At 37.7% G+C, this 115343-nt stretch carries 75 protein-coding genes, 2 tRNA genes, 1 pseudogene and 1 riboswitch (1 of these 79 running past the window's edge); of the genes and pseudogenes, 31 read left to right on the top strand and 47 right to left on the bottom strand.

Going from position 1 to position 115343, the window contains the following annotated elements; all coding sequences use genetic code 11:
- The 6 genes from thiH to thiS all read right to left on the bottom strand — a co-directional run.
- On the bottom strand, window positions 1-872 hold the 5' portion of the coding sequence (thiH, locus tag GVN22_RS06945) for a 2-iminoacetate synthase ThiH (RefSeq protein WP_166550315.1). 241 nt of this gene lie to the left of the window's left edge; the window shows 872 of its 1113 coding nt (coding positions 1-872); its start codon is at window positions 870-872; its stop codon lies off the left edge, out of view.
- A gap of 7 nt (window positions 873-879) precedes the next feature.
- Window positions 880-1644, bottom strand: a complete 765-nt coding sequence (locus GVN22_RS06940) for a thiazole synthase (protein ID WP_166550314.1) — start codon at window positions 1642-1644, stop codon at window positions 880-882.
- Window positions 1645-2112: 468 nt separating this feature from the next.
- Window positions 2113-2757, bottom strand: a complete 645-nt coding sequence (locus GVN22_RS06935; protein WP_166550313.1) for a thiamine phosphate synthase — start codon at window positions 2755-2757, stop codon at window positions 2113-2115.
- 27 nt (window positions 2758-2784) lie between these two features.
- Window positions 2785-3408 carry a thiamine phosphate synthase gene (locus GVN22_RS06930; RefSeq protein ID WP_166550312.1) on the bottom strand — a complete coding sequence of 208 codons (624 nt, stop codon included), beginning with the start codon at window positions 3406-3408 and terminating at the stop codon, window positions 2785-2787.
- A 367-nt stretch (window positions 3409-3775) separates the two neighbouring features.
- Complete coding sequence (thiC, locus tag GVN22_RS06925; RefSeq protein ID WP_166550311.1) at window positions 3776-5635, bottom strand: phosphomethylpyrimidine synthase ThiC; 1860 nt, start codon at window positions 5633-5635, stop codon at window positions 3776-3778.
- 55 nt (window positions 5636-5690) lie between these two features.
- Entirely contained in the window at window positions 5691-5894 is a 204-nt protein-coding gene (gene thiS / locus GVN22_RS06920; protein WP_166550310.1) for a sulfur carrier protein ThiS, read from the bottom strand.
- Window positions 5895-6139: 245 nt separating this feature from the next.
- A riboswitch (TPP riboswitch) is annotated at window positions 6140-6235 on the bottom strand.
- 192 nt (window positions 6236-6427) lie between these two features.
- On the opposite strand from thiS, the gene GVN22_RS06915 reads away from it, so the two are divergent.
- Window positions 6428-7447 carry a 2-hydroxyacid dehydrogenase gene (locus GVN22_RS06915; protein ID WP_166550309.1) on the top strand — a complete coding sequence of 340 codons (1020 nt, stop codon included), beginning with the start codon at window positions 6428-6430 and terminating at the stop codon, window positions 7445-7447.
- Window positions 7448-7884: 437 nt separating this feature from the next.
- Here GVN22_RS06915 and GVN22_RS06910 read toward each other — a convergent pair whose 3' ends face one another.
- The 5 genes from GVN22_RS06910 to GVN22_RS06890 all read right to left on the bottom strand — a co-directional run bounded on the left by GVN22_RS06910 (window position 7885) and on the right by GVN22_RS06890 (window position 11781).
- Window positions 7885-8265: a hypothetical protein gene (locus tag GVN22_RS06910; protein WP_166550308.1), complete on the bottom strand. Its 381-nt coding sequence runs from the start codon at window positions 8263-8265 to the stop codon at window positions 7885-7887.
- A gap of 2 nt (window positions 8266-8267) precedes the next feature.
- A complete protein-coding gene (locus tag GVN22_RS06905) occupies window positions 8268-8678 on the bottom strand; it encodes a hypothetical protein (RefSeq protein ID WP_166550307.1) in 411 nt (136 codons plus the stop codon).
- A 254-nt stretch (window positions 8679-8932) separates the two neighbouring features.
- The gene (locus GVN22_RS06900; RefSeq protein WP_166550306.1) at window positions 8933-9340 is read right to left on the bottom strand and encodes a hypothetical protein; all 408 of its coding nucleotides are present in this window, start codon (window positions 9338-9340) and stop codon (window positions 8933-8935) included.
- A gap of 362 nt (window positions 9341-9702) precedes the next feature.
- Window positions 9703-11259 carry a L,D-transpeptidase family protein gene (locus tag GVN22_RS06895; RefSeq protein ID WP_166550305.1) on the bottom strand — a complete coding sequence of 519 codons (1557 nt, stop codon included), beginning with the start codon at window positions 11257-11259 and terminating at the stop codon, window positions 9703-9705.
- Window positions 11260-11487: 228 nt separating this feature from the next.
- Window positions 11488-11781, bottom strand: a complete 294-nt coding sequence (locus GVN22_RS06890) for a thioredoxin family protein (protein WP_166550304.1) — start codon at window positions 11779-11781, stop codon at window positions 11488-11490.
- Window positions 11782-11980: 199 nt separating this feature from the next.
- Between GVN22_RS06890 and GVN22_RS06885 the strand changes: the two genes are divergently transcribed.
- On the top strand, window positions 11981-12826 hold the full coding sequence (locus tag GVN22_RS06885) for a universal stress protein (protein WP_166550303.1): 846 nt from the start codon (window positions 11981-11983) through the stop codon (window positions 12824-12826).
- Window positions 12827-12901: 75 nt separating this feature from the next.
- Here the strand turns inward: GVN22_RS06885 and GVN22_RS06880 are convergent, their stop codons facing one another.
- From GVN22_RS06880 to GVN22_RS06870, 3 genes are all read right to left on the bottom strand, one after another.
- Entirely contained in the window at window positions 12902-16081 is a 3180-nt protein-coding gene (locus GVN22_RS06880; RefSeq protein ID WP_166550302.1) for a response regulator, read from the bottom strand.
- A gap of 249 nt (window positions 16082-16330) precedes the next feature.
- Window positions 16331-17386: an arginyl-tRNA--protein arginylyltransferase gene (locus tag GVN22_RS06875; RefSeq protein ID WP_166550301.1), complete on the bottom strand. Its 1056-nt coding sequence runs from the start codon at window positions 17384-17386 to the stop codon at window positions 16331-16333.
- A 130-nt stretch (window positions 17387-17516) separates the two neighbouring features.
- Window positions 17517-17855, bottom strand: a complete 339-nt coding sequence (locus GVN22_RS06870) for a HopJ type III effector protein (RefSeq protein WP_166550300.1) — start codon at window positions 17853-17855, stop codon at window positions 17517-17519.
- A 614-nt stretch (window positions 17856-18469) separates the two neighbouring features.
- Here GVN22_RS06870 and GVN22_RS06865 point away from each other — a divergent pair.
- Window positions 18470-21049, top strand: a complete 2580-nt coding sequence (locus tag GVN22_RS06865) for a hypothetical protein (RefSeq protein WP_166550299.1) — start codon at window positions 18470-18472, stop codon at window positions 21047-21049.
- Between the two features lie 92 nt (window positions 21050-21141).
- On the opposite strand, the gene GVN22_RS06860 is transcribed toward GVN22_RS06865, so the two are convergent.
- From GVN22_RS06860 to GVN22_RS06770, 19 genes are all read right to left on the bottom strand, one after another.
- Window positions 21142-21843, bottom strand: coding sequence for a LytTR family DNA-binding domain-containing protein (locus GVN22_RS06860; RefSeq protein ID WP_166550298.1), 702 nt, complete (start codon window positions 21841-21843; stop codon window positions 21142-21144).
- Between the two features lie 363 nt (window positions 21844-22206).
- Window positions 22207-22280: transfer RNA gene (locus GVN22_RS06855), tRNA-Asp, on the bottom strand.
- Between the two features lie 204 nt (window positions 22281-22484).
- Window positions 22485-24191, bottom strand: a complete 1707-nt coding sequence (locus GVN22_RS06850; protein WP_166550297.1) for a hypothetical protein — start codon at window positions 24189-24191, stop codon at window positions 22485-22487.
- On the bottom strand, window positions 24175-26511 hold the full coding sequence (locus GVN22_RS06845) for a hypothetical protein (protein ID WP_166550296.1): 2337 nt from the start codon (window positions 26509-26511) through the stop codon (window positions 24175-24177). The genes GVN22_RS06850 and GVN22_RS06845 overlap by 17 nt, the downstream gene beginning before the upstream one ends.
- A 29-nt stretch (window positions 26512-26540) precedes the next feature.
- A complete protein-coding gene (locus tag GVN22_RS06840) occupies window positions 26541-27287 on the bottom strand; it encodes a hypothetical protein (RefSeq protein WP_166550295.1) in 747 nt (248 codons plus the stop codon).
- The gene (locus tag GVN22_RS06835; protein ID WP_240915568.1) at window positions 27260-28438 is read right to left on the bottom strand and encodes an AAA family ATPase; all 1179 of its coding nucleotides are present in this window, start codon (window positions 28436-28438) and stop codon (window positions 27260-27262) included. Before GVN22_RS06835 ends, GVN22_RS06840 begins: the two co-directional genes overlap by 28 nt.
- Complete coding sequence (locus GVN22_RS06830; RefSeq protein WP_166550294.1) at window positions 28407-29021, bottom strand: hypothetical protein; 615 nt, start codon at window positions 29019-29021, stop codon at window positions 28407-28409. The genes GVN22_RS06835 and GVN22_RS06830 overlap by 32 nt, the downstream gene beginning before the upstream one ends.
- A gap of 396 nt (window positions 29022-29417) precedes the next feature.
- The gene (locus GVN22_RS06825) at window positions 29418-30020 is read right to left on the bottom strand and encodes a PolC-type DNA polymerase III (protein WP_166550293.1); all 603 of its coding nucleotides are present in this window, start codon (window positions 30018-30020) and stop codon (window positions 29418-29420) included.
- Between the two features lie 117 nt (window positions 30021-30137).
- Window positions 30138-30731, bottom strand: a complete 594-nt coding sequence (locus GVN22_RS06820) for a hypothetical protein (RefSeq protein WP_166550292.1) — start codon at window positions 30729-30731, stop codon at window positions 30138-30140.
- Between the two features lie 156 nt (window positions 30732-30887).
- Window positions 30888-32177: an McrC family protein gene (locus tag GVN22_RS06815; protein WP_166550291.1), complete on the bottom strand. Its 1290-nt coding sequence runs from the start codon at window positions 32175-32177 to the stop codon at window positions 30888-30890.
- A gap of 28 nt (window positions 32178-32205) precedes the next feature.
- Complete coding sequence (locus GVN22_RS06810; RefSeq protein WP_205690807.1) at window positions 32206-33750, bottom strand: McrB family protein; 1545 nt, start codon at window positions 33748-33750, stop codon at window positions 32206-32208.
- A gap of 394 nt (window positions 33751-34144) precedes the next feature.
- Window positions 34145-34579: a hypothetical protein gene (locus GVN22_RS06805; RefSeq protein ID WP_166550289.1), complete on the bottom strand. Its 435-nt coding sequence runs from the start codon at window positions 34577-34579 to the stop codon at window positions 34145-34147.
- Window positions 34579-35079 carry a helix-turn-helix domain-containing protein gene (locus GVN22_RS06800; RefSeq protein WP_166550288.1) on the bottom strand — a complete coding sequence of 167 codons (501 nt, stop codon included), beginning with the start codon at window positions 35077-35079 and terminating at the stop codon, window positions 34579-34581. The genes GVN22_RS06805 and GVN22_RS06800 overlap by 1 nt, the downstream gene beginning before the upstream one ends.
- Entirely contained in the window at window positions 35076-35624 is a 549-nt protein-coding gene (locus GVN22_RS06795) for a hypothetical protein (protein WP_166550287.1), read from the bottom strand. The genes GVN22_RS06800 and GVN22_RS06795 overlap by 4 nt, the downstream gene beginning before the upstream one ends.
- A 103-nt stretch (window positions 35625-35727) precedes the next feature.
- Window positions 35728-38856 carry an HsdR family type I site-specific deoxyribonuclease gene (locus GVN22_RS06790; RefSeq protein WP_166550286.1) on the bottom strand — a complete coding sequence of 1043 codons (3129 nt, stop codon included), beginning with the start codon at window positions 38854-38856 and terminating at the stop codon, window positions 35728-35730.
- A gap of 178 nt (window positions 38857-39034) precedes the next feature.
- On the bottom strand, window positions 39035-39727 hold the full coding sequence (locus tag GVN22_RS06785) for a hypothetical protein (RefSeq protein ID WP_166550285.1): 693 nt from the start codon (window positions 39725-39727) through the stop codon (window positions 39035-39037).
- Between the two features lie 131 nt (window positions 39728-39858).
- Window positions 39859-41106, bottom strand: a complete 1248-nt coding sequence (locus tag GVN22_RS06780) for a restriction endonuclease subunit S (RefSeq protein ID WP_166550284.1) — start codon at window positions 41104-41106, stop codon at window positions 39859-39861.
- A complete protein-coding gene (locus GVN22_RS06775) occupies window positions 41103-43691 on the bottom strand; it encodes a type I restriction-modification system subunit M (RefSeq protein WP_166550283.1) in 2589 nt (862 codons plus the stop codon). Before GVN22_RS06775 ends, GVN22_RS06780 begins: the two co-directional genes overlap by 4 nt.
- A 189-nt stretch (window positions 43692-43880) precedes the next feature.
- Window positions 43881-43954, bottom strand: a tRNA-Asp gene (locus GVN22_RS06770).
- A gap of 106 nt (window positions 43955-44060) precedes the next feature.
- Between GVN22_RS06770 and GVN22_RS06765 the strand changes: the two genes are divergently transcribed.
- The gene (locus tag GVN22_RS06765) at window positions 44061-44579 is read left to right on the top strand and encodes a DinB family protein (RefSeq protein WP_166550282.1); all 519 of its coding nucleotides are present in this window, start codon (window positions 44061-44063) and stop codon (window positions 44577-44579) included.
- A 238-nt stretch (window positions 44580-44817) separates the two neighbouring features.
- Here the strand turns inward: GVN22_RS06765 and GVN22_RS06760 are convergent, their stop codons facing one another.
- Complete coding sequence (locus GVN22_RS06760) at window positions 44818-49326, bottom strand: translocation/assembly module TamB domain-containing protein (RefSeq protein ID WP_166550281.1); 4509 nt, start codon at window positions 49324-49326, stop codon at window positions 44818-44820.
- A 223-nt stretch (window positions 49327-49549) separates the two neighbouring features.
- Between GVN22_RS06760 and tsaD the strand changes: the two genes are divergently transcribed.
- Entirely contained in the window at window positions 49550-50548 is a 999-nt protein-coding gene (gene tsaD / locus GVN22_RS06755; protein WP_166550280.1) for a tRNA (adenosine(37)-N6)-threonylcarbamoyltransferase complex transferase subunit TsaD, read from the top strand.
- 314 nt (window positions 50549-50862) lie between these two features.
- Here tsaD and GVN22_RS06750 read toward each other — a convergent pair whose 3' ends face one another.
- Window positions 50863-51411, bottom strand: a complete 549-nt coding sequence (locus tag GVN22_RS06750; protein WP_166550279.1) for a hypothetical protein — start codon at window positions 51409-51411, stop codon at window positions 50863-50865.
- Window positions 51412-51510: 99 nt separating this feature from the next.
- Window positions 51511-52263: a DeoR/GlpR family DNA-binding transcription regulator gene (locus GVN22_RS06745; protein ID WP_166550278.1), complete on the bottom strand. Its 753-nt coding sequence runs from the start codon at window positions 52261-52263 to the stop codon at window positions 51511-51513.
- 71 nt (window positions 52264-52334) lie between these two features.
- Here GVN22_RS06745 and nudK point away from each other — a divergent pair, with 71 nt between their 5' ends.
- Window positions 52335-52907 carry a GDP-mannose pyrophosphatase NudK gene (gene nudK, locus GVN22_RS06740; RefSeq protein WP_166550277.1) on the top strand — a complete coding sequence of 191 codons (573 nt, stop codon included), beginning with the start codon at window positions 52335-52337 and terminating at the stop codon, window positions 52905-52907.
- A 435-nt stretch (window positions 52908-53342) separates the two neighbouring features.
- On the opposite strand, the gene GVN22_RS06735 is transcribed toward nudK, so the two are convergent.
- The 5 genes from GVN22_RS06735 to GVN22_RS06715 all read right to left on the bottom strand — a co-directional run bounded on the left by GVN22_RS06735 (window position 53343) and on the right by GVN22_RS06715 (window position 61866).
- Window positions 53343-54623 carry an adenylosuccinate synthase gene (locus tag GVN22_RS06735; protein ID WP_095162257.1) on the bottom strand — a complete coding sequence of 427 codons (1281 nt, stop codon included), beginning with the start codon at window positions 54621-54623 and terminating at the stop codon, window positions 53343-53345.
- Window positions 54624-54805: 182 nt separating this feature from the next.
- Complete coding sequence (locus GVN22_RS06730) at window positions 54806-55306, bottom strand: Fur family transcriptional regulator (RefSeq protein ID WP_095162259.1); 501 nt, start codon at window positions 55304-55306, stop codon at window positions 54806-54808.
- Between the two features lie 413 nt (window positions 55307-55719).
- The gene (locus GVN22_RS06725) at window positions 55720-57975 is read right to left on the bottom strand and encodes a bifunctional (p)ppGpp synthetase/guanosine-3',5'-bis(diphosphate) 3'-pyrophosphohydrolase (protein WP_166550276.1); all 2256 of its coding nucleotides are present in this window, start codon (window positions 57973-57975) and stop codon (window positions 55720-55722) included.
- Window positions 57976-58637: 662 nt separating this feature from the next.
- Window positions 58638-59669 carry an outer membrane beta-barrel protein gene (locus tag GVN22_RS06720; protein ID WP_166550275.1) on the bottom strand — a complete coding sequence of 344 codons (1032 nt, stop codon included), beginning with the start codon at window positions 59667-59669 and terminating at the stop codon, window positions 58638-58640.
- Window positions 59670-59970: 301 nt separating this feature from the next.
- A complete protein-coding gene (locus GVN22_RS06715; RefSeq protein ID WP_166550274.1) occupies window positions 59971-61866 on the bottom strand; it encodes a tetratricopeptide repeat protein in 1896 nt (631 codons plus the stop codon).
- 190 nt (window positions 61867-62056) lie between these two features.
- Between GVN22_RS06715 and GVN22_RS06710 the strand changes: the two genes are divergently transcribed.
- Entirely contained in the window at window positions 62057-62572 is a 516-nt protein-coding gene (locus GVN22_RS06710) for a GNAT family N-acetyltransferase (protein WP_166550273.1), read from the top strand.
- 316 nt (window positions 62573-62888) lie between these two features.
- Here the strand turns inward: GVN22_RS06710 and dapF are convergent, their stop codons facing one another.
- From dapF to GVN22_RS06695, 3 genes are all read right to left on the bottom strand, one after another.
- Entirely contained in the window at window positions 62889-63656 is a 768-nt protein-coding gene (dapF, locus tag GVN22_RS06705) for a diaminopimelate epimerase (RefSeq protein ID WP_166550272.1), read from the bottom strand.
- A 182-nt stretch (window positions 63657-63838) separates the two neighbouring features.
- Window positions 63839-64315, bottom strand: coding sequence for a 2-C-methyl-D-erythritol 2,4-cyclodiphosphate synthase (gene ispF, locus GVN22_RS06700; protein WP_166550271.1), 477 nt, complete (start codon window positions 64313-64315; stop codon window positions 63839-63841).
- Window positions 64316-64389: 74 nt separating this feature from the next.
- Window positions 64390-65628: a pitrilysin family protein gene (locus GVN22_RS06695; RefSeq protein ID WP_166550270.1), complete on the bottom strand. Its 1239-nt coding sequence runs from the start codon at window positions 65626-65628 to the stop codon at window positions 64390-64392.
- 249 nt (window positions 65629-65877) lie between these two features.
- On the opposite strand from GVN22_RS06695, the gene GVN22_RS06690 reads away from it, so the two are divergent.
- The 13 genes from GVN22_RS06690 to GVN22_RS06630 all read left to right on the top strand — a co-directional run bounded on the left by GVN22_RS06690 (window position 65878) and on the right by GVN22_RS06630 (window position 81679).
- Complete coding sequence (locus GVN22_RS06690; RefSeq protein ID WP_166550269.1) at window positions 65878-66987, top strand: lipopolysaccharide assembly protein LapB; 1110 nt, start codon at window positions 65878-65880, stop codon at window positions 66985-66987.
- A gap of 244 nt (window positions 66988-67231) precedes the next feature.
- On the top strand, window positions 67232-67939 hold the full coding sequence (locus tag GVN22_RS06685) for a class I SAM-dependent methyltransferase (protein ID WP_166550268.1): 708 nt from the start codon (window positions 67232-67234) through the stop codon (window positions 67937-67939).
- A 62-nt stretch (window positions 67940-68001) separates the two neighbouring features.
- On the top strand, window positions 68002-68697 hold the full coding sequence (locus GVN22_RS06680; RefSeq protein WP_166550267.1) for a LamG domain-containing protein: 696 nt from the start codon (window positions 68002-68004) through the stop codon (window positions 68695-68697).
- Window positions 68698-69047: 350 nt separating this feature from the next.
- On the top strand, window positions 69048-70148 hold the full coding sequence (locus GVN22_RS06675; RefSeq protein WP_166550266.1) for a glycosyltransferase: 1101 nt from the start codon (window positions 69048-69050) through the stop codon (window positions 70146-70148).
- Window positions 70149-70342: 194 nt separating this feature from the next.
- Entirely contained in the window at window positions 70343-71074 is a 732-nt protein-coding gene (locus tag GVN22_RS06670; protein ID WP_166550265.1) for a TylF/MycF/NovP-related O-methyltransferase, read from the top strand.
- Between the two features lie 158 nt (window positions 71075-71232).
- A complete protein-coding gene (locus GVN22_RS06665; RefSeq protein WP_166550264.1) occupies window positions 71233-72741 on the top strand; it encodes a lipopolysaccharide biosynthesis protein in 1509 nt (502 codons plus the stop codon).
- Between the two features lie 14 nt (window positions 72742-72755).
- Entirely contained in the window at window positions 72756-73970 is a 1215-nt protein-coding gene (locus GVN22_RS06660) for a glycosyltransferase (protein WP_166550263.1), read from the top strand.
- Window positions 73971-74022: 52 nt separating this feature from the next.
- Complete coding sequence (locus GVN22_RS06655; protein WP_166550262.1) at window positions 74023-74832, top strand: FkbM family methyltransferase; 810 nt, start codon at window positions 74023-74025, stop codon at window positions 74830-74832.
- Between the two features lie 204 nt (window positions 74833-75036).
- Window positions 75037-75885 (top strand): CPBP family intramembrane glutamic endopeptidase, encoded by an 849-nt coding sequence (locus GVN22_RS06650; RefSeq protein ID WP_166550261.1) that lies wholly within the window; start codon window positions 75037-75039, stop codon window positions 75883-75885.
- Window positions 75886-76030: 145 nt separating this feature from the next.
- Window positions 76031-76861, top strand: coding sequence for an MOSC domain-containing protein (locus tag GVN22_RS06645; RefSeq protein WP_166550260.1), 831 nt, complete (start codon window positions 76031-76033; stop codon window positions 76859-76861).
- Window positions 76862-76947: 86 nt separating this feature from the next.
- Window positions 76948-77757 (top strand): hypothetical protein, encoded by an 810-nt coding sequence (locus GVN22_RS06640; protein WP_166550259.1) that lies wholly within the window; start codon window positions 76948-76950, stop codon window positions 77755-77757.
- Window positions 77754-79016, top strand: coding sequence for an MFS transporter (locus GVN22_RS06635; RefSeq protein WP_095162324.1), 1263 nt, complete (start codon window positions 77754-77756; stop codon window positions 79014-79016). Before GVN22_RS06640 ends, GVN22_RS06635 begins: the two co-directional genes overlap by 4 nt.
- A gap of 401 nt (window positions 79017-79417) precedes the next feature.
- The gene (locus GVN22_RS06630; protein WP_166550258.1) at window positions 79418-81679 is read left to right on the top strand and encodes a carboxypeptidase regulatory-like domain-containing protein; all 2262 of its coding nucleotides are present in this window, start codon (window positions 79418-79420) and stop codon (window positions 81677-81679) included.
- Between the two features lie 177 nt (window positions 81680-81856).
- On the opposite strand, the gene htpG is transcribed toward GVN22_RS06630, so the two are convergent.
- Window positions 81857-83671 (bottom strand): molecular chaperone HtpG, encoded by a 1815-nt coding sequence (gene htpG / locus GVN22_RS06625; protein ID WP_166550257.1) that lies wholly within the window; start codon window positions 83669-83671, stop codon window positions 81857-81859.
- Between the two features lie 692 nt (window positions 83672-84363).
- Here htpG and GVN22_RS06620 point away from each other — a divergent pair.
- The 6 genes from GVN22_RS06620 (at window position 84364) to GVN22_RS06595 (ending at window position 104641) form a co-directional block, all read left to right on the top strand.
- Entirely contained in the window at window positions 84364-95520 is an 11157-nt protein-coding gene (locus GVN22_RS06620) for an SdrD B-like domain-containing protein (protein ID WP_166550256.1), read from the top strand.
- A gap of 129 nt (window positions 95521-95649) precedes the next feature.
- Window positions 95650-96651: a type IX secretion system membrane protein PorP/SprF gene (locus tag GVN22_RS06615; RefSeq protein WP_166550255.1), complete on the top strand. Its 1002-nt coding sequence runs from the start codon at window positions 95650-95652 to the stop codon at window positions 96649-96651.
- Window positions 96652-96858: 207 nt separating this feature from the next.
- A complete protein-coding gene (locus GVN22_RS06610; protein WP_166550254.1) occupies window positions 96859-99306 on the top strand; it encodes a carboxypeptidase regulatory-like domain-containing protein in 2448 nt (815 codons plus the stop codon).
- Window positions 99307-99375: 69 nt separating this feature from the next.
- Window positions 99376-102450, top strand: a complete 3075-nt coding sequence (locus tag GVN22_RS06605; protein WP_166550253.1) for a two-component regulator propeller domain-containing protein — start codon at window positions 99376-99378, stop codon at window positions 102448-102450.
- A gap of 28 nt (window positions 102451-102478) precedes the next feature.
- Window positions 102479-103228, top strand: coding sequence for a LytTR family DNA-binding domain-containing protein (locus GVN22_RS06600; protein WP_166550252.1), 750 nt, complete (start codon window positions 102479-102481; stop codon window positions 103226-103228).
- A 495-nt stretch (window positions 103229-103723) separates the two neighbouring features.
- Window positions 103724-104641: a PorP/SprF family type IX secretion system membrane protein gene (locus GVN22_RS06595; RefSeq protein WP_166550251.1), complete on the top strand. Its 918-nt coding sequence runs from the start codon at window positions 103724-103726 to the stop codon at window positions 104639-104641.
- 53 nt (window positions 104642-104694) lie between these two features.
- On the opposite strand, the gene GVN22_RS06590 is transcribed toward GVN22_RS06595, so the two are convergent.
- Window positions 104695-106035 (bottom strand): tetratricopeptide repeat protein, encoded by a 1341-nt coding sequence (locus GVN22_RS06590; RefSeq protein WP_166550250.1) that lies wholly within the window; start codon window positions 106033-106035, stop codon window positions 104695-104697.
- Window positions 106036-107084: 1049 nt separating this feature from the next.
- On the opposite strand from GVN22_RS06590, the gene GVN22_RS06585 reads away from it, so the two are divergent.
- From GVN22_RS06585 to GVN22_RS06570, 5 genes and pseudogenes are all read left to right on the top strand, one after another.
- Window positions 107085-109820, top strand: a complete 2736-nt coding sequence (locus GVN22_RS06585) for a 2-oxoglutarate dehydrogenase E1 component (protein WP_166550249.1) — start codon at window positions 107085-107087, stop codon at window positions 109818-109820.
- A 160-nt stretch (window positions 109821-109980) separates the two neighbouring features.
- Window positions 109981-110193, top strand: a pseudogene (locus GVN22_RS27845) (biotin/lipoyl-containing protein); the annotation flags it as partial.
- A gap of 117 nt (window positions 110194-110310) precedes the next feature.
- On the top strand, window positions 110311-111507 hold the full coding sequence (gene odhB, locus GVN22_RS06580; protein ID WP_370520398.1) for a 2-oxoglutarate dehydrogenase complex dihydrolipoyllysine-residue succinyltransferase: 1197 nt from the start codon (window positions 110311-110313) through the stop codon (window positions 111505-111507).
- A gap of 242 nt (window positions 111508-111749) precedes the next feature.
- A complete protein-coding gene (gene lpdA, locus GVN22_RS06575; protein WP_166550247.1) occupies window positions 111750-113153 on the top strand; it encodes a dihydrolipoyl dehydrogenase in 1404 nt (467 codons plus the stop codon).
- 207 nt (window positions 113154-113360) lie between these two features.
- On the top strand, window positions 113361-114116 hold the full coding sequence (locus tag GVN22_RS06570; protein ID WP_166550246.1) for a hypothetical protein: 756 nt from the start codon (window positions 113361-113363) through the stop codon (window positions 114114-114116).
- 146 nt (window positions 114117-114262) lie between these two features.
- Here GVN22_RS06570 and GVN22_RS06565 read toward each other — a convergent pair whose 3' ends face one another.
- Window positions 114263-115207: a D-2-hydroxyacid dehydrogenase gene (locus GVN22_RS06565; protein WP_166550245.1), complete on the bottom strand. Its 945-nt coding sequence runs from the start codon at window positions 115205-115207 to the stop codon at window positions 114263-114265.
- Between the last annotated feature and the right edge of the window lie 136 nt (window positions 115208-115343).

The raw sequence follows: 115343 nt of genomic DNA, 5'->3' as shown, positions 1-115343 counted from the left end.
TCGTCAAAAATGCGATAGGCACAAATCAGCTGTACTAACTCTCTATCTGACATTTCTACTTTTGGCTCTAAGCCGCCCGAAAATGGTCGAAGCCTCGGAAAAGAGATGGAATAGGTACTTTGCCAATAGCGCTTTTCTAAATATCTAAGATGCAAGGCTGTGAAAAAGCAATCAACCCGCCAATCTTCCAAGCCTATGAGTACTCCCAGACCCATTTTGTGAATCCCCGCTGCACCTAATCGGTCTGGTGTTTGGATTCTGTACTGGAAATTCGATTTTTTACCTTTTGGATGATGTTTTTTGTAATCCTCCTCATGATAAGTTTCTTGATATACCAGTACTGCGTGTACCCCTTCAGCAACCAAAATTTCATATTCGTCTTGGTCGAGGGGCTGTATTTCGATAGATATTTGAGAAAAATAGGGTTTTATCAATCGAATTACTTTTTGCAAATAGGGTACGCCAACCGTCTGATTAGCTTCACCAGTTACCAATAGTACGTGTTCATACCCCATGCGTTTGAGCACAGCTACTTCCTGCAAAATCTCTTCTTCGGTAAGTGTCTTTCTTCTGATTTTGTTATCAAAACTAAACCCACAATAAGTACAGATATTTTGACACTCATTCGAAAGATACAGCGGCACATACATCTGTATGGTTTTGCCAAAACGCTTTTGAGTCAGTCTGTGACTTAATTGAGCCATTTCTTCCAAAAAACCAGTAGCAGCAGGCGAAATCAACGCTTTGAAATCTTCCAAATCTCGCTTACCAGATTTTTGGAGTGCTCTTATGACATCCTGAGGTGTTTTTTGATAAATACTCTCTCGGATTTCGTCCCAAGTATGTTGTTGAAAAACTTGATAAAAGTCCATATTTCCACTAATTCAAAAATGTCGTTAATGGGCTACTAGCCACAGCCTGTTGTTGCATAGGAGCTAATTTGGCTTCATACGCCATGCGTCCAGCTTCAACGGCATATTTGAATGCCAGACCCATTTGAACAGGGTTTTCCGAAACGGCTATTGCCGTGTTGACCAATACTGCATCTGCACCCATTTCCATCGCCTTAGCTGCATCCGAAGGTGCTCCGATTCCAGCATCTACGACTACTGGTACACGGCTTTGTTCGATAATTATTTCAAGAAAATCAATCGTTTTCAAGCCTTTATTACTACCAATAGGCGACCCCAATGGCATTACTGCGGCTACGCCAACCTCTTCGAGTCTCTTGCACAGCACAGGGTCGGCATGGATATAGGGTAATATTACAAAACCTAGTTTGACCAATTCCTCAGCTGCTTTTAGCGTCTCGATTGGGTCAGGCATTAAGTATTTTGGGTCAGGGTGAATTTCGAGTTTTAACCAATTGGTTTCTAATGCCTCACGAGCAACTTGTGCGGCAAAAATGGCCTCTTTCGCATTTCGAACACCAGAGGTATTAGGCAGCAAATTGATGCGATCATGGTGGAGATATGACAGGATATCATCCTCCTTTTCAGTAAGACTTACTCGTTTGAGGGCAACAGTCACCAATTCTGACCCTGATGCCAGAATGCTCTCTTCCATAAGAGAAGCACTACTAAATTTTCCAGTCCCTGTAAATAACCTAGACTGAAAGGTTTTATCTGCAATTTGTAAAGACATAGTTGAGTAATGAGAGGGAGGATTTCAGATATTAGATATTTGATGATTTTTTTCCTTAGAGTATGTTTGATATTCTTAAGGTATTTAAAATGAGTGCATTGCGTCTTGCGTGTTTAGTTTTCTGAAATCCTGTTGTTTGAGCCGCAGGCGAGTTTAGGATTTCTTGACTTTCTTTTGCGGCCGCCGCGCGGTTACTTTTCTTGTGTCAAGACAAGAAAAGTAAGGTGTGTCGAAAGGAAATTTAGTTTTATTTGATAAAGGTTAGATAAAACTTATAAATGAAGCTGTTTAAACTTTTCAAAAAGCATATTTTATTGATTAATTCTTCGTCTTACTTTTTGTCTTGATACAAAAAGTAACAAAAAAATCAAGAATTTATAAACTCGCTTCGCTCAAACAGTATAAATTCATTGCTTACGCGAGCATGTTTATGAAAGTTTAAACAGCTTCAATATGCACTTATTCCTATCATTTCGCACTCACCGCTAAGTTTAACATACCCAATAACTCTTGTGTGACTGCTGAAGGATTTTCGGCTATATTTATTAAAGAGGATACCGCAACTCCGTGTAAACCTGCTGCTAGTAAATCCTCAATATCATCTGCTTTTACGCCTCCAATACCCACTACAGGTAGATTGTGCCCTAATGTTCTGAACTGAGTTAGGATACGTTTATATCCCTCTAACCCTACGATGGGACTTAGGTTTTTCTTGGTATCCGTAAACCTCAAAGGTCCTAGTCCAATGTATTGTACTGTTCCACTGGCTACATGTTTGAGCATATCTTGGAGGGTATTGGCAGTGCCACCAATAATCATTTTTTCACCCACAATCTGACGAGCTTCTAAGGGCGACATATCTTGTTTGCCCAAATGCAAACCTTCTGATTGTATTTTCGCAGCGATATGAGAATTGTCATTTACAATCAATTTGGCACCAAAACTTTTACATACCTCTTGAGTGCGTAAAGCCGTTTCGAGCCATTGAGATTCTTCTTGAGTTTTTACTCTTAACTGCACCCAGTCTGCACCACCTTCACAGGCACGTTGCGCTTGCTCCCAGTGAGGAATATGTGCGAGATCTTGGGTTATATAATGAAGTCTTGAAATCATCGTGTTGTTAAATTTTGAGCTTTGGTTCTAAGAACTCAAAGCTGTTTGTATTTCGGAAAAGGCTTCTACAGGTGAGGGTGCTTGCCATACACTACCCAATAATGCTACTCCTGCAATATTCTTGTTTTTGAGGGAATGAATATTGTTTTGCTCAATGCCACCTAAGGCGACGATAGGAGGGACTTTGCTATTGTTAAATACAAAATCCTCCACCACTTCTGGCGAAATAGCAGCTTTGTAACCAGGTTTTGAAATACTGTCAAAAAACGGACTGAGAAATACATAGTCGAGTTTTGAAGGCATTTTCAGTATTTCTTCAAACTTATGTACCGAAGCGCTTACTGTTAAACCTCTTCGCTGTACTGGGCGAATATATTCTTTTAGTTGTCCTTGCTCCTGTAATTCCTCCCAAACGTGCGTAGTAAGATGAATCCCCTTGATATTGTATTTCGCCATCAATTGATATTGACTATGTAGTACCAATCGCTTCATATACTGCGGTTTAAATTGTCGAATAAAATCTTCAATTTGTTCCAGTGACGCATTGGGCTTTCGCACATGTAAAGTCGTTAGACCAGCTTCAAAAAGCTGTTCTAGTATCTGAACTTCATTTGGTATAAATTCTGGGGGTGTGAGCAGGAGTATAAACATGATGTTAAAGGTTGTGTGATAAGTTTTGAGTAATGAGTTTCTTAATTTTCTTGCCTAAAATACGTTGCCCTCAAATAGCAATAAACAAAGGCAAAGCGATATTTGATAACTTCAAAATATACAATACTTTTCAGAAAAGAATGTTTCCGATTAATGGAATTAACATGAAGTTTTATTTCTATAAAATCCTTGAAATTAACCTTTTACTTTTCCTTGAAGATAAAGTTTCTCCTTTAGCTTCCATTTTTATGATTATCTTAAAAGTAAAAATCACATATATTCACTACTTGAATTTTAAAAACTCAGGGCAACCTATTTTAGGCAAGGACAAAGGACAACTCCACACTCAAAACTCCCAACTCATCACTTACAGATATACCTCTGCGCCTTTTTCTACAAATTGTTGTGCCTGAGCTTGCATACCTAAGTCAATAGCTTCATCTTCGGAGATACCCTGTGCTTCTGCATAATCACGAACTTCCTGTGTGATTTTCATAGAACAAAAACTTGGTCCACACATTGAGCAGAAATGGGCAATTTTAGCGCCATCGGCAGGTAAGGTTTCATCGTGAAACTCACGAGCCGTATCTGGGTCGAGCGAAAGGTTGAACTGGTCTTCCCAACGGAATTCAAAACGTGCTTTGCTTAGGGCATTGTCACGCACTTGTGCTCCCGGGTGTCCTTTGGCTAAGTCGGCAGCATGGGCAGCAATTTTATAGGTGATTACTCCGTCTTTTACATCTTTTTTGTTAGGTAAACCCAAGTGTTCTTTTGGCGTTACATAGCATAACATGGCGCAACCAAACCAACCAATCATTGCGGCGCCAATACCTGAGGTAATATGGTCATAGCCTGGGGCAATGTCGGTAGTCAATGGTCCAAGCGTGTAAAATGGCGCTTCATGACATTCTTTCAATTGCTTGTCCATATTTTCTTTAATCATGTGCATTGGTACGTGACCCGGACCTTCAATCATGACCTGAATATCATGTTTCCACGCAATTTTGGTCAGTTCGCCAAGTGTTTCGAGTTCAGCAAATTGTGCTGCATCGTTGGCATCGGCGATACTTCCCGGGCGGAGTCCATCACCCAATGAGAAACTTACATCATAAGCTTTCATGATTTCACAAATTTCCTCGAAATGTGTGTACAAGAAGTTTTCTTTGTGATGCGCCAAACACCATTTTGCCATGATACTTCCACCACGAGACACGATTCCCGTTACGCGTTTAGCAGTAAGTGGCACATAACGTAAAAGTACTCCTGCGTGTATCGTGAAATAGTCAACACCCTGTTCGGCTTGTTCGATAAGCGTATCTCTAAATAGCTCCCAAGTCAAATCTTCGGCTTTTCCTCCAACTTTTTCAAGTGCTTGATAAATCGGAACGGTTCCGATGGGCACTGGCGAATTTCGGATAATCCACTCACGAGTTTCATGAATATTTTTACCTGTCGACAAATCCATGATGGTGTCGGCTCCCCAACGACAAGCCCAAACGGCTTTTTCAACTTCTTCTTCGATGCTTGAACTTACGGCTGAGTTACCAATATTGGCATTGATTTTTACCAAAAAATTACGTCCAATAATCATAGGCTCACTTTCTGGGTGATTGATATTGGCAGGAATAATAGCACGTCCAGCGGCGATTTCTTCACGTACAAACTCAGGTGTAATTACGCCTTTGGGTGTATTGGCGCCAAAACTGTAGCCTTCGTGCTGATGCCCTAAAGTTTGTAGGGATTCAATTTTTTGATTTTCACGAATCGCAATATATTCCATTTCTGGAGTGATAATACCCTTCTTGGCGTAATGTAATTGCGTTACATTTTGACCAGCTTTTGCTTTTCTTGGTTTAGCCAAATAGTTAAATCGAAGTTCGTCTAATGACTTCATATTCAAACGCTCTTGTCCGTATTCTGAACTAATCGAGTCTAATTGCTCTGTATCACCACGCCCAATAATCCACTCTTCACGAAGCTTTGGAAGACCTTTTCTTACATCAATTTCTATCGTTGGATCAGTGTAAGCACCCGAAGTATCATAGACTGCTACCGAAGGATTTTTGGTAAAAACATTACCAGAAATTTTGGTATCAGTCAAACTGATTTCACGCATTGCTACCTGAATATTATGGATAGCACCAGGGACATAAATCTTACGGGAATTTGGAAAAGGGCTACGGCTGATAGCTTCTGTCGAAGGAGCTACCTCAATACTTTTTTTCATAGAAGAATGATGAGTTAAAATAATTGATTTTACAATAGGAATGGAGTAAGTCAACTTATCCTCCTTGACTTGCTCGAATGAGAGTCACTTGGTCGTTTTCTTGAAAAACATGACTTTGCCACTCGGATTTGGGCAAAACCATATCATTGACCGCTATGGCTAAGCCTTTGACCTGAGCCAAATGAAATTGTTCGAGTAAATCTTCGACTTTGAAGCTGGATGCTACGTCAGTAGCTTCGGAATTGATAAATACGGTCATGTTTGTAAAATATTAAATACCAACGCGACCCTTAGGAGTGGATTAGACAGAACAGTTTTTGCTTAAATGATTTTGCGAGCGAATGCTATTGTGCTCGGTATAGGATTGAAGCGCCATTTATCAAATACAGCCCAACACAATCGGTCTGTATAGGACAAACTATCCCAACAATTTCCTTTATCATCAATCAAAAACTTCAGCTTGAAATATTTTGGAGATAGCCCATAAAGGCTATTCTACGAAAAGTATTTTGCTCTGCTTTTTCCTTCGCAACCATTACGCTGTTCAGGTTCAAAGGGTATAATCTCAGCCCGTATATTAAGGCACCCCTAAAGTCTGCTACAAACTTAAAGGACGTTTTTGAAAGAAAAAAGAGAAATGTGTTTTTTATTTAAAATCAGTCATGACTTTGTGTGGATGAGCATAAGTAGCTAATAGACTGATAAATGTCATGGATAAAAGTGAGATAGAAGGATAATTTTGAAACATAAAAAAGGCTAAACCTTCTTTTATTAACCAAAATTCTATCCCGTATGAAAGCGCTGATTTATAGTACTAAAGAGTTTGAAAAAGCATCGTTGCAAAACGCTAACCAACAAAAACACGATATTACGGTTACAGGAAAACCTTTGAATATGGATACCGTGAAAATGGCAGAAGGATTTGATGTAGTGGTACTTTTTACCAACGACGATGCCTCTGAGCCTGTACTTCGTGCCTTAAATGATTTGGGCGTAAAATATGTAGCGACTCGTTCGGTGGGTGTCGATCATATAAATCTTAAAGTAGCAGCCGAGTTGGGTATTCGAGTGGCTAATGTACCGCATTATTCTCCTAATTCTGTAGCAGAGCATACCGTAGCATTAATGATGGCTTTGAATAGAAAGCTTATCATGGCCGATACCAAAGCCCATAACTACCAGTTCGATTTGAGTAGCCTGATTGGGTTTGATATGTACCAAAAAACAGTCGGAATTATTGGTTTGGGGACTATTGGAAAAGTAGTAGCGGATATTCTGAAAGGCTTTGGTTGTAGGCTGTTGGTGTTTGACAAATACGCGGAGGAGGCAGATGACTACGAAGGGGTAACTTTTGTGACACTCAACGAATTGCTTGCTACTTCGGATATTATTACGCTTCACGCACCCTTGACAGAGGAAACTAAATATATGATTACCAAAGAGCAAATCGACAAAATGAAAACGGGTGTTATGCTTATTAATACCAGTCGTGGAGGTTTGGTCAAAACAGAGGATGTCTTACAGGGCTTGCGCGATGGAAAAATCGGTTATTTAGGTTTGGACGTTTACGAAAATGAAAGAGGTATTTTCTTCAAAAACCATTTCGAAACCGAAGGACGTGATGAGTTATTGACCGATTTACTCAACTTCAACAATGTGATTATTACTGGACATCAAGCATTTTTAACGCAAGAAGCATTAACCAATATTGCAGATAAAACGATTCAAAATCTCGATGAGTGGCAGTTGGGTACACCAGAAGAATGTAATGCAAAGGTCGGGAAAATACATCCGCTCGAAGAATTGCAATAGAGTGTACGAGTTATAATGGAGTGTAGAGTGCTGAGTTTTGAGTGATGAGATTAAAATAGTAGAGAATTTCTTTTCCTCTTAGTGTGCGACTTAAGTTGCACACTAAGAGGAAAAAGCGGTCGGAAAGTAATTTTCGACCGCTTTTTTTGATACTACCATAGCTAGATATTATTCGGCTTAGGACACAATCATTGCGTCTCTACTGGTAAATTTCAAATAAAAATAATCACTCATTCACTCAATCTCAATTCACTAAATTAAGCGCTTTTTAAAGCTCTTTGCACAAACAAAAATGGCTTCCTTTAAAGAAGGGAGCCATTCAAATCTATCTCTAAACCACTTGTTATTTCTCATTAAATAAGTTATCGAGTTTTCGTAAATCATCCTTTTAATGACGAATCTGTTTCCAAAAACAGATAGGCGATTAACTAATAACTTTACAATACATTCGATAAAAACTGATACAATTGATGTTTGTGTAAAATAAAGTCTTTTTCGAGTGTTTGAAATGCTGAGCGACGACGCTCATGAATCATTTGAATTTGCTGGTCAAACAAAAACTGCTTGCCTTGAGCGTATTCGGCAAAAGATTTTTCTTGTGCTAAAATCGCAATGGCTAAGCTTTCTATTTCCGATTCACTGTGTTTAAATAATGCCAAAAAGTCTCGCGCTTTTGTGGTGACATTGTCAGCTGTATTGTGTTGCAAAACATCATTGAGCAGTCTGACAAAAAACTTAATTTCACCAGCATAGAAAGTCAAACTTTCGGCCCATTTGGTGTTTTCAAAATGGCATAACTCAAATTTTAAAGTTTCCATAGCTAGTTCATTATGTCGGTCATAAATTCATAAAATGAGTGCTTGCTGGCATGAAAATCTTTTTCTAAAGCCCTAAAACGAACTCGTAAATTGCGGTGCTTTAGATAATGCTCTTCGCCTAGTTGAAAGTCCTTCTGTTGAGTCTCCAAACCAAAAAGATATTCTTCATGTTCGATGGCTTTGAGCAAGGCTTGAGTTTCTGTTCTTTCTTGCGCAAATTGTTCCTCCAAAGCAATCCATTCGTTTTGTAATGGTCTTGAAAGGTTCAACTCTCTCAAATGTTCCATCCAAGTTTCGAAATATTGAATTTCATCTCGAATGAAGCTCAAATTTGATAACCATTGCTGGTTTTCTCTATGATAAAGTTCAAACTTCAACGAACTTGTTTTGGGCTCAAATAGAACGTTTTCCATAGCGTTTGTCATTTTTGATATGTCAAAGTTCTACCTTTTTAGGAACCTAACATAGAACATTCGTCATAAGTAATACTGATAAAAGTCAAAGTGAAAAAAGCAGTTTGTGGGACTGTTGGGAAAAATATCTACAACGGCCGAGAGCCTAAAAAAACGGTTTCCTCAACCAAGAAAACCGTTCGCCATCCCAAACTAACAAGTAAAATTATTTGTGGAAATGTGCTTTACTTCCTGCACACATCCGATCGTTTGTATTACAACGATTTGCACAAAAATCTGTACAAACGATGTTTTATATCATAGAAAGCCTTTTCTGCTTTTTGGAAATTTTCACGAATGACAATATGGCGATTATAGATTTCTTCACCCAGTAAAAAGTCTTTACCCATGGCGTCATCATCAAATCCCCATTCTTCTTCAATAATAGACTGATTTACGGCATCAATGTCGCCAGCAAGATTGTCTAATTCACGATTGAAAATAAAGGTTTCATTTTGTACTTCATGCGAAGTGTTTTTCTTGTTAACATTCGCAATAAGTCCTTTTAGATATTTGATTTCTTCTTTGAAAAAATCCAAAGATTTGAGCCATTCGCTATTCTCGCGGTGATAGAATTGATACTTAAATGAACGGTCAACTTCTAGGTTTTCGATAGTGCTCATGATGGTAAAGGTTTTGTTTTGTTATAGAAAAATATAAAAAGACTAAGTCAAGATGGTAATAATAGTATCTTTCATACTGCTTGATTAGCAATTGATTATGCTACAAATTTGGCTTATTCCTTATAGGTAAACTAAGAGTAAAGTCATTTGCAGATATGATTTTTGTTGGAAAGAGCCAAACGATTAGGCAAGGCAGTACCCGGAATGTTTGATGTCGGATATTGGATGTCAGATTTCGGATGTATATCCTCCTTTTTGGAAGAAACAAAAGTATTTTTCCCCTATTTCCGCAATCAGAAATCCCCAATCCCCAATCGTTACAGCCCCTTCATCTAATGCCTTTTTGCCTGATTCCTATTTCCCTATTTTAGAATATCTTTCTTATAGATATCATCGTAAATTACCAAACTTCCAAAATCGTCAACATCGGCAGTGATATAGGTAATGAAGACTTTCACAGGAGTTTCTAAACTAAAGCTAGTAGGACTCAAGTGTGGCTCAAAACGCTTTTTGACAAACTCTTCTACCAGATTTCTATCTTGAAAAAGCATAGTTGCTAATTCATAAGGTTTTTCGAGACGAATACAGGCATTGCTTAGGTAGCGCTTATTTTTACTAAACAAATCTTTACGATTGGTATCGTGCAAATACAGAGCATACGGACTATCAAAGTCAAATTTGAGCAATCCCAATGAATTATCACACCCCGCTACCTGACGGACTTCATAAGGAAAATGGTCTTTCGATACCGTGCTCCAATCAATACTGTTGGCTTCTAGCACAAATCCTTTTTCATCGATTAATTGATAGCCATTATTTTCAAAAAAACTAGGTTCTTTTTGTTGAACTGGCAATAGCTCGTTGAGCGCTACATTTTTAGGAACTTCGTAGTAAGGGAAAAAGGTAATTTTATTGATTTCCGAACAGAGCGTTGGTGTTGGGGTAATAGGCTTACCCACAATCGTCTTCATACGCATCACCAAGCTATCTCGGTCATATAGCGCCAAGGTAGCAGAGGGAATGTTGATTTGTATATATCGCTGATTGTCAAGACAATTGATGACGCGCCAACGATTAAGATTGAGAATGAGCTGCGCACGCAACTTGGTTAATGGAATCGATAGTTTTGACAGAGTAACTGGTCCAAGAATTCCATCAGGAACAATATTGTATAAAGACTGAAAACCTTTCAGCGCATTCGTAATCATACCTTCTTTGAGAAGACTAACGTCGGTCATCGTTGGCAAAAAACCTAAATAATAGAGCTTTTTGATGAGCTCTTTATTTTCGGCAAAAGTCATAGTCTGAGTGACAAGTGGTTCCTGAAAACTATCATTTTCAACGAATATATTTAGCCGAGTCAATAAATTTTGTGTAGCCTGATATCCATAAGATTGCGGTTGTAAAAAAGAAATAACATCCTTGACACTGCCTTTGGCGTAGGTGTTGAGGAGCATCGCAGTAGGATTGAGGCAATGATTAGTATATCCCAAACCATTATAGGATAAATCTACAGACGTAACACCATTGGCAATATCCTTATAAAACTCCATAATAGAGTGCGTTAGGATAAGTTCATATTCCAAGGTTGGGAAATGCTTAGACGTCAAATAACTATAGTGATATTTTGCACGATTGAGTCCGTAGTCAGAAGCGTGTTTGAGTACCTCTAGGTATTCTTTTTGATAATCCGATGTACCTTCCAGCCAAACAGTTTTGTAAGAAATACTTTGATAAAAAGCTGCCACTTCAGAAGGATTTTCTATTTGCAACTCTTTGGCATAAGCTTGGTCAGAATGCAATTTTTGAATAAAGGATTTTAAATCTTCTTGTGTTTGAGCAATAGAAGTATTGTTCCATGTCATTCCAATAATGAGACAAAATGTTAATAGTTTTTTAAGGTAAGATTGCGCTTTCATGCTGTTTATTGATTTAGGTTAGGCAAATGATAAATTCATCAATGAATGCTTGGAAATGCCTTTTGTACCAAGCGTTTCAATCAAAAGAAGGGAAAGTAGCGACAATTGTAGAAGAGTCTTGATTGGTTCGCTTGAAGACAATGTGCTTGATGATAGAAAAGCAAGTCGTTTGTTGGTATTTGTTCAAATGCTACAGGCCTTTTGTCATGATAGACAAAAGGCACTGTATTATATGAATGCTTCACGATTGATGGGTTCAATCAGGGCCAGATTGTTTTTCAGTAAATCGATATTTGCATTTCCAACATGACGCCAACACTCCTTCCCATTGTATAAAATTAAATAGGTCGGCAATTGAGTCACCTTGAAAGTCTTGGCTACCTCTGGGTTATTTTTTACACTAACCGCAAGATAGCTTGCAATGGTTGGATTGTTTTTTTTGAGTCTTTCAAAAACCTCCAACTCTTCCTTATGAGTTTCGTAGAACAACATAAGGACTGGTGTTTGTGTGTGACTTGCCATAAGTATTTCAAATTTTATCCCCTGTTTTGATAGCAAATATTCAAGAAGAAATAGCTCAATAGAATGAGTTTAAAGGGTACAAATAATGACTTTTATCAGTAGCGGATTTACTGATAAAGGTCACAAAATCAGCTAACTGAGCTCATGAGATTTATAGCTATTTTAAAGGAGATTTGTGCTCAACAAAACAGATAAAGCTATGAAAACGATCTTGTTGCCAACAGATTTTAGTCTCAATGCCAAGCACGCTGCCGACTTTGCGGTATCGTTGGCTGGGCTTATCGATGCAAAGATTATCTTGCTACATGCTTACGAATCGCCTGTTTCGACAACCCCCTTTGTATTGCCTTTGCCCCAGCAGGGTTTGATGCAAGAAGCTTTGGAAGAAACACGTACATTGTTGGCACAAACCAAGGACGATATGCTGGCAAAATATGGAGATGTGTTAGCCAATAAGCTTGAAACAAAATTGGTTTTTGGCAATCCAGTAGATAATATTTTGGAAGCCTCAGAAGAATTAAGACCTGATTTTTTAGTAATAGGAAGTTTAGGAGAAGGTGGTATTTTGGCCAATCTGTTTGGTTCGACAGCATTAAGTATTGTTCAAAAAAGCAAAATCCCAGTGTGGATTATACCACAACAATCCACAATACACACCATTAAGGAAGTGATATACGCCAGTGATTTGGAGGGAGATGAAGTAGGCTGTATCAACAAGATTATCAACATTGGGGAGCTGTTGGGAATAGATCATACCAAGTTGGTTCATGTGAAAGAATACTTGAGCCCAGAGGTATTCCCATCAAGTGAAATCATTGATTTATTAGAGGAGGAGTTCGGAGGCGAAAAAATCATTTTCCGCAATTTGTATCGAGATGACACCATCGTAGGTATCGACACATACATTCGAAATCAAAAACCAGATGCTGTGATTTTGGCACAACGCCCTAAAGGCTTTGTCGAAAAACTTTTTCATGAAAGCATTATCAAGCACTTGACACTCAGTTCGCAAATTCCTTTGTTGGTGTTACAAAAGAAATATTGATTACAAAATAAAGTTGAGGTTTAAGGTTGACGAAATTTTCGTCAACCTTATTTGTTTTATGGGTAAACCAGCACCCTACATCTCTTTCGCAATAATTCCTCTCGTAATAAGTATTTCTTGTTCTAATTCCTTGATAACCTGTTCAAAATAATCATGGTCAAATTCTTCGCGCTTCTCTAGTTTTTCAGCCAAATGAGCTAATTCATCAAAGCCACTCGATAAGGCAGTTCCTTTGAGTTTGTGAGCTAGTGACTTGATACCATTAAGGTTTTGCTGGGCAAATAATTCATGCAACTCTACCAAAAACTCTTGTAATTGTCTATCTGCAATTTCAAGTAACTGACTCATAAATACAGTATCATTTCCTAACCTGTGAGACAAATCCAGTTTATTAAAATGGATTTTTTCATTAGAAGGTGCACCTTCTCCTTTAACAGCTATCGGTTCCAAGTTGGGTTCAAGATTGAGCCATTCTTGAAGGGCTTTTTCCAAAGCTCCTTTTACAATAGGTTTGGTAATATAATCATTCATACCTGCCTCTAAGCATTTATCTCTTTCGCCTTTTACGGTTCCTGCGGTTAAGGCAATAATAGGCGTTTTCATTTTACCATTTTCATGTTCACGAATCAAGCGCGTTGCTTCGTAACCACTCATAATAGGCATTTGAACGTCCATTAGAATAATATCTACCCAATTGAGCTTAAACAAATCTACAGCAACTTTGCCATTTTCAGCCTCCAAAAGTTTGGCTTGTGGTAAGAGCCCTTTTACAATCGTTCGAGCCAGCATCATGTTTACGGGGTTATCCTCCACAATCATGATGTTTATTTCTTCAGCACTGAGCCACGGTGGAGCTTCTGGTGTTAGGTTCTCTCCTGCATGAAGCGAATCCAACTGCGATAAAGCATTGAAAAGATTACTTAAGCCAATAGGTTTCATTAATCTTTGCTTCACCGAATATGTTTTGCAGGCATCTATAATTTCTTGGTTGTCTGACGAACTGCATAACAAAAGAATATCTTGTTTTTCGGGTGTGTAGTCAGGCAGTTTTCGAATGTGTTTGATACTTTCGAGACCATCCATGTATGGCATGTGGTAGTCCATCAACACCAAATCATATTTGCGACCTTCTTTCAGGAAATCTAAAGCCTGAATACCATTTTCAGCTTCGTCAGTGGCAATAGACTTAATCGCCAACATTTCTTTTAAAATATGTCGGTTGTTGGCGTTGTCATCTACAATCAATACTTTCTGTAGTTTTTCCAAATTATCCCATTGCAATGGGTCTCCTTCTTCAGCTTTTACGGTGATTTCGAAGTAAAATGTACTCCCAATTCCTTTTTTACTCTTGAGTTGGAGGGTACTTTTCATTAAGCCCAAAAGCTTATTTGAAATGGTCAAACCTAAGCCTGTACCACCAAATTTGCGAGTTGTAGATTCATCTTCTTGTGAAAAAGCATTAAAAATCTTAGCCTGATTGGCTTCGTCAATACCGATACCTGTATCTCTTACCGAAAACTTAAAATGCCATTCACCTTCATTATAACTTTGGTATGCTTCTACTTTTAACTCTACCTCTCCTTGGGTGGTAAACTTGACGGCATTGCCCAAAAGGTTTACTAAAATTTGTCTTAAACGAATAGGGTCAGTCCAGACAAATCTTGGAATATCATGAGAAATATTGAGAAGGACTTCTAGCTTTTTGCTGTCCGCCTGAAAAGCTATCATGCTAATAATCTGATTACCTAAATCGAATATGTCGGTTTTTTCGATGGATAATTCTAATTTGCCAGCTTCTATTTTCGAGAAATCAAGAATGTCATTGATAATGTCCAATAACGAATGTGCCGATTGCGAAACCGTCGACATATACTTTCGTTGAGTTTCCTCTAGCTTGGTTTTCATCAATAAGTCCGTAAATCCGATGATACCGTTGAGAGGTGTTCTGATTTCATGACTCATATTAGCCAAAAATTCAGACTTCGCTCTGGCGCCTTGTTCGGCGAGTTCTTTGGAATTACGTAACGAAAAAGCAAAACGATAAGTTAAAATAAGGTTTTGGAAAAAGATAAAACCCAGATAGCCCATCGAAAAATAAATAGGATAATAATCAATTACTTGGTAATGTCCTAAAATACTAAGACTGATAGCTATACCAAAAAAAGCCATGCTCAGCATAGCGTAAAGTGTACCTTGTCGCTTGTTAAAATAGGCTCTAACTACCGTAAGGAAATTATACCCAACAAAAACTAATACTAAGTAATAGAAAAGGTTAGCGCTGTAGGTAAACACATGAACAGGTGCGGCAAGCATCATAATGAAAAAAGCCAAGCTTACTCCTGCCATAAAATAGATAAAAAGGTCGTCGGTTTCGTCTGGATAAAGTTTTCTTAAGAATAAACTGTAAATGAATATGCCCAAAAACATAGCACCATATTCGAGATGGATTGTCAAATGCCAGTCGAGACTAGGGAATAAATAATGGAAAAAATAGAGATTGTCTACGCCAATTACTCGATATACAAAAAGCAAACAGAATACGCCAAAATAGAGTACTTCCTTTTCGTGTTGTCCCATCAGATACAACCCAAAAAACAACAAACCACCCATCACCAAAATCCCTGTGAGTAACATATCTGATGCTAACTCTAACTCACGCTCATGATATACACGACTAGGCGTGCCGATTTTGATAGGGCGTGAAGCTCCCCCTTTATAGTGATCAAAATTGGCGATTTGAATTACTAGGTCGAGGGTATCTTTTTGCACGGCATATACCTGAACCTGCGGTAACCAATGAGGCTCATAATGTGCTTTATCTTTAGCGACTATTCCATTGTGGGCTATTTCTACATTATTCACCCAAAAACGATAACTGGTATAAATAGAAGGGATTGAAAATGCTAAAACAGGTGTTTTTTGAGCATCGATAAGCAATCTCAAATGGTATGTAGCATAGCCATACGCCTTGGCCGACTCATTGATTTGAGGGATTTCATTCCATACTTTAGTAAATTTTATGAAGTAGTCGGGTTGATGTTGCTGAACTTGTTGAAGTGTAAAAAGTTTTTCCCAATAAAATGCCCACTCTCCATCTAAAGAAATGGGAGCGTGTTCATCTAAATTTACACTTCTCAAATCTATTTGTCCCGAATTAGTAGCGTAAACTGTATCAAAAATAGTAAATAAACTTATGATAAGCACCAATCGTCTTACGAGATTAATGCTCTTATTTTTTCCACTCAAGAACCTCATAGTCGCTTGGTTAGATTGTTTTCAAGATATCTTAAGGGATACAGGATATAAAGTAATTGTCAATCGATAAGTAAAAAATACTCCCTTAATTTCTGCAATTGTATTGTAAAATACGACGTTTATCTGGAATGTGCTAATTTTGTGCGAATAATTTATGTTTCGGAAACTTAGCTCTACAAATCCTAAATAATAAATTTTTTCAAAAAAATACCGAAGGAATAGACGTAATAGTTCTGAGTGAAAGTGATTTTAATCTTCGACTTTGACTAGCGCTGTAGTGACCACCTGTGCCATGGCTTCTGCCGAATCACAACTAACAAGATGACGGAAAGGATGTAGTAAATGTTCGCCATAAAAATCATCATGCTCGGCCTCGTAGGTCATACCATAGACACTATTACAAAGCCAAAGTTGATAATGCTTTTTGCGAATATCATAAAGTACAATTGGGTTGATTTGGTTGGGTTGTCTTTCAAAACACACCAGCATAATAGGATGATCTAGTAGGCCTAATCCATTGAGAGAAGGTACAAGGTTAGCATCAAAATATTCATAACGGTACACTTTACTCACTTGCCCTGCTTGCTCTATAAGAATTTGAAGCTCTTTTAAACGTTCCTGAATTTCGACCAAAGGGGTGTTATCAGCAGAAAAAGCCGACATAGGATACCATTGATTATCTCGAAAATCAAGAAATTCCATCGCAGTTTTGGCAAGGTCAAGCTTATAATCAAACAATCGATAGCCTGGCACAAAATAGCCTGGGTAAAAGAATGTTAGCCCACGCTTGATGCAAAAGTCCATTTTCAGAAACATCAAATATTTGCCAAGACTATGTTTTTTGTAATCAGGGTCGTAAAAACAAGAAATACCCGCACCGCTATCGTGTCCTAAGTCAAAAAAACCTGTAGCAATAAGTTTCTCTTTGTCATAAACATTTACCTCGTAAGCATTAAAGATATCTCTTTTGGTATTGTTAAAAAGTAGTTGTTCCAACGAATTCGAGGTTTCGAAGGTAATATGACTACGATATTTATCAAATAGCGTTTCTTGAATCGGTTTGATTTGAGCAGGCTGGATTTCTACTTCAAATTTGCTGTTAAGCTTTTGAAGTTTGCTTTTGGTAGTAGGAAACTCAGCTTCAAGAAGGTTGATTCTAAGCCAAAGTGCACTGTAGAATACGTGGTTGAACTTAAGAAAGTTTGTCGTAAAAACACTTTGCCCCATTCTAAACCACCCATCGGCCAAATAATGGTCAAGTTCATGGGCATCGATAAACAAAGGGTTTTCTATTTCTGCAAACATTTCTTATGGTAGTCGTTAATTCACAAATTTAAGGATTTTCGTTGAAAAGCTCATGAGGTATTTAGCTGTCGGATACCATCTTTGAGTAAATAGATTAAGTAATCAAAGTCGTTATCCGACAGTTCTACGCTTATTGCAAGGCTTGTCCTTCAAACTCGATACCATCCCAGCCAAACTCGATAAAATTGCGAATATTTTGGTGGTCTGTACCTTCTGGATTTTGTAATACATCGTTACGATAAAATGCGCCAAAACAAGCCAATGTTTCTTCTTGACTCAAACCATTGAGTTTAGCAAACGAAAAAACCTTGCATGAACCAGAGTTTTGACCTGCTTCATTAACGGTATTTCCATTGCGAAATTTTGTTGGTTGGAATTGGTACGAGGCATCGATTACCGCAATCACTTCCTGAAACTCGATAGCTTCAGGGCTAGTTTTTATTTTTTCAATGAGAGAATTAACAGACATATTTTAAACGTTTTTTACCGTGAAGATAGATGATGTAAGCCAATAATCAGGAAATTGTTTAAAATAAAAGACGCTTCAGATGCGCTATGCTCAGAAAATTATGCTAAAAAATGAAGCTCAATCAAGAAAAATACTCAATCTACTGATATAGATAAAAATCCTTATTTATGAAGATTGTTGAAGTGTAATGGTAATTACGTATAGCTACTAAAGTCTTAAATATAAGCTGATAACTACGGCACGAATATTGTTAGAGAAATACTATTCTTTATTATTATCAATGAAGAATTTCTAGTGTAATCTTCCTTTATCCTTACATCAAAATTTGAAACAGTTCAGTAAACTTAACCGCACATTAATTTTACTGAGCCTATTGCCGTTTACAGAAAGGACAAAAAACCTATCAAAAATAGCAGTAGCTTAAATAGATGTTCTAGTATCAAAACAAGAAAGCACGAATCGCACTAAGTAGATATTATTATTGGGTTATCCAATTAAATAGAGTCTCTCGCACAATAATCTGCGCATCTTAGCCGCATAAGCATCCTTGTTTGGTACTACCAAGTAAAAGGAAATTCACATCCATTTATTTTTTACCAAACACAATCTATACTATGTACATTTTGCCAAGAGTAGTATTATTCTGTGCTATTTTCAGCTGTATTGTTGAAATAGCGGCCGCCCAAGATGTTAGTATAAATATTTTGAATCAACCCGCTGCTGTAGCCAAAGGCTCTAGTGTTGGTCGAGTCACAATTGATATTTGTAACAACGATGGTGGTATCCGAACGGCTGTGGCCAATAAGCTAAGACCCCTTATTAGCTTTCCAAGCCTCCTAGTTGGGTCGACGGTGGTTCCTATCAGTATTACAGGTTGGACAGTCCTCTCCAACGATGGACAGACCATTCGTCTAGAAAACACCCTTCCTATTGCCCCAGGGACTTGTAGTCAAATCGAGGTTGGTTATACTGGTGTAAATGTCGGTGGTCCGCTCACCATCACAGGAACACTAGGATTTAATGGCCCGCAAACGACTGGCAATTTGACTGGTAATGACAATAGCACAACTTCAATCACGGTATATCTTGATACCGACAACGACGGAGTAGCAGATAGCATCGATTTGGATGATGATAATGATGGTATTTTGGATACCATAGAAAATGCACAGTCTAATGCTGATACAGACGGAGATGGTGTCCCAAACCGTATCGACTTGGATAGTGATAACGACGGTATCAATGACGTAATCGAGGGAGGTGGTATCGACACCGATTTTGATGGAATTGCAGATGGCATTATTGGTGGAACTGGAATACCTGCAAGCGCTGGCACTGGTTTGATATTGTCTGATACAGACCTAGACACTCGCAAAAATCCGTATGACTTAGATAGTGATAATGATGGAATCAATGACATCATCGAAAGCGGCAATGCAACATTGGTGGATGCCAATGGCGACGGAATCGTTGATGGAACTGATAGCGATCTTGACGGTATTATGAGTAGTGCCGATGGAAGCTCTAATTGGGGCGACGCTAACGACCCTGTTCCTCTCAATAGTGATGGTACAACAGGCGCAGATTACCTCGATTTAGATAGTGATAATGATGGTTTATCAGATTTACTCGAAAGTGGTATTAGTAATACTATTACTTTGGATCTAAATGGTGACGGAAAAATAGATAGTATCCTCGACCTTGATGCCGACGGAATTATTGTCTCAGTCGACGGATCTACCAGTTATGGGGATGCCAACAGCCCAACTCTCCCAGACCTCAGCAATTCAGGTACGCCAGATTACCGAGAATCAAATCCAGATATGGACGGTGATGGCGTTTCAAACACTCAAGAAATAACGGATGGAACAAACTATACAGATGGGTGTAGCTACAATGCTACCAACCAAATACTAGCCAATACCTCCACATTATGGCGGAATGCCGACTGTGATGGAGATGGCGTAACCAATTATAAGGAGCTTACAGGTACAGACAACAATGCCCTAACTACCCTAGATAATACCAATCCAAAAGATGGATGTAGCTATAATACTGGTGACCAAGTGTATGCCTCCACAACATTGGCGTGGAAAGCCTTGGATTGTGATGGCGATGGACTCACCAACAAAGAGGAAATAGACCCAAACAATGACGGTATCCCTGATTTGAATACTACCAATCCCCAAAACCCTGATACCGATGGCGATACTTTCAACGATAAAGTCGATGCTTGTCCATTGGTAGCTGGGATTGCACCAAATGGTTGTCCATTGGATACAGATAAAGATGGCTTGGCAGATGTAACAGATTTGGACGATGATAATGATGGTATTTTAGATACCGTAGAAAACGCCCAACTTAGTGCTGATACCGATGGAGATGGAACACCCAACAGGATAGATTTAGATAGTGATAATGATGGTATCAGAGATGTAGCCGAAACGCTGGGTATAGATTTGAATGAAGATGGGATGGTAGATGGACCTGTCAATCTGCAAGGCGTACCATTAGCGGCTGCAGCGGGTTTGGGGCTAACGCCACCCGATACTGACCTTGATGGTAAGCCGAACCCTTACGACGTAGATAGCGATAATAATGGCATTTCGGATCTTTTAGAGGCTGGGCTAAACCCCAATTGGGATTTGGATGATGATGGCAAAATAGATTGTACAGGAAACTGCGACACCGATGGCGATGGTGTGCCAAATGTATCTGATGGCTCGTCGAGTGACTGGAAAGATGCTCCAATTCCAGATTTAACCCCAACTACTGAAATCAATAGCTTAGATTTTTCGGGTTCCTCTAATGCAAAAGATATTGTTGTAAATGTTTTTGAAAAAAATAATGTTCAAAATGTATCAGGGAATATCACAGGATTTAGAATTACCAAAATCTCAGGGTTTGATATTACTTATTCTATCAACACAGGAACGTCCAATGTCATGGGAGGGGCTACTAACAGTAATGGAGATTGGTTATTTTCTGAAAATACCAATTTTATTACCGTAATGGCAAAACCAGGAGTTAGTATTCCTCAAAATAGTTTTAAAAAAATAGGATTTACTGTTACTCGAAAAGATGGTATTCCTGCCAATACTAGCCAAAATATCACTGTAACGATTCTTTATGGCTCGGGAGGGGAAGGCCGTGTGGATAATAATATTGTCGAAACTAGAATTACTGCAAATTAAGGGTTTTGTGCATTGCTAAAAATGGTTAGGAGTACTTCAATTTGAAGGTATTCCTAACCATTTTTAAGTATTAATGCTATTGGCATTAAAATTTATACAAATAGGGCTTTTACATTGAAAAGGAAGTTGATCGATTTTTGGTATGATTTTCCAATTGGAATATCTCGGTCATAAACAAAAAAGCTTCTCGAATCCACTGCTGTTATTTTATAGATATTGATCAGATAAGCATAGTGAACTCTTCTAAAAACACCGCTTGGGAGAATATTCATCAAGCCTTCGATAGACTCATTAACAATATGAACGTTGTTTTTGGTATGAACCTTTGAATAGCTACCAAACGCAGAGAAATACTCAATCTCATTAAAATTAAATTTAAGTATTTGAGTTTCAGATCGTATAAAAGCATAGCTATCTTCAATACGAGTATTTGATAAAATAGGAGTGTATTGAGCTCTATTCAAAGCTCTCCATACACGCGCCTCACAAGAAGGTTGGAGCAAAAAGTCGACGATATTTTCGTACTCATAAGCTGATGAAGCCAATTCTTTGATAGGGCTAACCACCACAATAGGAATACTGGACGGTAACTGGTAAATCAGAGACTGAATATCTTGATCGTTTGTTAAAGTAAGAAAAATCGCATCAAACAATTCTTGTTGTAGGTACAATTGAGCTGCAGCGATATTTGGCGCCAAAAATACCTTTCCTGAGGTATGTTTTTTGATTTTGTTTGCTAAATCAAGTGACGACTCTTTTAGCGGATTAATGAGGAGGTAAGCATTGTTATTCATAATTACACAACTATAATAGCATAGATGACGGTACAAATATGCCAATGTGAACAAAGATAAAATGGGTAAGCAATACCAACAAACGACAATAAATGTGTTATTGCGATTGTATTATCAAATGAATCAATGTTGTGTAATAGTTACGTCCTATGTGAAAGAAGAAATCAAAAGGACGCTTTATTGTATTGAAGGGTAGCGGTAAAAAATAGATTTTAATATTTTTCTAACATAAAATTATTGAAACCTAGCTAGAAAAAAAAGAACAATGAATTAAATATAAAATACGTAGAATAATAATGTCTATCGCTGAAAAAGAAAATAACAATATAATAAAAAAGCTCAGAAAAAATTTCTGAGCTTTTGCGGTCTGGACGGGACTCGAACCCGCGACCCCATGCGTGACAGGCATGTATTCTAACCAACTGAACTACCAAACCGTTTTGTTGATGCAAAATTAGTACTTATTTCTTACAATGCAAACTCACTTCAAGTACTTTCTGAAAAGTTTTTTGTAATGGTTGTCATAACTATCTCATTATCTGAATAAAATGAAAATGAAAAAATTTGAAATTTTTTATAAAAAAAATTAAAGTGGTGCTAAATAGGCCTAAAATGCACCTTTTTAGACAGAATTTATACTTTTAAAATCGGTAATTTAATCTGAATCTGATAGTATCTTTTATCAAAAGTGGGTCATTAGGTACAAAAAAAGAAAGGTAGGTGCTTATGCTTGAGTCATTTTTAAGTTGCGTTGAAATAATTTCATAGGCTAACTCTTTGATGTTGGGTTGAAGCTCCAAACGGTTTTTAAAGACATTTTTAAGTAAATCTAAAAAGGAATGATACTGTTTGTTGGTTAATGAAGCGGATACTTGCTGAAGTTTCTGCCAACATACAGTATCATCAGGTATATTACTGAAATATAAACCAAGACAATTAAACGCGTCTTGATTTTTTTCCCAACCTTCCCACAGAATGGCTTGAGCTCTATTGAACATGTGCATCTTATTTTTGTAAACCAAAGATGCTTTTACCAATTGACCTGCGATATGGTAATTCTCTGCCACTTTTTGATAATACAATATCGCTTCATCATGCTTCTCGAGTTTAGTATATAAATCTCCTACTTTTTCATATTGCTCTGTTTTTATGTAGTATTCTATCGCTTTATATATAAGGTTAGCTTTTTCGTAGCAAATAGCGGCTTGATGATAGTTTTTGAGGTATTTAATATAGATAGAAGCTGCTTCTTGATATTTTTCGCCCTTCTCCAATGTTTGAGCCGCTAAATAATATTCTTTCAATAATTTCAGGTAAACAAAGGCTGCTTCTGTGTACTTTTCTTCACGGATGAGCTGTTCTGCTGTTTCACGATATTGTCTTCGTAATCGTTCGATACTACTGTCGTTTATATTTAAACTTCCTCCACCATGCGCATGTGTGTTATTGCCAAATAATGAAAGTGAATCACGATATTTCGAAAATCCTAATGAGCCATTATTCTCAGAACCTCTATGGGTGCCATCGTCGATAGGAATGGCATATTTGAGCGCTTCCAAGGGATTTTGGGCTAATAAATCAAACAGTTTATCAAGATATTTTTGTTTACGATTTTCTAATGAGTTAAAGTGGTCTAGCATTTTCGACAACAAAGAATCCTCTTTGGTTTTGCGCAAAAGCTGTTTTGCGTTATCGTTAGCTGAGGTAGCCTTAAAACTTAGCAACATATTCGACGCAATAGAGATAATGATTTTGTAGAACAGTAATAATGCTTTTTCAAAAATGTTCAGAGGTTTGTCTAACAGCGATTTTTCTGGTGTTGGTTGTGTTTCTAATCGTGAAATAATTTCGTCTGGACTTTCTGAGGGGTTTAGCAATAATGTTTTAATTCTACTAGGTAAAGTCAGGCTATTGGCAGGAGTTATTGGTTCAGTCTCCCACAAATCAGGAGTTTGTACTATTTCTATCCAATTGATAGGTACTGAAAGTTCGATAAATCCTAAGTAAGGATGTATCAAAACAGACATACGAGAAAATAAAAAGCAGGCATCCTCTTCTGTGAGTGAAGGGAATACTGTTGACTTTTCTGGGATATATACTTTGTTAAATGCCCGATAGATAATTTGATGCTGACGAATATCTATTGGAAAATGCTGTTCGGGAATAATCACCAAACATCCCCAAAGACTATTGGGTATAGCATCAGGAATGGGAAAACAGGTGATGTTTTCAAGACTTAATCCTAAGGCTTGGAGCTCAAAAAGCCAAGATTTAATAGCACTTCCAGCAATTAACAAACCTGCCTTGGGATACAGATTTTGTTGGTGAGGCTTAAGTCGTAGTTCCATGGTTAATGATATCTTGAATAAATGTATCTATATATTTTTTCCTAAAATCCTTTACCTCTAGTTTCTTGAGTGGCAGGTTGGGTAAAAAGGAAGTATTGCCACAACAATCCTCTTTGGTACTCATGGCAATAGGTTCTTCCATCACTGTAGGAAAGTAAATAATCTGATTCTGAGCTGTATTTTCCAGAATACATAATCCAAATGTATTGGTGTGGATTCTAGCGCCATTCGGAAACTCAAAAATGCCATTCTTTATCGCTTGGGCAGTTAGATGCATGGTTGTCGATAGGCTTGATTGGATAGTAACTCTATTATTATCATCAAAATACAAGCTATGTCTGTTTAATAAAATTTTATTTTCCTTACTAATACCTACCTCAGTAATGTTTTTAAGAAAGTTAACACTGGACTTTGTCTCTGATTTTTTAGCTTGAATATTTACTTTTTTGGTTGTCTCAAAATCATTTGTTTCTACTGTAGATGTCTCGATTTTTATAGCGCCAGTTTGAGGTGATTCTCCGTTCTCTAACACATAAGTGTACTTCATGTTTTTCTGTATCATGTAGAAATGATTTCCATCAAAAAAGAGGTTTTTCCATTTAAAACTGGCAAGTCCTGTTGAGCCCCAATATCCTGTATTGATATTGTAAATACTTAATTTCTTATGTGAATGCTGTGCAAGTACAAAAGCCAGCAGTATCACCTCATTTGACATATTGATTCCTAGGGCATAGGATTCTGCCATTTCCTTACGATCAAGTAAAACTTCCCAACCTTTGTTTTCGTCTAGCGCTTTACAAAGGGCATTGGCAACAATAAAATAGGTATTGCCATCTTTTGCCTTGAAGGTGAAACGTGCCAATTGAGGCTGAGGAGGTATCAATATTGGATAGGCATTGCTGTTTCGCTCTCTCTTTTGAGGTGTGGTCTGCTTACTAATGGGTGGTGTTTTTTCCCAAAGTGATTTCAAGGGTAACAAGAGCTCTTGTACTGGCTTAAGACCTTTGTTTTGCTGATAATGAATCTCTATTTTCCCTTCAGCAGTTACATAAATCCAGTAGTTAATCATCGGTGCAACCAACGACAATTCTTTTTGCATAGCTGGATATGCGGTCGATGCTTTGTTCGAAATATAGAAGATTTCTTGTTGAGACTTCTTGAATGATTGAGTATCGAAAAACTTTTTTATACCATTGCCAGCATGAAGCGAATAATCGAGGAGGTCAAGTCCTTGGATAATAGACTCGATATTCTCGGCTGAAATGGCGGTGTAATCATTGCCAATGACAAAAGATTCTGCCGACATTTTGGCTTTTGGATGCTTGAGCAATGACAGCCAAATAGAGAAAGCAAGTGTTTTGGGTGTTCCCCAATTTTTAATCGAAATATCTATTAAAAATACTCGCTTTTTAGGGTTGTTTTGTGGAGGAAGTTCACGTTGTAAATAAAGCGCTTCGTTATGCGCTAGTCTCGATAAAAGCACTATATCCTCATGGGCAAGTTCTGATAAAAGTAAACGTTCAAGGTTGCCTTTATTGCTCAAATCGGTAACCCCACCCAAGGGTTGTTGACTAGGAATATCTCCTTGAAAAGGTATATGTAACCCTGCCCATAAGCTTTTGATTAGTGCGGCGCTATGAAAAGTTTTAGGATTCGATAATAGCTCTTCATGCCAATCTACTGTATGGTTATCATTTGACTGTTCGATTTCTTGCTCAAAATCCTCAAGGTTAATCTCTTGGATATTGCTTAGTTTGGCTATAATACTTTCAGCATTAGGATATTTTTTTAGTAGAAGTGCAATGGGGCGAACATCTTTTTCAAAGATGCTACTGCTTAAAGGTTGTTTTTCTGGAAAATGGTTTTGGCTTTTACAAAAGTACCCCAAGCTATTAAATATGCTAATAGATTTCTTGATTGCATAATTGTTGTGGCTACCTTCCAAGAGTTGCTGAAGAACCAATATCCGTTGACTACCTCTTTTTAGATTTGCGGGTAGTTTGGAGACAAGACGTAAGAACTTAATAGCATCACCGACAATATTGTTACCGTGCAGTCCATTGTCAAGTTTTAAAAACTGATAATAGAGCTTGTCAATGTTTTGCTGACCATTTGCGCTTGTTGCGATGAATAACAACAATAGTGTACCCAAGCGAGGAATGCCTGTTTTTGATAGTACTCTGAGGGTTTCAATGAGTTGTTCTTCATAGATAATCGTATCACCATGAGGCATAGAAATACAAAGTTGCCCGATAGTGGAGTCAACATCCCATTCCCAAAAATAGTCTTGATATTGCAAATAATACTCTAGGTTATTCATATCATTCAATAGGCAATGTGGTTCAATAGTTAGTGTGATGCAAGGGTTTTCTCATAGCTTAGTCTAAAAGAACTTCTCGAAAGTTGCTTGAACTGATAGGCTGAAACTGTAAGTATTTGACCATTGGAGTTAAATACCAGATAGTCTAGTGGATTGCTACCGAGTTTTTGTTCTAGTGTAGGTAACAAAATGGGGAACTCTGGTTGTAGACCATCAGGGAAAAAACATCTTCCTTTTTGCCAAAAACTAAGCCCTTGTATTGGTAATAGGGGAGTCCCTAATACAAAAGCGTGTTGACTTCCCAGTATAACCCACTTTAAAACCGATAGTCGTAAAGCTGGAGCGGTTTCTACATAGTCTTTCAGTACCGATAAATCCACTAGCATAGCTACAGACTCCCGTAGCTGTGTTGCTTGAACCAAATCAAATCTTACTTTTTCGGATAAATAAAAAAAGTTGAAATTAAAACTAGGTAACTCTATACCAACAGCTTTTTTGAGAGGTATCCACGCTAAATCTGGGATGCTTCTTTCAGGTAATAAGCTTCCTACTTTAAAGAGCTTTTCTTCCTTTTGGACAAAAAGTTGCTTGTGTAGCAAACTCATCACTTCCACAGATTGAGTTTGTATTAATGTCAATCCTCTTAGCCAAATATTATCGCCTTCATAAGCAATACTCAGATTTTCCCAGTGACGAATGTTACCCCAAAAACGCTCGTCTTTCATTGAAGTGCATAGGTAAAAAGCCCCTAACTCTGTGCCAAGATTTTTTGCCATAATGCATCTATGTTTTGTTGGATATATCGACGTTTTTCCTCTGATTGCAACCAGTTATTACGATTTTGTAAAAAACGTAATTGATCTTTAATGAGATTTTTCTCTTCCCAATTCTCTGCTGATTGTTTCCAGCGCTCTGTTAATGAAATAATTTCTTGCATAAGTACCTCCGCATCAGGTAAGGCATTTTGAAAAGCTTGAGGGTGGCTATCAGGAATAGGTTCTTTTCCTATGACTCCCTCAATCATGGCTTGCAGCGTTTCAATTTGCTCTTCGGTATCCCAGATATTGCGCATCACCCAAAGGTCGGAAGTAATAACCTCTTGTCTACCAGCCAGTAGGGCAGATGCTGCAATCAAATTTTGGATTTTAACTGCTCGCCTATCTGATACACTAAATCCTGTATTGCGTAAACTATGAATTAAATCGACGTATTGGGCACGAATAGGGCTCAAATCTATGTTTTTACTCATGGCTTGTAAGTCCTGGATCGCATTTGGGGTAATACTAGGAATATCTTGAATAGGATTTTTCTGTTGTTTCCAACCTTGAATCAATACCTGTTCTAATTGGTCGGGAGCTACATAGTTGCAGTTGACCCTGATCAAAAATCTATCTAGCAATGCATTGAGCGTTTCTTCTTGTGGCAGTTGGTTACTAGCACCTACAAACATCAACGCAGGAAGCAATCGAGTTTCTCGACCTCTTCTAAAGATGCGCTCATTCAAGGCCATGAGGAGGCTGTTAAGAATAGCACTATTAGCGTTGAAGATTTCATCCAGAAACACCAACGATGCTTCAGGCATCATGCCTTCTGTGTTGGTGAGGAGTTCGCCTTCCTTAAGCTTTCTAATATCAAATGGACCAAAAATTTCACTAGGTTCAGTAAAACGTGTGAGGAGGTATTCAAAATTATTTCCGTCGACAATACATTGTGATAGGGCGCGAACAATAGCACTTTTGGCCGTGCCTGGAGGACCAAGTAAAAAGGCATTTTCACGAGCTACAAGGCAAATTCCTAGTAAATCTATAATTTCATCTTTTCCTACAAAGGTGTTTTTGAGGTATTCTAAAACTTGGTTTAATTGGGCAATAGCATTCATGTGTAAATGAAGTTGTTTAGCGGGTAAAGTATTGGTAATGAATTCCATAGTTAGCTCTCAAGAGAGGGTTCAATATAGGGTTTTCTATAAGGTCTAGTCTTGAATTTTCGACAACTCTATCAAGGTATAATTGTCGAAGACAAGGATCTTGAAGTTCCGTTTCGAAAGAAAGATTTTCACTATTGAGTGGAAAAGCTATTCCCGAATAATGCCATTTTTCCAGCAATTGGGTTAATAGTTCTATCAAAGGATCTTCTGGCGTTAAAGACTGGAGTATTTCGATTACACTCGGAAGAAAACGAAGCATTAAGTCTGCTGAAAGTATCGTACTTGGTGTTTTAGGACTAGAGAAGTCGTTTAATAAAACCTGTATATCCTCAAGGTTTTGTTTTCTGAATAAGACTAATTGACAAGAAATATAGAGTATTTGTGCACCCCACAAGGCAGCTTTTTCATCAAAAGGAGGATAACCACGTGGATAACCTATACATTCCTCATGGTATGTTTTTCTAAGATATATAATAGCTTGTTGCTTTTCGGCATCCGAAATTTCAGGGAGATTATTATAAAGAATGGCGCTTTCTTCTTCCCGAATGGTCTGAAGCAAATCCACAAAATAGGTTGAGTTCATGGTCAGGTGTTCAGTTATAGAAAAGCAATATACAAAAATCTAAGAAGTTTTGACTAAGGAAGATAAAAGATTCAAAGTCAGGAGATAATACTGGAGCGAGTAAGTATTAATGCAAAATAAAGTTGCATTAATATGCTTTATGCAGTAAGCATTAGGCAAAAAAGATTCTATTACTTCATGAGAAATACTATTTAACTTTTTGCCTACCGCATAAAGCCTAGAGTTTAATGCGGGTAAACCGTAATAGGTATTAAGCCATATTCCGTAAGTTTAAAGTATAAAAGAGTTTTAAAAAAAGCATGAATAGATTTTTGCCTAATGCTTACAGCTTACCGCTTAAAGCGTATTAATGCAATTTTATTTTGCATTAATACACTTTAAACAATGATATTGCCTTTAAGAATTAGTGGGTAGTTTTGCCTGTTTTGCCAACTCAAAATACTTTTTAAAACACTGATAAGTAATATCGGCATCCTCTAAGGCATTGTGTGTAGTGTCTTTGCGGTATATGCCAAAGTAATCGGCTACAGATTTGAGACTATACGACTTGGGTGTTGCCATTTTGTTGTTTTCAAATACCTGAAACATCAATACCGAAATACTCATCAAGTCAACTAATTTGAAAGAAAATGGCCAATCAATATTGAGGTCGTCGTAGGTAGCTTTGAGAAAATTAATATCGTTGATGACGCTTTGTCCACAAATTACTACATCATGCAGACGCTCATGGCTATCGCGGCGAAGTGTCTTACGAATCCAAGTCTCAAAATCCTCCAAGGCATCGTACGAGGAAGGGGCATCTTCTAAATCTTCTAATGAAATTCCGTGGACTTTTTCGGAATAACTCGAAAATGTTTCTTCGTTATCTGGATATACGAGCGTCTCAAATTTGGAAAGTACCTTCCAATCATTATCTGCTAAAAGAGCGCCAATCTGAATGATATCATGATAGCCAGCCTCTTGGCCTGACATTTCTAAATCGAGTATCAAATAAGGCATACGATTTAATATTAGGTTTGTAAATGATTCAAAAAAAATATTTTACCAATAAGGCAAACTACAAATTTAAGAGAACCATCTAAAGACCAAGCAAAAGACGCCAAAAAGTATATCAAATCAGCGCAAAGTGTGGGTTTGAGGGTCAAAAAAGAAGTTAGATTCTTGAAAATTATATTTCTGATAGTTTTTCAAAAAAGCCCTACTAACAAAAGTATGATGCAACGCCTTGAGCGGAATCACATACAATTCGTCAGGTTCATAAGGTGAATATCCAACGCCAATGACCACAAAAACAGGCATTCGAAAACGTTGGGCATAATGCCTATAATTTTCGAGCTGGTAAGGCTTACACCATTCTATGCCATCGCGATAATAGTCGCTACGGTATTTGCATTCAACCGCAAAAGTCTGGGCAATATCACGAAAGTTAAATTCTAGCGTAAGGTCGGGATAGGTGGTAGTTTCGGCATATTGCCCATTCACAAACTTATCGCCACGCCACTCTTTTACCTTGAAGAGATTTCTTGAAAATTTTTGGACCACATATTTTTCAAAAGCCTCACCCTTTTCATGTTCGGGCGAGTAGTCGCCAGAGGAGGAGTAATCAGTGTCGTAATCGTTGTAATGCTGTGTAGTTTGTGGAGAATTTTCATTTTTTAAAAACACAAAAACAATCGCCCCAATAATCAAAAATAAAATTCCTACAGTCATAAATAAGGTGGTGGTATTGGAAATGAAAGGAATATTAGTCTTATTTAGTGCTCTAATTTGAAAACCCAATAAGACTAATATCTGATTTGTATGGCAAAATTAAAATGTATTTTGATATGTTTAGGGGTTTTGTGAAAAGATTAAAATATACTGACTTTAGTCTATACTCAAAATATTGGCTAGTTGAGCATTAATTTGAGCATCATCCACACAAATATCCACATCCACGGCTTTGATTTGAATTTTTTGAGGGGGACATGCTAATGTATCTTCAATGGTAAAGGTATCGATTGAGCTATCCTGATTCCATGCTTTGGGGTAGAGCAAGACTATGTATTCGATATTGCTACGAATCGAATACGCGACCATTTGGTACAAATCATTTTGAGACACACCTCTCTTTGCATCTTGTTTTTGTCTTATTTTGTACTTGGTGTCTACAATGACGTTGGGCGAGTATAACACTAGGTCTTGTTTTGTTGCAAATACAGGTAGCATGCGTTCATTTTGGGCTAGAAATCCCATTTTCTGAGTAACTGGGTTCCTAGATTGAAAATTCTTTTTAATAAATCCACTCAAAAAATCCTCATAAATTACCTCCATTGGAAGCAAAAGGGACATTGTGTGTTGATGCTGTGAATGATGAATGGCGCTAGATTCCAAAAACATTTTAGCCATCGATAATACTAGCTTTAAGTCTTGATAGAGGGGATTTAGCACCACTTTGTCACAATCCAGCGCTTGATATTCAGCCTCCGAAACACCATCTAGGATAAATACTAACTCTTGTAATGTCGTCTGATTAGTGATATTTTGAGTGAAAGAAAGCAACAATCTTGCTACATATTTGACAATACGATTAAACAAATTGTCATAGAGAAAAGGCTCATGTCTGCTCTGAAAATATTGGTGTCTACCAGTTGAAAGGTTTTGCTGAATATATTCTGTCATGGCTAGGCTTCCACGAAGAAAACTTGTTTCCTCAACTACCTCTTGATAGGCATGGTAGGGGTGAGTGCTCAAAACCTCAGAGGTATATTGAGCAAACAAATAGATATAAGCTTCCAACCAATCATCAAATGGCTGTTGTTCTAACGAAATTTCTGAAAAAGGAAATTGTAGGTGATTACTATACGATAACCAATATAAAACCTTCGGAATTATCTCCTCTTTGTGAGGTTGCTGAGCAACAATTTTAGGGTAAATATTGATTCGAAGATCTTGATATTGGATAAAGCCTATATAGTTTTTAGCACGCAATTGATTACCATCAAAATGAAAAATCCTTTCATACTCTTTTGCGCCGCTGGTATCATCTTCTACATTTTCAAAGGATTGGTATTTTAGGCGATTTTTCCAAACCTCACTCAAATAGTTCTTCAACCCCCTGACGTGTGTATCAGGAATGGTAAAGGTATTGCCAAACTCAAATGTATCTATTTTCATAAAAGTAGCCTTAAATTGTACTGCGAATTTATGAACCTACAATCATGATTTGGAACATGTTTTCTTCAATTTGGAAAGATAAACCAGATCTTCTAAAGGCCTCCTCAAGCAATTGCTTAACATCGTTTTGTGTTGTACGAGCATTATAAAAATACTCTGTAAGCAATGGAATAACCTTTTGATTCATAACTTTAACAAAATCAAAATCACGACCTTGATGAGGCATAAAGTAGGCATGTCCAATACAAAAATCAATACCTTTTTTGTCTTTAATAATTTGATTTAATGTATTGAAAAACACTTGATAGTCATCCTTAACCATTGAAACATCTGGGTACAAAGGAATAAACTCAAAGCGTCGACGGAGGGCAATATCCAGTAAGGCAATAGATTTATCGGCAGTATTCATCGTACCGATTATATACAGATTTTTGGGTACAGTAAATTTAGTAAAGCCGTCAGGAAGCAAAACCTCTGTTTCAAAATCATTCCCCCAACGTTTATCTTCTTCCAATAACGTAATAAGCTCTCCAAAAACCCTTGAAATATTGGCACGGTTGATTTCGTCGATGATTAAGACGTAGTTTTTGAGCGGTTGAGCAGGAATACTCCTTGTCAATCCTGAGGCAATTTCTCGTAGTTTATCAACTATCTGGTTATAATATGTGGCAAGTCCTGAAGTAAACTCTCTTTGATTAGAATAAATTTCTTCAAGAGTCTGAATACTTAATGTGTGTTCAGAAGTTCCGCTTTGTTTTTTAAACTCTATATTTTTGGCGTTAACTTTAGTAATAGAGAAACTACCGCCACGCTTTAAACCTACCTCAACAGGTCTATCATTTTGAATAAGGTCTACAATAAACGTATCAAAAACCTCTTGAAAGCTAGGTATTTCTTGATAATTTGCCTGAGTAGCTTGTTGTAGGTTCTTCAAAGCCCTTTGGCATACCTCAAAGAAAATCCCTTTATGTTCTCTAAAGCCAAGGGTATCGTCATTGAGAGCTGGCTTAATACCTGCTATAAAATCCTCATAACTATAATTTTGATGAAAGGTAATAAACTCCACCTGACGGTCGTGATTTTTGGCTAATTCTTGTTTGTACCAAGCTCTAGCCGCTGTGTAGTCAATGTCCTGATTCAATGGCAGCTGATGGACAATTTTATAAGCCAAAGCCACCGTCTGATATGTTTTACCAGTCCCAGGAGGTCCGTAGAGGATTTGGTTGAGCGGGTAGGAATTGGGCATTGCCATGTCGATAGATTTGTTTGGTAAAATAGAAATAGAATGTCTTTGATTTTCTATAACACCGATGTATTTCTTAAAAAGTTCTTCGTTAACTTCAAATGTATTATTGAGTTGATATTTACTCACAAACGAATTTATTACAGGTTTTATCTTTTCTATATAAAATACTATACTATCCTTCCAATTTGAATTTGTTGGGAGGGTAAAATATCTATATTTTTGAATTTGCTCTTCTCTGCTGTTACTTAATAGTTGAGTTTTTTCTAATTCAGCAATTAATTCATAATACATTTTTAAATTTTCATCATTTTCTTCACTTCTAAACATTACTAACAATTGACATTTAGAAATTTTTTCTTTATTGTGAATAAAACGTAGACATAAATTTTTAGTGCGTAAATCATTAGTCGATGAAAGTCCAATTAGTATTTCTGTTTCTCCTCCAGTCAACCAATATCTATTTTTTAGTTTATCACTTTGCTCAATTCGGGGAATAAACCTAAAATCATTATTTTTTTTGTGGCAGTCTAATAGAAAAGAATAGATGTCTTCGTGTAGTTGTTGTAATTTGGTCATGCTAAAATATGAGCATTAGGAGTGTTACGTTGGTTTGACTTTATTGATAAGTGTATATAAAAGTTAAGTTATCATGTATAGAAAAAGGCAATTTTCTATACATGATAACGTAGATGTGTATAAAAAAGGCTGTTTCCTATACATATCATTCAAATGTCACATCATTTGGCACTAATGCCGTTACGTCAATAGTTGGTAAAATGAATTGGTTAAAAATAGTATTTTCAGTTTTAGTATATAGCACGCCCCTTAAAGTGCCAACTACCAACATCCCTAAATGAATGCCAAAATTCTGAGGTAACACAATTTTGTGGGCTTCTTCAAGCATTGACCAGTCGTCTGGATTGACCTGAAACTGACATGATACTGCTATGATAATAAAAGGGTAATTGTTGCCTACATGATGAAATCGAGCCGTTTTTTTTACATAAATTCGCTTATTATCTTTGTCTATTCCAAATGATAATTCATGTTGAATTTGAGCAGGTTTTGATACCTGATAAGCTTCTGGTAATAAAGCAAACTGTTCTGTACTAATTTGAATAATACTAAAACCTATGTTCTTTTCTGTCTGTTTCATTATGATGCCATTGCGTATTGAAGCTTTCCGACTGCTTTGGTTTCTGATTGTGTATTGCCTTCAACGGTGAAAGCAGCCTGATTGATAAATCCTCCGTTGTTACTTGGAATAATTAATTGACTGTGTGATAAAGTAGTCGAAAAAGCATTATTATAAGTGAGTGTTGGAGATTCTTGATTGTTTACGTCAAAGTTAACCAATTCATATCCGATGGCTTTTGATATGCGAATGATGGTTTCTATGGTTAAATTTTCAGTTCCTCGTACATATTTATTGATTTGTTGAGGACTTACATTCATTAATTCAGCCAACTCTTTTTGAGTGCTTGGAAACTTTCCTTCTCTCCTGTTTGCTCTTAATTTGCTCAGAATTGAAATTGCTATCTGTGCAGAATAATCAAGCCATTTTTTATTATTCTCGTAAAAATCAACGTCATCTTGCCAAGAAGTATCTTCTTTGGCAACCTTGTTGAGGTTTTCAATAAGTTTTTGATTTTTCATGGTATGTCTGACATAAATTCAAAGTAACCGAAATCCGATTCATCTGTAAGCCCTTCATCTATCAAGTATGATTTTGCAATTGTTAGTTTTTGAAGCTCAATTTTGAGATGTTCTGCTTCATGCATCTTAAACGTAAGTTTGATAGCACCACCTGTAATTACATAGGTGTTTGTACTGATGCGAATAGCATAAATTCTAAGCCAACCTTCTTTTGATTTTTCCTTGGATAATGCTTTTTCTTGATACTGGTTGTTGTCTAATGGTTGAAATAGTGTTTGTAATGGTTGGTTGGATGCCAATAAGTTTTTAAATTTTTGTCTTAGTTTAATTGCCATAAACCGAGTTTGTTCTATGGCTTCCTCTATCGTTATATCTCCCCAATAGCCACTCTCTAAATCTTTAATATTATCATCAAAAAATGAATCTAAAAATGCTAAATCTTCTATCCATAATGTAAACAATCGCCTGAACTCATGCACCTGATTATCATAAGCTAAGGAGTATAGAACATTTTTTTTTATGACAAAAATATCTGAAATTCTCATGAAATCAACCTATAAGTTTATTTATTTGTAAATATAATGATTGATAGTGAATTTTAGTTCAATAATTTCAAGGTTTTCAACAAGCTTTTTATCCTGTCTATTTTCAAACATTTTCTGTTTCAAAACCACCGTTTAGGATAAAGCTTTGAAGTAAATTATGGACTTTGATATTTACTTTAAATGGCGGTAGTGTTTGTCCTTCTAATTTTTCAAAATATGCTTTTGCCTTTGTTTTATCAACAGTGCTTTTTAGGTCATCGAAGCGACCGTATTCGTTGATATTTAATGAGTTTAGATTTAAAATCATCATGTTTTTAAGCTTGGATTCATCCAAACCTAGTACTTGCGAAAGCTGATAAATTTCTGCATTTTTTGCCTTTGACTGATACTCTGTAATGTATTCTCGAAAGGTCTTATTGCTTTCTAAGATAACATTACCACTTTGAACATCATGGATAAAAATATTGGCAAACTTCTGTTCTTCTTGGGTAAGGGAGGCAAAAGACTTGTGTAGTTCGTCGAGTGTCTGCTGTAAATGTTCGCTGTCATCTGCCTGTAATGTTTTAAGGTATTTATCAAACCTTGAGTTCATGTAATTGGCATCTATTATGCCTGTGTCTATTTGAGTAAGATAGCCCTCAATCTCAAAAGGTAGTTCATCTAGTCCACCTCCATTTCCTCCACTTAATAGCTCTTTGTAACGCAATGCCAGAATCAAATAAGTATTTTCATCGAAGTTCATGACGATGATATGTTTTGACTTTCCTTTACCAAAACTATATTCTGATTTACTCCACTTAAATCCTTGGATTTTGGCGGCTTCTAAATGGTCATTTAATAATTTGAAAAGCTTGGCAAATCGTCCACGTTCTGCTCTGTCTTCTGGGAGCTTTTCAAAGTTTTCAATACCAGCCAACATAAATAAATGGCTGATTTCATCAAAAGTAGCATTGAGCCTTTCTAAATTGTGTGGCAATTGCTCCACAAACAAACCCATTGGTCGGTTGCCCGAATAGATTCTTATAGCTTCTTCGATGTTATATTCCATCGTGTGCGGATAGCGATAATAACGAATAGTACCAAAAGGTTTATCTGGTCCAAAGAGTCGATTGGTTCGAGAAAAGGCTTGAATGATATTTTCGTACTTCAATACTTTGTCTAAGTATAAGGTATTTATCCACTTTGAATCAAAACCTGTGAGCATTTGGTCAACTACTATCAATAAGTCGATTTGTTTTTCGGGTGTGCGTTCTATACGTAAATAGGGCTTTTTGTGGGCAAGTCTTGCCGCAATGTCTTTCTTAAACTTGGCATGATTGGCTAATGCAAAATCTTGTTGATAACGTTGATTGTAATCTTGAATGATTTCTACTAAGCCTTCTTCCTTGTACTGTGCTCCTCCGTTGTTGTCGATAGTTGGGTCAAACAAGACTGTCACTTTCAACGTAGGTTTGTGCTGTTTCAGCAGTCGGTAATATTCAAGGGCTTCGTTGATACTACTGGTGGCAAAAATGGCGTGAAATTTATTACCTTGGCTGAGTGTTAGCCAGTTATCTACTATATCTTCTACTACTTTTTCTTGGTGTTCTATTCGCTCGTATTGTGATTTAGGCACATAATCCTCTATGCCTTCTACCCAAATACCATTATCGCCCAAATGTCCTGCCATTCTTAGCCTCATATACTCATTGAATATTTCGGTTTTGCTAGGATTGGCAAATACTTCCGCTTCACTTGCTGCTCTGGCTTTTTCTAAAGCTACAGCTCTTTTTAAATCTCTATCTCGGTAAGTAAGTACTTTGTAAGGATCAAATCCCAATACGTTTTTATCTCGGATGCCATCGGCGATGCTGTAACGATGTAGCTCGTCGCCAAAAACGGTCGAAGTGGTATTTCGCTTTTTTTGATTTTCTTGTTGGATTGGCGTACCCGTAAATCCAAAAAATAAGGCGTTCGGAAAGGTGTTTTTGATCAGAATAAGCATATCGCCAAAGGTAGAACGATGTGCTTCGTCGATGATAAATACAAGCCGTTTGGCATTGATAAGGGCTATATCGTGGCTGTTGAGTAATCCTTCGCTTTCGCTTTTGATATTACTCATTTTCTGAATCGAGCTAACAATCAGGGTATCAGCAGGATTGTTGCTTTTTAGCTTCGTAATCAGCACGGCGGTGTTTTCGGTGGCTTGTATTTCTTCGTTTTCATCGGCAAATCCACGGTACTCCAACAGCGACTGTGTACCAAGCTCAATTCTGTCCATCAAAAAGAGTACTTTATCGGCATCTTTTGAGTTGGCTATGAGTTGTGCCGACTTGAAACTGGTCATGGTTTTACCCGATCCTGTGGTATGCCATACATAACCGCCCAAGATATTTTTTGCTTTCCAGTTGGTTTTGGCAACTTTATCGCTGATGGCATTGGCTGCAAAATACTGGTAGCTCCGCATCACTTTTAGTACGCCATCGGTGGCATCGGCTACTGTATAAAAACCAATGAGTTGATGAGCCATCGGGATAGAAAGCAAGGTAGAAGCTATAACTTTCCAATGGTTGATGGGTTCGTTGTTGAAATCTGCCCAATGGAAATAGTAATCTTTGTTGAATTTGCCATCTACGCCAGGATTGGCAAAATACACCGTTTCTTCGGGTGTCATGGCTACAAAAATCTGAATCAGCGAAAATAAGCCCGAAAAAATGCCTTCGGTCGAGTATTTTTCGATTTGGTTGTATGCCTGACTGAGGGGTACGCCACTTTTTTTGAGTTCGAGGTGTATCAAGGGCATTCCGTTGATGAGCAACAATATATCGCCTCGGCGGTCTTGTAGAATTTTGGATTTGCTTTTGAATTTTGGCTGTGCCACGATTTGATAACGGCTTTGCCCTGCGGCTATCTCTCGACGGTCGTATATTTTTAAACTTACTTCTTTCCCAAAATGTAGCGTATCTGCTGGATTGTCACGGGTAATCACCACGGTTTTTCCATTGATAAAGGCATTGAGCTTTAGGGACGTTTTAAGAGCGTTTATTTGGGCTAGAATCTGCTGCATTTCGCCTTCAGTAAGAGGCGAGTCATTGAGGCGGTCTTGGTCTCGATTGTTTTCAAACAGAATCTTAGCCCAGTTTTGAAGGAGGTCTTCTTCCGTAGGGTATTTAATGATTTCTTTTTCCCAGCCTTTGTGTGTTAATAGGGTAATAAGGCTATCTTCAAAGTGTGCCTCCGACGAAAATATCATGGTGTTTAGATGCTTTTATGTGTTCTAGTTTATTCCTATCTTTTCCACTCGTTCTTGTATTACTTTCAAATACCTTTTTTGCAAGGGTATAGTAAAAGAAATTGCCTGTGCGTTGGCTTGTCGTTTAATGTCGGGGAGGTTTTGATCCTCCCCGACATTAAACGACATTAAAATCACGTTATTCAAACTCAATAGAAAATCTATCAAGATTGTTTAAGTGTTGATTTTCAAGGTGGAATTTTTCATACTCAGTTCTATTGCCAAACCATTCTAATACTTCATCTCTTTTAAGTTTGGTCAAAGCCGTACTGAGGTGTGAGTGATACGAAGAATGAGGGTAATCTCTCAAATCATTGACAAACCCATGTTTTATAGGATTTTGGTGAATATAATAAATCAGTTGTGTAAAATAGTTATCATTATCTACTATAATTCTACGAAAAGACTCCTCAAAAAGCCCTCCTGTACGATTGTAAGCCTTGTTTATGGCCTGTGCGTAGCCGTTAAACAAAACAGCAAATTGCTGATTAATTATTTTCGTAACATCTGGAATTTTAACGTCATTTTTAGCGTCGGGGAGGTTTAAAACCTCCCCGACGTTAAAAATGACGTTTGTTTCATCTGTGATATTTTTTTTAGCCCGATAAAAAGCTAAAATCTCTTGTTCTGTTTTTATTTTCACAGCCAAATGAAAGTGGTTTTTCAATAGGCAATACGCGTAAGTATCGGCAATGGGCGAAATACATTTTGCGTATTTTTCTAAGAAATAACGATAGTTTCTTTCTTCTTTGAAAATATTTTCACCGTTTATACCTCTGTTATAAATATGATAAATCCTATTAGGTTCTAAGGGGTGGGTATGTTTTTTCATGTAATCTTAATTTAAGGGGTAGAACGTTGTTTAATGTCAGGGATTTAAGTCGTTTATTTAACGTCGGGTTTAACGTCGGGGAGGTTTAAAACCTCCCCGACGTTAAACCCGACGTTCGTTCGTTTCGTTGGTTAAACAAACATCTTCTCCAACAAGGCTTTTTTAAGGTTTTTCAATTTCTCCAACTCCTTTTCATGAAGCCTTAATAAATCATCAAGGTTTTTGAAATATGTGCCTATTTTTTCTTGTTCTTTATCTTGTGGTAAAAAAATGATAAGTTTTTTCAATGAATCTATACCGATATTTCGTTGAGAGCCAGTGTTAATCTCTAATTCAATTTGACGTTGTGTTTCATTTGATTGCAAGTAATAAAATAGGTATTTGCTACTGAAAGTACTATTGCTCTTTAAGATTGCACAAGAGTATGATACTAAAAAATTCTTTTGTGCTTCCACATATCTTACAGCTCCAACAGAAGCATATCTTGCAAATAAAATATCCCCTAATTCTGGTTTTATTTTCTTTGAAAGCTGTTCGTAATCTTCTATGGATATTAATTTAGAATTCTCGAAGTCAATATCATTAATACCAACAAAACTTCCAGTCATAATGTAGGGAATTCCATCTTTAACAGATTCTGGCATTCTGTGATCTATATCACCAATCACACACATTTCTCCCAAAGTTCTCTCCTCCCAAGCCCCCTCAAATCCCTTAAAACGAATTTCGGGTACATTAGCCCCCTTTTTAGGAAACATCTTTTCGAGCATGGCTTTCTTTAAAACGCCCAACTTCTCATATTTCCGTTGATGTAACGTAATAAGGTTATCGAGGTTTTTAAAGAAATTGCCTATTTGGGTTTGTTCTTGAAATTGAGGTAAAGGAACTGGAAAACGAACTAAAACATTTTGGTTTAAATGCTTTATTGTTCCTCCTGTAGCTTGTTTATCTGCAAAATCTAATAGTAAAGGACTTGCTAAATGATGATAAAGATATAAATTACTAATATTTTCATTTTTTCCTCTAACTACAAAAACACCTGCATTAAGTGTAGCTGGTTTGTCCAGATTTTTAACAAAAGCTACCTTTCCAATCGTACCATCTTTTGTAATTAATACATCATTGTCTTTTATCTGAATATTTGAATCTTGATTATATCTATCTGCACCAATATAATGACAGTTCTTAATATCTATGCTACCATTATTAAAATCAGTACCAGTTATAAGATAGTAATCACCACAATCAAGAAACTCTTTTTGTGTTAGTCCTTGCCAGCCAATTCTTGCTTTCATAGTTGCAATTTCCCCCAACTCCTTCTCGTTCCACTCCTCACTAAATCCTTTAAAACGAATAACAGGTTTATTATTTTTCATCATTTCAAAAGGGTTTTAAACTCATTGAGTCCTTGTATATCAAATTCATTACCCGTTAGTTCGTCCATCAATGCCGTTAGGGAGTTTTCGGTTTCCTGTATTTCGGCTACTACTTGGGCGTAGGTAGTGGCGTATTTGTCTGCCAAAGCCTGTACTTTGGTAGTCAGTTGGTGTATAAGTACATCGGGCAGTTTGTTCAATTCCTTTACTAAAGGAGTTATCCATTTGTATTCGAGCAAATGATATACCTGTACGTCGCTTAGTTGCTCAATGGTCGCTTTGGTCAAAAGGTGAAGGTCATTTTTTTGCGTAGCAAACTCCTTTTTAAGCGCTTTTTCTTCGGTAAATAACTTGTTGGCTGTACAAATTTTTGTTTCGTAAGAGTCTGCCTCAAAACCTTCCTGTCGGACACCTTTTTTCTTACTTTCTGTTAAAAACTGTTTGGCTTCTTTTGCCACTGCTGCCGCCACAAAGCCATCTTTGGTTTCGTTGACCGTATCGGCTTCTTTGTCTTCTTCTGTAAGTGAGTCAAACAAGGCTTCAAATTCAGCCGTAATGTTTGCTAAGCGCTCTTCCGTGGCTTTTAGAGCGTCGAGTTCGGTTTGTAGGTAAGTTTGCTGTACCAATTCAAAAGGCATAATACGACCAATCCAACCCTCTTGTACTTCGTACTCTTTACCGTCCTTCTTTTTCATCACCATGTTGGGCTCAACGATACGAGTAGCTTCAAAGCCCTCCGTTTGGATAATCTCCAAATCGACAGCAATATGTACCCAATTATCATTGAGGAGTTGGTACGCCTCGTATTTATCAATCAATGGCACAGATGTCATTCGCTCAAAAATAGCATGGCTCAACACATCTTCCTCGTTTGAGGTATTTACCGCCATCATATTTTTGAGTAATTCGTCCTTCAAAAACGTATCGAAGTTGGCAAACGCCGCATTGAAATTTTCAACAAACGCCTTAACATCAGAATGTTGGGTAATTTCCTTTTTGATTTCAGTAGTATTGAGTTGGGCATGATGGCTTGACGTTGCCACAAAAAGGGCTTCTCGCAAACGAGGGAAAGCCTGCCAAAACGGATACAGTTCATCAATTTCGTTGGTAGGGATTCCGCCAAACATTGTAGCGTAAATATCCCAACTTTCGGCATTTTCAGACGAATCTACATAGCGAGGAATATTCAGGTTATAGTCATTAGCTCGGATTTCTTCACGACTTACGAGTTTAGCATATTTCGGAAGGTTTTCACGATGAATAATGGCATCAACACATTTTTTTATATCCGAAGCCCTGAGTTTATTATTTTTTCCTACTTTGATAAAACCTTTTGACGCATCTACAATCAGTACGTCTGTATTGGGGCGTTTTTGTTTTAAAACAATAATCGTTGTTGGAATACCCGTGCCAAAGAAAATATTAGCAGGAAGCCCAATAATGGCATCGATATGATTTTCTTCGATAAGTTTTTTACGAATAATTCCCTCTTCACCACCACGGAACAAAACCCCATGCGGCAACACAATCATCATGATACCGTCGGGTTTTACGTGGTACAAATCATGTAACAAAAAAGCGTAGTCGGCTTTAGTTTTGGGAGCAAGCCCAAAGCGAGCATAGCGAGGGTCAGTTTCTTTGTTGCTCGAATCCCATTGTTGAGAATACGGCGGATTCGACACCACTGCATCCACATACAAGGCATTGTAGGAGTTGATAGGGTCGTTTTCTTCAAAAAATGGCCAATCTTCTTCCAAGGTATCGCCATTACGAGTAACAATATTATCGGGGCTAATACCACGCATGACCAAGTTCATACGAGTAAGGTCGTAGGTATTTTTCTTGAGTTCTTGGGCGTAATATTTGATTTTGGCTTTATCTTCAATGTGTTTAGACACACTTCTACCAATATTGATAAGGAGAGAACCCGAGCCACTGGTAGAGTCATAAATTTGAATTTCTTTTTTATCTTTCAGATGATGTGCAATAATTTCAGACATCAAGAAAGATACCTCGAAAGGCGTATAAAACTCACCAGCTTTTTTGCCTGCATTGGCGGCAAACTTCTCAATCAAGTATTCATAAATAAAACCAAGAACATCATAGTCTTGCTTGGCATCCATCGGAATAGCCTTAATCAAGTGAATCAGGTCACTGATTGCCTTTGACTGTGAGGCAGCATTATCGCCCAATTTACTCAAACCAGTCTGTAAAGTATCAAATATGCCATCAAACAGTTTTTTGTGATTTGGGCTAATCAATCGGCTAAACGCCGATAGGGCATCACGGACATTAGAGACATTAAAATCCTTGCCCATGTCAATCCATGTAGAAAACAAATCTTTGTAAGCAATAAAATACCCGAGGTTGTCTTGGAAGTGTTTGGTAGTATCGGCATCTTCTTCCGACAAATTTTTTATATCATCATCCGAAAACTCTTCTTTTTTAGCAAACTGAATTTGTTTATCGGATAAGTATTTATAGAAAATAAACCCAAGAATGTAATCTTTATATTCATTCGCTTCTATCTTCGAACGCATCTGATTGGCTGATTCCCAGATTTTTGCGGCTAACTGTTGTTTGTTCATACGGGATTATACTTAATTTAGGTTACTACCTTTTGAACAAAGATAATAGCTAAAACGAATTTAGTATTTTAAAATATTGACTGGTTTTAAACATAAAAGCCAATTCTATTATTCAGAATTGGCAAAAAAATAAAAAAATGAGAATGGTATAAGCACAAAAAAGCTCAGAAATTTCTTTCTGAGCTTTTGCGGTCTGGACGGGACTCGAACCCGCGACCCCATGCGTGACAGGCATGTATTCTAACCAACTGAACTACCAAACCTTTGTACAATTTTTGCTTTTTGCGATTGCGTTGCTGAATTGTGATGCAAAATTAGTGCTTTTTTTGTAGAAGTCAATACTTTTGTAAAAAAAAAGCAAAAAAAAATATGAGACAGGCCGAAAAATCTGAGTATCCTCAACATAAGTATTTCTCAAGATATATAGAGTATTCTGATAGTCAGGATGTTATTGAGATGCTTACCAAACAGAAAGAAGAAGTACTTTTTTTGATGAAAAATTTGTCTGTTGAGCAACAAAAATACCGATATGCCGAAGGAAAGTGGTCAATTCAGGAATTATTGGGACATATCACCGACACTGAACGTATTTTTTCTTATCGTTCTGTATGTATTGCCCGTGGCGAAAAAAATCCTTTGCCTGGCTTTGATGAAAATGAATATATGGAGGCTGCCAATTTCGAATCTCAACCTTTCGAGGATTTATTGGAGCAATATCGCCTAGTTCGTGAGTCGTCGATTGCCCTTTACCGCTCTATGATAGAGGACGTGGCCTCACGCATGGGAAATGCCAATGGTTTTGCGGTATCTGCTCGGGCTTACGCTTGGGCTATCGCAGGTCATGAAGCCCATCACTTATCAATTATACGTGAGAGATATTTGGGATAGGCAACTTTGAAATTTCGGATTTCGGATGTTGGATTTCAGAAGTGTAAGATGCTATATTTTGTAAAAAATAAAGGTATATTTCTACATTTCCGAAATCATAAATCCCAAATCTGAAATTGTTTGAAATACTTCGTACAGTCCTAATGTGGGATTTCGGATATATATGGCTCTATAAAGGTGTAAGCTAAATCGCCCTACTTCCGCAATCCGAAATCCCACATCCGAAATCCAAAAACCTCTATTCTGCTGTTTCTTTGGCTGGTTTTTTGTACTTGTTAGGAAACAAATAGTTGAAACTTTTTGAATAAAGGATCGACATCCCTCCTGAGGTGAAGGTTTGATATTGGGTGTTTAAAGAACCCAATATAGAGGTTTGTACATTACGGTTGTAGGTCTTCAAACGCAAACTTCCGTCACGCTGAATAAACCATTCTAACGACCAGTCTCCAATCAATGATAGGGCATTGGTTTGGTTTAAGGCGGTAGTAAAACCACCACTTCGGGTGATTCTGAATCTATCGTTGAAGTTGTATGAAAAACGTAACTGGAGATTATTGATTAAGTCCTGATTCAAGCCACTTCCGTTGAAAGTTAAGTCGACATTAAGGTTTTGGTCAATTTTTGAAAATACATTACTCAGCTGATTAGAAGCCAATTCCATTAGGTTATTGACCAAATTGACCGAAGCAAAAGCCGCTGCCGAATTGGATACCATTTGACCCAAAAGCAATACATTACTTACCTGACGATTGAGCTCTTGTTCATCGGTACGAATACGGTTTTGAAACGCTGTTACCCCCGAGTTAAATTCTGGATTTTGTGGATAATCGTGTAATTTCAAATCGAAACTAATAGCTGGTTGCAACAACCTATCTCGCAACTGAATAATGACATCGACAGGGTAACGACGCGTAAATTCTGGACGGTTTTTATAGGTCGATGAACCAGTTGAAACAGTATCAATCACAGAACCCAAATAGTTAACATTTTGTGTATACGCTGCTCTAATATCGAGCATTGCCTCATACGGATTGCCAGACCAACTAATGCGACTTCCTCTTTGAATAGAGAATTTTTTATTGATAATATTCTGGAAAGTAAATGTATAATCTCCTCTATCAAGAGCATAGTCGCCAGTCATGCTAAAGTCGCCTTTAGTATCGATTTTTAAGTTGATTTTGCCTGCTCCATAAGCACGCATAATGTCACCTGTTTGCTTATCAAATTGGACTTCTCCGTAGGCGTCAGGCGTAAATTCAAATTTGAAATCCATTCGAATACGACTCGATGTATCTTCTTTTTTCTTCTTCTCGTTCTTACTTTCGTCTGGATTTTTTGCTACCAAAAACTCTATTTCTTCTTGACTTCCAGCATCTTGTGCATTGTCTAAAGGAATGTACAATCGAGTCCCTCTATCACTAATCAAATTGGCATCAATCACAATATTGTTGAACGGGCCGTCTATGGATACTTTGCCACTGGCATAGCCTGTTCCGTAATAAAGGTTGTTGTCACGTTTGGTGGTATTCAGTAATTTGAAGCGGGATAAATTCAAGTTCAAACCCAATGAAAAATTGTTACTACCATCGTAATACACCCCGCCCATTAGCGAGGCTCTATTGCCTTCGTCGTCATAAACTGTCATTTTCTTGGCAAAAATTTCATCGACGTCAAAGTGGATTTTATCTTCGAAGTTCAAGGTAGTTTTGAGATAGTCAAAAAACAAAGAGCCTTTTTTGACATCTATAACACCATTGAAAATAGGGTGGCGAAGGTTGCCTGTTATCTTCAAATCGCCGCTGGCTGTTCCTTTCAAATTAGAGAATACCCCTTTGGTAAATGGCTCCAGAATCTGCAAACTAGTCTGGTTTAGATTAGCGGTCAAATTGAGAGAGTTGGTTTCCTGCATAGGGTCATACGTTCCCTGAAACTTCAGGATATGATTATTGAGGCGTTCGAGGTCATAATCCAAACGAACGATATGTGCCTCTTGGTCATAAATACCAGAACCTTCAAAATTGCCAATCAGGAAATTATCTAGTGTAAGTCCTTCTATTCTCAGTTGGGAGTCGGCATTAATATGCTTATAAACTTCTTTGAGAGATACATCGGCATCGACGGTACCACTAATATTGAGGGCTACGACAGGGGCTAATGTTTCCAGACTAAAGTTTTTGGCCTTAAAGTTCATAGCCTCGGTCGAGTCTTCCGAAATTTTCCCATCTAGGGCAATATATTGGTCATCATTGGCAATCATGAAGTTTTGAGCTCCTAAATCTTTGCCAACAATCGTTACTAGGTTTTCAGGATTTATCTGCCAACGTTTGTCCAATACTTTAAACTCCGACTTATTGAATTTTAGCGATATACCTTCTTGCATAAAGCCTAATGTTCCATTGAGTGTAGCCTCATTGGTGGTATTTTGTTGGCGAATTTTACTCGTAAAACGAATGCTATTGTCATCGCCCCATGATGCCTCTAAATCAAACTTTTCGGTAGGTTCAAGAATACTGATTTTTTGCTTTTGAGAATTCAAAACCACCGATGCTAGCACCGCTGGAGAGTTATAAAACTTGGAAGAATTGAGGTCAATATGGCTACCATAGAATTGGTAGTTTTTACCCAAAATCAAGGTGTCAATTTTAGATTCTAAGGAAAAAGTAGAGGTTGAACCTATGCCGAAACTACCTTTAAATTGGGTGTTTTTAGAAATTTTTCCCTCAGGATATACCAGCGCCATGAAGGGATAGAAGTCCTTCAATGTCAGCAAATAATCTATTTCATAGTTGAGCGGTACGAAATACGGTTTTTTAGCATAATAGTCATTTCGCTCTTGCTCATTACCCACAAAATAGAGTGAATATTCTTTGACTAGTTGCATTAAATCTTGGGTCGCTTTTGAGGGCAAAAACTTTCCTCTAAAAGCAACATCCGCTTGTGGCGATTCCAAAGACCATAAGCGCTCTTGAGGCAATATTTTTGAGGTAAATCTTACCGTATCTACATACAAATTGCGAGTATTATAACCCAACACGGTATGATATAGCAAAGCTCCCCCTTTCAGTTTGTCGACATTGATACCATCAAATTCGACATCCAAATAGGTAGAAATGCGCCAATCGTCTTTGGTGAAAAATAGATTCCGTAAATTAGCTTTTGTGAGTTTGCCAAAAAGGTCAACTTGTTCTTTTTGATTTCTTAAGTCAACTTTTCCATAAAGGTTAAACACCAAGTTGGTATCATTCACAATCACCCGACCATCAAAAAGTTGCTTGGCTAGTTTGCCTTTGACATACACATTTTTGTAGTCATATTTATTAAACTGTAAACTATTGATATCGCCATCAAATTGAAGCTCAGAGTCTTTCCAACTAAAGCCATGACCTTCAATTTTACCATTGAGCGACACATTCCCAAGCAAGGTCTCTTCCAGCAAAGTTCCTATTTTAAACTCCTGTGCCTTGACTAATCCCGAATAGGTTGATTTGGCGGATTCTGGCTTGAGTACCATACTCACATCCACGTCCAATTTGCCTAATTCGGATTCAAGTAAACCTGTAGTTTTAAACTCTGAAATGGTTCCAACAAAAGTCCCATCAAAATTGACGTAACCAAATTTCTTAATTGCTTTTACAGGGTCAGGACCGATATAGTTTTGTAAATCTTCTACCTGTACATGTGATTTTTTCATCGACAATTTCATGTCGGCTTTTGAGATAGAAGGTAGCCCTTTAAAGGCAAAGTCACCCCGCAATTTTGATTTTTTGCCAAAGTACAAATCAAAATTTTGGAGTTTAAAATCGTTAACAATACCATCAAATTTGCCATTCAAATAATAGGCATCTTTGAATTCATACATATCGTTGACAAACCGCCCTAAATCATCTGAAGTCACAAATGTTGAATCAAAATTGGCTCGCATCCTGACTTTGGAGTTCCAATGCTTGAAGTCTTTTTGTGATTTGAAAGACATCAAAATTTGATTTTTGACCGTCGAGTTATTGAGCTTTAGCAACAGATTATCAAAACGCATTTGCGTATCCGAAATCAAGAAATTGGTCGTTAACTCTTTGATTCTTGTATTTGAAAAACGATCATATCCTTTCAAGGTCGTTTTGAAACTTACCGTATCTCTAATCAGGGTAAAGTCATTGAGGTGCGCCTCTAATTCATGGAGCGTAAAATGATAATGGTCGAAAGATTGGCGACTATTCAAATATGGTTCAGATTCATCATTTAAGGTAAAAATACCGTCCTGAATATCCGCTTCTCGAATAATAAAAGGGGAGGGCTTGTGATTTTTGGGCCTAGGTTCTTTGGAGGCTGTAAGCTTGTTGATACGACGAATAAATTCATCAATATTCAAATCGCCTTTCTTATCAATAACCAAAACTACCTTTGGACGAAATAAACGAACATAATCGAGTACGTTTTGGGTGCTATCTTGTACTAAACTTTTTAATTGAAAATCTACATCTAGTTTTTCAATATCTATCATCTGATAGCCTTGATAATCTTTTACACGTACGCCTTCGAGCGTAGCTTCGTCAAAAAAGTGAATCGTAACTTTATCCACTTCGATAGGATAGCCTAAGGCAGTCGAAATTTTGGGCGCAAAATATTGTGCAAGTTTCGTTTGTACATAGGAAGTTCTCAGTACCGACACCAATAATACAACCAAAATCATGACCCCTACTAAAGCATAAAGGACGGTTTTTGTTGATATTTTGAGTGCATTGAAAATCATTTAACTCGAAATGGTAATCGGGGTTGGGTATATGAATCGACGGAATATTGCGCTGATTCAAACTAAGAGATAGATTTGGATGTTATGCTTTTAAAACGAAACAGAAGCAAAAGCCGTATATTAAGTTTAAAGATGTTTACCTGACGTGGTTGCTAAGCTACCTATTTGTCAATGTTAACCAGCTTTAAAAATGATTGGTTATCTTTGTGAAAAATTTTGAAACATGACCATTTTAGCGATAGAATCCTCTTGCGACGACAGTTCAGCAGCCGTTATTATTGATGGCAAACTTCATTCCAATATTGTCGCAAGCCAAGCCATACATCAAAAATGGGGCGGCGTTGTTCCCGAACTTGCCAGCCGTGCCCATCAGCAACATATTGTGCCTGTAGTAGCCGAAGCTTTAGCCACAGCGAAGATAACAAAATCTGACCTAAATGCCATAGCTTTTACACGCGGACCAGGGCTTTTGGGCTCTTTATTAGTGGGTACTTCTTTTGCCAAAGCATTGGCACTTGGTTTAAATATTCCACTGATCGATGTCCACCACATGCAAGCACACGTTTTGGCGCATTTTATTGATGAGCCAAAGCCTCAGTTTCCATTCCTTTGTTTGACAGTCAGCGGTGGTCATACACAAATTGTGTTTGTTCGTTCGCCACTCGATATGGAAATTATTGGCGAAACCCAAGACGACGCCGTTGGTGAAGCTTTTGACAAAACAGCCAAACTATTGAATTTGCCTTATCCTGGTGGACCATTAATCGACAAATATGCCAAGGAAGGTAATCCTTTACGCTTTGAGTTTCCGACTGTTGAAATGCAAGGTTTGAATTATTCTTTCTCTGGAATTAAAACAGCGTTTTTGTACTTTTTACAGAAAGAAACAGCCAAGAATCCTAATTTCGTTGAAGAGAATATCAAGGATATTTGTGCTTCAATGCAACATACCTTGATTAAAATTTTGCTTCAAAAACTCAAAAAAGCAGCCAAGCAATACAAAATTAAAGATATTGCGATTGCTGGTGGGGTGTCGGCTAATTCAGGCTTGCGTGCCGAATTGCAACGACTAGGAGAGGAGTTGGGTTGGAATGTATATATTCCTCAGTTTCAATATTGTACCGACAACGCTGGGATGATTGCGATGGCTGCACATTTCAAAGCAGAAAAAGGTGAATTTTGTGGTCAGGATGTAAGTCCTATGCCACGAATGGCATGGTAAAATGATGTGATAAATAGACATGAATCACTCCAAATTGAGTGATTTCTATCAGTAGAGATGCAATGATTGCGTCTAAAGAGGTGTCATTTTGAAATATAGTATCAAAACATGAGTCATCCCGAATTTTTAAGATTGGGATTATTCTCCAAATTTTCATCAAAAAAGCGGTTGGAAAATATTTTCCAACCGCTTTTTTGATACTACTATGCTTGATATAACTTGGCTTAAGACGCAATCATTGCATCTCTACTGCTAGAATACAAATTTTTACCTCATTACTCATCCGCCAAATTCGGAATGACTCATGTTTTACTTTAAGCAAAAAAGGCTTTCATCGCTGACCAGAGGGCTTTTTTGCGTGTCACGTCGTCTTTGATTTCTCCTAAAGCATCCGAATATAAAAATCTTACGCCTTGCACTTCTCGAATCTGATAGGGTGTGAGAGGAATCTCTAATTGTATTCTGAATAAAGATACCCCAAAGGTAAGTAGTTGTCGAAGTGATTTTTGAGTCAAAATATTTTTTAGACTCGTATCGCCTACTTTTGATAAGTCCAATAAGTCTACTTGGTTGATTTGCAATTGAACTGCCCCCAAGATTTTCCCCAAAAGCTCCATTTCTTCTTGATTGATATTATCGACCAGAATCAACACCTGATTTTTAGGATTATATGGGATAAAGTCTGGCACACTCGCCACAGGAGCGGGTGTTGGTGGCGCTACGTTTTTTTGTACTTTTTCTGGTTGAATTTCTTCAGATACTTTTACAACAGGAACCGTAAGGTCTTGTTTGTTCTCTGTATTAGCAGGAATTTTGTAAATAATGTCTTCTGAAAAAAGATATTGTAAAAAAGATTTATCCATGTGACTCCAAGAAAAAGTGATAGCATTAGAGTGGGTATATCTCTAACCAATATACAAATATCGGAATAGCTTTTTAGAAAAACTCTACTTATTGAGATACTAACAAATAATTTTTAAGCCTTTTTGCTCATACTTCACCAATAAATCCTTATCTGCTGAGGCGTCAGTAATCAATACATCGAGCATATCGAAGGAAGCAAATTGTAGATATGCTTCTTTTTCGAGCTTAGAGGCATCGCATAACAAAATGACCTGTTGAGCATGTTGTGCAAGAGTCGTTGCAATACTAGCTTCCTTTTCGGAGGCAGCACTCAGCCCTCTAGCTAACGAAATACCATCGATACCCAAAAATGCTTTATTGGCCTGATAACGGGCGATATGCTCTAGTGCAATTGTTCCATGAATGGCTTGTCGCTCTGCATCTAACTCTCCACCAATAAGATTTACGGATACCTCTGTTCCCATTAATTCATACACAATTGGCAACGAATTAGTAATGACTTTGATACGTTTATGTTTGATAAATTGGCATAAACGAGATACAGTACTTCCGCAATCCAAAAATATCACATCACCCTCTTGTATCAGTTGACTTGCTAGTTGGCAGATATAGTCTTTCTCAGCCATGCGGCTGGTGGATTTGTTGGCAAAACTCGTAGGTGCTTGTACCAAACTCATCTTCATAGCTCCGCCATGTGTGCGATACAAAAGACCTTGCTCAGACAAGGTTGCCAAATCTCTTCGAACTGTAATCTCAGAAGTTTGTAACAATTCGGCTAAGTCCTTGACTTCCACCGAGCCTTTTTCTTCGACCGTTTGTAAAATAAGCTGTTTGCGGAGTTGGTAATTCATAGAAAATTTAGTTGTTTTGAATAATTAATCAAAAATAATCATTTTTAATCAAAAATAATCAAATTGATTTTATGACTTCTTCCATCAAAATTATCGACGAAAAGCTTTTGTCTGACAATTGGTACATTTTAAAAAAATATACGTTTGAATATCAACGCAAAAATGGTATTGTCGAAACCCAATCTCGTGAAGTCTATGACCGAGGTAATGGCGCTACCATTCTTTTATACAATAGTCGGAAAAAAACGGTGATTTTGACTCGACAATTTAGAATTCCGACTTATGTCAATGGCAACAAAGACGGAATGCTTATCGAAGCTTGCGCAGGTTTGCTCGACCAAGATGAGCCCGAAACCGCTATCAAGCGAGAAACTGAAGAAGAAACGGGTTATCGTATTTCGGAAGTAGAAAAAGTTTTTGAAGCCTATATGAGTCCAGGTTCGGTAACTGAAATTTTATATTTCTTTATTGCTGAGTATTCACAAGAAGACGTTGCAAATGAAGGTGGTGGAGTTGAAGACGAAGAAATAGATGTCCTTGAATTACCCTTTGAGCAGGCCTTAGATATGGTAAAAACAGGCGAAATCAAAGATGGAAAAACAATTATGTTGTTGCAGTATTTACAACTACATAAAAATTTCTAATTGAGTGATTGGTGATTGAGTGCATGAGTGATTATTTTAAGATGAATTTCATTTGCAGATACACCAAATTTTGCGTCTAAAGAGGTGTTTTTTAAGAGACTATCAAAAAAGGCGTTCGAAAACTCATTTCGAACGCCTTTTTTGATGAATAGTTTGACAATAAGCCCAGTTCTAAAAGCATGTTTAAATTTTAAAAGCTATTGAAGAAGAAAAAATTGTATTTGCATTTCTGAAATCCTGTTGTTTGAGCCGCAGGCGAGTTTAGGATTTCTTGACTTTCTTTTGTTACTTTTCTTGTGTCAAGACAAGAAAAGTAAGGAGTGTCAAACGGAAATATCGTTTTTCTACAACCGCTAAATATTTTTTAAATATACTCTAAAATTAGAAATGACTCATCTCTAACTTAGCAATTGCCAAAAGCCCAAAGCCGATAGCTTATGCTAACGCACCTCTCAACACACACTCATCACGGTCAGGACCAGTAGAGATAAAGTTGATTGGCAAGCCTAATTTTTCCTCCAAGAAAGCAATGTAGCCTGTCAATTCAGCAGGAAGGCTTTCGAAAGTTCTTAAGCCAGCCAAAGACGTGTTCCATCCTTTCAATGTTTCGTAGATCGGCTCTACTTGTGTATCTGTTAAATCGTAAGGCAATTGCTCAGTGATAGTACCATCTGGCAATTTGTAAGCCGTACAAATGTTGATTTCTTCGAAAATATTCAATACGTCAACCTTCATCATGACTAATTGTGTAACGCCATTGATCATCATTGCATATTTCAATGCAGGAAGATCAATCCATCCACAACGACGAGGACGACCTGTAGTTGAACCAAACTCACGACCTTCTTGACGCATACGTTCACCTACCTCATCAAGCAATTCCGTAGGGAAAGGACCTGAACCTACACGTGTAGCATAAGCTTTGAAGATACCGTAAACTTCACCAATGTTTTTTGGAGCAACGCCCAAACCTGTACAAGCACCAGCTGTAACAGTATTTGAAGAGGTTACGAAAGGATATGAACCAAAATCAACATCAAGCAAAGAGCCTTGAGCACCTTCAGCCAAGATAGTTTTTCCTTCTGTCAACGCATTGTTTACAGAATATTCAGAATCTACCAAGTTGAATTGTTTCATAAATTCAACAGCTTCGAAGAACTCTTGTTCAGCAGCAGTCAAATCATATTCAAACTGATAAACATCCAAAATACCCTTATGACGAGCTACAAGCGCATCATATTTTGCTTTAAAGTTTGGTGAAATAATATCTCCAACACGCAAACCTTGACGAGAAATTTTGTCTGTGTAAGTTGGACCGATACCTTTTAAAGTAGATCCGATTTTGGCGTCACCTTTAGCTTTTTCGTAAGCTGCATCTAGCAAGCGGTGAGTAGGAAGGATAATAGAAGCTTTTTTTGAAACTTCGAGGTTTTGTTGCAAGCTCAAATTGTACTTTGCAAGACCATCGATTTCTTTTTTGAAGATGATTGGGTCAAGAACCACACCGTTACCGATGATGTTTTGAACCTCTTGACGAAAAATTCCTGAAGGAATTTGATGCAAAACATGTTTGAATCCGTCGAATTCTAATGTGTGTCCAGCATTAGGGCCACCTTGAAAGCGGGCAACAACTTGATATTTAGGAGCTAAAACGTCAACGATTTTACCTTTACCTTCATCGCCCCACTGCAAACCCAACAATACATCTACTGCCATTTTTATTACTTGGTATCACAGGCTACGCCCGTATTTAGAGTTACGAAATTTTACAGGCCATTGCCTGCGGTACGAAATGAAAGGCAAAGATAACTAATCTTATTAGGAAAAGCCCTTATCTATGGAGGAAATTTGAGAATTCTCTGAGGTATTATACTTATGATACATCAGAGAATTCCTTTCTAATGGTCAGATTCGCCATTAACAGAAAGCTGTTGTTGAAGAGCTTTTTTATGTTCACAATCCGTTTTGGTACATGAACCATAAAAAATCAAAGAGTGGTGCATTACATTGAATTGTAGCATTTCGCCCACCATCGACTGAATTGTTTGGACACGTGGATCGCAAAATTCAGTTACATGGTGACAGTCTGTACAAATCAAGTGGTCGTGTTGACGACGACCATAAGATTTTTCGTATTGTGCAATATTTCTTCCAAATTGATGTTTGGAAACCAAATCACATTCTACTAATACATCTAGGGTATTATACACAGTTGCACGCGAAACCTGATACTTCTTATTCTTCATCGAAATATAAAGCTCCTCCACATCAAAATGGTCGTCACGTGAGTAAATCTCTTCCAAAATCGCAAAGCGTTCTGGCGTTTTTCTCAGCCCTTTATTTTCAAGATATGCTGTAAAAATTTTCTTTACAGCCTCCAAATTAGCGTTTGATGGCATTGTTTAATGGCTTCGGTGATTAGTTTATGAAAAGCTGGTTCAATGTCCAAAAACTAAACACTCAATAATTCATGAAGATTCAATTTTAGACTAAATCTATTCTTTAATACAAAATAACTCATTTTCACATTAAAATGGAAATTTATAAGAAAGCTTTAGTCTGTATCGTAGATTAGTAGTGTACGAAAGATTGCAAGAACTATCTATTTCGGATATCGGATGTTGGATCTCGGAAATGTAACCTACCTTTTTATTTATATTTTGCGAAAATCAAGATATTTTACTTTTTCCGAAATCAGAAATCCCAAATCTGCAATAGTTGGAAACCCTTCGTACAGTACTAATAGGGGATGCTGGATTGTTTTTAAAAAATCTTAAATCCGAAATCAAACATCCCAAATCCGAAATATTCTTTATTCCCCTCTCTCGATTTCTACAACGCCACTTACTTGTTCTAATGAGTTTACCAATTTTTCTAGATGCCCCGTATTGTTGACCATCAATGCAATTTTTCCCTCAAAAATGCCATCTTTTACACCAATTGAAAGATTTTGAATATTGACTTGCAAGTCTTGAGAAATTACTCTGGTAACGTCGTTCATCAAACCCATACGGTCGGTTCCTTTGATAATCAAATGTGCCACAAAAGACATTTCTATCTTAGATGCCCACACTGCTTTTAGGACGCGGTCGCCATGTCTTGACAATAATTCAGGAGCATTAGGACAGCTGGTACGGTGAATTTTGATACCCTCGTTGATGGTTACAAAACCAAATACATCGTCCCCCGCGATTGGATTACAACATTTTGCCAGCGTGTAATCTATCTTATCCATATCTTCTCCAATCAACAAAGCATCGGCATCTTTACGGTCGCCATGAAGTTTCTTGAGCTCTTTTACCAAGTTTTTGGTATTGGTTAATGGCTCCTGAATACTCTTAGCCGCTTGCTTACGCTCATGCGATTCTCGGTCAGACTTCCAGCGTTTTAGCTCATCGAGTTGGATATACCCTTTTCCAAAGCGATAGAACAAATCATTGGCATCTTTGGCATTAAAGTAGGCTCTTAGCTGATTGGTCACTTCTAAGGTGAGTACATTTACCCCAAGAATTTTCAAACGATGTTCTACCATATCACGCCCAACAATTACGTGCTGTTTGTTGGCTTCTTTGATATAGTCTTTAATGCGTGACTTGGCCTTGGTGGTTACGACAAAACCTAACCAATCTTCAGATGGTTTTTGTTTTGCCGAAGTCATACATTCAATGATATCACCCGTTTTGAGTTTGTAACTCAATGGCACTAACTTATTGTTGACCTTGGCGCCGATACAACGAGCACCCACTTCTGTGTGGATTTCAAAAGCAAAGTCTAAAGCCGTAGCACCTTCTTTTAGAACGATAAGTTTTCCTTTTGGCGTATATACAAATACCTCTTCGTTGTACAAACTACTACGAATATCATCGACCAATTCGACGGCCGACTGTTGGGCTTTGTCAGAAGAATCTAATGCTTCACGAATCTGCGATAACCACGATTCAAAAGCCTTATTGGTGCGAGTATCGTTGCCTTTGTATTTCCAGTGGGCGGCAAAGCCTTTTTCTGCAATCTCGTCCATACGTGTGGTACGGATTTGTACTTCGACCCAGCGACCTTTTTTCCCTGAACTCATTACAGTGGTATGTAATGATTCATATCCATTGGATTTAGGGTTTGAGATCCAGTCTTTCAAACGGTCAGGGTTGGGTTTGTAATGGTCAGTCACCATTGAATATACCGCCCAACAAGCCGCTTTTTCTTGTTCTTTGGGAACATCCAAAATAACCCGAACGGCAAACAAATCATATATCTCATCAAAAGGTACATTGCTCTTTTTGAGTTTATTATGAATTGAATAAATAGATTTTGGGCGTCCTTTTATGACATGCTTGAAGCTCATATCCTGAAGTCCTTTATCGATAGGTCGAATAAAGTTTTGGATAAACTTCTCTCTGGATGCTTTGGTCTCTTTGAGCCTTTTAGCTATCTCTTTATAAGCCTCTGGTTCGGTATATTTTAAACAAAGGTCTTCTAATTCAGATTTAATAGCATGCAAACCCAAGCGGTGTGCTAGAGGAGCATACAGATAGAAAGTTTCTGAGCTAATTTTTAATTGTTTATCTCTCGCCATACTTGTGAGCGTACGCATATTATGCAAGCGGTCGGCAAGTTTGATCAGGATTACTCGGATGTCGTCAGAAAGCGTCAAAAGCATTTTTCTGAAATTCTCTGCTTGTTGAGAAGAACCATGCTCAAATACGCCTGAAATTTTGGTTAAGCCATCGATAATTTTGGCAACCTTGGAGCCGAACTGCTCCGAAATTTCATCGAGTGTTACTTCAGTATCTTCGACTACATCGTGTAACAAGGCACAAATAATGGACGTGGCTCCTAGCCCTATCTCATCCACACAAATTTGCGCTACCGCAATGGGGTGGTAGATATACGGTTCACCAGATTTACGACGCATGTGTTTATGCGCTTCGACCGACATCAAAAATGCTTGTTTGATTAACTTGGCATCATTATCACGAAGATAGGGTTTGGCACTTGCGAGTAATTTTCTGTACCGTTTAAGGATTTCCTTCTTTTCTAATTCTAAGTCTATCGCTACAGCTTCTACGGACATATTAACACAGTTGGGGGACTAAAGTGGAAAAGCGTTAACAGAAATTAGTTATTAACCATATAGTACTGTACGAAGGGTTATGAAACTGTTTATTTCGGATATCGGATGTTGGATTTCGGAAGTATAATCTTCTATATTTTGTAAAAAATAAAGGTATTTTAATTCATTTCCGAAATCAGAAATCCCCAATCTGCAATAGTTTGAAATCCTTTGTACAACCCTAATTAACCATATAGAAATACACTACATGTAAAAATTTGAAAAATGAGAATTTCATTGAAAAGCAAAAAAACGACTCGTACAAACTTTTATATGATAGATACTCTTAAATCATCACTTCTATGAATAGTGGTCAAAATTGTGATTGTTTTTGGGTTAATAATTAAGGCACTTTGACAGGAAAGAGGCAGAAATACAATAACACTACGAAGGATATAGTCTATTAATCTTGAAAAATCTATTAAAATCAACAAACCGACCTCACATTTCGGGCCACAGTACTCTGCTCATCGAGCCGATTGCTTACACTAAATTAAGCGTTTTAGCTTCAAAAACAAACTAAAAACCATAATCTTCGAGATTTTATCAACGATTTTTATTAAAAATAAAGGCGTTTTAGAACTTGAATTCTAAAACGCCTTTATGCTAAAAAATAGGGTTTATTATCTCAATGGAGGGCATTTTACAGCTGGCATCAAGTGATAAACTAGCTTGATACGAGTCATTAAAAAACTATCGTTTATATTTCCTGTCGCATTACGAGAATTACCACTGTAAAATACCGCGGCATCTCTTGGATTAATGGGGGTATTTGGGTCGGCGTATGCTGTAAAACCTGCATTAACAAACCACTGACGAATTTCTGGTAAACGGTCACGACCGGTTGTGATGGATGTGCTTTCTAATTCTCGGTGACTAAATGCCAAGGTATTGGGGTCTTGAACATCTTGGGGCAAAACATAGGGTCCTCCTACATCGTCTAGATAATCTGTTAGCGTATATCTCAGACTAAATTCTACTCCAAAATCCCAATTTTGGTTCACTTTATAATTGATACCAATACCCGCAGGAATACTGACCGAAATGAGCTTGTAAGGAGAAGCATATCCTGGTAAGCCTTGTCCTTCGGTACCCAGTGGCTGAAGACTAGTCCATTGTCCTGCTGGAATACTAATGCCTTGAGGCGCTTTTGCCATAGGGTTATGATGAAACACCCCAACTCCTGCAAACAAATAAGGCATAAGCTTGGTACGAGCACGATAGTTGCGATTTTGTTTGACCAATTGATATACACCTACCACAGACAATTCTTTCACATCATTTCTGAAATGAGCGTTTCGCATAAAAAAACTTTCCATTCCTGCCACACCCTGAAATTTGTTGTCATCGCCAGCAATGCGTATCCATGATAAACCCACTCGAACGCCCCAATGTGGAGACAAATAGCGTTCCCATTCGGCACCTACATTCCATCTGATATCTTGGGTGAAAGAAGGAATAATACGATAATAGGGCGCTAAGTCCCCATAATAATGACTTGTTCCCAAGCCAAATGCCACAGAAGAGTGCTTTTCGTAAAGTTTACTTTCGGTACTTCTAGATTTATTTTTACCAAAAGATAAAAATGACTGTCCATATCCTGCCTTTCCCAACAACAGTATTAATGAAAGTGTAAGAAGGTATATTTTATTCATATCTATGTAGTGTTTGCTCCCTTGACAAAACGCTTTTCTAAATACTTTTATGTTACTTAGAACCATTATTTTTCAGGAAAGTAAGACACAAAATGTGATTTACAACAAGAATTTGATAAATATTTCTTTAAATCTGTTCGGGTAAAAACCTAAAGGAAAGAGTGTCAACAACAAGAAGAAAAATTGAATTGGCTAAAGATAACAACTATAGCAATAAAGAAAAGTAGAAAAAGAGTAAAGTTATTTCACGGGATAAGCAAACTTTACTCTTTAGGCAAGTACAACTCACAACTCATTACTTTTATTTGCCCATTATTTTAAGGTTTTGCAAGGCTACAGAGTTGTTGGGTTGTTGTGCTAAAACAACGCGATAATCAGCTTCGGCTTCAGTATTATATCCTAGTTGCTGATGAGCAACACCTCGATTGAGGTAGGCCGAATAATCTACTTGAGTTTCCGATTTGATGAGTTCGTTTAATACTTCCAGTGCTTTCTTAGGGTTGCCTGTTGAAATATAGGATGCCCCCAACATGGATAGCGCTTGAGCTTTTTTTCTATTAGGCATGGTCAAGGATTTTTCAAAATCGGGAATAGCTTTTTGTGCCTGCTGAAGAGTAAAATAGGCAATTCCTCGGTTCATATAAGTCTCGCCTGATTTGGTGCCTCTTTTGATGGCTTCATCAAAATATTGTAACGCTTTTGGCGTATCACCTTTGATTCCGTAGGCTGTTCCCAAGTTTTCCCAAGGACCAGTATCACCTTTATAACCTAGCTCAATTGCTTTGAGATTATTGGCAATAGACTCCTCTAGTTTTCCTTCTTTTTCACCTTGATATTTCCCTAGGGTATAATAAGCACGATAATCATCAGGGTAACGCTGTATAATGGTGCTAAATAATGTACCTGTGTTTTCCCAAATAGCCACTTGTGCTTTAGTCTGGACGAAACAAAAACCACCAAATAAAAAGGCTACTGTCCAGACAATTTGTCCAAGTTGTGGTGATTTTTGTTGGATGTATACCAAGCCGAGTGCAATGCCCAACAACAAACCAAAATATGGGATATAGGTATAACGGTCAGCCATAATAGCAGCGCCCACTGAGATAAATTGCAAAACGAGTGCTACTGTTATGGTAAAAAAGGCTATTCCAAAGAAGAAAGTTTTACTTTTTTTATAAAATACCCCTGCAAATATCAGTAGAACAATTGTGAAAACCAGCCCTACAGTATAAAGTTGAGCGTGTGATCCAGTGCTTTCATAAGGATAAAAAGGAGAGAGTTGTAATGGTAAAAGTAGGTGATAGCAATACATCATAAAGCCGTATCCTGCAAACTGGAGGCGTTCGCTAAAGGTAAATACTTTCAAATCTAAGGCAGTTTTTTGTTCGCCGATAGCATGTATCATCCCATGAAAATCACCTCCTGCTTGAATATTTGTAGCGATTAGTCCAAATAACAACGATACCATAAAGAATGGTATTTTTTCTATCAATACTTTAGGCTCCAACTTTCTGTCGTACCAATAATCCAACAGTAGTAAAACCACAGGCAATACCACCGCTTGTGCTTTTGAGAGACAGGATAGAACAAATAGTACCCATGTCCAAACTAATTTGGCGTTTTTGTTTTTCTGTAAATACTGTACGTATACAATACAAGCAGCCCAAAAGAATAGCCCATAAAGGACATCTTTGCGCTCAGATACCCATGTTACAGACTCAACACGCATTGGGTGAATTCCGTAGATGAGGGCTACCCACAAGGCAACTATTTTATTTTTATTACTGAGTAAAAAGGCTAGATATCCTACCAACAATACATTGATGCTATGAAGTAAATAGTTTGTTACGATAAATGATTTGGCTGAAGTACTTCCCCAAATACTGGCATTGAGCATCAAAGACCAAATTGTTAGTGGGTGATAGTTGAGTGCCACATGACTCTTCCAAGCTTCTAACCAATGCCCTGAAGGTTGCGTTACCAAATAATTATTTTCGATATATACATGGTCATCCCAGTCTACAAATTGATGATTGAATCCACCCACAAAAGCAATAAGTACTATGACCAACAGCAGAACAATTCCTAAATAAAATTGCCAAGACGTGGAGGTATTAGTAGCGAGATTTGTCTCGGGTTTTGCGTCAGAAGGTTTGGGTTGAGTAATGGTTTTGGCAGGTTTACGATTTTTTGACATGGTATAAAGGGAAATGAGTTTGGCAAACTACTTTAAAGCATTTTATCACAAGCTATTGATGAAAGTCTAGCAAATACTAATCCTGAATATACGTATTTTCAAAAAGTTAATGAAATATTTGTTAGTAAAAGGAGAATAGTGCCGAAAGGCAGAGAGTTGCTAAAGAAATAAAGAAACCAGAAAACGTCGTATGTCCACAATATTTACACTCAGAGCATTTCGAGAAGGAGATGAAAACGCTCTGGTCAAACACGCCAATAATCCTAATGTTGCCAAGTATTTGAGAAATATCTTTCCCAGCCCTTATACGCATGATGATGCTGTTTGGTGGATTGATTTTAACAAAGGTCAAAAACCACCCTACACGTCGTTGGCTATATGCGTCGATGATGCTGTAGTGGGATGTATCGGTATAATTTTGGGGCAGGATATTTATGAGTGTCAAGCCGAAATAGGGTATTGGCTTGGTGAAGAATATTGGGGAAAAGGTATTATGTCTGAGGCTCTTAAGCAAATGACGACTTATACATTCGAGCATTTTCCACAGATTCAACGAATTTTTGCAGGTGTATTTGATACTAACAAAGCATCGCAAAAAGTGCTAGAAAGAGGAGGGTACCAGCTGGAATCCATTCAGCCAAAATCAATCATCAAAGAAGGACGATGTTATGATGGATATTTGTATGTTGTTTTGAGAGGGGTATAAATGAATTTAAAGATTGAAGCGACTGAGTGATTATATTAAATTTTGTATTCTAGCATAGTAGCATCAAACATGAGTCATCCCGAATTTTTAGTATTGGGATTTTTATCAAAAAAGCGGTCGAAAAGTAGTTTTCGACCGCTTTTTTGATGCTACTAGACTAGATATGACTTGGCTTAAGACGCAATCATTGCGTCTCTACTGCTTTTTACATAATCACTCACTCGCTAAATCACTAAATGCGGGATTACTCATATTGATGAAAATGAGGAGAATAAACTCAACCTTAAAACTTGGGAAGACTCATCACTCATACTTCCTAATATTCTCCTTCAAATACTTTTACTGCTGGACCGATTAGGTAAACATTCTCGAAGCTATCTTCACCAGTTTTGGTAAATTCAATTCTCAAATCACCACCCAATACTTTTACGTCGATGGCATTTGCAAATCCTAAACGAAGATTTGCCGATAAAGCACAAGCTGTAACGCCTGTTCCGCAGGCATACGTCTCGTCTTCAACACCACGCTCATAAGTGCGTACCGAAAGTGCATTAGGACCTGTAACTTCTACAAAGTTTACATTGGTTCCGCCTTTACTCACAAAAGGTTCGCCGTAACGAATACCTTTTCCGTATGAATAAACATCATATTCCGCAAGGTTTTCCACATATTCGACATAGTGTGGAGAACCTGTGTTCATAAAGTCGTATTTTTCAGTTTTTTCAACACCTTTTACATCAATCATTTTCAATGAAATGGTAGCAGGGTTTACCGAAGCCTCATGTTCTCCATCGATGGCAATAAACGTAGTTTGGTCGCCAATAACGCCCAAATCATGTGCAAAACGCACCAAGCAACGACCACCATTGCCACACATTGAGCCTTCGGTACCATCAGAGTTGAAATAGACCATTCGGAAGTCATATTGCTCGTCACTTTGCAAAAGCATCAATCCGTCGGCACCGATACCAAAACGACGATGACACATTTGAGCAACTAATTCTTGAGAAACAGGAAAGCTTTTATCGCGGTCATCAATCACGACAAAGTCATTTCCAGCGCCTTGATATTTATAGAATTTCATGAGAAACAGTTTTTTAGTTAACAATATTTTAAGAGATAAGGATTCAGAGATTTGGGATTTCAGATTTCTGATTTCGGAAATAAAGAAAAAGACCTTCGTTTTTTTAAAACATAGAAGCTTACACTTCCGAAATCCAGCATCCGATATCCGAAATAGATACTGCATACACTCCTAATTCACAACTACTTCTTAATTAACGCCACACATTGCGCTGCAATTCCTTCGCCACGCCCCACAAAGCCAATATGTTCAGAAGTGGTAGCTTTGATAGAAAGGTCTTCCTCGTCAATCTTCATTACCTCAGCTAACACTCGTTTCATTTCTGGAATATGAGGGTTTAACTTTGGTACTTGTAAAATAATTGTCACATCAATATTGTTGACTTCCCAACCTGCCTCACGAATCATTTCCATCACTCGTGCCAATAAGATTTTAGAATCAACACCTTTCCATTGTGGGTCTTTATCCGAAAAATGGTATCCGATATTACGCATATTGGCAGCACCTAGCAGGGCATCACAAATTACATGACAGGCAATGTCTGCATCTGAGTGTCCGACTGCTCCGTGTGTGTGAGGAACTTTGATACCTCCCAACCAAAAATCACGACCTTCTTCAAGGCGGTGAACATCATATCCTTGTCCTACTCTGATTTTCATGTTTTAATATTTAAGAAAAAAGCAACGAGAGCTTTACCCATTAGCGTTTAGCTCTCATTACCTAAATGTAATATTTATGCTTCTGAGCGATAGTATAAGGTTGAACAGTTTTCGGGTCTTAAAACATCTTTGATTGATGTCGATAACTGTTCCGCGTTAACAGCCTGAATTTTTTCTGTTTCTTGATTGACCGACTCAGGATCGCCAGCATTGGCTGCCACAGCTAGATTCATAGCACGGTTCAGAAGTTCTACTTCTGAGAAAACCAACGTTGACTCAGCCTGATTTTTTACCTTCGTCAATTCTTCTTCATCAATTGGCTGAGATAAAAATTCGTTCAACACTTCTTGAATAGCCGCATCACCTTCTTCGATGCTTACACCGTTATTAAGATTACCTTGAATAACAAGTAGCCCAGGGTCGAGCGATGCCGTAACGTAGGCATTCACAGAGTTGAAAAGTGGGTTTTCTTTCACCAGTTTATTGTATAATCTTGATGATTTACTACGTCCCAAAATATCACTTGCCAAATCTATTGCATTAAAATTATCCGCATATCTCGCTGGAGTATGGAATACTTTATAAACAGCATCTAGAGGTACTTTAGCATTTGTTTCTAAAAAACGAGCTGCCATTTGACGTGGTTCCTGAGGCAAGTTTCTTAGTGTTACATTACCTGCTGGAATAGGCTCAAACCATTTTTTTGCTAATTGTTTTACTTGTTCCAAGGTCACATTTCCTGCCACTACCATTACGGCATTATTGGGCAAATAATGTTTGTAGAAAAACTCCCGTACATCGTCCATCGTTGCGTTTTCGATATGCGAAATTTCTTTTCCAATCGTAGCCCAACGGTACGGGTGAGTAGTGTATGCCAAAGGGCGAAGCTTGAGCCAAACATCACCATAAGGCTGATTCAAATAACGTTGTTTGAACTCTTCAATTACTACTTTTTGTTGCACTTCCAACACTTTTGGATCAAACGAAAGCGAAAGCATACGGTCTGATTCGAGCCAAAAAGCCGTTTCAAGGTTCACCGATGGAAGCGTGATATAATAATTAGTAATATCTGGCGAAGTAAAAGCGTTATTTTCGCCACCCACACGTTGTAGTGGGGTATCATAACTCGCAATGTTTTTGGAGCCACCAAACATTAAGTGTTCAAACAAGTGAGCAAAGCCCGTTTTGCTTTCGTCTTCATCGCGCGAGCCAACATTATACAAAATATTTACTGCTGCAATGGGAGTAGAATGATCTTCGTGAACGTAAACTTTAAGTCCGTTGTTCAGTATAAAATGTGAGTAGCTTATCATATATGCCGAGTATGAGTATAACCCAAGTCTTGTGGTTCTCTCTGTGGTTTGACGAACAAGGGTCTGGTCGAAAATAAAGACAAAACAATCTTTTAAGACTCAAAGCAAATTGCCGTGGCTTAATTGAATAGTAAACGCAAATGTACATAAATCGGTTTGATTTGTATTAAAAGACTTTACCACATATATTGCTAACCTTATCATTGTAGTATAGATTGATTACTTGCATCAATACGCAACCAAAAACTTATGAAGAAATTTATCACATTGCTTTTACTCTTAAGCATCTCTTTCAACATCTCAAAAGCTCAAATTTTAAACGATACTAATGTTCGTCACCAAATTCAGGCAGGTTTAGAAAAAATGTATTCTTATGATTTTAAAGAATCAACAGAAATCTTCCAGAAAATTAGAGCCCGTTATCCTAATCATCCTGTTTCTTATACCTTAATGGCGCTGCAAACCGAACTTCAATATTTTCCATTGAAAGATTATCCTGCTCAGCAAAAAGTGTATTTAAACTACCTGATTCAGAGTCGTACTTTGGCAGAAGCAATGCTCGACAAGGATGAAGATGATATAGAAGCCAACTTTTTTGAATTAGCAACCTTAGGTTATATAGCGGCTTATGATGCCGATAATCAGGAATTTATGAAGGCTGTTGGGGTTGCCAAAAAAGCCTATAGTTATTTGAAAAAAGGTTTAGAATGGACTGAGAAACAACCTGAGTTTTTGTTCTCTTCGGGGATCTACAACTACTATCGTGTTGAATATCCTGAAACTCATGCTTTGATTAAGCCTTTCATGTTCTTTTTTGCAGATGGAAATAAAAAGTTAGGACTTCAGCAATTAGACTTGGCGACACGCAAAACTATTTTTGTGAAAAATGAAGCGACTTTTTACGCGGGTTATGTATATATGAAATACGAAGGCACGCCAGCCAAAGCATTGCATTATAATTCGATGTTGATAGAAAAATTCCCAGATAACTTATTGTATCAAATGCAAAGAGCTGAAATCTTGACAGCTCTAAACAAGTTTGAGGAGGCCGATGATTATGTAGCTAAGCTTCAAAAACAAAAAGGAATTATGTTCCAATGTGCAGCCTCAATTTTTAAAGGAATTCAATTAGAAAGACAGCATAAAGACGACCAAGCAGAAGCATATTTATTGAAAGGAGTTAAAATGCCTTATGATGAGCGATTTACGAAAGATTATCATGCGCTAGCCTATTTGAGTTTGGCTAAAATAGAACGTCGAAAAGGAAATCAAGACAAAGCTAAAGAGTATGTAAAAAAGTGTTTGAAAATAGCAGAGTATAAGTCAACTACAGCCGAGGCAAAGGCATTTTTGAAGTAAAAGAATTAACTCAGTTTTAAATATCATTTGTGCAAATGTCAAAGCTCTCAGTTCTGCTGGGAGCTTTTTGCTTTTAAAACAGTAAAATTTAGTAGCTTTGTGAATTGTTACAAAACGCAGGAGCACAACGTTTCTGACTTTGATAAACATCTAATCACCAACATAGACAAAGCGATTTTTATACTTATTGAGAGAAAGGTAAATTTTGAAAGAAAACCCTATCCAATGAGTTTTGAAACCAATCATGATGACTGAAAGAGAAGCTGGTATAGAAAGACTGTATCCCTCATTATTTGGGCGAATGGCCGCTCGTTATTATTACTTACGAAAATTGCGTGCACAAATAGAAGAGGTTGTGCAGTTGTTTTTGGCAAAAAGTCCTCAAAAACTTACCCTTGCAGATTATGGCTGTGGCAACAAGCCTTATGAGCCAATCGTAGCTCCTTTCGTAGCCCAATATTTGGGTATCGACCTTGAATTAAACCCGATTGCTGATATTCATATTGCACCAACTGGCGCTATCCAGCTCGATGCCGAGAAGCTTGATGTTGTACTTTCGACCCAAGTGCTTGAGCATGTTGTGGATCCTAAACAGTATTTACAGGAAGCACATCGTGTTTTGAAAAATGACGGACTATTAATTTTGAGTACACATGGTTATTGGATGTTTCATCCAGATCCAACAGATTTTTGGCGCTGGACGTCGACAGGTCTGCGCAAAGTTGTAGAAGATGAAGGCTTTGAAGTCGTTTATTTTAAAGGCATCATTGGGCGCGCTGCGATGGGATTACAATTGTTTCAGGATGGATTGTTGTTCAAACTTCCCAAGTTTCTTCGTCCTATTTTAGCGATTATTATGCAACCACAAATTATCTTTTTTGATAAAATTACAGCACAAGATACCATCGATAAAGATGCTTGTACGTATGTGTTGGTGGCGAAGAAAAGATAGTCTTCATATTGTTTAGGTTTCATAATTTTGCTTTTCTCTGAGATTAAATTGTATTCTCTTTCATGAAATTTATTTACTATATTTTATTGTTGCTATTATTTTTAGGATGTAAAAAAACTGACCCAACTCCCAAAGATTTTATTTCATATTATTCATTTAATGGAAATACGAATGATTCTAAAGGAACCAATAGTGCAATAAGTATTTATCGTGCGAGGCTAACGGATGATAAAAATGGCAATATCAATAGCGCCTATTATTTTGATGGAAACTCCTATATTGAATTTCCAAAGCCTGCTATCAAAAATGATTTTACCGTATCCTTGTGGGCTATGCTTGAATCTATTCCAACGGAGGGGACAATTAGGACAGCAATGTCTATCGGCTCTTCGGGAGGAGATCAACTTATCAACGTCGCCAACAATTATTATGGGGTATCGGGAGGGGCTCTGACCAGTTATAATGAGGATGGTAGTAATTTAGTTCTAAGTCCCAATGCCTTGTCGTCAATGGTTGCTAAAAAGTGGGTGCATTTAGCTTTTACTCGTGATGGTCAGAACTTTAAGGCATATATCGATGGAAAGCAAATTGGTAGTTTGGCCGTAGAGGGAAAATCTGCTGGATATGGCTACGGAACACAAAGATTTTATATTGGGAATAGACATACTGGACAGGGCTTTATAGGCACGATTGATGAAGTGAAAGTTTTTGAAAGAGCCTTGTCAATTGAAGAAATAAGTCAACTTTCTTCAAACTAAGTAGAAAGAAGTTATTAGTTAATCGTATATCAGCTGTAAGTTATCATGCAAAATAAAATTTAAGATTGTGCTTTAGGCTTTCAGGTATCGGCTTTCGGCGGTGGGCTTTGGAAAAAAGCATGGCTGTGGTTACTAAAAAACATTTTAAAACTCTTTGCCTTGTGCCTGTTGCCTAGTGCCTAAACACATAACTTAAATCTTATTCTGCACGATTACTTAATACTTACTAAATTGATAAAAGAGATTTAAAATCCAGATTTAATACGACTAATATGAAAACAAAAATAGAAGGATATGTTTTATCCTTCTATTTTTGTTTTCGAGTGTACATTTTTAATAGCCGATAGATAATGAACCTTTGCTTTGCATACCCTAATAAGTTTCGATTCAGTGAAACTTTTATCCATGATCAAATAGAACAACTGCAACCTAAAATCACGATTTATGAGGGTTGGTATCCGTCTCTTGACAAAAATGATGTATCCTTTCTTCCTTTTCCTTTCAATATTCTTTATGTACGAGGAGGTTTGAGAAATGTATTACCTAGTCTTTATCATAAAGTTTATACGTTTTTCTTAGCCAGATATTTAACCAAAAACAACATAGATGTTGTGTTAGCTCAATATGGTCCAATGGGGGCAACAATCAACGATGCTTGTGTAAAAGCTAATGTTGGATTGGTGGTTCATTTTCATGGATTTGACGCAAACGACAAAGCTACCTTAGACAAGTATTTGCCTACCTACCAGAAGATGTTTAAGACGGTAAAAGGAATTATTGCTGTTTCGAGGGACATGAGAAATAAGCTTATCGAGTTTGGAGCAGACCCTGATAAGGTTATCTTCAACTCTTGTTTTGTTAATACAAGCTTGTTTACCTTGGGGACACCAGAAAACAACGATAAGATATTCATGGCAGTTGGTAGATTTACGGCTAAAAAATCGCCTTTTTCAACCATAAGGGCTTTTCACAAGGTATTACAAACAGTACCAGATGCTAAACTAAAAATGATCGGTGAAGGCGAGCTTTGGGAAGAGGCAAAAGCACTGGTAAAAGAGTTAGGAATTGAATCTCAGGTAGAATTATTAGGTGTTAAAAGACCCGCAGAGATTATTGATTTATTAAAAACCGCAAGAGTTTTTGTGCAACATTCTATGTTTGCGCCAAATGGAGATTCGGAAGGAACACCAGTATCTATATTAGAAGCTTCGGCCGTTGGATTACCGATTGTAAGTACTTATCATGCAGGTATCAAAGATGCTGTGGTTCACGAAAAAACGGGTTTTCTAGTGAATGAAGGAGATTGGGAGGAAATGGCCAAGTACATGACCCTATTGATAAATAATCCAGAACTCTGTGGACAAATGGGAAGAAGTGCTCGTCAACACATGGAGGATTATTACGAAATGTCGAAAAGAGTTGATACGCTGAGAGAGATATTAGAAAAATGATATTTTTACTAAGGTTTAGAATGTAGCATTTTAAGATTAGATTGTCTATTTTTGTGGGCTTTATGTAGGTATGTAGCCGCCATGATAAATCATCTGGCGGCTATTTTCAAAATAGACAAAATAGATTCGATTAGATTTACATAATTTCTGAGTTACGAAGCTCACAATCCATTTCCGTTTACTCCAATAAATTTATGATTAGCAAATTATTAAAACCGTTTGGCTATAAGATTGCCAAAGTGCAAAAAGAGGAAGATTTTATCAACGATCCAACATTTTTGAAAATCTTAAAGGCGTGTCGTCCTTACACGATGACTAGCGTCGAGCGTATGTACGCACTATATAATGCTGTTACATATATAGTCAAAAATAATATTGCAGGGAGTTTTGTGGAATGTGGTGTTTGGAGAGGCGGAAGCTCAATGATGATTGCCCTAACTTTAAAAGAACTAGGCGTCACTAATCGTAAGCTTTACTTGTATGATACCTACGAAGGAATGTCTGAGCCAACAGCTGATGACGTAGATTTTCGTGGTGGACAAGCCAAGGAGTTGATGGATCAAAATGTCGAAAATAAAGAAAATTCTGTGTGGTGTCTGGCGGATCTTAATGATGTGCAAACTAATATGCGATCAACGGGATATCCTCAAGATTTGGTACATTTTGTAAAAGGAAAAGTAGAAGATACTATCCCTGCTACGATGCCTGATGCACCGATTGCTTTGTTGCGTTTGGATACCGACTGGTACGAGTCAACGGCTCATGAGTTGAAATATTTATATCCTTTATTGATTCAAAAAGGAGTTTTGGTGATCGATGATTATGGTCACTGGGAAGGATGTAAGCGTGCAGTTGATGAGTATTTCAACGGTTCATTGTTGTTAAACCGTATCGATTACACAGGTCGTATTGCAATAAAAAGTTAATAGCTAAAGAAATACAATTAGGAAGTTTTAATTCCAATTTGGTCGTTTTGTAAAGAAGTTTAAGAGCGGTAAAAGTGATTAATTATATTGATAACTAGTATTTTATGGATAGATATTTAATCGCTCAATCACCAACTCGCTAAATCACTCAATAAATTATGGGCATTATTATTCGTCAAGGATTAAAAAGTTCAATCGTTACTTATGTAGGAACGGCAGTGGGGGTATTGAACGTCCTTGTTATTTACAATAAATTTTTGACGCAAGAACAGTTTGGTCTGTATGCTTCGGCTATGGTCAGCTTTACAACCGTTTTTGCTTCATTTGCCCAAATTGGGGTGCCGCATATTGCTACACGTTATTTCAATCGTTTTGCTGATGATGAAAAACGACATAATGGCTTTTTAGGTTTTTTATTGGTAACTCCATTGGTTGGCTTAGGAATCTTCGCAATTCTATATCTTTCTTTACAATCGGTGTTTAATGGGATTTACGAAAGTAAGTCACCACTACTGAGTCAGTATTACTATTATATGCTGCCGCTGACTTTTTGTATTGCTTATATTTCTGTATTGGAAGCTTATGCAAAGGTGCATTTGCGTATAGTAGTTCCTGCCATTATTCGGGAGTTAGGGCTTCGTCTATCTAATGGATTATTAGTGATTCTTTTTGGTTTAGGATATATATCCTTCGAACAATTAATTGGTATTACCGTAGTAACCTATATACTAGGTATTATTGCCTTGTTTGCTTATATCAAAATACTAGGAAAGCTCTACTTGACCATTGATTGGAACATCTATAGAAGTCCTTTATTCAAGGAAATGTACCAATATGGCTTATGGGTATTGTTGGCAGGAGCTAGTTTCACGCTGATTCAACATGTTGAAAAAATCATGTTGCCTGCCTACGACGGAGGGTTAAATACTACGGCTATTTTTGATATTGCATCTAGAATAGCCCTTGTGATTGCCATTCCACGAAATGCCATTGCCTCTATCAGTTTGCCACTATTGGCAGAGTCTTGGCAGAAAAATGATATGGCACATATTGAAGAAATTTACCGAAAATCTTCACTAGTTTTATTCATTGTAGGAGGTTTTTTATTTCTTGGAATTTGGTGTAATGTCGACGAAATTTTCCAACTTTTACCCAAAGCAGATATTTATTCGCAAGGTCGTTGGGTGGTGTTTTTCTTTGGTATGAGTAAGGTGATTGATATGGCTACTGGGCTCAACTCGGAGATATTAATCAATTCGAAATATTACCGTTATGATTTAGCTTTTTACGTGTTGTTGGCAGTATTGATTATCGTAACAAATTTGATTTTAATACCCATTTATAGCTTCAATGGCGCAGCACTGGCAGCGCTAACTTCGGTAGTGGTTTATAATGCCACCAAGTATTTCTTTATTCTTTTTAAACTCAAACTTCAACCATTTACTTCGGCGACTGTAAAAGTTTTAGGGTTGTTTATATTGACCTATTTCTTGGCAACGCTTATTCCTACTTTAGGGTCTGGATTGGTAGGAATAATGATGACAGTAGCAGTACGTTCTCTATTGATTTGTGCTGTATTTGGAGGAGGCGTATTGTATTTCAAAATATCCGAAGATGCCAACAAAACGGTGATGGGTATTTTACGTAAACTAAAATTGATCAAATAGCAAAAGCTAATAATATGAAGATACTATTCACATTTGGTGGATTGCCGCATTATTATAATTTAGTACTCAATCGACTAAACCAAGTAGAAGGGCAGGAGATTGTGGTGATTGCTCCTAAAAGCCAAGGAAAAAGCGTAGGTGCAGGTGTGCACCAAACTTTGGATGGTGTTGAGTTTAAGGTACACTTTTTGGAAGAATATAAAACGGCTTGGGGAAAACCATTTTTCAAGAATTTTTTGGAAACGATTGAGGCAGAAAAGCCTGATGTTATTGTTACGATTTGGCCTTATATTTTGACTTTTGTTTACAATCCCTTGCTGCTTTGGAAAATCCGTAGCATGGGTATCAAATTGATTCTGAAAGAGATTCCTTTTAATATCCCAAAATTCCAAGAAGCGCTCGATTATTATGCCAAAGGTGGTGCCGTAACCGAAACCTTGAAAACGGAATTGAAGCCTTCAAGTTTGGCATTTAAGCTGAAATATAGCTTGTTGAAATATACCTATAAAAGAGCTTTCAATATGGTAGATGCTCATGTGGATTATACCGAGGAGGCAATAGACGTTTTTGGAAGTTATGGCGTGCCAAAGGAGAAAATTTTTGTAATTTATAATTCTCCTGATACGGATATTATCTTCAACGAGAGAGCGAAAATCGAAGGAGTAAACACCGTTTTGCCAGATAATCCTCTACGACTTTTGCACGTTGGACGCTTAGTAAAATGGAAACGTGTGGATTTGTTGATGGATGTTTTTGCCAAATTGCTCAAAAAGTTTCCTATCGCTAAATTAGCCATTGTAGGTACTGGCCCTGAACTAGATAATCTCAAGCAACAAGCGAAAGATTTAGGAATAGAAGAAAGTGTTGAATTTGCTGGTGCAGTGTATGAAATGACGCAATTGGGACAATATTTCAATGCTTCATTGGTGTATGTGTTGGCAGGTATGGGTGGTTTGTCTATCAACGATGCAATGTGTTTTGATAAACCTATTATTTGCTCAGTGGCGGATGGTACAGAGAAAAAGCTTGTTCGTGATGGATATAACGGGTATATCTTCAAAAATGGTGATGCCGAAGATTTATATCAAAAGCTTGAAAGTATGATGAGTAATCCAGAGAAAACCAAGGAAATGGGATTACGTTCAGGTGATATTATCAAAAATGAGGTGAATATCCACGTAGTGATTAAAAACTATTGTGAGGCGTTTAAGTACGTCATGAAAAAGTAAGTTTTGATTTGAAAAGAGGTTTCTATAACTCCATAATCACGTATTCCAAGATATGTTATTTGCCTTAAAATATTTCTTAAAATACCCTTTCCATCATATTCGCACCCCAGAAGCGCGAGAATTGCTGGGCTTAATGGCCAAATTTGGCACAGTCCCACGTTATCAACCTCGAACTGTTTCGTTTCAGGGAGTTACGTTTTTAGTGCCAGACTGTATGTCGTTTTTGTTCCAGCATGAAGAGATTTTTGTAGGACAAAGTTACAGATTCCGAAGTAAGACAGATAGTCCTGTTATTTTGGATTGTGGAGCTAATATTGGCACAAGCTGTTTGTTCTTTAAGAAATTGTACCCAAAAGCTAAAATTACTGCTTTTGAAGCCGATCCTCAAATCGCCAAAATATTAAGTGATAATTTGAGTGTGAACGGAATTCAAGGGATAGAAATTGTTGACAAAGCCGTGTGGGTTCATGACCAAGGAATCGAGTTTGTGACCGAAGGTTCTGACGGTGCATCGATTTATGGTGAAGGCGAAAAACAGCGTATTGAGTCTGTCCGTTTGAAGGAATACTTGCAAAAACATACAAGTATTCAAATGTTGAAAATGGATATTGAAGGTGCTGAAGTGGAGGTTTTTCAAGATTGCGCGGATAGTATTGGGCATATCGACCATATCTTTATTGAATATCATTCGTTTCCAAACCGCCCTCAAGATTTAGATGTATTGCTTTCTATTTTGACAAAAAATGGTTTCAGATACTTCATCCGTGATGCACAAGATAGACCTGTACCGTTTATTAATCATGCCTACAAAGCTAATCCTTCGATGGATTTGCAATTGAATATTTTTGCAGTGAAAAAGTAATTGGTTTTGAGGAAAACAAAGCCAAACAGAGATAGCGATATTTTTTCTATATAAACTGAAAAATATCGCTATCTCTGTTTTTTATTTGTATTTTTCTATGTCCTTTAAAGGAAGTAAAATACTCTTCTCATACATTTGTAAAGCGTAAAGTTGCACAACACCTGTATTCTGAGCCTTCTATTTAACCCCAACCCCCAAACCTCTATGTTAGCACAAAATGATTTTCTGGCACAAGCCAAAATAGGTAATAATCAGCCTTGGAGATATATTGTAGGGATGATTTTAGTACTGTTGGCGCTAGGGATATTTAGCATTCCGCAAGTGTTGGTGACCGATATAAAAAGTGGAAGACCAACCGTGGCTTCGCATTGGTATTTATTAGTAGCAATAGGCAGTTTTGCTGGAGGAATTTTAACATTATGGGTATGGTTGAAAAATAGCCATCATCGCGAGTTTCAAACCCTGATTACACCACAAAGTTCCGTAAATTGGAAGCGTGTAGCAAGTTCTGCGGCAGTATGGTTAGTGTGTACGGCAATCGTAGAGTTGGGTATGTATTCGTTTTTTCCAGAGATGTACCGCTTTACTTGGAACCCTCAACAATGGTTGCCTGCATTTATTGTTGGTTTCTTGTTTTTGCCTATTCAAACTAGCTGTGAAGAACTCATATTTAGAGGATATTTATTTCAAGCTATAGGCTCTCGAAATGTGGTTGTGGGGCTTGTAATAAGTTCAGTACTTTTTGGATTGATGCATAGTTTCAATCCCGAAACGGCTAAAGTAGGTTTTGCTCTAGCTATGAGCTATTATATCGGAGTAGGTTTATTTTTTGCCCTATTGACCTATTTTGATGGAAAGTTGGAACTAGCTTTAGGAATACATGCTTCTAATAATATCTACGCTTTTTTATTGGTGACATATCCCGATAGCGCATTGCCTTCGCCTTCTGTCATCACCATGACCGAATTGAACTTTCCGCTTATGATTGTAGGCTGGTTGTTGGCAGTAGTGTTATACACAGTGACTATCAAATGGGTGTTTAAGTGGATATAGAAAGTTAAGTATTTGATTTTGAGATAAAGTGAAGCAAATCAATATTTTCTGGAATAAAATAAACATTTTACCTAATGCCTACGGCTTATAGCCCATCGCATAACTATCTAAAAACAGTCTAAGAATTTTAAAGTAAAAAACGACTATGCAACTTTCTGAAATCTGGATTTATCCTGTCAAATCTCTAGGTGGTTTTAGTGTACAGCAAACGGAAGTAACTACTCGTGGGCTAAAATATGACCGTAGATGGATGCTTATTGATGCCGACAATGTGTTTGTCACTCAACGACAAGTGGGAGATTTAGCTTTGTTTAAAACGGCAATAGCAGAGAATTTACTACATGTAACACATAGTCCTTCTGGAAAAACGCTTTCGGTAAATATGGGAGAATATCTTCCAGTAACCATTACTGTAGAAGTTTGGGATGATGAGATGGATGCTCATGAAGTATCTGTGGAGGCAAGTGCATGGTTTAGTGAATTACTAGGCAAACCCGTACGATTGGTCTATATGCCCGACGAAAGTTTACGACCTGTCGACCCTCAATATGCTCAAACGCCAGAAGATATAACCTCTTTTTCGGATGGTTATCCTATTTTGGTTATTGGACAATCATCGTTAGACGATTTGAATAATCGATTAGAAAAACAAATTCCAATTAATCGTTTTCGTCCAAATTTTGTCTTTACTGGTGGTAATGCTTTTGAAGAAGAGTCTTGGTTTGAGTTTTCGATAGGCACAACCTCTTTCAAGGGGGTAAAACCATGCGCCAGATGTATTGTTACAACGTTGAATCACGAAACAGGACAAAAGACTGGGAAAGAACCATTACACACACTCTCAAGCTACCGAAAGGCTGGAAATAAAATCTTATTTGGACAAAATGTACTGATTGTGCAAACTGGAACGGTAAGTGTAGGAGAAGAAATAACAGTGCAAACAACACGCCAGTTGGCTAAGTTTTCGATAAGTTAAAAGCTATACAAAGCAATTGCGCGCTTAGATTGTGGCGGTAGCATTTGAATATGATCCTAAAGCGCTTTTTAGAAATAATAAACCTCTTGAGCTTAGATGTAGTAGCTGGAGCCATGATTTGTCATGCGGCTTTTTTGCGACTACCAGAAGGCAAGTTTACCCATGCAACAACCAGTACGTGGTTGTTGGGTATTGCGGTGTTTATTATATACACCTTAGATAGACAATTGGATAACTTAAAGCCCGAACAAATAGCAACACCGAGGCATCGTTTTCATAAACAGTATGCCAAAGGTTTGAAGCTATCTGTAGCATTGGCTATGTTGCTGGGAATATATCTTTTGGGGCATATTACCTATCTCACCTTGATGGTGGGCTTTGGGATTGCTTTTATCACGTCTATTTATTTGGTAGTTGTGAGTAAATTATCCTCAGATAGTATCTTTCAAGCTTATAAAGAGCCAGTGACAGCATTCGTGTATGCGTCGGGTGTATGTGGAACAGCCATCGTACAACACTCGAGAGTATTTAGCTGGATAGATTGGGCATTGGCAGGCGTTTTTTTTGTGATTGCCTTTCAAAATTTGTTGCTTTTTTCAGCATTTGAGCAACAAAAATATCCGCAAGTACATTCGTTAGGGTCAATGTGGGGAGCACGTGCTTGTCGACAAGTTTTATATGGACTTTTTGTAATCAATCTCATAGCAACATCTTTTATCCTTTGGCATAGTACTTATCCATATTCGATGGGTTTGGGAATTGTCGAAATCATCATGAGTACAGTGCTTGTGTTAATAACGTATTTTGAATTATTTTTTGTAAAAAATGATCGTTATCGTTGGGTGGGAGATGGTATATTTTTAATTCCTTTATTTCTTTTTATTCTGATTAGATGAGCGAGCAACTAACACCACCATCTGCAAAAAAATCGCCTTATGAGGCGTTGAAATATCCACAGTTTGTGGCATATATGTTTGCCAATAGTTTTATTACAATGGCCTTATTGATTCAGGAAGTTTTGCTTGGATACGAAATGTACAAGGTCACTCACGACCCTATGGCATTAGGCTTGATTGGCTTAGCAGAGGCACTTCCTTATATCTCTTTAGCATTATTTGGAGGACATTTGGCTGACCTTTATAACAAGAAAACCATTTTGATGCTCAGTTTGAGTGTCATCATTCTGAGTTCAGTTATTTTGGTTTGGGCTACACATTCAACTACCCAATTGCCACAACACAATTTATTACCAATCATTTATGGTGTAATATTTTTGATAGGCTTAGCCAAAGGTTTTTATTCGCCAGCCTCTTCCTCTTTAAATCCATTTTTGATTCCGAAAGAAGTATTTGCCAACGCAACCACATGGGCAAGTTCTTTTTGGCAAGCAGGAGCTATTTTAGGACCAGGTTTAGCAGGTTTCATGTATGCCTATTGGGGCTTGACTAATTCGCTTTGGTTTGTGGTGGCGCTATTATGTACGGTAATGCTTTTGATTAGCACTATTACGGCACCTCCAATTCCTGAAAAGGTAGAGGAGAAAGTCAATATTTTTCAAAGTCTTAAAGAAGGTATTGCTTTTGTTTTCAAAACAAAAATTATCCTTTATTCAATATCGCTCGATTTGTTTTCGGTACTCTTTGGTGGAGTAATAGCGCTATTGCCTATCTATGCTGAGGATATTCTTAAAGTAGGAGCCGAAGGCTTGGGTATTTTACGTGCAGCACCATCAATAGGAGCAATTTTAACCATGTTTATGATGGTATATTTTCCACCATTAAAACACGCTTGGCGAAATTTATTGCTGGCAGTGGGAGGCTTTGGATTAGCAACGCTGATTTTTGCGGTTTCAACAAACTTATGGATTTCGGTGATTGCTTTGTTTTTTACGGGTGCCTTCGACAGTGTAAGTGTAATCGTGCGTCAGACCGTTTTGAGATATTGGACTCCTGACGAAATGCGTGGACGCGTATCGGCGGTGAATGGTATTTTTGTGAGCTCTTCTAATGAAATCGGCGCTTTTGAGTCAGGTCTATTGGCTAAGTTAATGGGCACAGTGCCATCAGTAATATTTGGAGGTACGATGACCATGATTATTGTGTCCATCGTATGGATTCGTTCAAAAGAATTATTTAAAATGAAGGTGACAGATTAACTTTCTAAATAACTCCTCAAAGATTTCTACCATGATTAAAGCCGTTGTACCACCGAGGTATAACGGCTTTAGTCCTTCTGAGAGTCGTGCTTCCACTTTTTGGCACGCTATTTGTTTTTTGCTTTGATAATTTTCTGACGTTCTAACGAAAGTTTGATAGCCAGAGTTTCGCCAAAATAGTAGTTTTAGTATTAACCAACTTCTTGTAGATACACCTTTTTGTCTACAGAAATCAAACAAGGCTAATCGGATTTCATAAAGCATTTTACTCTGTAAATTGAATGTACAGAATGCACTAAATATGAAAATCAAGGAGTTATGTTTCTAAACTTGTTTTAAGAATCATTTCTTTATCATTCAATATACTTACTTTGTAAAACGATTTAGCCTAAAATCCTATCATGAACAAATCATTACATATTCTACTGAGTATAGTCTTACTCTTTGCTATTTCTGCTAACAGCGCTTGGGGACAAGCTAAGTTTAAGGCAGCCAATAGAGAGTATGAGCAACTTAGTTACATGTCGGCTATTCGCTTGTATGAAGATGTGCTATCTGATTCAAAATTAGACGCAGCCATTCGTAAAGAAGCGTTAAAAAAGTTAGCCTATTGTTATCGTCGTATTCAGGATACCAAAAATGCCGAAAGAGCGTACAGTGACTTATTAAAAAACTTCCCAGACATAGAGGCTGAGAATTACCTTTACTATGCACAGGCTTTAGCTTCAAATGGCAAATACCGTGATTCACAAAAGTATTACTCGATTTACGGAGAAAAACAAACAGCTGATGTTCGTAGTAAAAAGTTTACGGTTTCATACATGGAAATGAGCCGTTTTTATAGAGACTCCTCTTCGTATCAAGTCGAATATCTTCCTATCAACTCAAATCAGGCGGATTTTAGCCCGATGTTTTACAAAGGAGGTTTAGTGTTTTGTTCTGCTCGTGATGAGTCTGGTGCTGTGAAGCGTGTGTATGGTTGGAACCAAACTCCATTTTTGGATTTATATTTTGTGCCAGATACGGCACAGCTCAAATCGGGAATGGTACAAAAGGCTGCTGCCTTGGGTGGAGTTATTGCAAGTAGTAGTAATAAAACTTTGAAAGCAACAGGCGAAGTAAATAAGGTAGAAGAGTTTAGCCGTGTGATTAATACGAAGTATCACGAAGGGCCAGCTGTATTCTTTCAAGGCGAACAAAAAGCAATTTTTACTCGTAATAATTTTAATAAAGGCAAAACCAGAGAATCTAAAGATGGTACTAATAAGCTGAAATTATACATTGCTGATTTAGTAAAAGACAACTGGAGTAATATTAAGGAACTACCATTTAATTCTGATGAATATTCTTGCGGACACCCAGCATTGACACCTGATAATACCAAATTGTATTTTGTGTCAGATATGCCTGGTGGCTATGGCGGTACAGATATTTATGTGGTTGAATACAGCGACGGAAACTGGGGAACACCTGTGAACATGGGAAAAGAAATCAACTCAGAGGGTAATGAAATGTTCCCATTTGTTGATCCAAGTGGAAATCTTTACTTTGCTTCTGATGGTCATGAAGGACTAGGCGGACTTGATATGTTTTTTGCAGAAATTAAAGATGGTGTAGCTTACAGAGGCGTAAATAACTTAGGGGCTCCACTCAATTCACCACAAGATGATTTTGGTATTATCACTGATGCTACTCGTACAAGTGGGTTTTTCTCGTCAAATCGTAAGTCTGGTTTAAGTGACGATAATATTTATAGCTTCAAACGTGTTTGTCGTCCTTTGACTTTGATTGTGTATGATGCAGCCTCTAAACAACCACTCGAAAACGTAGACGTTCGTATTACTGTAAATGCAGAAAGTCGCGAGTTAAGAGTGACAGGCGTAGATGGCTCGACCAGTATTTGTATGGAAGCCAATGCCGAGTATGAGTTCAAAGCTATTAAAGAAGGTTATCTGATGAACTCTGTGGCATATTCCACCAAAAGTAATACTGCTCAGAAAACAACCTTGGAATTATATCTTGAAAAAGCTCCTTTGGCAGTGTTGAAAGGTGTTGTAAAATCGGAAGTAAACGACCAACCTATGGCAGGTGTTCAGGTAACTTTAGAAAACGAAAAAGATAAAACGAAGCAAACTGTAACAACAGGACCAGATGGTGGCTATGAGTTTCAGGTAAAACCAGGAGATGACCACAAACTGACGGCTGAAAAAGACAAGTATGCCACTAATACAGAAAAAATTGGTAAAGTTAAATCGAGTGGGGAGGTAGTGCAGAATATTCAAGGGATGTATGGTGAAGGAGATATTTTCAAGTTGAAGAATATTTATTATGACTATGGAAAATTCTTTATTCGTCCTGACGCAGCTCGTGAACTAGAAAAAACATTATTGCCATTACTTCGTAAGTATCCAGCAATGACTATTGAGATTCGCTCGCACACTGATGCTCGCTCGAGTGATAACTTCAATATGCAACTTTCGGCAAACCGTGCCAGAGCTGTGGTCGACTACCTAGCTATGCGAGGCATTGACCCATCAAGATTAGTGTCGAATGGATATGGCGAAACAGAACTGGTGAATGAATGTGTGGATGGAATAATTTGTGATGAAAAACAACACCAAGAAAACCGCAGAACAGAGTTTAGAATTATATCTGTAAAATAACAATCGTAATAAAGAGAAATTTAGATGTGTTTTTTAGGTTAGAAAAATAAAAGCCCTTCGATTGAAGGGCTTTTATTTTATCAATACCTTGTCAAGGTTATAATTGAAGTCAGATGTAAGTGTCAAATAATGAAATGTCTACATTCACAATTCATTCATTCAAAATTCTACAATTGACTACAATCCTTGAGCTGTACGTTGAATAAAGGCAGTTAAATCTGCACCAGTCAACAAGTTTTGAGACAATAAAGCAAGGTCATAAACTTGTTTTGCCAAACGTTTTTGCTCGCTTTCTTCTTCGGTTTTAAGAATTTTATTAATCAAAGGGTGATTAGCATTTACTGCAATAGTATAATTGTTTGGCATTGCTCCAAACATTCCCATGCCACCACCAAGTTTTGACATATCGCTCATACGGCGCATAAATTCATTTTGGGTAACGATAGCAGGAAGTTCGTCTACTGGCATAGCCTCAACTTGAACCGACTTATTTTTATCATTGATTACTTCATCAAATACCTTTTTCACCGTCTCTTTTTCTGAGTCTGAAAGTACAGCTTCCAAGGCTATGCCTTTATCAATTAATTTTTCTACCGTATCGGCGTCAACACGTTTAAGGTTAGTTTTTACCAATTTGGTTTCAAGCATATTGATAAAATGGCTATCCAAAACAGCATCCAATTTCAAAACATCATAGCCACGTTTAGTCGCTGATTGGATGTAGCCGTCTTGTCCTAATAAATCTGTCGCATAAAGATATACAACGTCATCGTTTTTATCTTTCTGATTTTCCTGTGCAAACTCAGCGTACTCATTCAAAGTGTAGTATTTGCCTGAAGTACTTTGTAGCAAACAGAAGTCTTTTGCTTTGTCGTAGAACTTCTCATCTGAAATCATTCCGTATTTTACAAAAAGACCAATGTTTTCGAATTTTTCTTCAAAACCAGCACGGTCATTTTTGAATAAATCATTCAGTTTTTCAGCTACTTTTCTAGTAATATAGTTATTGATTTTCTTAACATTAGAGTCCGCCTGCAAGAAGCTTCTTGAAACGTTAAGAGGAATATCTGGCGAATCGATTACACCGTGCAACAACATCAAAAATTCAGGAACTACATCTTTTACTTCGTCAGTAATAAATACCTGACGGCTGAAAAGCTGAATTTTTTCTCTTTGTAATTGCAATTCGTTTTTCACTTTCGGGAAATACAGAATACCTGTCAAATTGAAAGGATAATCTACATTCAAGTGAATCCAGAAAAGTGGTTTTTCTGACATAGGATAAAGCTCCTCGTAGAACTTTAAGTAATCTTCGTCAGTCAAATCAGCAGGCGATTTTGCCCAGATAGGAGTAGGGTTGTTGATGATAGCATCTTCAAATTCAATTTCAATCGGAAGGAATTTGCAGTATTTATCAAGAATTTGTTTTAGTCTAAAATTCTCAAGGAATTCTAGTGAATCATCAGCTACATACAAAATAATATCAGTACCTCTTCTTTCACGAGTAGCTTCAGAAATTTCAAACTCTGTCGAACCATCACAAGTCCATTTTACAGCTTGTGCGCCATCTTGAAAAGATTTTGTAATAATATCTACTCTTTCAGCAACCATAAAGGCAGAGTAAAAGCCAAGTCCGAAGTGACCAATAATAGCTTTTTCATCACCTTTATCCTTGTATTTTTCAACAAACTCAGTAGCTCCAGAAAAGGCAATTTGGTTGATGTACTTTTTCACCTCATCGGCAGTCATACCAATACCCGAATCGGAGATAGTAATCGTACGAGCATCTTTGTCAAAACTTACCTTTACCTTCAATTCACCTAATTCACCAGCGTATTCACCAATGGCCGACAAACGTTTCAATTTTTGAGAAGCATCAACCGCGTTAGATACCAATTCGCGTAAGAAGATTTCATGATCTGAGTATAAAAACTTCTTAATAATAGGGAAAATGTTTTCGGTATGAATCGAAATGTTACCTTTTTCTTGCATGGTCATTTTGTCATTAATAATTTATAGAAATACAAACCAAATATTCATAGAATGGCGTCGCAACCGACATAGCGATATTGACAAATACAATTCCAAAACCTCATAAAATGCCAAATTGTCAGCGCTTACGTATAAAGTCCTGCCACTTAATAAAATAAAGACAGAAAACCTTGACAGACTAATAAATTTTTATTTGATTTGTACTATCAAAGCTAATATCGGATAAGATAGGTGCTTCGCTCGCAATTAATAAATTTATATACTTCCTTTCGTTACCTTAATTGGTGTCTTCTCAGTTAGTGCATTTTTACAAGTGCATTGGTTGTATCTTATTGTATTTCAAAAAGTTTTTATTTAAGCAAAATTTTGGCATAGTTTTGGCTTTGCTGCCCTGTTGCATTTTTTGTAGCTTATTCAGCAAAATTAAATTGACCTAGTATTGTCGAATTTTTATGACAAAGTCCGTAAATCGAGGATGTGCGCTTGATTTAATTTAGCACAAAAAGGTGGCCTGTTACTCAACTTAAGTGTTTGGTATTTGGCACAGTTTTGGTACATTTTCCGTACAATCTCATCATTTTGAGACGCCTAAAAGTGACTAAATCATGCGAATCCGAAGTTTGAACAAAACTGGTCGATAGTACAAGATTTTGGTATCCTCCTAAGTAATTAAAACATTAACAAGAAATCGGATGAAAAAAACATTTACATTCGAGATTGGCGCTAGCCGTCAAGCGAATCATAGGTTTTCATCGCATTTGCAGCCTAAAGTAGTTAATTCCCTAAATGCTTCTGATAGCATACCTGCTGTTATGCCCCTAAGTGAAGATTTACCTCTTGTTAATGCTCCAAGTAGTTACTTGTTGGATAGCCCAAACGAACAAGGTCCTAGTAGTGAATTTTATCAATTAAACATACAGCAAATGAATCTTTTTACTTACCTGACACGAGCGGCTAATAATCTATTTCAGCTTCGAGGTGCAAGCAATATGGGTGCTACTCTATTGTCAAAATCTCGTAAGGTGAAATCTGTGTTGGACTTATGCGAAAGTTGGGGTTTGTCTACATTAACCAACCGCCTTACTTCGAATAAGAAAGAACAATTATCAGCAAGTTCATTGAATGGTTTTTCTACCCTTCGAACTGTATTCGCTTCTTTAATCCTAACAGTACTTACTGCTTGGACGGCTGTGGCTAGTCCAGACTTGTCTTTAACGGCTACGGTAAGTAATGGTAATCCCAATCCTGGCGATTTGGTTACTTATATTATTAAGTTAAAGAATAGTACAGGAGATAAGGCTACTAATATTTCGGTAAAGGATTCTTTGCCTTCAACTTTGGAATCGATTGTTTATTCGAGTCCTGCATCGGGAGTCACCTACGACAATGTCAATAAAAAGTGGGTGATTACGCAGTTGCTAGGCAATACTGAAATAACACTTCAAGTTCAGGCAAGAGTAAAAAGCGGCGACCTCGGGAGAGGAATCGCCTATGCTAGTTTTGAGGTAGTTGCTCAAACCGAACCAGATGCAGATTCAAAACCTAACAATCATAATATTAATGAGGACGATCAAGCGGCTGTATGTTTTTCTGTCCCAACGTATTTTTCGACTGGAAGTGTTTTTGAAGTTTCAGTACCAAAAGGGCTTACTAACGTAGTATGGACTAGACGTGTTGGAACAAATGGTGTTGCAACGGCTATTACAGCTACCACTTCAGGTTCGGGTGCTTATGTTCAAAATGGTGTGTTATATGTAGAGAGTATTACAGATTATACAGAATTCACTTTTTCTGCTACCAATTCTACCTGTCCCGTAACTGGATGTTGCCCAGTGAAGTTTATTCCTGACCCTTACGGCTCGATTGGAGACTATGTTTGGAGTGATGTGAATGCTAATGGTATTCAAGATGCAACAGAAACAGGATTATCGGGCATAAAAGTAGATTTATATACAAGCGCAAATACATTTGTAAAAACCGTTACTACAACATCAACAGGTTATTATTTATTTGAAAACCTAACTTCTGGTACTTACCAGGTACGTGTTACCCTTCCTTCAAAGAGTCAAATATCAAAAGCTAATCAAGGAAGTGATGATACGAAAGATAGTGATTTTAGTGCATTGGGTCGTAGCCACTTGGTTACGATTAATACGGCTTTAGCGGTTACTGATACTTTAAGAAATAATCCTAACGTAGATGCGGGTATTGTTCCTTTGGGTTCTATCGGTGATTATGTGTTTAATGATAATAATAAAGATGGTATTCAAAACACAGGTGATACACCGGTGGCTGGTTTGAAAGTTTCTTTATTGGATAAAAATGGAAATGTAATTAGTACAACCACTACTGATGCAAATGGTAAATACGAATTTATCGTTGCAAGTGGTCAATACTACGTATTATTTGATAAACCTGCTGGTTCAACCTTTACTTTAACAGGTAAGGGGACATCATCGACAGACTCTGACGCTGGAACAGATGGTAAAAGCCCACTTATTACAATAGATGCAACAAAACCAGTTGGAGATCCTGCGCGTGATAATAAAGATATTGACGCTGGTATTATTCCTAGCTGTAATGTAACAACAGGAAGTCTACTAGCAAGTACATCAGGTTTGTGCTTACCAACAGGTGGTTCGTTAACTCTTACAGCGTCTGTTTCAGCAGCTCCAACGGTGCCTGCTGGCTATGTTGTGAGATACCTATTGAGCAAAGGAACAACAAATACTATTGTTCAGACGGCAACAACTCCTAGTTTTTCTATCAATGCAGCAGACTCGTACAAAATTCATACTATAGTATATAATACTACAGATTTGAACTTGACAACTGCTATCACATTAGGTACCACCAAACTTTCAGATTTGCAAACAGGCATTTCTGGAAAATGTTTGGCACTTGATGCAACAGGCGTTAGCTTCAATGTAACAAGTAACCCAGATATGCCCAATGTAGTTGCTTCCGCTAGCACATTGTGTGCTGGTGATGTGGCTACCTTGACAGCATCAGGTACTGGTTCATCTTACAAATGGTATACATTGCCAACTGGAGGAACAGCCTTTGCTACTACAGCAAGTATTCAAGTTACTCCAACAGCAAATACTACTTATTATGTAGAGACAGTAAATGCGAATGGCTGCACAAGTGCTAGAAAAAGTATTTCTATCATAGTAAATACTAAACCTACAACTCCAACAGTGTTGGCATCGCTTGCTAACCAATGTACACCAGTTGCCACAACAACAGTGAATTTGGCATCAGCTATTACAAGTACTCCGTCAACAAGCGGTGGTGTATTTGAGTGGAGAACGGGATCAGTTTCAACATCATCGTTGGTGGCAAATCCTGCGGCAGTAGGAGCAGGTACTTATTACTTGTTTGAAAAATCAACCACTGGCTGTTATAGTACGCCTGCCTTGGTAACAGTTAATATTAATTCGTGTGCATGCCCTAATCCTGCAACGGTTATTCTTGCTGCAATCCCATCTCAATGTGTAGGTAGTTTCACACAATTACAACTATCAGCTACTTTGGGCGGTGGAGCAACAGGTGGAACATGGACATCAACAGGTACAGGGACATTTGATAATGTATCTAGCGTATCTGCGAAATATACTCCTTCTGCATCGGACGAAGCAAAAGGCTCAATCGAATTTACGTTTACAACAAATGACCCAGATGGTAGTGCTACCCTTTGTTCGGCTGCTACTTCTAAAACAACTTTTATTTACAAAGCTCGTCCTTCAAAACCATCAAACTTGTCGGCTAGCTCACAAATTTGTTTAGGTCAAGCTAATACTCTTACAGCTGAAAGTACAGGTAACACAATTAAGTGGTATACAACTGCTACTGGAGGAACACCAGTGGGGACAGGGACTAGCTTAACTGTTACTCCGACGGTAGCAGGTACAGTGATGTATTATGCAGAGGCGGTAACATCAGAAGGTTGTACTAGCGAAAGAGCATCTATCAACTTTACGGTTAATTCATCTCCTTCTACTCCAACTGTAATAGCATCTTTAGCTAATCAATGTACACCAGTTGCTACAACAACAGTGAATTTGGCATCAGCTATTACAAGTACTCCGTCAACAAGCGGTGGTGTATTTGAATGGAGAACAGGTTCAACACCATCAGCATCGTTGGTAGTAAACCCAGCTGTAGTAGGAACAGGTACTTATTACTTGTTTGAAAAATCTACTAATGGTTGCTACAGTGCACCTGCTGTAGTGACAGTAAATATCAATTCATGTAATTGTCCTAACCCTGCAACGGTTACGGTTGCTGCCATCCCATCTCAGTGCGTTGGTAGTTTTACACAATTACAACTATCAGCCACTTTGGGCGGAGGCGCAACAAGCGGAACTTGGACATCAACAGGTACAGGGACATTTGATAATGTATCTAGCGTATCTGCAAAATATACTCCTTCTGCATCAGACCAAGCAAAAGGTTCAATCGAATTTACGTTTACAACTAATGACCCAGATGGTAGTGCGACCCTTTGTTCGGCTGCTACATCTACGACAGTCTTTACTTACAAAGCTCGTCCTTCAAAACCTTCAAACTTGTCAGCTAGCTCACAAATTTGTTTAGGCGAACCTAATACCCTTACTGCTGAAAGTGCAGGTAACACCATTAAGTGGTACACCACTGCAACTGGAGGTACTTCTGTAGGTACAGGAACAAGCTTTATCGTAACTCCGACAGCAGCAGGTACAGTAATGTATTATGCAGAGGCAGTAACACCAGAAGGTTGTATTAGCGAAAGAGCATCTATCAACTTTACGGTGACAAGCTGTCAAACGACAGACTTAGCAGTTGTTAAAACAGTTGTTGACGTGGCATCTCCACAAACAACACCTTCTTATTTAGTAGGTCAGACGATTAATTATGCTATCGTTGCTAAAAACTTGGGAGGCTCAAGTGCTTCAACAGTTAAAGTAAAAGATGTGCTTCCTGCCAGCTTATCATTCGTAAGTGCAGATCCTTCTGCTCAATACAATGCTTCAACAGGAGAATGGACGATTGGTACTTTGGCGGCTGGCGCTCAAGTTACCTTAAACATAAAAGCAACGATTCTTTCGAAAGGTAGCATAGTTAATGATGCTGAAATTTCAAGTCCAAGCGAAGACCCTACAAAATTGGGTAATAACAAATCAAGTGTAACTATTAATGCTATTGAATTGGCAGACTTGAGCTTGACTAAAACAGTTTCGAACGCTACTCCAAATGTTAATGACGAAATTGTTTATACACTCGTAGTATCAAATGCTGGTCCACATGCAGCAACCAATGTTGAAATCCAAGATGTACTTCCTGCAGGCATTAGCTTTGTTTCTAGTACTTCATTAACAAATAATAATGGAACATTGACTGGTACCATTGCTAATCTTGCGAAAGATGCAAAAGTAGAATTCACTTTCCGTGCAAAGGTGACATCAGGAGGTAAAATCACAAACGCCGCACAAATTACCAAGTCGGATGTGAAAGACCCTGATTCGACACCAAATAATGGTACTGATAAAAATGAAGATGATGATGATAGTGTAGATATTATTACTCCAACGGTTTGTAATGTAGCAGCACCAGTGCTTGCAGCTGAGAAAACAGCCATTTGTGCTGGTCAATCAGTAAACATCACGGCAGTAGGATGTTCAGGTCAGATTAAATGGAATACAGGTGAAACAACAGCATCTATTACTGTTACGCCATCTGTAAATGCAACTTACACGGCAACTTGTACTGTAAACAATTGTACAAGTAATCCATCAACGCCTGTTTCAATTACAGTTACAACTCCAACAGTTCCAATAATAGTGGCATCATCTACTTCTATTTGTGGTTCAGGTTCAGTAACCTTGACTGCAACAGGTTGTACAGGTACTGTTAAATGGTATGGTGGTGCACAAGCATTAACAGGTGCATCTGTAACAGTTAATCCAACTGTTACGACTACTTACTCTGCCACATGTACAGTTGCTAGTTGTGAATCAACTAAGTCACAAACAGTAACTATTACAGTTGGAACTCCAACACCTCCAGCGATTAGCCCAGCATTGTCAGCAATTTGCTCAGGTTCGCCATTGACATTAAGTGCAACAGGATGTGCTGGTGGTACAATCGAATGGTCGAATGGTATGACTGGCTCATCAATAACAGTTACGCCAACTGCTAGTACTAACTACACTGCGGTTTGTAAGATGGGAACTTGTACAAGTACTGCATCTAATACAGCAAGTGTAACAGTTTCTGAATTTGCTAAACCAACCATTGTGGCATCTAAGACTGCTATCTGTGTGGGTGAAAGTGTAACATTGACTGCTACGGGATGTAATGGAACTATAAAATGGTCAGATGGTCAAACAGGAGCATCTGTAACAGTTAAACCTTCGGTTTCAACTTCTTACAGTGCCACATGTACATCTACTAATGCTACTTGTAACTCTGGAGTGTCAAATACAGTAGAGGTTAAAGTAAATAGTGGTTCTATTGATGCTCCAATTGTAGTGTGTGGAGATCAAGAAATTTGTGTAGGACAAGAGGTTGTCTTCTTAGCATTAGGATGTCCTAGTGGAACAACAGTAAAATGGTCAAATGGTATGACAGGAACAACAATTACTGTGAAACCAACAATTACTACTGTTTTCTCAGCTGTTTGTTCATTAGGCGCATGTGAAAGTGTTAAATCAAACGAAAAAGAAATCGTAGTAAAACCAACAGTGGTAGTAACATTAGTTGCGTCTGCTGATAAGAATAATGTTTGTGCTGGCTCTCCAGTAACATTGTCAGTAAAAGGTTGTGAAGCTGGTAAGGTAACATGGAATGGAGGTTTAACAGGTTCAACGATAACTGTGAATCCAACAGTGACAACTACTTATACTGCCTTGTGTACTGATGTAGCGTGTGCTACAGATGCCAAAGCTTCGGTTACAGTAAATGTTGCAACGGATTTGCCAACACCAGTGATTGTGGCAAGTACTACTTCTCCTGTATGTGCAGGTACAGAGGTAACTTTAACAGCTACTGGTTGTACAGCTGATTTGTTATGGAGTACTGGTGAAACCACTGCTAGTATCAAAGTGAAACCAACTATAACAACCACTTATACTGTTCAATGTAAATCAAATAGTTGTGCTAATGCAACAGCTAAGACGTCTAGTCCAGTAACAGTTACAGTAGGTTCAGGTGCAGCACCAGTAATAACAGCATCAACGAATACAATTTGTTCAGGTACTCAGGTAACACTTACAGCAACAGGTTGTGGTGCAAGTGATGTAACGTGGTCGAATGGCAAAACAGGTGCATCAATCACTGAGACACCAACAGCGACTACAACTTATTCTGCTACTTGTAAAGGAAATACTTGCGTAAGTGCAGAGTCGAACAAAGTAACTGTGAATGTGACGCCTCTGGCAATTCCAACGATTAGTGTCGTATGTACTTGTCCAGCGAAATTTATGTGTCCAGGTAGTTCAATGACATTAGTGGCAACTGGATGTGAAGGTGGAACAATTAAATGGTCAGATGGATTTACAGGATCGATTCATACAGTAAGCCCAACTCAAACTACAAACTACACCGTGAAATGTGTAACTAGTACTTGTGAGTCGGCATCTTCAGCAGTAACAACTATTACAGTAGGAACTCCAACAGCTCCAGTAATTACAAGTGATGTATTAACTGCTTGTGCTGGTTCATCTGTGAACTTAACTGCAACTGGTTGTGATGGCGCTGTAATTTGGAGTGATGGTCAAATTGGTACAACAGTAAGTGTAAAACCAACAGCTAATACAACTTACACAGCAATTTGTAAACTTGATAAATGCGAGAGTGGTAACTCAAATGAGTTGACAATTAATGTTGGTAATTCTGCTAGCAAGCCATCTACAAAAGATTTGGTTAATGCTTGTCCAGCAACAACTGTTGATTTAACGTCTGGTTTATTAAGTACAGCTTCAAATGGTAGTTCATTTGAATTCAGAACAGGTATATCTAGCACTTCAACTTTAGTAAGTAACCCACAAGCTGTTTCAGCAACTGGTACTTATTATGTATTCGAGAAGTTTGCTTCAGGTTGTTATTCTGCTCCAGCAGCAATCAACGTGTTTATCACAACAGATTGCACTCCTAAAGATTGTGCTACTACGCCTGCAACAGTAAATGCAGGTGCTGATGCTACAATTTGTGATACGAAATCTTACCAATTGAAAGGTGCCTTCAGTGGTGCAGCAAGTTTCATCACTTGGAAGTCAACTGGTACAGGTACATTTGATAATCCATTATTGCCAACTGCTACTTATACCGCTTCGGCACAAGATGTGACAAATGGTTCAGTGAAAATATTCTTGACTTCAAATGACCCAGATGGTACAGGCCCATGTGTGGCTGCTGTAGATACAATGATTCTTACCATTAATGGAATCAAAGTAAAACCAACTATTACCGTTTCGGGTAATTTGACAGCCTGTACGACTGATTCTGTAGGGTTGAAAGCAATTGCTGGTTATCAATACAAATGGTATAAAGTAGGTTCGACTTCTGTAGTTTCAACTGCGCAGGCAATTAATGTGAAGGGCTTAGGTAGCTATTATTATATCTTGAGCGATGCAAATGGATGTACTTCTGTACCATCAGATACTGCAACATTAAATCCTCTTGCTGATATTTCTGCTCCAGTGACTAAGAACTTAATGATTTCATCTGGTCAGACTGCAAACTTGAATAGTTTAGTAACATCAACAACTCCAACTGGCGCTACTTTGGTGTTTAAATCTGGTGGTTCGGCAACATCTAACGATGTAGCAACTCCATCTGCTGTTGGGTTCGGAACATATTACGCATTCTATCGTACTGCACAAGGATGCTTCTCTTCAGGTTCTCCAATTACAGTAAGTACTGATTTGGTAGTGATGGATTTGGCTGATATTGGTGTAGGTATAACAACAGACAAAGCAACTTATGCGGTAGGTGATACAGTAGTAACTACAATAACAGTAGTTAACTCTGGTCCAAGAACTGCTAAAGGAGTTGCTCTAAGTGTAATCATTCCAGGAACGCTTACTTATGCTAGTCAGACTGGAGGCTTGATCCAAAATGGAAATACAGTTGGTGTAAATATTGATACACTTGCCATGAATGGTACTAAAACATACACATTCAAATCAGTGGTAACAAGTACTTCGGAAGCAACTATTACGGTGTCAGGAACATCTAGTACTGTAGATCCAAATACAGCTAATAACAAAGCATCTGTTACAATCAATGCAGGAGTTGTAGATCCAAATGCTGCGGATGCAGCGATTGCCATAGTTGCAGATAAAACAGCTATTGGATTAAATGAAACAACAACTTTAACAGTAACTGTTTCTAATAATGGACCAGCAACTGCAAAAGGAGTGAAAGTGACAACTACGATTCCAATAGGGTTTGAGTTTATACCACCAGCAACTGGTTGGATTATCAATGGAAATATCTTGACAGCAAACTACGATTCATTACAGAAAGGTGATACTACCAAAGTATTAACATTTATTGCAAAAGGTATTGCATCTGGTAATTTCTCGTTTGGAGCAACAGTAGTTTCAACATTAGATCCTAAAACAGATAATAATACTGCAACAACCACTGTTCAGGTAGGGACAATTAACCCTTCAGAAAACGATACACTTTATGCAGATTTGTCAGTAATCAAAACGGCAAGCGCAACAACAGTTAACAAAGACAGTTTGGTAACCTATACAATTAAGGTAACTAATGCTGGTCCTGGAAATACTAAAAATGTAGTCTTGAAAGACTTCCTAGTAAGTAATTTGTCATACATCAGCGGAGACTTTACTTCAACTGGCAAAACGGCAACGGGTGACTCATTGAGTGCTACTATTGCATCTATTGCAAAAGGAGAAACTAAATCGTTGACCTACAGTGCACGTGCAGTATTGCAAGGTGTTGCTCCTAACACTGTATTCGTAGCAAGCTCAAGTAAGTTAGATGCTGTGAAGGATAATGATAAGAGTACCGTTGAAGTTAATATCATCAATAGAGTGGTGAATGACTGTAGACTTGGCTTAGCATTAGCTGTAATTGATACAAACCAAGTATCAACTGGTGTTTACAAAGTGACTTATCAATTGATTGCGAAAAACTTCTGTAGTGATACGCTACGTAATGTTAGCTTAGTAGATTCGGTTGCTAAAAACTTCCCTTCTCCAGCAACATTTACAGTAAGTGCTCCAGTATCGAAGAATACAGGCAACTTGGTAATCAATGAAGCATTTGGTGCAAGTGATCCAAACTTGGTAAAAGCAGCTTCTAGCTTCATGATTCCAAATAAAGTAGATACCTTAATTTACACAATAACACTTACATTAAACGGTAACAAAGGTCCATTCTATAGCCAAGTAAATGGTTCTGGAATTGCACCAAGCGGTACAGTAACAGCTAAGTCATCTGCTGGTACGAATGTGAGTGCAACTCCTAGCAGAACGGTAGTACGCTTCGACTTGCCGAGAACATTAATTGGTGTGGCGAAAGAGGTTCTTGCTTCTGGTTTGAAACGTGAAAGTACCAATGAATGGACGGTTCCTTACGTGATTAGAGTTGTCAACATGGGTGTAAATAGAATCACGAAGTTGTCAGTAACGGATGATTTAGATGCAGTTTACACTTCTAAAGGTGCTACGATTGTAGGTCAACCAACGGTTTCGACAAATCGTCCTGGTGTAAAAGTAAATTCTAAATACACAGGTTCTGGTTTGAATATCGATTTAGTATTACCAGATTCTTCTGCACTAGGTGTTGGTGATTCAGTATCAATCAACTTGGCTGTGAGAGTTAATACTACAGCTGCTACTGACTCTGTATTCAGTAACGTAGCAATCGGTAAAGGTACAGGTACAGATGGTTTAACTTATGAAGATATTTCAACGGCTGGTTCTGATCCAGATCCTGACAAAGACGGTGATCCTTCAAATAATAAGGTAGCAACTTCTGTAACACTAAGTAACCCAGTGAAACCGTTAGGAGATGCTGCAATTGGGGTAGCGTTGTCAGCTAGCAAACCAGTGATGCAATCGGATAGTACGTTCAACGTGAAATTCAAATTGATTGCCCGTAATTATGGTAAGGATACCCTAAACAATGTTGTACTTGCCAACCATATCCAATCTAATATTGGTCAACAAGTAACGGCTTGGTCATTGGTAGGTAAACCAACACTTGTTAGTGGAAAAGTAAAACTTGATTCATTGTTCGATGGAATTGCAGATACAACACTTACAGTAGCAAGTAGTACATTTAAGTTTGCCAAAGGTGACAGTATCGTGATTGAGTACACATTGAATATCCGTGAGCCGCTTCAAGATACAATTTATACTCAGGCTAGTGCTACAGGTATCAGTATTGCAGATGCAACGAAGAAAGCGTTTGACTTATCTACAGCAGGAACTAACCCAGATCCTAATGGTGATGGAAACCCAGCTGAAAATGCTAAGACTCCAGTAATCTTCGATGCTTCGGTTGTAACTGATAGTCCATTTATACCAGAAGGGTTCTCTCCAAACGGCGATGGAATTAACGATAAGTTCGTGATTCAACCATTGAATCCTGACCAACGTATCGAATTGAAAATCTTCAATAGATGGGGTAGCCTAGTTTACGCTTCAAGTGATTACAAAAATGAATGGGGTGGTGAAGCTAACCAAGGTGTAAAAGTAATCGGTGATGGCCAAGGCTTGCCTGATGGTACATACTTCTACAGCTTCACTCGTTACGATAGAACAACAGGTGAAATTATTTTAACTCAAGGTAAAAACACTGTAGTTAAATACTTCACAATTGTGAGATAATACCAAAAACACCCCAGAGTGAGTCTCTTACTCTGGGGTGCCTAAATAGTTAAGAAATCAAATCAAAGGAAACGAAGCCAAGTAGTATTTACCCTTTTTTCTTTGGTTAATAATTTAAACCATCATCCAATGAGACGCCAAAGTTTGCTTTCGAGAGCTAAAACCGCAATCATCTTCTCACTTGCCTTAGGACTGGCAGGTGTAGAAAAAGCTCATGCTCAGCAAGAAGTCCAGTATTCTCAATATATGTTTAATATGCTTGCCGTAAACCCAGCTTACGCAGGGAGTCGTGACGTATTGAGTATGACTGGAGTTTACCGCCAGCAGTGGGTAGGAATCGAAGGCGCACCTACTACACAATCATTCAGTATTGATATGCCCGTTAAAAAAGAAAAGGTTGGTATTGGTTTACAAGCATACCATGATCAAATCGGGGTATTCAATAATACTGGAGCTTATTTATCGTACGCTTACCGTGTCAAAGTATCCCAACGATCTACATTGGCTATGGGTATTCAAGCTGGTGCAACCAACTTGGTTGGTAGTTTGAGCGGTGTCCGTCGTACATTAGATAATAACGATATCGATCCAGCTTTTAGTGGAAATACTTCAAAATGGTTACCCAACGTAGGTACAGGTTTATACCTAAGTAACGACCGTGGATATATAGGTGTTTCTGTTCCTAACTTAATTCAAAATGAGCTTCGTACTTATACAGGTAATGAAGATACTTTGAAAAAAGCTCGCCAAGAAAGACACTATTTCTTGATGATGGGATTTGTAGTACCGCTCGGTAGTTCATTGGCATTGAAGCCATCTGTTTTAGTAAAAGCTACTCGTGATGCCGCTGCATTTGACTTTAACGTTAACCTATGGATTCGTGATAGAGTAGCTGTTGGGGCTTCTTGGAGAACTAATAATCAAAAGTTTAATTCACCTTTCGCAAATCAAAATGGTGATGCAGCTATTGGTATGCTCGAAATTCAAGCAAGTGACCAGTTCCGTATCGGCTATGCGTATGACTTTATGCTAAATAGTCTACAGAACTCACAAAAAGGTAGCCATGAAATTATGTTGAGATATGAATTTGGTTTCAAGAAAGCTAAAATTCTTACTCCTCGTTATTTCTAATTAAGTAATAGAAAAGACTACATTAATAGTATATCTGTAGTGCACTGTAGAAGTAGCCGTCATATTATGAGAGTAAACTAATAACTGATATACTATTAACTAAGAACTTTTTTTACTTATTACTGGAATGTATTGAATACAAGGCATGTCCTTTGTTGCTTTATCGATTTTGAATTCGCCTTCATGATGTTATAACTGTTTAGAAAAATGATTAATTGTAAGAAAATAGGATTGGTACTTCTTACTGCCTTTCTCTTTGTTTCAAAAGTTTCAGCTCAGACTTTGAAAGATGCTGAAGCTGAATTTGAAAAAATGAGTTATTTGAATGCCGCCGAGATGTTTGAACATGCCCTCAAAGGCAAAATTTCAGATGCAGATAAGCAAACTGCAAAACTGAAATTGGCATACGCTTATCGACAAATCAAAGACTCCCAAAATGCAGAGAGAGTATATAAAGAAATAGTTGACAATCCATCTTTTTCGGGTGATTCAAAAGCATATCTTTACTATGCACAGGCGCTTGCTACAAATGGCAAATACAAAGAATCACAAGATGTATATGAAAAATATGCTAAACTAGCGACAACAGATAAGCGAAGTTCGAGTTTTCAAAAACTGTATAAAAACGTTGAAACGCTCAATAAAAACCAAGCGTGTTATAAAGTTGAGTATCTAAACCTTAATACCGATAAAGCAGATTTTAGTCCTACTTACTACAAAAATGGTTTTGTTTTCAACTCTGGACGTACAGAGTCTGTAGGGTTGAAAAGAGTATATTCATGGGATAATTCAAACTTTCTTGATCTTTATTATTTATCCGATATTAGCAAGCTGACTGCTTCTCAGCCTTCGGGTGTGGGTGGCTCAACGGCAAATAAAGAACGTAAATTCAAGGCGCCAGCCGTTGTTGGAGATGATGAGTACACGCCAGCTACACCAAATGATTCTAAAACAATTGGCTCGTATGGCAGTACTGGTATGTACAAAGGATATGCTACCTATAATGAAGCTCCTGTTACACAAAGTGAGAATTTTTCAAAAACACTTAATACTAAATACCATGAGGGGCCTGTCACATTTTCGAGTGACGGACGTAAAATTGTTTTTACTAGAAATAACTATAATTCTGGAAGTTTCAAGACTAGTGCAGATCGCGTAAATAAATTGAAACTTTATACTGCCGAAGATAAAAAAGGCGATGGGCAATGGTCTGCCGTAAAAGAGGTTCCTTTTAATAATAATGAGTATTCGACAGGACACCCTACTTTGACAAAAGACGACAAGCTGATGTACTTTGTTTCGGATATGCCTGGAGGTTTTGGTGGAACAGACGTGTATGTGGTAGAATATAACAACGGAAATTTCGGAACACCAGTCAATCTTGGGCCTCAGATTAATACGGAAGGAAATGAAATGTTTCCTTTTGTTGATGAAAAAGGAAACTTATATTTTGCCTCGGATGGTCATGCAGGACTTGGAGGATTAGATATTTTCTTTGTTGAGTTACAAGATGGTAAAACGGTAAAAAGTAAAATTAAAAATCTTGGAGCTCCTATTAATACGAGTCAAGATGATTTTGGGCTTATAACTGATGGCGAACGTAGACAAGGATATTTAAGCTCAAATCGCAAGCGTGGCGGTGCCGATGATGATATTTATAGATTTACAAGAGAATGCGACGAAAAACCTGAATGCCGTGAACTACAGGTTATCGTGTTTGATGCAGAATCGAAATTGCCATTAGATAATGCCGATGTTGAAGTGTCAACAGAAGGTAAAACAGAGATGAAAAAGACCGATTCAAACGGTACTTTCAAAATCTGTTTGGATGAAGATAAGTCATATTTATTAAAGGCTTCTCGTGAAGGGTATCTTCCAAATACCGTTGGATATTCGGCAAAAGATGCTAAAATCGAACAGTCGACACTGGATATTCCTTTGCAACCTGTAAAAGAAGTAGAAGGGGATTCTCTATCGGCAAGAATCAGCCCATCAGGTAATCCAAACCCAGCTTTACCTTGTAAAGTAACAACTCTACGTGGTCGAGTTACTTCTAATAAAGATAAGCAACCAATTGCGGGTGTTCTTGTAACGCTGAGAAACGAATGCGATGGTACAATTCAGCAAGTAGTAACTGGCGCAGATGGTCGTTATCAATTTGATATTTGCCAAGGCTGTGATTATAATTTGGAAGCCGCTAAAGAAAACTTTGGTTCGAAAAGCAACAAAATCAAGAAAGTGGGCGACAATCCTCCGAAATACATCAACTCTAACTTGAGTATGTTTGAAGAAGGAGACGTAATCACAATTGATAATATTTATTACGATTACGGTAGATATAACATTCGCCCTGATGCTGCTCGAGAATTAGAGAAATTAGTATCGTTAATGAAGCGTTATCCAAAAATGAGAATCGATTTACGTTCTCATACAGATTCTCGCTCATCGACAGAATTTAATCAAAAACTCTCAGAAAATCGTTCGAAATCAGTGGTTAGCTATTTGCGCAAACGTGGTATTGCATCAACAAGACTAGAGTCTTCAGGATTTGGAGAAACACAATTGCTCAATGAATGTGCCGATGGTGTTGAATGTACAGAAGAACAACATCAAACCAACCGTAGAACAGAATTTAAAGTAATTCAGATGCAATAAATTTGAGTGAAATTGATATTTGAGTCCGTGTATCAGGTAACTTTATCTTACACGGACTTTTTTTGTGGCATGAAACAGCTCTTACTTTTTATATTTCTACTTATATCTTCACTTAGTTTTGCACAGTATCCTTTTTTAAGGTCTTATACTGTTGACAATGGTTTGCCTAGCTCGAATGTATATCGTGCCTATCAAGATAGTAAAGGTTTCCTTTGGTTTTGTACCGACAAAGGTCTTGCTCGATTTGATGGGTATCATTTCGAGAGCTTTACTACTAAAAATGGTTTACCTAACAACGATGTTTGGCAGTGTGCGGAGGACAAGCAAAAGAGAATTTGGTTTTTAACTTATAGTTCTGTCTTCTTTTATTTTGATACGAATGATAATAAATTTTACACTATTCCTAATCCGTATCCCGATTTACAAGATTCCCATATTTGGTGTTACGTTCAAACAGCACCTAATACCGTACAAGCTGTTCTAAGTAAAGGATTAGAAGTATTAGAAATTGATGTCAAAAAGAAAGTGGTTAAAAGGTTTATGCCTCGTAAAATAGGTAATCAATCATATCCCTTTATCAATAATAAAACCCACCTTAGTGTGATTATGAGTGTAGGCTCTCCATTTACCTTGAGAGCTTATTCTGAGGGGCTTGCGCATAACCTTAAGAACATACCTCACGTACTCCCTAAGTTTGATAAAGGCAGCTTTCCAATCGAGATTTTCGACAAACTCATAACGATTTTATTTGAAGATGATAAAACGGTGTATGCTACCGCCGATAAACTTGTAGTCTACAGTAAAAAAGGGCTTAAACAAATTCATATTTCTACTTTAAGTTCGTTAAAGAACAACCCTATCATATTACTTCTCAGTACAGGAAGTTTGAAATATAAACTATGTGTTACAGAGAAGGAATCTTTTCTTTTGGATGAAAATTTCAATAGGCTTCGGCAGTTCGATTTCCTAAATAAATATGTGCTCAATACTATTTATGTGGATAGTGAAGAGAATTTTTGGTTTTGTACCAAAGATAAAGGCTTACTGTTTTTATCAAAGCAAGCAATGTATTCTGCCACCTATAATTTTCAGGGAGGAAATTCGGTTGTGGCTATGCAGCAATTTGAAAATAAAATCATATTTGGAACAGGTAAAGGTGATTTGTACAGGATTAATCAAGATGAATCTATTACAAGGTTTCTGACTAAAGATACTATTCGTCTTCCAGTTCGGGATATCGCTATTACTAAGGAAAAGGCCATGATAGCTTATTTCGGAATGGATTATACGATGTATTCTACAAAGGCACTCATGAATAAAAAACATTTATCTGTTAATAAAATCATAAAGAAAAATGGTCAAAGCGATTTACATGAACCCGTTCACCGAAAGTACGATGGAGAGACGGTTCATTGGATTGATTTTAAAACAATAGATACCCTTGATTCAAAAACGATCATAGGTTATAATGCCCTAATGATGGTAAAACTTTTCGAGTCGAAAAAACACTATCAGGCTCGAAAGTTATTTATTAAGGTAAATATTCCCAAAATTGTTGCGATGCACGTCGGAAGTAATCGCAAGATATGGGTCGGAAACTCAAAAGGGATTTACCAGCTCTCTTTGATGGATTCTACAGCGGAACTTTTCGATAAGCAAAAAATTCAATACCCTTTACTGAGTCGTGCCGTAAAATGCTTGGTGTCAGATAAAAATGGAAGAGCTTGGGTTGGCACCAACGGGTTTGGATTATATGCCTTCGATGGGCATAGTCCGCTTATTGTTTCAGAACTAGCTTATGAAAATATTAATGCAATTTTTCTCGACAATAAAACTCAAACTGTTTGGGCAGGAACCAACAAGGGAGTGTTTGTCCTATCTAACATTGATTATAAAACCAAACGATACCAACTTAAAAAGTTATCGGTAATTCAGGGTTTGCCAACACATGAAGTGTATTGTTTGACTGTACAAAATGACATAGTTTGGATTGGAACAGCCAATGGATTATTCAAACTTGGAGTAAAGTATGTGCTCAATATGCCTATGCCCAAAGCTCAAGTGCCATTGGTAATTCGTCGCGTGAAAGTTAATAACCTAGATACCTTGGTGACATCACATTATGAGCTAGAGCATACACAGAATAACCTGACGATAGAATTTGTTGCTCTTTCGTACATGAGTAATAAAAATATCAAATACCAATATCGATTGCTCGGCAGTAATCAATCTGATACACACTGGAGAGAGGTAGAAGAGTTACAGCTGAGTTTTCCTTTTTTACCTCCAGGAACCTATATTTTTGATTTGAGAGCTTATGATGTGACTGGAAAAATAACTCAAAAAATAAATCCGATAAGATTTCATATAAAGGCACCATTTTGGCAAGAAACTTGGTTTTGGATAGTGGTAGCAACGCTTATTGTTATCATAATACTATATTCAGTTTATGCTCGAATTAGATTTATTCAAAAAGTAGAAAGCGAACGAACCGCTGCCAACAAACGGTTTGCTCAACTCGAATTACAAGCATTACAAGCACAAATGAATCCACATTTTGTATTTAATGCTCTGAGTTCGATTCAATACTATATTTTGAACAATGATATTGAAGCGGCCAATGATTATCTGAGTAGATTTTCACGATTGATGCGACTCTTTTTGGAGTCCTCTCGCAATAAATATATATCAGTTTATGAAGAAAGTGAGCTATTAGAGTACTACATTACCCTCGAACAATTACGCTTTAAAAACCGTTTTACTTTCGAGATAAAGATAGAGGATGATGTTCCACAGGAATTAGAAATTCCTTCTATGCTCATTCAGCCTTTTGTCGAAAATGCGATTAATCATGGACTCGTTTATAGCAAAAATAACGAAGGAGTACTTGTGATTCATTTTGGTTTGACTGAAGAATATGTACGATGTACAATTGAAGACAATGGCATTGGACGAGAAAAAGCCGCAGAGTTGAAAAAAAAATCGATAAAATCGTATCAATCTCAGTCAACACAAATTACTGCCGAACGAATTCAATCTTTAAAGTATATTGAAGAAACTAAAGTCGAAGTAAATATTATTGATAAATTCAATGAAATAGGTGAGTCTCAGGGGACAAAAGTTGAAATACTTATATATCTTTGAGAAACCAAATTATCCCTAATTGTTAACCATGCTTAGAGCTATCATTGTAGATGATGAGAATAACGCATTAGAAGCTTTAAAAACACTTTTAACCAAATATTGTCCACAAGTAAAAATTATAGAAACAGCCACCTCTGTCGAAGAAGCATATCAAAAAGTAGTCACTTTTAATCCTAATCTTTTATTCTTGGATGTGGAAATGACGAACGGAACGGGATTCGATTTATTAATGAAATTTGATGAACCTTCTTTTAAAGTCATATTTGTAACTGGTTTTGACCAATATGCGCTTAACGCGATTAAGTTTTCGGCAATTGATTATCTTTTAAAACCAATTCATGTAGAAGAACTTATTGAGGCTGTCAAAAAGGCAGAAAAACAGCTCGATAGTCAGGATAATCTCGGTGAACTACGAAATTTACTGAGTACTTTAAATAACCCACGAAGCCGTAAGAATAAAATCGCTATACCTACGCACAAAGGGTTTGAAATGATTGAAGTACAGGATATTGTTAGGTGTGAGGCTTCGAGTGGCTACACTCTGATTCATTTGCTTCAAGGGAAGCCTGTCATGTCTTCTCGTGATTTAAAAACCTACCACGAGCTATTGGAAGAATATGATTTCTTCAGAATTCATGATTCTCATGTAATTAGCCATTTCCATATTCAGAAGGTTTTGAATGAAGATGGTGGCGTAGTAGTCCTAACAAACGATATCCGACTACCAATAGCCCGACGCCGAAAATCTGAGTTTTTAGAGTGGTTAAAAGGACGATAAGCCATATATCAACTATATTCGACCAGATAATAGCATTTTATTACCGTATAAAAGTTGTAGATTGTTTGACATAGCTTTACCATGTATTTTCGTAATGTGTGTTAGACCTCTATACTTATCGAGGACTCCCAAGCATAAGGTAACTTGTGGGTCCTCTTTTATTTTTATATAAAATGAGTACACGAAGTACTTAGGAAGTACAATTTTTTGAAATTCCATGCAAAGTATCTTGAATAGTCTTATGTCAAGCTTTGTTAAAAATATCCTAGTAAAGGTTCTACATAATCTATTCAGTTAAACTCCGACTTCTCTTTTCTTCATTTTTATTATTACTTCCAATAGAGATTTGTGCTAGCTCTATTATCCGAAAATAGAACCATACGTTTTTATAAGTCTCTTCTAGTTTGTAGTGCTTGCATTATAACGTACTTGCTACTAACTTCGTTACAAAACCTCAACGAGTAGGTTAGTTCTAAGAATAAACACAATGTCAATATGAGAAAGCTTTTACTAGGAGTAATAGCCACCTTGCTATATCTTCAAAGTTATGGTCAACAAGATCAGCTATATTATACCTATCCTTTCATGCCCATGACGATCAACCCAGCCTATGCTGGAGCCAAAGAAGTCATCTCTTTTTCAGGTATTTATCGAAAAAGACCCTTGTTTACCAACAATATTGGAGCAACCTCAACACAACAATATTTTAACTTTGATATGCCAATCGCCCAAGATAAAATGGGAGTAGGCTTTCAGGCATACAATACAGATCAGGCCATTGGAATCGGTGGAAATTTGGCTGGTAATTTAGGTCTTTATGGCAATTTTGCTTACCGTTTCAATATGCCTAATGATGGAAAATTGGCAGTTGGTGCTTTGGCAGGTATAACACAAGTTCCTGCTATTTTTGGGGCGGGAGGTTCAGGTACTACTCGATTGCGCTCAAGCTTTGGCTTAGGAGTATATTATCAAAATGATGATTGGTATGCAGGAGTTTCAATGCCAAATGTTAATGCCTCAAGCGACGGGTATAATGTGCCAATTTTTGTTTCTGGAGGGTATTTGTTTCCTTTATCTGATGATTTTATGCTCAAAACGGGCGTCGTGTTCAGACGCATTAGCAATGGTGACTATAATCGCAACGATATAGATTTGCACGGCGTACTTTGGGTAAAAGAAAGATTTGGTGTGGGTATTTGGTATCAAAACACAGGCTCTGAATTTGTCAATAAGGCTTTATTAGGCTCGCTTGAAGTACAATTGAATAAGATGAGAATTGGGTATTCTTACGACTTTCAAGGTAGTAATTCAACCAATACTACGTCGCCTGCCAATCAGGGATTTCATCAAATTATGTTAAGATTTGATTTTGATTCGGGTAATGGGAAATCAGCTCAGTTTAAGTACTTTTAGCATAATCGTACTAGAACGAAATAAAAAACGGGTGAGAAATTCTCACCCGTTTTTTATTTCATCTTTTCCAACGCAGAGGTAAATTTTTGCGTGTCTATTTTTTCTCTGAGCGCTAATTCATAAGCTTTTTGCTCTATATCTAAGGCTTTTTGTTTGTCGCCCAATTTTAACATCAGTTGAGCATAAGAGTGATAATAGTCAGGATTTTCAACTAACTCAATAGCTCTTTGAACCCAAGGAATGGCTTTTTCTAGTTTTGCTGGAGTATCCACTTGTTCATAAAAAGTTTTCACTACATCATGAAGCTCATTGGCAGTTAAGCGTGCCATCGTAAATCGCCCATTCTTTTTAATATTGTTATAAAGTGGCGCTCCTGTGCCTGTAGAGTCACGAATCCCGAGTCTGTAAGCTTGCATCATTTTGTCATATTCCCACAAATCTTGCTTACGAATACTTTCTATTTGTACAAACATTACATATTGGTCCAAATAGTTTTCGGCAGCCTCTACGTATTTATTAATATCTTTTACTGCCAGATAAAAAGCCAATTTATTTTTATCATTTACTCTATCAGCTGTATTGGGAAGTGCCTTTAAATTAGCCTGAAGAGCTTTTTCAAAAAGTACTTTATTTTTGGTCTCAATGGCCTGATAAAAGAATTCGTTGATACTGGTCGAAAAGGCTTGATTGACTTTTTCATCGCCACCTTCAAATAATCCTTCTGCTTTTTCACGATATTTTAAGAGAAGTTCAAAGGCTTTACCATCGATTTTAAAGCCATTATTAACCACCAAACGCAATGTTTTATCTGAGGACTGTTGAATTGGAGTTAAAGCCTTCACGTACTCTTCCACAAGTGCCATATTATCAAGATTGTATCTGGAGCGCTTGGCAATAAATTCATACAAGAAATCTGGCTCACGTTTGCCCTCATTGTATTGTTTTTCGAGCACATAGATAGGCTTGGAGTCTGACTGGTTTGTCAAAACCAAGTCGGCTTCTTTTAACAAATCGGTCGAGCCAAGGTATCCTTCTTGTTTGTACACCAAATTTTCGGTGGCATCTACAAAAAGGCAAGTAGGGTAGGAAGTCACATTATAACGTCTGGCCAAGGTAATTCCAAATCCTTTTTCAGCATCGATTTTGTAATTGATAAATTTGCTATTGAATTTATCACCCACAGATGCTTCGGAGAAGGTTTTTTTGTCCATCTCCTTACAAGGTCGGCACCAAGTAGTATAAATATCAACAAAAATCAACTTGTTCTGAGCCTTTGCCTGAACAAGTACATTTTGCCAATCATCTTGACGAAAAGATATTCCCTGTGAGAAGGTCTGAGCACTTACCCACATAAGAGCAAGAAAACAGATTTGCGACAGGTTTACTGGTTTCATGGTATGGTAATGTTTTTGGTAAGGAATAGTTTCAATGAGTGTTCAACGTTTTTGCGGACAAAGAAAATATATGCTTAAGACGAATCGTCTCATGAAATTCCATTCGAAAATATCACTATTTATTCACAAAGCCTTTATTTTGACAACAACTTCTTGTAAAGAAGCACAGCTGAAGATTGTTGATACTCTTAAAAATGCAGGAAGTCTCAGAAATAATCAAGGATTAATATACTGAAAATAAATTACATAAATAAGTGCCTCGTGAAAAAAACTCTGTGCAAACAACCACAGAATGAGCAATTTGGGTAGCAAATACAAGTTTTTAGGGAAATCCTATAAACGTTGTTATGCAAAAATATATAGTTATCTACTTGTAGCCCAGAACTACAGAAAAAAAAGCGTTTAAGCTTCAAATAAATTCGAAAAGTACAAGTATTGCCTACAAATGAAATACCGATGTGGTAGTTTAACAAAATGAGTAAAAAATAACAAAATTTGTATTTTTTGGGTAGGATTAATTGCTTTTTGGCGGAGGAGTAAAACAACTATAAAACTACTTGGCATTGCTCATGTTGTAAACTGTAGCTAATTGCGTGCCAAAAAGGAATGAGCTGAAAGAAAATATTTAAGGATTCAGTAAATCTAACTACCTGATTGACTTAGAGAGATAAGGATAGTTTTTCAAAAAAAATAGGTAAAACAAATGGATATATGCGTACATTTGCACCCGCAAAAAAGAAGTTTTCTTACATAAACTAGAACTACTACAAACTGATTAAAATAGTTGCTATTTTAAGGTAAAGTTGAATTTTTCTAAGAAAGCAAAATTTTTAGAGGGGTTATTTTAGCTACTATATTAATTTGGCAAAAATCCTGTAAAAAACAAATAAATTTTTGTGATTTAATTAACGGGCATACCGTAACTTTGCCAAAATTCTATTGGGAGACTTTCATTAAATCCAGAAATCCAATCTCTTTGTACTTTATTCGTACCCTATGTAAGAAACTTTACGAATAAGTTTAATTAATATCAAAGATTAACGCCAGTTATGGACCAATTTTCATACATTGCCAACGCCGATACTGCGGTAATTTCGGACTTGTACGAGTCATATCAGCAAGACCCCAATTCGGTTGACGCTAGTTGGCAGAACTTTTTCAAAGGTTTTGACTTTTATACTTCTTGGAGTGGCGAGGCCTCTTCCAACGGAGTGGGTAGTGCATCTGTCGATGCTTCAATGGTTCAGAAAGAAATGTCTGTAATCAGTTTGATTAAGGCATTTAGATCAAGAGGACACTTGTTGTCAAAGACCAATCCTGTGCGTGAGCGTAAGGATCGTCGCCCTCGTCTTGATTTAAAAGATTATGCACTTTCTGAAGCTGATCTTGATACAGTATTCCAAGCGGGTAGTTTTTTGGGTATTGGCCCAGCATCTCTTCGCAAAATTGTGGAATCTCTCTATAAAATCTACGCAGGTTCGATTGGTTTTGAGTATTCTTACATCAGAGAATCAGATGTTAAAGAATGGCTTCGTAACAAAATCGAGAAGGAAGCGCTTGCTTTTAATCCTTCTATCGATGAGAAAAAACAGATTCTTCAAAAATTGAACGAAGCTGTTGTTTTCGAAAACTTCTTAGGTACAAAATATTTAGGTCAAAAACGTTTCGGTTTGGAAGGTGGCGAAAGCACTATTCCTGCACTTGATGCTATTATCAATATTGCGGCCGACCTCGGTGTGAAAGAAGCTATGATTGGTATGGCTCACCGTGGACGTTTGAACGTGTTGGCCAATATTATGCACAAATCTTACGCCGCAATCTTCGATGGTTTTGAAGGAAATATTCCTGATCAAATCCACGGTGACGGTGACGTAAAATATCACTTAGGCTATTCATCTAAGCATATTACTCCTGCTGGTTCTGAAATTTCTTTGAAATTAGCACCAAACCCTTCTCACTTAGAAGCTGTAAACCCTGTAGTTGAAGGTTTCTGTCGTGCAAGTGCAGATGCTCACTATGATGGTGACTACGATAAAGTATTACCAATCTTAATTCATGGTGATGCTGCTGTAGCAGGTCAGGGTATTGTATATGAAGTAACTCAAATGGCGAAGTTGCGTGGTTATGAAACAGGTGGTACAATCCACTTCGTAATCAACAACCAAGTTGGTTTTACAACAGACTTTGAGGATGCTCGTTCGGCAATCTACTGTACAGATGTAGCTAAAATCATTGATGCTCCAGTATTCCACGTAAATGGTGACGATCCAGAAGCTGTTGTTTTCGTTTCGAAAATTGCGGCTGAGTTCCGTCAGCAATTCAACCGTGACGTATTTATTGATATGGTTTGTTACCGTAGAAATGGTCACAACGAATCTGATGAGCCAAGATTTACACAACCAACCTTGTATTCGAATATCACAAATCATCCAAACCCACGTGAAATCTACACACAAAAATTGATTACACGTGGTGATATCGATGCTCAGTTGGCTTCACAAATGGATTCTGAATTTAAGGCTGAATTACAAGCTCGCCTTGACCAAGTGAAACAAAAAATTCGTCCAGAATATGTACCATTGAAATTGGATAACAAATGGGCTGAATTGCGTTTTGCTGGTACAGAAGATTTTGAGAAATCTCCAAAAACTGGTATTTCGAAAGAAACGATTGATAAAATTGCAGCGGCTTTGACAAAATTGCCAGCAGGTTTCCATGCCTTGAAGCAAATTGAAAAAGTATTAGCTGATCGTAAAGCATTTTTCCAAAATGGACAATTGAACTGGGCTACAGCTGAAGCTTTGGCGTATGGTTCATTGTTGTTGGAAGGTAAAATGGTACGTGTATCTGGTCAGGATGTTCAACGTGGTACATTCTCTCACCGTCATGCGGTATTGCACGATGCTGAGACAAATGAGTCATATACTTCTTTGAACTTTATTGAAGAAGGTCAAGAGCAAATCCAAATCTATAACTCATTGTTGTCTGAATACGGTGTGTTAGGTTTTGAATTTGGTTATTCATTAGCAAATCCTGAAGCTTTGGTTATTTGGGAGGCTCAGTTTGGTGACTTCTCAAATGGAGCTCAAACAATGATTGACCAATTCATTGCATCTTGCGAATCGAAGTGGGGTACCATGAATGCTTTGGTAATGCAGTTGCCTCATGGTTATGAAGGTCAAGGTCCTGAGCACTCAAATGCTCGCCCTGAGCGTTACTTGCAATTGGCGGCAGAAGATAACATGGTAGTAGCTAACTTAACTACTCCTGCAAACATCTTCCATGCATTGCGTCGTCAGTTGGCTTGGGAATTCCGTAAGCCATTAATCATCATGTCACCAAAATCATTGTTCCGTCATCCAAAGGTAGTTTCTCCAATCGAAGAATTTATCGACGGTTCATTCCAAGAAATTTACGGTGACACTTATGCAGATGCTAAGAAAGTGAAGAAAGTATTGTTGTGTTCTGGCAAAGTTTATTTCGACTTGTTGGAAAAACAACAAAAAGACAATCGCACCGATGTGGCAATTATCCGTATCGAGCAATTGCATCCTTTCCCAACTAGCCAAGTAAATGCAGAACTTGCGAAGTATCCAAAAGCGAAAGTGTACTGGGTACAAGAAGAGCCAGAAAACATGGGATACTGGTCATTTGTAACTCGCGAATTTGGTTTCAAATCATTTGAAGGAGTTATTGCTCGCAAAAAATCTGCTTCACCTGCAACAGGTTTCTTGAAAGTTCACAACGAAGAGCAAGCAATCCTAGTTGATAGAGCATTTGCTTAGTTAAAATATTTGTTGAAACCGACTTTTTGACGCTACGGCTCAGAGAGTCGGTTTTGGCATCATGTTACCAGACAATATTTAAACAGGACATTTTACTATAGTTATAAATTGAAGATTGTGTCAAACAACCAATCCGAATACTAAATAATAAATTAATAAGATGGCAATCGAAATGAAAGTTCCGCCAGTTGGCGAGTCGATAACCGAGGTCACAATTGCCTCATGGAATAAAAAAGATGGGGATGTAGTGAAGATGGATGAGGTATTGTGCGAGTTAGAGTCTGATAAAGCTACCTTCGAACTACCAGCAGAAGCTGAAGGTGTTTTGCGCATTGTTGCAAAAGAAGGTGATACTTTACCAATTGGTGCAGTAATCTGTGTTATCGAAGCCGCAGGTGCTTCGGCAGCAGCAGCGCCAGTTGTAGCAGCTCCAGTAGCCGCTCCTGCTCCAGCAGCAGCGCCAGTTGCAACGGAAACTAAGGTTGTTGAAATCAAAGTTCCAGCAGTAGGTGAGTCTATCACTGAAGTTACAGTTTCGTCTTGGAATAAGAAAGAAGGTGATACTGTATCGATGGACGAAGTATTGTGCGAACTTGAATCTGACAAAGCTACCTTCGAATTGCCTGCTGAAGCGGCGGGTGTATTACACATCGTAGCAGAAGCTGGTACTACTTTGCCTATTGGTGGCTTGGTAGCAACTCTTACCGTAGGTGCAGGTGCTAGCGTTGCAGCTCCAGCTCCTTCAGCAGCACCAGTTGCAGCAGCTCCTTCGGGCGATACCAACTACGCTGCGGGTCATGCTTCTCCTGCAGCAGCTAAAATTTTAGCTGAAAAAGGTGTTGATGCTGGTGCCGTACAAGGTACTGGTGTAGGTGGCCGTATTACTAAAGAAGATGCTCAAAGTGCTCAAAAAACAGTAGCTCCAGCGCCTGCAACTCCAGCAGCGGCTCCTGCTCCTGCAGCAGCACCGGTTGCTTCTTCTGACTCAAGAGGTGTAAGAAGAGAAAAAATGACTTCGCTTCGCAAAACAGTAGCTCGTCGCTTGGTTCAAGTGAAAAACGAGACTGCTATGTTGACTACTTTCAACGAAGTTGATATGAAGCCAATCATGGATTTGCGTTCGAAATACAAAGATAAATTCAAAGAAAAACATGGTGTTAACCTTGGTTTCATGTCATTCTTCACTAAAGCAGTGACGGTGGCATTGAAAGAATTCCCTGCGGTTAATGCTTCTATCGACGGCGATCAAATTGTTTACCATGACTATTGTGACGTTTCAATTGCAGTATCTGCTCCAAAAGGATTAGTTGTACCTGTAATTCGTAATGCTGAACAATTATCATTGGCTGGTATCGAGGCTGAGGTTATTAGATTAGCAACTCGTGCTCGTGACAACAAATTGACACTTGATGAAATGAACGGTGGTACTTTCACTATTACAAATGGTGGTGTATTTGGTTCAATGTTATCAACGCCAATCATCAATGCTCCACAAGTGGCTATCTTAGGTATGCACAATATCGTTGAGCGTGCTGTGGTAATTGGTGGTCAAGTGGTTGTTCGCCCGATTATGTATGTAGCACTTTCTTATGACCACCGTATCATCGACGGTCGTGAGTCTGTAAGCTTCTTGGTACGTTTAAAACAATTACTAGAAGATCCAACTCGTTTGTTGTTAGACGTCTAGTTTAAATAGATATTACTGAGGCAAAGACACGATATTATGCGTGTCTTTGCCTTTTTTGTATCATTTTTTGACTTAAAATCAATAGATTCAATACGCGAGGAAAACTATTTTTATCAAAAATTGAAGAAGATTGATCGAAAGTCAAACACTTTATTTCAATACTATCCGATAAAGAACTTTTATAGTAACAAAGCAATTATAGATAAAGAGTCAAAAGCTCAATAACTGTAAATAATCAAAGTATGCAATACGACGTAATAGTAATAGGCTCAGGTCCTGGTGGTTATGTAGCTGCCATCCGTTCGGCTCAATTAGGCTTAAAAACAGCCATCATCGAAAAATACTCTGTATTGGGTGGTACTTGCTTAAACGTAGGCTGTATTCCATCAAAAGCATTGTTGGACTCATCAGAGCATTTCTACAATGCACAACATTCATTTGCTGAGCATGGTATCGAGCTTGAAAACTTGAAAGCTAACTTATCTCAAATGATTACTCGTAAAAAAGGAGTAATCGAGAAAATGAATAATGGTATCGCTTTCTTGATGAAGAAAAACAAAATCACGGTTTACAACGGTTTAGGTTCTTTTGTTGACAAAAATACTGTGAATGTTGCTAAACTTGATGGTACTGCTGAGCAAATTACTGGTAAAAATATCATCATTGCTACAGGTTCCAAACCAACGGTGTTACCATTTATTCCTGTTGACAAAAAGCGTGTTATTACTTCAACTGAAGCTTTGAATCTTCAAGAAATACCAAAACATTTGATCGTTATTGGTGCTGGTGTTATTGGTGCTGAGTTAGGTTCAGTTTATGCTCGTTTGGGTGCTAAAGTAAGTTTCGTAGAATTTGCTGATTCTATGATTCCTACTATGGACAAAACAATGGGTAAAGAGTTACAGAAATCAATCAAGAAATTGGGTGCTGACTTCTACCTAAGCCACAAAGTAACTGGCGTAGTTAACAATGGTGACGACGTAACTGTTACAGCGAAAAACTCAAAAGACGAAGATGTAACGATTACTGGTGACTATGTGCTAGTTTGTATTGGTCGTCGTCCATATACTGACGGTTTGAATCTTGAAGCTGCTGGCCTTGCTACAGATCAAAGAGGTAAACTTGAAGTAGATGAGCATACTTTACAAACAAAAGTAGGTGGAATCTATGCTATTGGTGATGTGATTCGTGGTGCTATGTTGGCTCACAAAGCTGAAGAGGAAGGTGTATTTGTAGCTGAAACTATTGCAGGACAAAAACCACACATCAACTACAACTTGATTCCAGGTGTAGTGTACACTTGGCCAGAAGTAGCTTCTGTTGGTCAAACTGAAGAAGAATTAAAAGCTGCTGGTCGTGCCTACAAAGCTGGTTCATTCCCATTCAAAGCTTTAGGTCGTGCAACAGCTTCAATGGATACAGACGGTTTGGTGAAAGTATTGGCTGATAAAGCTACTGACGAAATCCTTGGTGTTCATATCATTGGTGCTCGTGCAGCAGATATGATTGCTGAAGCGGTAGTTGCTATGGAATATCGTGCCTCTGCTGAAGATATTTCTCGTATGTCACATGCTCACCCTACTTATACAGAAGCTATCAAAGAAGCATGTTTGGCAGCAACTGAAAATAGAGCATTACATGCTTAATTAAGGCTTTTTACGCTAAGGTTTTGGCATAAAAACATATTGAAAAAGGCTGATAGAATTTTCTGTCAGCCTTTTTCTTTGACAAAAATCCAACATTAATCATGGTAAAAGCCTATCTCAATCATCTGCAATGATTTGAATCTCCAAGACTTTTTTCTTAGCTTTGAGGATAGTCATCATTATATCACTATTTGTACAAAAAATATCATGAAAAAAATAGCCGTATTAGCTTTAACTATTTCAATATTAGCTTCTTGTAAATCGAAGACTGGCTCGGAATCTACTCAAACGGATTCTGTAGCAGTTACACAAGCTGATTCTACTGCGCCAGCAAGCGATGCCTTGTATTTGGATGATGTGTTGGCTTGTAATGATTATGAGGGTTTGGTGAAAAAATTTGGTGCTGAGAATATTGTTAAAAAAGCAACCATCGAAACTGGTGAAGGTTCTTTTGACGCAACCAAGATTTTTGCAGGAACTCCCAAAGAAATCGAGGTATATTGGCAAGATGGAAAAGAATACAAAGTTATAGGTGATGTATTAGCAAGATTACAGATAAAAGATGATAAGCCATCAGCAGAGGGTTCACCTTGGACTACTAAACTGGGCTTGAAACCAGGTATGACATTGAAAGATGTTGTTGCCCTAAATGGAAAAACATTTACTATTACTGGACTTGGCTGGGACTTGGGTGGAAATGTTGTAAGCTGGGAAGGTGGCAAATTGGCAGATAAAGACATCAATATTCGATTTAATGACTATTCTACAAATTCTGGAGGATTATCAGAAACAGAGTATGCACAAATTTCTGGCGATCGTGAATTTGACGTGAAACATCCTTCAATTCAAAAGCTAAATCCAATTGTAGACCAAGTATCAGTATATCACAAACCAGATTTTGACAAGGAACTAGGCAATAAGATGTATAAAGATGTAGAGGAAAAACAAATGCCGAAGCATTAGTTTCGAAGGGGCTGAGGCACAAAGGCACCAAGGGACATAGTGTAATGAAATTTCACTATGTCCCTTGGTGCCTTCGTAACTTTTCTCCTTCTTGACTCTGCCACTTATACACTTTGTGCCTCTGTGCCTTTGTCACTTTGTGCCCACTACACCACATTCTGTGGAGCTCCGTTGATAAAACCTTGAATATTAGCCATCAGCATTTCTACAATACGTTGACGAGCTTCAAAGCTGATCCACGCATTATGAGGGGTGATCAGGCAGTTTGGAGCTGTGAGTAAAGGATTACTTTCAGAAGGTGGTTCTTGTGAAAGTACATCAAGTGCAGCACCAGCTAATACTCCTTCCTTTAAAGCTTCTGCTAAATCTTTTTCATGAATAAGTTGCCCTCTCGAAGCATTTACTAAATAGGCTGTTCGTTTCATTTTTGCCAGTAATTCTTTGTTGACAAAGCCTATATTTTCGGGTGTTGATGGACAACACAAGGCAATAAAATCGCTCTCTGAAAATAGTGTTTCGAGTGGTACGGCTGAATAAGGCAATTCCTCTTTTACGGTTCTTGAAGCATAACAAACCTTCATGCCAAATGCTTCTGCAATCTTCGCAGTTTGTTGACCTATTCTTCCCATTCCAACAATGCCTAAGGTTTTTCCTGCCAATTCAATAATTGGAGACAATGAAAAACACCAGTCTTGTGCTGAAACCCAAGCGCCATTGGCTACAGCCTGACTATTTTTTCCAACATGGTTACTCAATTCCAATATGAGCGCAAAGATATGTTGAGCTACTGAGGCAGTTCCGTAAGCAGGAATATTACTTACTGTAATACTTTGAGCGGTGGAGGCTTGGGTGTCGATGATATTGTAACCTGTAGCAGCTACTGCAATCATTTTTAATTGAGGCAATGCTGCGATAGTTTCGGCAGAAAAAGGTGTTTTATTGGTAATAACTATATCTGCTTCTTTACAACGCTCAACAATGTCAGAAATGGGCGTTCTTTCGTAAAAAGTTACTTTGCCAAGACTTCTGAAACAATCCCAAGCAAGGTCGTTGCTATGCAAAGTGAAACCATCGGTAATAACAATATTCATAGAAATAGGAATGAGTGCTGAATGGTGAGTTTTGAATGATGAATATAAAAAAGCCTATTGCTACTCTACCCTACTAAAAAATGGGACAAATTAGGTAAAAAGAAAGGGAAGCAAGAGTTTTGTAGTTACCAAGCTC

Origin of the sequence: Cellulophaga sp. BC115SP (genome assembly GCF_009905545.1) — a bacterium.
Lineage (GTDB): Bacteria > Bacteroidota > Bacteroidia > Cytophagales > Spirosomataceae > Flectobacillus > Flectobacillus rivi.
Note: the sequence above shows the minus strand (reverse complement) of the source record. Positions and strands in the feature narration are given on the sequence as shown.

What these genes read in the sequence shown, in the direction of transcription:
- GVN22_RS06710 (WP_166550273.1), top strand. Translation starts at nt 62,057, where the DNA reads ATGTCCACAATATTTACACTCAGAGCATTTCGAGAAGGAGATGAAAAC.
- GVN22_RS06565 (WP_166550245.1), bottom strand. Translation starts at nt 115,207, where the DNA reads ATGAATATTGTTATTACCGATGGTTTCACTTTGCATAGCAACGACCTT.
- GVN22_RS06940 (WP_166550314.1), bottom strand. Translation starts at nt 1,644, where the DNA reads ATGTCTTTACAAATTGCAGATAAAACCTTTCAGTCTAGGTTATTTACA.
- GVN22_RS06870 (WP_166550300.1), bottom strand. Translation starts at nt 17,855, where the DNA reads ATGTCTGTTAATTCTCTCATTGAAAAAATAAAAACTAGCCCTGAAGCT.
- GVN22_RS06780 (WP_166550284.1), bottom strand. Translation starts at nt 41,106, where the DNA reads ATGATGAAAAATAATAAACCTGTTATTCGTTTTAAAGGATTTAGTGAG.
- GVN22_RS06660 (WP_166550263.1), top strand. Translation starts at nt 72,756, where the DNA reads ATGAAGATACTATTCACATTTGGTGGATTGCCGCATTATTATAATTTA.
- GVN22_RS06690 (WP_166550269.1), top strand. Translation starts at nt 65,878, where the DNA reads ATGAAGAAATTTATCACATTGCTTTTACTCTTAAGCATCTCTTTCAAC.
- GVN22_RS06795 (WP_166550287.1), bottom strand. Translation starts at nt 35,624, where the DNA reads ATGAGAATTTCAGATATTTTTGTCATAAAAAAAAATGTTCTATACTCC.
- GVN22_RS06875 (WP_166550301.1), bottom strand. Translation starts at nt 17,386, where the DNA reads ATGTTTGCAGAAATAGAAAACCCTTTGTTTATCGATGCCCATGAACTT.
- GVN22_RS06680 (WP_166550267.1), top strand. Translation starts at nt 68,002, where the DNA reads ATGAAATTTATTTACTATATTTTATTGTTGCTATTATTTTTAGGATGT.
- GVN22_RS06685 (WP_166550268.1), top strand. Translation starts at nt 67,232, where the DNA reads ATGATGACTGAAAGAGAAGCTGGTATAGAAAGACTGTATCCCTCATTA.
- GVN22_RS06595 (WP_166550251.1), top strand. Translation starts at nt 103,724, where the DNA reads ATGAGAAAGCTTTTACTAGGAGTAATAGCCACCTTGCTATATCTTCAA.
- thiS (WP_166550310.1), bottom strand. Translation starts at nt 5,894, where the DNA reads ATGACCGTATTTATCAATTCCGAAGCTACTGACGTAGCATCCAGCTTC.
- GVN22_RS06765 (WP_166550282.1), top strand. Translation starts at nt 44,061, where the DNA reads ATGAGACAGGCCGAAAAATCTGAGTATCCTCAACATAAGTATTTCTCA.
- GVN22_RS06745 (WP_166550278.1), bottom strand. Translation starts at nt 52,263, where the DNA reads ATGAATTACCAACTCCGCAAACAGCTTATTTTACAAACGGTCGAAGAA.
- GVN22_RS06825 (WP_166550293.1), bottom strand. Translation starts at nt 30,020, where the DNA reads ATGCCTTATTTGATACTCGATTTAGAAATGTCAGGCCAAGAGGCTGGC.
- dapF (WP_166550272.1), bottom strand. Translation starts at nt 63,656, where the DNA reads ATGAAATTCTATAAATATCAAGGCGCTGGAAATGACTTTGTCGTGATT.
- GVN22_RS06735 (WP_095162257.1), bottom strand. Translation starts at nt 54,623, where the DNA reads ATGGCAGTAGATGTATTGTTGGGTTTGCAGTGGGGCGATGAAGGTAAA.
- GVN22_RS06885 (WP_166550303.1), top strand. Translation starts at nt 11,981, where the DNA reads ATGAAAACGATCTTGTTGCCAACAGATTTTAGTCTCAATGCCAAGCAC.
- GVN22_RS06605 (WP_166550253.1), top strand. Translation starts at nt 99,376, where the DNA reads ATGAAACAGCTCTTACTTTTTATATTTCTACTTATATCTTCACTTAGT.
- lpdA (WP_166550247.1), top strand. Translation starts at nt 111,750, where the DNA reads ATGCAATACGACGTAATAGTAATAGGCTCAGGTCCTGGTGGTTATGTA.
- htpG (WP_166550257.1), bottom strand. Translation starts at nt 83,671, where the DNA reads ATGCAAGAAAAAGGTAACATTTCGATTCATACCGAAAACATTTTCCCT.
- GVN22_RS06800 (WP_166550288.1), bottom strand. Translation starts at nt 35,079, where the DNA reads ATGAAAAATCAAAAACTTATTGAAAACCTCAACAAGGTTGCCAAAGAA.
- GVN22_RS06635 (WP_095162324.1), top strand. Translation starts at nt 77,754, where the DNA reads ATGAGCGAGCAACTAACACCACCATCTGCAAAAAAATCGCCTTATGAG.
- GVN22_RS06720 (WP_166550275.1), bottom strand. Translation starts at nt 59,669, where the DNA reads ATGAATAAAATATACCTTCTTACACTTTCATTAATACTGTTGTTGGGA.
- GVN22_RS06935 (WP_166550313.1), bottom strand. Translation starts at nt 2,757, where the DNA reads ATGATTTCAAGACTTCATTATATAACCCAAGATCTCGCACATATTCCT.
- GVN22_RS06845 (WP_166550296.1), bottom strand. Translation starts at nt 26,511, where the DNA reads ATGAATAACCTAGAGTATTATTTGCAATATCAAGACTATTTTTGGGAA.
- GVN22_RS06815 (WP_166550291.1), bottom strand. Translation starts at nt 32,177, where the DNA reads ATGAAAATAGATACATTTGAGTTTGGCAATACCTTTACCATTCCTGAT.
- GVN22_RS06670 (WP_166550265.1), top strand. Translation starts at nt 70,343, where the DNA reads ATGATTAGCAAATTATTAAAACCGTTTGGCTATAAGATTGCCAAAGTG.
- GVN22_RS06615 (WP_166550255.1), top strand. Translation starts at nt 95,650, where the DNA reads ATGAGACGCCAAAGTTTGCTTTCGAGAGCTAAAACCGCAATCATCTTC.
- GVN22_RS06890 (WP_166550304.1), bottom strand. Translation starts at nt 11,781, where the DNA reads ATGGCAAGTCACACACAAACACCAGTCCTTATGTTGTTCTACGAAACT.
- nudK (WP_166550277.1), top strand. Translation starts at nt 52,335, where the DNA reads ATGACTTCTTCCATCAAAATTATCGACGAAAAGCTTTTGTCTGACAAT.
- GVN22_RS06895 (WP_166550305.1), bottom strand. Translation starts at nt 11,259, where the DNA reads ATGAAAGCGCAATCTTACCTTAAAAAACTATTAACATTTTGTCTCATT.
- GVN22_RS06910 (WP_166550308.1), bottom strand. Translation starts at nt 8,265, where the DNA reads ATGGAAACTTTAAAATTTGAGTTATGCCATTTTGAAAACACCAAATGG.
- GVN22_RS06785 (WP_166550285.1), bottom strand. Translation starts at nt 39,727, where the DNA reads ATGAAAAAACATACCCACCCCTTAGAACCTAATAGGATTTATCATATT.
- GVN22_RS06760 (WP_166550281.1), bottom strand. Translation starts at nt 49,326, where the DNA reads ATGATTTTCAATGCACTCAAAATATCAACAAAAACCGTCCTTTATGCT.
- GVN22_RS06840 (WP_166550295.1), bottom strand. Translation starts at nt 27,287, where the DNA reads ATGGCAAAAAATCTTGGCACAGAGTTAGGGGCTTTTTACCTATGCACT.
- GVN22_RS06610 (WP_166550254.1), top strand. Translation starts at nt 96,859, where the DNA reads ATGATTAATTGTAAGAAAATAGGATTGGTACTTCTTACTGCCTTTCTC.
- GVN22_RS06790 (WP_166550286.1), bottom strand. Translation starts at nt 38,856, where the DNA reads ATGATATTTTCGTCGGAGGCACACTTTGAAGATAGCCTTATTACCCTA.
- tsaD (WP_166550280.1), top strand. Translation starts at nt 49,550, where the DNA reads ATGACCATTTTAGCGATAGAATCCTCTTGCGACGACAGTTCAGCAGCC.
- GVN22_RS06665 (WP_166550264.1), top strand. Translation starts at nt 71,233, where the DNA reads ATGGGCATTATTATTCGTCAAGGATTAAAAAGTTCAATCGTTACTTAT.
- GVN22_RS06915 (WP_166550309.1), top strand. Translation starts at nt 6,428, where the DNA reads ATGAAAGCGCTGATTTATAGTACTAAAGAGTTTGAAAAAGCATCGTTG.
- GVN22_RS06725 (WP_166550276.1), bottom strand. Translation starts at nt 57,975, where the DNA reads ATGTCCGTAGAAGCTGTAGCGATAGACTTAGAATTAGAAAAGAAGGAA.
- GVN22_RS06585 (WP_166550249.1), top strand. Translation starts at nt 107,085, where the DNA reads ATGGACCAATTTTCATACATTGCCAACGCCGATACTGCGGTAATTTCG.
- GVN22_RS06850 (WP_166550297.1), bottom strand. Translation starts at nt 24,191, where the DNA reads ATGGAACTACGACTTAAGCCTCACCAACAAAATCTGTATCCCAAGGCA.
- ispF (WP_166550271.1), bottom strand. Translation starts at nt 64,315, where the DNA reads ATGAAAATCAGAGTAGGACAAGGATATGATGTTCACCGCCTTGAAGAA.
- GVN22_RS06775 (WP_166550283.1), bottom strand. Translation starts at nt 43,691, where the DNA reads ATGAACAAACAACAGTTAGCCGCAAAAATCTGGGAATCAGCCAATCAG.
- GVN22_RS06865 (WP_166550299.1), top strand. Translation starts at nt 18,470, where the DNA reads ATGTACATTTTGCCAAGAGTAGTATTATTCTGTGCTATTTTCAGCTGT.
- GVN22_RS06820 (WP_166550292.1), bottom strand. Translation starts at nt 30,731, where the DNA reads ATGACTGTAGGAATTTTATTTTTGATTATTGGGGCGATTGTTTTTGTG.
- GVN22_RS06590 (WP_166550250.1), bottom strand. Translation starts at nt 106,035, where the DNA reads ATGAAACCAGTAAACCTGTCGCAAATCTGTTTTCTTGCTCTTATGTGG.
- GVN22_RS06655 (WP_166550262.1), top strand. Translation starts at nt 74,023, where the DNA reads ATGTTATTTGCCTTAAAATATTTCTTAAAATACCCTTTCCATCATATT.
- thiC (WP_166550311.1), bottom strand. Translation starts at nt 5,635, where the DNA reads ATGAAAAAAAGTATTGAGGTAGCTCCTTCGACAGAAGCTATCAGCCGT.
- GVN22_RS06830 (WP_166550294.1), bottom strand. Translation starts at nt 29,021, where the DNA reads ATGAACTCAACCTATTTTGTGGATTTGCTTCAGACCATTCGGGAAGAA.
- GVN22_RS06675 (WP_166550266.1), top strand. Translation starts at nt 69,048, where the DNA reads ATGAACCTTTGCTTTGCATACCCTAATAAGTTTCGATTCAGTGAAACT.
- GVN22_RS06905 (WP_166550307.1), bottom strand. Translation starts at nt 8,678, where the DNA reads ATGGAAAACGTTCTATTTGAGCCCAAAACAAGTTCGTTGAAGTTTGAA.
- GVN22_RS06930 (WP_166550312.1), bottom strand. Translation starts at nt 3,408, where the DNA reads ATGTTTATACTCCTGCTCACACCCCCAGAATTTATACCAAATGAAGTT.
- GVN22_RS06695 (WP_166550270.1), bottom strand. Translation starts at nt 65,628, where the DNA reads ATGATAAGCTACTCACATTTTATACTGAACAACGGACTTAAAGTTTAC.
- GVN22_RS06750 (WP_166550279.1), bottom strand. Translation starts at nt 51,411, where the DNA reads ATGGATAAATCTTTTTTACAATATCTTTTTTCAGAAGACATTATTTAC.
- GVN22_RS06810 (WP_205690807.1), bottom strand. Translation starts at nt 33,750, where the DNA reads ATGTTTAGAAGTGAAGAAAATGATGAAAATTTAAAAATGTATTATGAA.
- GVN22_RS06835 (WP_240915568.1), bottom strand. Translation starts at nt 28,438, where the DNA reads ATGGAATTCATTACCAATACTTTACCCGCTAAACAACTTCATTTACAC.
- GVN22_RS06600 (WP_166550252.1), top strand. Translation starts at nt 102,479, where the DNA reads ATGCTTAGAGCTATCATTGTAGATGATGAGAATAACGCATTAGAAGCT.
- GVN22_RS06860 (WP_166550298.1), bottom strand. Translation starts at nt 21,843, where the DNA reads ATGAATAACAATGCTTACCTCCTCATTAATCCGCTAAAAGAGTCGTCA.
- GVN22_RS06730 (WP_095162259.1), bottom strand. Translation starts at nt 55,306, where the DNA reads ATGCCATCAAACGCTAATTTGGAGGCTGTAAAGAAAATTTTTACAGCA.
- GVN22_RS06805 (WP_166550289.1), bottom strand. Translation starts at nt 34,579, where the DNA reads ATGAAACAGACAGAAAAGAACATAGGTTTTAGTATTATTCAAATTAGT.
- GVN22_RS06620 (WP_166550256.1), top strand. Translation starts at nt 84,364, where the DNA reads ATGAAAAAAACATTTACATTCGAGATTGGCGCTAGCCGTCAAGCGAAT.
- GVN22_RS06650 (WP_166550261.1), top strand. Translation starts at nt 75,037, where the DNA reads ATGTTAGCACAAAATGATTTTCTGGCACAAGCCAAAATAGGTAATAAT.
- GVN22_RS06880 (WP_166550302.1), bottom strand. Translation starts at nt 16,081, where the DNA reads ATGAGGTTCTTGAGTGGAAAAAATAAGAGCATTAATCTCGTAAGACGA.
- GVN22_RS06570 (WP_166550246.1), top strand. Translation starts at nt 113,361, where the DNA reads ATGAAAAAAATAGCCGTATTAGCTTTAACTATTTCAATATTAGCTTCT.
- GVN22_RS06630 (WP_166550258.1), top strand. Translation starts at nt 79,418, where the DNA reads ATGAACAAATCATTACATATTCTACTGAGTATAGTCTTACTCTTTGCT.
- GVN22_RS06900 (WP_166550306.1), bottom strand. Translation starts at nt 9,340, where the DNA reads ATGAGCACTATCGAAAACCTAGAAGTTGACCGTTCATTTAAGTATCAA.
- GVN22_RS06645 (WP_166550260.1), top strand. Translation starts at nt 76,031, where the DNA reads ATGCAACTTTCTGAAATCTGGATTTATCCTGTCAAATCTCTAGGTGGT.
- GVN22_RS06715 (WP_166550274.1), bottom strand. Translation starts at nt 61,866, where the DNA reads ATGTCAAAAAATCGTAAACCTGCCAAAACCATTACTCAACCCAAACCT.